55 protein-coding genes and 2 tRNA genes (1 of these 57 running past the window's edge) are annotated in these 94342 nt (G+C 41.1%); 47 read left to right on the top strand and 10 right to left on the bottom strand.

Annotation, left to right across the window (positions count from 1 at the left end; genetic code table 11):
- Positions 1-550 precede the first annotated feature (550 nt).
- From ACHFIY_RS07980 to ACHFIY_RS07965, 4 genes are all read right to left on the bottom strand, one after another.
- Positions 551-2326: a TonB-dependent receptor plug domain-containing protein gene (locus ACHFIY_RS07980; RefSeq protein WP_410845550.1), complete on the bottom strand. Its 1776-nt coding sequence runs from the start codon at positions 2324-2326 to the stop codon at positions 551-553.
- Positions 2327-2517: 191 nt separating this feature from the next.
- Positions 2518-2940, bottom strand: coding sequence for a QcrA and Rieske domain-containing protein (locus ACHFIY_RS07975; protein WP_410845549.1), 423 nt, complete (start codon positions 2938-2940; stop codon positions 2518-2520).
- A gap of 89 nt (positions 2941-3029) precedes the next feature.
- A complete protein-coding gene (locus tag ACHFIY_RS07970; RefSeq protein ID WP_410845548.1) occupies positions 3030-4268 on the bottom strand; it encodes a hypothetical protein in 1239 nt (412 codons plus the stop codon).
- 224 nt (positions 4269-4492) lie between these two features.
- Positions 4493-4918: a response regulator gene (locus ACHFIY_RS07965; protein ID WP_410845547.1), complete on the bottom strand. Its 426-nt coding sequence runs from the start codon at positions 4916-4918 to the stop codon at positions 4493-4495.
- 733 nt (positions 4919-5651) lie between these two features.
- Between ACHFIY_RS07965 and ACHFIY_RS07960 the strand changes: the two genes are divergently transcribed.
- Entirely contained in the window at positions 5652-6257 is a 606-nt protein-coding gene (locus ACHFIY_RS07960; protein WP_410845546.1) for an alpha-ketoglutarate-dependent dioxygenase AlkB family protein, read from the top strand.
- A 126-nt stretch (positions 6258-6383) separates the two neighbouring features.
- On the opposite strand, the gene ACHFIY_RS07955 is transcribed toward ACHFIY_RS07960, so the two are convergent.
- Positions 6384-6791, bottom strand: coding sequence for a thiol-disulfide oxidoreductase DCC family protein (locus ACHFIY_RS07955; RefSeq protein ID WP_410845545.1), 408 nt, complete (start codon positions 6789-6791; stop codon positions 6384-6386).
- Positions 6792-8082: 1291 nt separating this feature from the next.
- On the opposite strand from ACHFIY_RS07955, the gene ACHFIY_RS07950 reads away from it, so the two are divergent.
- A complete protein-coding gene (locus ACHFIY_RS07950; RefSeq protein WP_410845544.1) occupies positions 8083-9561 on the top strand; it encodes a C1 domain-containing protein in 1479 nt (492 codons plus the stop codon).
- 90 nt (positions 9562-9651) lie between these two features.
- Positions 9652-10659, top strand: a complete 1008-nt coding sequence (locus ACHFIY_RS07945) for an acyl-ACP desaturase (protein ID WP_410845543.1) — start codon at positions 9652-9654, stop codon at positions 10657-10659.
- A gap of 119 nt (positions 10660-10778) precedes the next feature.
- On the opposite strand, the gene ACHFIY_RS07940 is transcribed toward ACHFIY_RS07945, so the two are convergent.
- Positions 10779-13352, bottom strand: coding sequence for an ATP-dependent Clp protease ATP-binding subunit (locus ACHFIY_RS07940; RefSeq protein ID WP_410845542.1), 2574 nt, complete (start codon positions 13350-13352; stop codon positions 10779-10781).
- A 124-nt stretch (positions 13353-13476) separates the two neighbouring features.
- Here ACHFIY_RS07940 and ACHFIY_RS07935 point away from each other — a divergent pair, with 124 nt between their 5' ends.
- The 7 genes from ACHFIY_RS07935 (at position 13477) to ACHFIY_RS07905 (ending at position 18574) form a co-directional block, all read left to right on the top strand.
- Entirely contained in the window at positions 13477-13875 is a 399-nt protein-coding gene (locus tag ACHFIY_RS07935) for an STAS domain-containing protein (RefSeq protein WP_410845541.1), read from the top strand.
- A 152-nt stretch (positions 13876-14027) separates the two neighbouring features.
- Positions 14028-14942, top strand: coding sequence for a ribonuclease Z (locus tag ACHFIY_RS07930; RefSeq protein WP_410845540.1), 915 nt, complete (start codon positions 14028-14030; stop codon positions 14940-14942).
- Positions 14943-15026: 84 nt separating this feature from the next.
- Positions 15027-15101: transfer RNA gene (locus ACHFIY_RS07925), tRNA-Val, on the top strand.
- Between the two features lie 178 nt (positions 15102-15279).
- Positions 15280-15531 carry a GIY-YIG nuclease family protein gene (locus ACHFIY_RS07920; protein WP_410845539.1) on the top strand — a complete coding sequence of 84 codons (252 nt, stop codon included), beginning with the start codon at positions 15280-15282 and terminating at the stop codon, positions 15529-15531.
- A tRNA-OTHER gene (locus ACHFIY_RS07915) sits at positions 15522-15600 on the top strand. The genes ACHFIY_RS07920 and ACHFIY_RS07915 overlap by 10 nt, the downstream gene beginning before the upstream one ends.
- Before the next feature lie 1222 nt (positions 15601-16822).
- Entirely contained in the window at positions 16823-18025 is a 1203-nt protein-coding gene (locus ACHFIY_RS07910; protein ID WP_410845538.1) for a hypothetical protein, read from the top strand.
- Positions 18026-18028: 3 nt separating this feature from the next.
- Positions 18029-18574: a hypothetical protein gene (locus ACHFIY_RS07905; protein WP_410845537.1), complete on the top strand. Its 546-nt coding sequence runs from the start codon at positions 18029-18031 to the stop codon at positions 18572-18574.
- Between the two features lie 1359 nt (positions 18575-19933).
- On the opposite strand, the gene katG is transcribed toward ACHFIY_RS07905, so the two are convergent.
- Positions 19934-22213: a catalase/peroxidase HPI gene (gene katG, locus ACHFIY_RS07900; RefSeq protein WP_410845536.1), complete on the bottom strand. Its 2280-nt coding sequence runs from the start codon at positions 22211-22213 to the stop codon at positions 19934-19936.
- A gap of 280 nt (positions 22214-22493) precedes the next feature.
- Here katG and ACHFIY_RS07895 point away from each other — a divergent pair, with 280 nt between their 5' ends.
- The 32 genes from ACHFIY_RS07895 (at position 22494) to ACHFIY_RS07740 (ending at position 82367) form a co-directional block, all read left to right on the top strand.
- The gene (locus tag ACHFIY_RS07895) at positions 22494-25226 is read left to right on the top strand and encodes a glycoside hydrolase family 2 protein (RefSeq protein WP_410845535.1); all 2733 of its coding nucleotides are present in this window, start codon (positions 22494-22496) and stop codon (positions 25224-25226) included.
- Between the two features lie 1269 nt (positions 25227-26495).
- On the top strand, positions 26496-27557 hold the full coding sequence (locus ACHFIY_RS07890; protein ID WP_410845534.1) for a hypothetical protein: 1062 nt from the start codon (positions 26496-26498) through the stop codon (positions 27555-27557).
- A gap of 127 nt (positions 27558-27684) precedes the next feature.
- The gene (gene rbsK, locus ACHFIY_RS07885) at positions 27685-28608 is read left to right on the top strand and encodes a ribokinase (RefSeq protein WP_410845533.1); all 924 of its coding nucleotides are present in this window, start codon (positions 27685-27687) and stop codon (positions 28606-28608) included.
- A gap of 57 nt (positions 28609-28665) precedes the next feature.
- A complete protein-coding gene (locus ACHFIY_RS07880) occupies positions 28666-30240 on the top strand; it encodes an ADP-ribosylglycohydrolase family protein (RefSeq protein WP_410845532.1) in 1575 nt (524 codons plus the stop codon).
- Positions 30241-30262: 22 nt separating this feature from the next.
- The gene (locus tag ACHFIY_RS07875; protein WP_410845531.1) at positions 30263-31261 is read left to right on the top strand and encodes a GRP family sugar transporter; all 999 of its coding nucleotides are present in this window, start codon (positions 30263-30265) and stop codon (positions 31259-31261) included.
- A gap of 83 nt (positions 31262-31344) precedes the next feature.
- Positions 31345-32244, top strand: a complete 900-nt coding sequence (locus tag ACHFIY_RS07870) for a nucleoside hydrolase (RefSeq protein ID WP_410845530.1) — start codon at positions 31345-31347, stop codon at positions 32242-32244.
- Between the two features lie 16 nt (positions 32245-32260).
- Positions 32261-33877 carry a DUF1961 family protein gene (locus ACHFIY_RS07865; protein WP_410845529.1) on the top strand — a complete coding sequence of 539 codons (1617 nt, stop codon included), beginning with the start codon at positions 32261-32263 and terminating at the stop codon, positions 33875-33877.
- 69 nt (positions 33878-33946) lie between these two features.
- A complete protein-coding gene (locus ACHFIY_RS07860) occupies positions 33947-35377 on the top strand; it encodes a glycoside hydrolase family protein (RefSeq protein ID WP_410845528.1) in 1431 nt (476 codons plus the stop codon).
- Between the two features lie 15 nt (positions 35378-35392).
- Positions 35393-37159, top strand: coding sequence for an endo-1,4-beta-xylanase (locus ACHFIY_RS07855; protein WP_410845527.1), 1767 nt, complete (start codon positions 35393-35395; stop codon positions 37157-37159).
- A 21-nt stretch (positions 37160-37180) separates the two neighbouring features.
- A complete protein-coding gene (locus ACHFIY_RS07850) occupies positions 37181-38545 on the top strand; it encodes a right-handed parallel beta-helix repeat-containing protein (RefSeq protein ID WP_410845526.1) in 1365 nt (454 codons plus the stop codon).
- A gap of 267 nt (positions 38546-38812) precedes the next feature.
- Positions 38813-40786, top strand: coding sequence for a glycosyl hydrolase family 95 catalytic domain-containing protein (locus ACHFIY_RS07845; protein ID WP_410845525.1), 1974 nt, complete (start codon positions 38813-38815; stop codon positions 40784-40786).
- Positions 40787-40835: 49 nt separating this feature from the next.
- Positions 40836-41618: a carboxylesterase family protein gene (locus ACHFIY_RS07840; RefSeq protein ID WP_410845524.1), complete on the top strand. Its 783-nt coding sequence runs from the start codon at positions 40836-40838 to the stop codon at positions 41616-41618.
- A gap of 38 nt (positions 41619-41656) precedes the next feature.
- The gene (locus ACHFIY_RS07835; RefSeq protein WP_410845523.1) at positions 41657-44125 is read left to right on the top strand and encodes a hypothetical protein; all 2469 of its coding nucleotides are present in this window, start codon (positions 41657-41659) and stop codon (positions 44123-44125) included.
- Between the two features lie 235 nt (positions 44126-44360).
- Positions 44361-45824, top strand: coding sequence for a glycoside hydrolase family 30 protein (locus ACHFIY_RS07830; protein ID WP_410845522.1), 1464 nt, complete (start codon positions 44361-44363; stop codon positions 45822-45824).
- A 104-nt stretch (positions 45825-45928) separates the two neighbouring features.
- Positions 45929-48253: a glycoside hydrolase family 3 N-terminal domain-containing protein gene (locus tag ACHFIY_RS07825; protein WP_410845521.1), complete on the top strand. Its 2325-nt coding sequence runs from the start codon at positions 45929-45931 to the stop codon at positions 48251-48253.
- Positions 48254-48396: 143 nt separating this feature from the next.
- Entirely contained in the window at positions 48397-49653 is a 1257-nt protein-coding gene (locus tag ACHFIY_RS07820) for a DUF4861 family protein (protein ID WP_410845520.1), read from the top strand.
- A 9-nt stretch (positions 49654-49662) separates the two neighbouring features.
- On the top strand, positions 49663-50868 hold the full coding sequence (locus ACHFIY_RS07815) for a glycoside hydrolase family 88 protein (RefSeq protein WP_410845519.1): 1206 nt from the start codon (positions 49663-49665) through the stop codon (positions 50866-50868).
- 257 nt (positions 50869-51125) lie between these two features.
- Positions 51126-51581 carry a GlcG/HbpS family heme-binding protein gene (locus ACHFIY_RS07810; protein ID WP_410845518.1) on the top strand — a complete coding sequence of 152 codons (456 nt, stop codon included), beginning with the start codon at positions 51126-51128 and terminating at the stop codon, positions 51579-51581.
- A 53-nt stretch (positions 51582-51634) separates the two neighbouring features.
- Entirely contained in the window at positions 51635-52627 is a 993-nt protein-coding gene (locus ACHFIY_RS07805) for an aldo/keto reductase (protein ID WP_410845517.1), read from the top strand.
- Positions 52628-52630: 3 nt separating this feature from the next.
- Positions 52631-53716: a bile acid:sodium symporter family protein gene (locus ACHFIY_RS07800; protein ID WP_410845516.1), complete on the top strand. Its 1086-nt coding sequence runs from the start codon at positions 52631-52633 to the stop codon at positions 53714-53716.
- Between the two features lie 51 nt (positions 53717-53767).
- Complete coding sequence (locus tag ACHFIY_RS07795) at positions 53768-56344, top strand: choice-of-anchor Q domain-containing protein (protein ID WP_410845515.1); 2577 nt, start codon at positions 53768-53770, stop codon at positions 56342-56344.
- 96 nt (positions 56345-56440) lie between these two features.
- Positions 56441-59020 (top strand): T9SS type A sorting domain-containing protein, encoded by a 2580-nt coding sequence (locus ACHFIY_RS07790; protein ID WP_410845514.1) that lies wholly within the window; start codon positions 56441-56443, stop codon positions 59018-59020.
- A gap of 95 nt (positions 59021-59115) precedes the next feature.
- The gene (locus ACHFIY_RS07785) at positions 59116-61695 is read left to right on the top strand and encodes a choice-of-anchor Q domain-containing protein (RefSeq protein ID WP_410845513.1); all 2580 of its coding nucleotides are present in this window, start codon (positions 59116-59118) and stop codon (positions 61693-61695) included.
- An 86-nt stretch (positions 61696-61781) separates the two neighbouring features.
- Complete coding sequence (locus ACHFIY_RS07780; protein WP_410845512.1) at positions 61782-64376, top strand: choice-of-anchor Q domain-containing protein; 2595 nt, start codon at positions 61782-61784, stop codon at positions 64374-64376.
- A gap of 43 nt (positions 64377-64419) precedes the next feature.
- Complete coding sequence (locus ACHFIY_RS07775; protein ID WP_410845511.1) at positions 64420-66627, top strand: GH92 family glycosyl hydrolase; 2208 nt, start codon at positions 64420-64422, stop codon at positions 66625-66627.
- A gap of 104 nt (positions 66628-66731) precedes the next feature.
- Entirely contained in the window at positions 66732-68927 is a 2196-nt protein-coding gene (locus ACHFIY_RS07770; RefSeq protein WP_410845510.1) for a glycoside hydrolase family 3 N-terminal domain-containing protein, read from the top strand.
- 632 nt (positions 68928-69559) lie between these two features.
- Complete coding sequence (locus tag ACHFIY_RS07765; protein WP_410845509.1) at positions 69560-70864, top strand: acetylxylan esterase; 1305 nt, start codon at positions 69560-69562, stop codon at positions 70862-70864.
- Between the two features lie 21 nt (positions 70865-70885).
- Entirely contained in the window at positions 70886-73147 is a 2262-nt protein-coding gene (locus ACHFIY_RS07760) for a GH92 family glycosyl hydrolase (protein ID WP_410845508.1), read from the top strand.
- A 208-nt stretch (positions 73148-73355) separates the two neighbouring features.
- A complete protein-coding gene (locus ACHFIY_RS07755; protein ID WP_410845507.1) occupies positions 73356-73832 on the top strand; it encodes a GNAT family N-acetyltransferase in 477 nt (158 codons plus the stop codon).
- A gap of 137 nt (positions 73833-73969) precedes the next feature.
- A complete protein-coding gene (locus ACHFIY_RS07750; protein ID WP_410845506.1) occupies positions 73970-75982 on the top strand; it encodes a glycoside hydrolase 5 family protein in 2013 nt (670 codons plus the stop codon).
- Between the two features lie 331 nt (positions 75983-76313).
- Complete coding sequence (locus tag ACHFIY_RS07745; RefSeq protein ID WP_410845505.1) at positions 76314-78317, top strand: sialate O-acetylesterase; 2004 nt, start codon at positions 76314-76316, stop codon at positions 78315-78317.
- A 1377-nt stretch (positions 78318-79694) separates the two neighbouring features.
- Complete coding sequence (locus tag ACHFIY_RS07740; protein WP_410845504.1) at positions 79695-82367, top strand: NHL domain-containing protein; 2673 nt, start codon at positions 79695-79697, stop codon at positions 82365-82367.
- Positions 82368-82615: 248 nt separating this feature from the next.
- Here ACHFIY_RS07740 and ACHFIY_RS07735 read toward each other — a convergent pair whose 3' ends face one another.
- Both ACHFIY_RS07735 and ACHFIY_RS07730 read right to left on the bottom strand, forming a co-directional pair.
- The gene (locus tag ACHFIY_RS07735) at positions 82616-82840 is read right to left on the bottom strand and encodes a hypothetical protein (protein ID WP_410845503.1); all 225 of its coding nucleotides are present in this window, start codon (positions 82838-82840) and stop codon (positions 82616-82618) included.
- A gap of 222 nt (positions 82841-83062) precedes the next feature.
- Entirely contained in the window at positions 83063-84397 is a 1335-nt protein-coding gene (locus tag ACHFIY_RS07730) for a carbohydrate porin (RefSeq protein WP_410845502.1), read from the bottom strand.
- Between the two features lie 332 nt (positions 84398-84729).
- On the opposite strand from ACHFIY_RS07730, the gene ACHFIY_RS07725 reads away from it, so the two are divergent.
- The 3 genes from ACHFIY_RS07725 to ACHFIY_RS07715 all read left to right on the top strand — a co-directional run bounded on the left by ACHFIY_RS07725 (position 84730) and on the right by ACHFIY_RS07715 (position 87762).
- Positions 84730-84912: a hypothetical protein gene (locus ACHFIY_RS07725; protein ID WP_410845501.1), complete on the top strand. Its 183-nt coding sequence runs from the start codon at positions 84730-84732 to the stop codon at positions 84910-84912.
- A 279-nt stretch (positions 84913-85191) separates the two neighbouring features.
- Positions 85192-86523: a DEAD/DEAH box helicase gene (locus ACHFIY_RS07720; protein ID WP_410845500.1), complete on the top strand. Its 1332-nt coding sequence runs from the start codon at positions 85192-85194 to the stop codon at positions 86521-86523.
- 252 nt (positions 86524-86775) lie between these two features.
- Positions 86776-87762 (top strand): aldo/keto reductase, encoded by a 987-nt coding sequence (locus ACHFIY_RS07715; protein WP_410845499.1) that lies wholly within the window; start codon positions 86776-86778, stop codon positions 87760-87762.
- Positions 87763-88104: 342 nt separating this feature from the next.
- Here ACHFIY_RS07715 and ACHFIY_RS07710 read toward each other — a convergent pair whose 3' ends face one another.
- Positions 88105-90603 (bottom strand): TonB-dependent receptor, encoded by a 2499-nt coding sequence (locus ACHFIY_RS07710; protein WP_410845498.1) that lies wholly within the window; start codon positions 90601-90603, stop codon positions 88105-88107.
- Between the two features lie 962 nt (positions 90604-91565).
- On the opposite strand from ACHFIY_RS07710, the gene ACHFIY_RS07705 reads away from it, so the two are divergent.
- Entirely contained in the window at positions 91566-92705 is a 1140-nt protein-coding gene (locus ACHFIY_RS07705; RefSeq protein ID WP_410845497.1) for a T9SS type A sorting domain-containing protein, read from the top strand.
- A gap of 253 nt (positions 92706-92958) precedes the next feature.
- A protein-coding gene (locus ACHFIY_RS07700) for a T9SS type A sorting domain-containing protein (RefSeq protein ID WP_410845496.1) crosses the window boundary here: on the top strand, positions 92959-94342 show its 5' portion. The gene runs 248 nt beyond the window's last position; only the first 1384 of its 1632 coding nucleotides appear in the window; it begins with the start codon at positions 92959-92961; the stop codon falls past the right edge of the window.

Below are 94342 nucleotides of genomic sequence, written 5' to 3'. Positions count from 1 at the left end.
TGGGTTCGCTTAGGTCATTTGCAAATTCCAGAAGGGCTAAAAATCAAAGGCTTTGCAAAGTCTCCCTGTCCTTCCTGTCTCCCCCACCATGGGGGCATTTTGGGATGCTCATGGGGAAATATGCCCCCATATAGGATTGTCTTTTTGCACAGGTCCTAAATCAATCCCAACTTTGTAGTAAATGGCTCTTTGTTTAGTTGGTTCAATCCCACCTGCCGCCATAGCCTTGGTTCGATGCCCTGTTGGGCTCATTTTTAACATGCAAAAAAAACATTATTATGAACTACACCCATACTCACAAAATACGCATAAAATGCGCATGAAATATGCATAAAATAAGCATAAAATAAGCATAAAATAAGCATAAAATAAGCATAAAATAAGCATAAAATATGCATATTTTAAAATACAAAAGCACTGTATTTCAATGAGTTATGATGCAGGAATACCTAAAAATTAAATTCAGGGTGTCAAAACCCAGCAAAACCAAGCAGGCAGAGCCCCTGAAAATGGGTTATAAAGATTTCACTCAACAACACCCGCATCGCTTTCACAATATGTACCTAACTCCGCCATTTATTAATAAGGGGATTGAATTATAGCCCCTAATATCAAAAAAAGTATGGTTAGTAATATTCTGCGCATTCATATAAACTAAAAAATGCGGTTGAATATTAAAAGAGGCATAAGCATTTACTACCATAAAATGCTTCATGGCAAAATCTGGTTCGCCGTAGCCAACATCGTAATAATTACCTACATACCTACCTGTAATAGCTGCTGAGAAATGGCTGCTCGTATAGTGCAACCCTATATTGGCTATATGCTTCGGCCTGCGGATTAAATAAGTATAGGTTACCGTATCGGTATAATTGATACGGCTGTTGGTGGTTTCATTCCCCGATAGGAATGTATAATTGCCAGTAAAAGAAATATGTGGGGATAGTTTTACTTTCCATTCATATTCTATACCACCCACTTTTTGTCCGGCATAGTTGCTATAGCCACTACTTGTTCCGTTGAAGTCTATCATATTGTTTATAGTGCGGTAGAAGAATTGCAGTTGCTGTATAAAAATGCCCTGTTTATGTTGTATGCACATGCGGTAACTGACAGATTGCTCTGGGCTTAAAGCTGCATTACCAGCTATATCGTTGTACAACTGGTAAATACTTGGATTTTTATAACCCGTGGCTATATTGCCTGATAGCTGCACATGATGGTAGCGGTATGCAACATCAAAGCTAAAACTATGGGTATATCCATAAGCTGAATGTTTGTTCAACCTGCCGCCTAAACCTATGTTTAAACTGCTGTCTTTGTTGGCATAACCCAAGTTAGCATAACTAGCATATTGGGATACACTAGGGTAGAAAGAAGTGCCTTGCCCCGTGCTGCTATCATAATTGGAATAATCTAAATGCCCATACCTATAATCTGCACCGGCTAGCAAACTGATATTTTTTGCTATGGAAACCTGCATATACAATGCTGCAAAATGCGTTTTCCCTCCATAATGCTCGCTGCTATAATTGGTATAATCGTAGTCTCGTTTTGTACTTCCATATTGGTAATTCCCTGCAACCAGCCATTTCTTTTTATGGTACTTGAAGTCTGTGCCTGTGATAAGGTTGTTATTGGTATAAAAATAGTAAGGGTCATCAATAAAATCGTTCACGTCAGAATCTGCCCTGTAACGACTAAAGAGGCAATAAGCTTTCATTGTCCAATATGCAGATGGTGCATATTCCAAACGTGCATTTGCAATATATCCTTTGTAACTATCCTTGTCAAAGCCCTGTTTGCTTGTACTATCGTTTGCATAAGAAAACCCACTCGTTTGCAACCTGAAATAACTGGCCGCATAGCTAATTTTCTTTTGTTTGCCCCAGATTTGAACATGGCTGTTCCAGGTATTTTCATTACCCAAACTTTGGACTGCTTCCAGGTTCACTGCTTTTTCTGTTTTATCCTTTCGGGTAATGATATTAATAGCCCCAGCCATTGCCCCCCCGCCAAATAATGTAGATTGCGAACCCCTGTAAATATCTATCCGCTCAATATTGTATAAGGAAATAAAATTGATGTCGAAATAGTCGCTGATTCCCGATGGATCCCATATAGGCACACCGTCCAGCAATACCATTGTCCTGCCCCCTAATGTTCCTTCCATGTAGATGGATACCAATGTACCTGTTGGCTGATAAGCACCATTTACCACAATGCCTGCCTGTTCGTTGAGCAGTTGTGCCAGCGTTTTGCCGTATCCCCTTTCTATCTCTGCGTGGCTGATGCAGCTAACAAATTTGCTTGTTGCGGTTTCCATAACCCTATTTTCTACTATACCTGTATCCTGTTGCCCAAATGCAAAATGGAATGTCATTAATATTGTAAAGAATAGGGGATACTTTATCATTTGCGCAATATGCGAGATTGTAAAATCAATCAATTGTTAAAGGCTTAATGCCACTACAATACGTTTTTTCAAAAATACGTTAGTTTTTCAATCTTTGATTTTTATACGTTGATAATAAGCTGGTTGTTTTCTACCCGCGTTTTATATTGATGCAATGCTTTTTCTGCGGGCCCTTTCTTCACTTTCCCTTCTTTGTCAAACACGCTACCGTGCAAGGAGCATTGGTAGCTATTGCTGCCATTAACAGTTAGTTGGTTGTCTTGATGGGTGCATTGTAGTAACAAAGCAAAATACTGCCCATCTTTTTTTTCAACGGCAATATCATAATACCAACCCTTGGGGCGGATAAATTGCGTAGTGCTTGTGTCAAACAAAGACAATGGCACTTGCAGTTGCTTATTCTGCACTTCTGTTTTAAACACAGGATAAGCCGCCCCACAACCTGCCATTTCAAGCAAGGAAACCCCAGCCGCACCCAAGAGGCAGATATTGCAAGATGTTTTTATAAAATTTCTTCTTTCCATTGTGTCAAATATTGATTTTTAATTTCTTAATACATACCTCTATAACACGAATTAGAACGAATTCCTTACTCATAACTCCTAACTCCTAACTAAAAAGAATATCCTATCCCAATATTTAAAAAACTATTGTTTTGTTGATAAGGTGAAGCATTAGGAGCGGGGTTAATGACTAAGTCGGGGTTTTGCTGCCCTGTGTGCAGCACCCTTACATCAGCTTTTAACACTACATTGGGGATGGGCAAGTAGCTGAAACCTGCTATGATATGCGTTTGTTTTTCAGTGCCATCATAAATGGCTTTTGGCGGTGCGGGTGTGCTGGCGTTTAGGTCAAGTACCTCTGCACGTACAAAACTGATGAATTGTTGATTGTTATTTTTGTTGTACAACCAGTTATAACCAAGCTCGGCATAAGCACCATACATGGCAGTTGCTAGGTTTTTAGAATAAGCAGCATTTACTTTGCCTGCATCTGGGTAATAAATATAAGTTCCCAATGCTTTGGCTGAAAATGCATTGTTATTGTATTGCACATCGGCTTCGCCAAGGTAAATGGGCGTGCCAAAACCACCGCTGTTTAGCCCTAGGCTGTATGCGCTTTTTTTGTTTAGCCCTACTGTACCGCCACCATAGCCTGAAACTTGGAACTTAAAATTTTTCCAGCTAGATTGCAGCGAAGCCGTTATGGCCAAGTTATTTGCCGTTGCGTTCCTGCCTTCTGCCCGACCATCACGGATGCCAGTGCCATGTTCAAAACCTGAACTATTTAGCCCGTTTACTATGGCAAGGCTATAATTTATGGGTGATTGGTTTAGCGAGCCATATAGGCCAATGCCCAGTTCGCGCCAAGTGGCGGGTATTGCCATTTGCTCCACCATCGGCCTTTCTACGCCGTTGAAGTTTACTGGCAGGTGGTTTTCATTTAGTATGCCAATCCTGGGTACAAACAAACCGGCAATGATGTATTGTTTAGGGTTTAGGTTGAATTTCAAATAGGCCTGTTCCATGGAAACTTCGCCCCCGCTTTCCCCGCCAGCAACTTTTGCGTCTTCCACTTCAAGTTCAGTGAATACTGAAATTTTATTGTTGAACTGGTGGCCTACAAACAATACCGCTCTTTCTAGGTTTAGGGTTGATTCCTTTTTATTGAAATCACGCTGGTAAAAGGCACTGCCATAGCCAGATATTACTGTCTTGCTACTGCTGATGCCAGCCTGCAAAGAGTCTTCATTGCTAAGTACCAATTGCTGTGCCTGTGTCCTATACTGTGCGTTTGCTACTACTCCTGCAAGCATCATTGCTGCTATGCCTGCCCATTTTCTAATCGCCATTTTTCTCATGTATAATTTAGCCATAAATAATTAAGTGCGGCGAAAGTAGGTGGAGGTAAATGGGTAGTGATGCCGTATCGGGAAAACTGGATTACGCAAACAGGAAAGGTTACTACTCAGGTGCAAGTTTGGTTAATCTGCCACCAATGCACGAAGCAGAATTAGGAATTATAAATTAGTAATTATTGATAGTGAAACGTTGGTTACTACTCACGATAGTATTGTTACTTTATATAGTTTGGCGATTCGCACTCTACCCAATAATCCACGATAATTTTAATGGTGCGTTTTAATTTTTCATAAGAACTTGGCTTGATAAAAAAACCTTGTACAGATTTGGAATAAGCATCCACCACATATTTTTGCTCTGCCGTGGTGGTGAAAAACAAGTAGGGGATACATTTCAACCGTAAGTCCTCGTTGGTATGTACTTTTTCCCTTAGCTCAATGCCATTTAACTTAGGCATGTTTATGTCTGAAAGGATAAGGAAAGGTTCTATATCTGATTTCAGTAAATAGTCAAGCGCTTTTTCGCCATCTCCAAAGTAAATAATTTCATTGTTGTAATCTAGCTCTAGAAAAATTTCGGCCAATACTTCTTGGTCGTCTATATCGTCTTCTATAATAATAATGGGGCCTTTTTTGTTCATTTTATAATACTCTAATTATTCAAAACTACACTTTCATTTGCTTGTTAAACAATTTTGTTATCTATCTGCTACAAAGGCTCAAAAACATAAAGAAGCAAGGAGTTTTAAGGCAAAAAGAGAATACATAAGCTTGCCATATAGCGAATTTGTTAGGTGCATAAAACTTTTTCGCTTTTTTATTGAAAAATCGACCAAGCCCAACTTCACCCTCCCATAAGACCGGAACAAGTTACCCAAAGGAAAAGGTAACAGGGCAAGAGTACAACATCTGCGTATTTTTAATAATATCGATATCTCCTAGTATTATATTAAAATAGTTTCAGTTTTGCCATTATTGCGGGATTTTTACTCTATCTGTTTTTTTTAAAAAACATTACCGCCCTTGTAAGCCATTGATTATCAACAATAACATCAAATTTTTGTGCGTATTTTGTGCTTATTTTATGCATATTTTATGCGTAATTTACGCTCATTTTGTGCTTAATTTATGTGCATTTTGTGCCTGATTTGTGCCTATTTTAAAGCCATAAATACAAGACCAAATTTTGAGACTACAACTATCTTAATATTAGTAAAAAATGAACTACGATTAGGATGCCAAGACACTAGTTTTGTAAGTAGTTTATATCAAGTGCATTTCTAGCACAAAGATAAGATTTTTATAGATTGGGGTGTATCAGGACAAAGCGAAAAAGTTTTATACACCCTATTTGTTTTTATTAGAATTGAATATATGCAGTTACCCATTTTTGATACCTTAAATGAAAACTTGCTGCCATGTGATGGGGAGATGTTCCTGTATGAACATTTTTTTCAGCAGGCAAAAGTGGAAGATTGGTTTACCCAATTGCAAAATACTATTGCGTGGAAACAGGAAGGGATGAAAATGTATGGCAAAGAGGTGAACTTCCCAAGGTTAACGGCTTGGTATGGCGAAGAAGGGAAAACGTATAAATATTCTGGACTGGTAAATATCCCGGTTCCATTTACTGGCTTGCTGTTGGAAATGAAAACATTGATAGAAAACAAAACCAACCACCGTTTTAATAGTGCCTTGTTGAATTTGTACAGGAACGGGCAAGACAGCATGGGCTGGCATAGCGACAATGAACCAGAGTTGGGGGTAAACCCTACCATTGCATCCGTATCTTTTGGTGGGGAGCGTGTTTTTCAATTGAAACACAAGCAGGACAAGCAATTGACCCGTTCCATTGTATTGAAGGATAATAGTTTGTTGCTGATGCAAGGGGCTATCCAACACCATTGGCTGCACCAGATACCCAAAACGGCTAAGCCAACGCTGCCAAGAATTAATATTACATTTAGAAAAACTGTCTAAACGGGGATATTGTCTGAACCTAGATTTGTGTGAATAGTTGGATTAAAGGGAGAATATGTTTTGGTATTACTATTACTTAATTGTTTTTCTTCGTGCTGCTTTGGGTCTTTGAGCCTTAGTGGCAAACTAATCAAGAAATCTTTTTTGCAATGCGGGGGTTGGTAGCCAGCAAGCATCTTGTTTGCCAAACCATTTGTAACGGTTATTGGAAATGGTACGGTACACCCAATTGCGTATAAAAGGTGGCACAATGATGAAATAATACAATAAAAACCAAGCCCCATCTAGGTGCCTAGCTACTTGCAATGCGGCGGAAGATTGCAAATAAACCCTGCCATTATCTAAATATACAAAGGAATTGAAACTAGTTTGGGGCAAATGGTATTGCGCCAGCAAAACCTGCCCTGAGTTGCTTTGCAAAGAAGCAAACTTGAAAATACCTTTTGCATCGTGCCTGATAACAAACTGAACGCTGCTGCTGCAAAGGTTGCAAACCCCATCAAACAAAATAATCCGTTCGGCATTGGTAACCATAGGGCAAAGTTAAAATATTATTGTCAAGTAGTATTGAACTTCCGGGTAAAAAAAAAGGGTCTCCCTGTAGAAACAGGACGACCTCTAACGATTGCTTGCCATATGAAAATTCTTAAAAAAATAACTTTTGGCCTTTTGAAGTAGCATAACTTTTAAACATTATTTTTGTTTTGTTACACAAATATAGAATGCTTTTGCAGGTAGTAGAAGCCAAGTTATTGCCTATTTAATGATGCCTAAGCCTTGTTATGAACGCCGAAAGCCCTATGGGTATTAAATTGTAGCAAAAAAGCATACTGATGTCCAACGAAAATAAATGTAAATAAAACACTTGTAAAAGGTAAAATAGTTTGGAAATAGGATAAAATAAGTGCAATTTTTTGCACCTAATACATTGGGCAGGAAAGTGTCGGATGTAAAGCTTTGGGCAAAAAAAAGGGTCTCCCTGTAGAAACAGGGCGACCTCTAACGATTGCTTGCCATATGAAAATTCTTAAAAATAACTTTTAGCTTTTTGAAGTAGCATAACTTCTATAATTTCACTTCTGACATTTGTCCTTACAAAGGTTTAATTGCTGCTCGAAGTTTCTATTTCTTATTTGTTACACAAATGTAGTAATGGTTTCAGTTTTGTAAAACCCAATTTATGTTAGATTTTATTACGCCAAGCAGTGTTTTCAACTGCTAAAAGCATTCTGCTTGCTATATTGTAGCCATTTATATTAATGATGCCCAAGATTAATATCAGAACCAAAGAAAATTAAACAGTTATGGGCATTATAAGCAAAAAATTTGCATCCGATGTCCCTTTTTTCTAAAATCAAGGAATAGGTTGAAAACTTTTAAATATTTTTTTGCAAAATTAATATGCAGTATTTTTTTAGATATATATTTGCATAGCGATTAAAAAAAAGGGTCTCCCTGTAGAAACAGGACGACCTCTAACGATTGCTTGCCATATGAAAATTCTTCGAAGTAAACTTTGAGCCTTTTACAGTAGCTTAACTTTCTTTGAAACTTTGACCTCTCACGATACTTGCACTTCTAACGATTGCTTCCCGTATGAAATCTTATTTTGTTATTGTTACACAAATGTAAGCTGTGTTTGCAGGTATTGAAAAACAACTTACATTGCATTTAATGATGCCAATTAAGCATGTTTTAAAACAAAATCCTTGCGGCCATTGGTTTTCAGGAAATTTTTTTAATGATGTCCAACCGTTCAACCGATATATTATACCAGCTAATTCACTCACTTGAAAAGTCTGAAAAGAGGCATTTTAAGTTGTATGTGAAGCGAAGCTCTGCCAAGGAAGACTTAAAAATCATCCAGCTTTTTGATGCGCTGGATAAACTGGGCGACTATGACGAAAAAATGCTGCTGCGCAAGCTGCCCACCATAGAAAAGCCCCAGCTTGCCAATTTAAAAACGCATTTATACAAACAAATATTATCTAGCCTCCGGGTATTGAAAAGCACAGAAAACGTTGATTTACAACTGAATGAACAGTTAGATCATGCACGCATTTTGTACAACAAAGGATTAAAGCTTCAAAGCCTTAAAATTTTGGAACGTGCTAAGGAAATAGCAAGGGCAAACCATAAATTTAATTTTTTAACGCAGGTTATTGCGCTGGAGAAAAAAATTGAAACACTTCATATTACCCGAAGCACGCTGGAAAAAACAGCACTACTTGCGGAGGAAGCCGTGGAAGTATGTACCCACATAGAAAAAGTTACGAAGCTTTCCAACCTTGCTTTGTTGCTATATGGCTGGTATGTGAAAAATGGTCATGCCCGCAATGTGGAGGATGAAAAAGACGTAAAGCTTTTTTTTAAGGAAAACCTGCTGGAACCGCTGGATGAAGATGCCGAGTTTTACGAAAAATTGTATTTGTATCAGAGTTATGTGTGGTATGCCTTTATACGCCAAGATTTTTTGATGTATTACCGCTACAGCCAGAAATGGATAGATTTGTTTGATGCCGAAGAAGATATGATTGCCGTGGAAATTGGGCATTACATAAAAGGTATGCACAACTTGCTAAATGCCCATTTTGACCTTAGGAATTTTGAAAAATTTGACATTACCCTTAAAAAATTCCAGGCATTTGCTGCTACGCCAATTGCCAATCAGCACGATAATTTCAGGATACACACCTTTATATACATCAATAGTGCTAAAATAAACCAGCACCTGATGCTAGGTACCTTTAGTGAAGGTTTGTGCCTTATAAAAAAAATAGAAGAACAACTAGAAGAATATGCTTTGTATGTTGACAGGCATCGCATACTTGTATTCAATTATAAATTTGCCACGCTTTATTTTGGTCATGGCGACCATGCTACTTGCATTGATTACCTGCAAAAGATCATAAATGACCAAGTTGGGCTTAGGAACGACTTGCAGTGCTATGCGAGGCTTATGCACCTGATGGCCCACTACGAGCTTGGGAATAATGAAATAATAGAGTACCTGATAAAATCGGTGTACCGTTTCATGGCCAAAATGCAAAACCTAACCGTGATAGAAGAAGAAATGTTTAAATTTTTGCGGCGCTCGTTCCATGTATCGGCCAGGAAAATGAAACCTGAGTTTGAGGCTTTCCTGCAAACCATAAAACAATATGAAAAAAGCCGCTTTGAAACGAGGGCTTTTGCTTATTTAGATATTATTTCATGGGTAGAAAGCAAGGTGTATAACAAGCCTATGAGCGAGGTAATACATGATAAATACCTAGCCAGAAAAAAAAGAATTTATCAACAATAAAGTTTAAATATTTTACATTTAGCATTAAGTACTTTTTAATAAGCTATCTTTGTATTTTCCATTTTATTTTTTTATAATACACCTTTAATAATGCAACAGACAGAGAGCAACGAAATATCCAAAAATATGGAGGTAATCGGGATGATTGAAGGGTTTGTTTCCGAAACAATCAATACAAACCTTGTAAACCCAGACGAGTGTTGGCAGCCAACTGATTTTTTGCCCGATTTGACGCAGGAAGATGCTATAGACCAAATTATAAAATTGAGGGAACGTTCTGCTACTATCCCCGACTCTATTATTACGTCTTTGGTTGGCAACATGATTACCGAGGAGGCACTGCCTAGCTATCAAACTTATTTTAACCTTATTGTAAACAGTGAAAGGGAACTTACCAGCGAAAATGGTTGGGTAAGATGGTCTAGGGCATGGACAGCCGAAGAAAACCGCCATGGTGACTTGCTGAATAAATACCTTTATTTATCTGGCAGGTGCGATATGAAAGCGGTAGAACAAACCATCCACCGATTGATTTACAATGGCTTTAACCCTAATACAAACAATGATCCTTACCAGGCTATTGTTTATACCTCTTTTCAGGAAAGGGCTACAAAAATTTCGCATGTAAACACGGGCAAATTAGCCGACAAAGCAGGCGACAATAACCTTTCTAGGATTTGTAAAACAATTGCTGGAGATGAGGCAAGGCATGAAAAGGCATACAAGGCATTTATGTCTAAAATATTTGAAATAGACCCCAACGGTGCCCTAGCAGCTTTTGATAAAATGATGCGTAAGCAAATAACTATGCCGGCAGTATTAATGGATCATGGTGGCAAGAACCCTAATTTGTTTGCTGATTTTTCTGCCATTACACAAAAAATTGGCGTTTATACTACTTGGGATTACGCCAGCATCATTGAACATTTGGTAGCGCTTTGGAAAATTGAAACTTTAACTGGCTTGAAAGATGGTGCTTCCAAGGCTCAGGAATACCTTTGCACTTTAGCAGCCCGCTATAAGAGGATTGCTGAAAGAATGAAAGTGCCAGACGACATTAACTTGTCTTGGTTAGCACCACAGCAGTTTTCGTTCTAATTGAAGATGAGTAAAAAATAGATTTCCGCTTAGGAATTAAATAGCGCATTGATAAAATTAAAAAGCCCATGTTCACTGTGAACATGGGCTTTTTAATTTTATTCGGTAATAATGATTATCTATACACTCGCATTTTCCTCTGTTTCTGCAGCGGCTGCTTCTGGGCTTTTTATCTCGAACTTTATTTTACTGGTTTCTTTATCCAATATGGCCAGTAAAGTATCCCCATTTTTTACATTCATGTTCAATATTTCCTCGGCCAATGGATCTTCCAAATGCTTTTGGATGGCACGATGCAATGGCCTAGCGCCAAAGTTTACATCATACCCCTTTTCAGCAATAAAATCCTTTGCTTCGTCGGTTATTTCTAAGGTATAGCCCATGTTGCTCAAGCGTTTGTAAACGCCTTTCATCACTATGTCAATAATTGCAAAAATATTTTCCTTGGTTAGGGAATTGAATATAACCACATCGTCTATCCTGTTCAAAAACTCGGGTGAGAATGTTTTTTTCAATGACTTTTCAATCACCGCTTTGTTGTTCTCCTCTTGGTTCTGCATACGGGTAGCCGTGGCAAAGCCTACGCCATCACCAAATTCCTTCAATTGCCGTACCCCAATATTTGAAGTCATAATAATAAGGCTGTTCTTAAAGTCAATCTTCCTCCCCAATCCGTCTGTCAGTTGCCCATCATCCAATACTTGAAGCAAGATATTGTAAATATCTGGATGTGCTTTTTCTATCTCGTCCAGCAAGATTACAGAATAAGGTTTGCGGCGTACCTTTTCAGTTAATTGCCCACCTTCTTCATAACCCACATATCCCGGAGGCGCACCAATTAAACGGCTCACAGTGAATTTTTCCATGTACTCGCTCATGTCAATGCGTATCAAGGCATCTTCACTATCAAACATATAGCGGGCAAGGCTCCTTGCCAATTCTGTTTTACCTACACCTGTAGGTCCGAGGAATATAAAGCTACCTATCGGCTTTTTAGGGTCTTTTAAACCAACCCTGTTACGCTGTATCGCTTTTGTTACTTTGCTAATCGCATCTTCCTGACCAATCACCATTCCTCTCATATCTTCGTTCATGCGGCGGAGCTTTTCTGTTTCCGCCTGCACCATACGTTTTACAGGTATCCCTGTCATCATGCTGATAACTTCGGCAATATTATCTTCTGTTATAGGGTAGCGCTTGTGCTTGCTGTCTTCTTCCCAAGTGTTTTTTGCCCTTTCCAGTTCTTCCCCAAGTCGTTTTTCCTTGTCGCGCAGGCTGGCAGCTTCTTCAAAACGCTGGCTTTTTACAACTTTGTTCTTTTCTGTTTTTACTTCTTCAATTTGCTTTTCCAGTTCAATAATCTCCTGTGGCACATTGATGTTTTTCAAATGCACCCTAGCACCTACCTCGTCTAGAACATCTATTGCTTTGTCGGGCAATAAACGGTCTGTCATATACCTGTCGCTCAGTTTTACGCAAGCCTCAATAGCCAATTCATCATAATTTACGTTATGATAGTCTTCGTACTTGCTTTTAATATTTGTTAATATTTGTATGGTTTCTTCCACGGTTGGCGGCTCTACCAATACTTTCTGGAAACGACGATCTAATGCCCCATCTTTTTCAATATACTGGCGGTATTCATCCAATGTAGAAGCACCAATGCATTGAAGCTCACCACGGGCTAAAGCAGGTTTAAATATATTGCTGGCATCCAAGCTGCCGCTCGCGCCACCTGCACCCACAATGGTATGAATTTCATCAATAAATAGAATAACGTCCCTATTTTTTTCTAGCTCATTCATAATGGCTTTCATCCGCTCTTCAAACTGGCCACGATATTTTGTGCCAGCAACAAGGGCAGCCAAATCAAGAGAAATTACCCGTTTGTCAAATAGCACACGGCTCACTTTCCGCTGTACAATTCGCAGTGCAAGCCCTTCTACAATGGCTGTTTTGCCAACGCCCGGCTCACCTATTAATATGGGGTTGTTTTTCTTGCGCCTAGAAAGTATCTGCGATACCCTTTCTATTTCGTTTTCACGGCCTATAATGGGATCTAGGGTGCCTGCCTCGGCCATTTTGGTAATGTCCCTGCCAAAATTGTCTAGCACAGGTGTTTTGCTTTTAGCTGCCGGTGCTTGCTTGCCTGTAGAAGGGCCGCCTTTGGGTTGTTGATACCCGCCACTGCCTCTTTTTTCGTCCTCAAACTCATCGTCATGATCGTCTGGGAATTCACTTTTCGGTGTTGCTGTACTGCCTACCATACCTATTTCGTTTTTAAACATGTCGTAGTCCACGTCAAATTGATTTAATATTTGTGTAGCTATATTCTCTTTGTTTTTCAAGATGCTCAGCATCAAATGCTCCGTTTCAACCAAGGGGCTTTTCAATGACTTTGCCTCTAATACGGTTACCCGTATTACTTTTTCGGCCTGCTTCGTCAAAGGCAGGCTGTTTATATTGGCAATATTCTTACCGGTTTTATCCTTTACTGCCAGTTCTATTTCTTTGCGCAGCTCGTACAAATCCACGTTCAGCCGTTGCAAAACCCTGATGGCCGTATTTTCCCCGTCCCTGATTAAACCCAATAGCAAATGCTCCGTTCCTATGAAGTCGTTGCCTAGGCGCAGTGCTTCTTCCCTGCTAAAGGAAATAATCTCTTTTACTTGTGCTGAAAAGTTATTATCCATGTAATTAAATTAAGTTCGTACAGTACAATTATAACGAATATTTTTGAGGAAATTAATACCTGTTTATGCACACTGTGTTAATGTGTACGAATATATAAAAGTATGAAATTGAATGTATAAAATTATGGAATTCAAAATTGATACCAAGGAGAAATTTACAGTCATTACCCTGCTGGAACCAGAGATATATGACAAGATGGCTGATGAACTCAAAAATACCTGCCTTACTTACTTGGAGCAGGAAGTGAAGAATGTAGTTTTAGATATGGGGCAGGTAACTACCATAAGCAGCTCTATAGCACAAGCATTGGCCCTGTTGCAGCAAAGCTTTTATGAGGGCAATGCAAGTTTTGTTTTATGTGCTATTCAACCCAGCGTTGATGCTGTTTTTGAAGAACAAGACTTAGGCGACATCATTAACCAAACACCTACCGAAAGCGAGGCGTGGGACATAGTGCAAATGGAAGAAATAGAAAGGGAATTGCTTGACGGCGACGATATGTTGTTTGATAGTAATGAGTAAGAAATGTGCCTTTTTAGCTTAAAAATAATTGTTTTTAACTGAAATAAAGTGATTTGCAACTTTTTTGTACGCTGATACATACAAGTGATGCAAATGAAAGCTATATTGCTGTTGCTGCCATTAGATAATTATAAAATACAATTCGATAGCCCATGTTTGGAGTAACCATTTTAGGCAATAACTCTGCCGTACCAGCCTATAACAGGCATCCTACTGCCCAGATAGTTACCATACATGACCAGCTATTGCTAATTGATTGTGGCGAAGGCACCCAAATGCAGATGGCTAGGTACAAAATTCGACGCAGCAAAATAAGGTACATTTTTATCTCCCACCTGCATGGCGACCATTATTTTGGGCTTATTGGCCTTATTGCCAGTTTGGCACTTATTGGCCGAGAAGACAGCCTACACGTGTTTGGACCGCCCCTTTTAAAGGAAATGATAGACCTTCAGCTAAAAGCAGCCGATACTATGCTGCCATTTCCCCTATATTTTTCGCCTTTAGTAAGCGATGGGCTGCTGGTAGACGAGAAAAAATTTACAGTGGAGTGCTTTTCTACCTACCACAGGGTAGAGTGCAAGGGCTTTATTGTGAGGGAAAAAAGGAAATTGAGGAAAATAAACAAACTCGAAGTCTTAAAATACCCCATACCAGCCATTTTTTATGAAAGGTTAAAAGATGGAGAGGACTATACCACCAAGGATGGCGATATTATAAAGAACGAATGGGTTACTATGCCAAGCGCTGCTGGCCGCAGCTATGCTTATTCTGGTGATACGCTATATGACCACCAGATAGCTGGGTATGTAAAAGGGGTGAATTTGCTATACCATGAAACCACCTATCTTAAAACCATGACAGAAAACGCCAAGAAGCGCTTTCATTCCACCACGCATCAGGCGGCTACCATTGCCTTGGAAGCAGGCGTAGGGAAGTTGATAATTGGGCATTTCAGCAGCAAGTACGAAAACATAGATGTTTTTTTAGAGGAAGTAAAAGAAGTATTTGAAAATAGCGACTTGGCCATAGAGGGCGTTACCTATATGATACCCTTTGCAAAATAATCTCTTTTTTTTGAAAATATTTTTGGCAGTTAATTTTTTACCCCTATTTTTGCACTCCCAAAACAAATAAAACAACTCAAAAAAGGGAGTTTAGCTCAGCTGGTTTAGAGCATCTGCCTTACAAGCAGAGGGTCGGCGGTTCGAACCCGTCAACTCCCACAGATAGAAGCCCTCATAATTCATGAGGGCTTTTCATTTTATATTAATCATCTGATATTTTAGCCCAACAGGGTTAGGGCATCCCGATTTGCAAATCGGGAGGGTCGGCGGTTCGAACCCGTCAACTCCCACAGATTGCCCCAAATGATTTTTGGGGCTTTTTTATTTAATTCCATTTATGCCTACCTTCTATACTTATATCCTTTATTCCATAAGTGCCGACAAGTATTACGTTGGCTTCACAGGTGATGATTTGGCTGAAAGGTTAAGGAAGCATAATACTAACCATAAGGGGTTTACAGGCAAGCATAAAGATTGGGTAATTGTGTATAAAGAGGCATTTGGCACAAAAGAGGAAGCATTTGCAAAGGAGCAACAAATTAAAGGTTGGAAAAGCAGGAAAATGATTGAAAAGTTAATTGGGATTTAGCACTGTTGGTTTAGGGCATCCCGATTTACAAATCGGGAGGGTCGGCGGTTCGAACCCGTCAACTCCCACAGATAGAAGCCCTCATAATTCATGAGGGCTTTTCATATTATACTAATCATCTGATATTTTAACCCAACAGGTTTAGGGCATCCCGATTTGCAAATCGGGAGGGTCGGCGGTTCGAACCCGTCAACTCCCACAGATAGAAGCCCTCATAATTCATGAGGGCTTTTCATTTTATATTAATCATCTGATATTTTAACCCAACAGGTTTAGGGCATCCCGATTTGCAAATCGGGAGGGTCGGCGGTTCGAACCCGTCAACTCCCACCCAATGATAGCAAGGGTTTCAAGCAATTGAAACCCTTTTTTATTTTTAGTGGTTCAAACATAGTTTAGCAGCTATTTTAAAATAACTTTCTTAGAACAAACTCATTTCTAAAAACTATTCATGCATTTGATAAAAACTATTTGCATGATTTTAATGATGGAAGCCTTTAGCCTGAAAGGCTTTTAGCAGGATGATTTTCGCAAACCAATTTCTAACGAGTATAACCTAGTGCGTTTGCAGGAAGGGCAAACCAAGAACAATTGCTTATTTTTTACAATATCCATTTTACCTTGCTTTTTATTAAAATAGTTTCAGTATTGCCTGTTTTCGGATTCTTTTGCTCATTTGTCTTTTTCAAAAATTGCTTTCACTCATTTAAACCATTGATTATCAACAATATCGGAAAAAATTCGTGAGTGATTCGTGCGTGTTTTGTGCGTACTTTTTGAGTGATTTGTGCGTATTTTATGAGTGATTTGTGAGAAAAAGTGAGTGATTTGTGGGTGATAAACGCGACACCAAATTTTGGCACTACAACTATATTAATATTAGTAAAAAAAGAACTTCGATTTAGCTTGGGTTGTTTTGTCTCCATGCATTAAGCTAAATTTTGCACGAAGATAAACTAAATATATTAGCATTTTGAAAAAGTTATTTTAGTACTATTGTTAGATGAACCCTCTAAATGCTATAATCTCTTGAACTGTCTGGGTTTGATGAAGACGCAAATCGGGAGATTTGCAAACGCTATGACGTAGACAGGAGTCTACGCCAAGCTGAGTCGGCCGGAACAAAATGGACTAAAAGTCGATTTTGTTCCGTCAAGCCAGCCATATGGCAAATAAGGATATTGTGTGCAGGCTTATATTGTCAGATAGGTTTAATTAATTGAGGGTAATTACCCTTTTTTGTTTTATTTTGTTGATATAATCATTTATATTTGTGGGTAATTACTCTTTTATGTCAAACTTTAGTATTGATAGTTTATTGAAATCTGTCTTTCAAGACGAGTCTAAAGTATTAGATTTAAGGCAATTGTTTGATGACAAACTTATGGAGTATGATATAAGTAAAACAAAGGCACTTAATATTTTAAGTATTGATAAAGATGTTTTTGATGAAATTGTCAGCGGCACGGCTAAACAACCAAGCATTATTAATATTTTAAAAATTTCTCAATTTTTAGAAGTTGAGTTGAATGAAGTAGTTCTGGCTGTTTTGAAAAATCAAAGCCCTGAAAATATTGCGGCACTTGAAAAAGCAAAAAAGGTCTCCTTTTTAGTCAAAAATTTTGATGTCAAAAAACTAAGCAAAATTGGGTTTTTTGAAGACACAGATGATGTTGATGGTTTGATAGAAAGGGTTTTGACTTTTTTTGGATTTGAAAGTATTTTAGAATTTGAAAGCGAATTAGCAAATCCACTTTTCAGTCAAGGTAAGCGTAAGTTTTCTGATAAAATGAAAGATTTTTGGATTAATTCAGCGTACCAATGTTTCAAAAATATTAATAATACAAACGAATATAATCGAGAGCAGTTAAAAGATTTAATAGTTAAAATAAAGCCCTATTGTCAAGATGTAGAGAATGGTTTATTTACAGTTTGTAAAGCATTGTATAATATTGGCGTAACTGTAATTATTCAACATCAACTTGTAAATACACAAGTCCGTGGCGGCACATTTGTTGTAAATGGAAGGCCTTGTATTGTCCTAACTGATTTATTTAAAAAGTATCCTACAATTTGGACAACGCTAATCCATGAATTACATCATGTTCTCTATGATTTAGAAATAATTGAAAAAACAAAATTTCATTTGACTGGCGACCCTGATTTATTTCTTATTGAAGAAAAAGCAGACCAATTCTCAATGGATTTCTTTTGTGGCATTGAAAAATTTAATTTTATTAAAAACCATATTAACAATCGTTTTGTAGTTGAAAGATTTGCAAAAGAAATGGAAGTTCATGTTTCTTTTATTTATTCTGCTTTCAGGTTCTACCAGGATAAACTTTATAAGAAAAATTATTATAGCGCATTTAATGAATTTTTTCCTCCTTATGCTTTGGCTATAAACAAAGTAAATCCAATAACATGGAATGAGGGTAGCTTGAAGGAGGTTTCATTAAAAATCAAACAAATTTTTGAACTCAATACAATATAATTTATGAAAGAAAAAGAGATTAAAAAGCAGCAAGACCTCTCAGAAAGTGATATTGAAAGATTAGAACTTTTGCGTCGAGTAAATGAAAAGAGTGGCAAGCAGTTGTCAATAGATTTACAGACTGGCACTCTAACAGAAATTGACGAACTAAGACAAATGATAGGCAAGGATTTTGAAAACCCTGATGAAAAGTATAATATTTATTACAAGGGTATCAGAAATGTTCTAATGCTTTATTTGCCTAAGGGTAAAGAATTTAAACAATCAAGGGATATAATTTACGATGAAAAAAATATCTTTTTGTCTTTAGGCAAGAAGAAGTCAGACAATGCCGGCATTAGAAAAGGTGATGGTCGCATGACTTTTCAGTCTAAAATGAATGAGATGTTAGATATAATTGTTAAATGGGTTTCCGAATCTCAAAACCCATTTGTTCTGTATAAGATGCTTTATGACCTTAATGATAAGATGGGGTACGGTCATGAAGTTTATGATGAAACAAGTCGTGGATTTGCTAATGCGATGAAACTATTGGCTGAAGAGGCTTAGGGTGTCCTCGGAGCTTGCCTACAACTTTTTAATTTACGCATCTTTTCTTGTGGTACACAAATAACATTATACGAAATTATTAATGCAACTAATAAATAAACTTTTAACTATTTGTGGAATGCTTAGACTTACAAATAATCCGTTTCCCCGCTAGCGCACGAGCCGAAATAATTAGGGTTTGCTGGCGCACGGCGTGCCGCGTGTGCCTTCGCTTCGGTCTCCCCATCCTTTCAACGCAGGAGAAATATAACCGAAATGTAGGCTGGCTGTTGTTTGCAGGCAACCTGCCAAAATGAATTATTGCCTTTATGCGTTGGATGGGTTATCGTAGCGGGAGTAACCACCCCGGCCTGCGGCCACCCCTCGTGAGGGGAATTTGGCTGCCTTAGTTAGCCTTCGCTCAATATCCTATATGGGGGCATTTTTGGATGCTCATGGGGGCATATTTCCCCCATATAGGATTTTTATTTTGGCTCATGTAACTATCTATGCCAACTTTACATTAAATGAGGAACTAGGGCTTCTTGGCCTTTACCCTCGCAACGGATGGTTGGCTTGGGAAAATGATAATCCACCATCAAAATCTTATCAGTTTCTTATCAATAAATTATTATTCCATTATCAATAAACTATCATTTTACTATCAATAAACTATCATAAAATTCACTTAAATTATCATAAAAAATGAGGCTAAAAAAACATAAACAACTGAATATCAATGAGTTATAGGCAAAAAGGTAGGTTCTGAAAAAAAATAAATAACGAAAAAAGAAGAAAAAAAGCCATTTTAAATCTTTTTTTAGTTCTTCAATTTACCTCGGAGGTAGGCTGTTCAGAATAGGCATAAAGATCTTCGTACATTTTAGGGCTACCAATTCGCTTTCTGCATGCCCGTCATTGCGAGGCACGAAGAAATCTAACCGCACATAAGAGTGCCTAAATTTTGTAGAGTAGGTTGCTTCGTGCCTCGCAATGACGGGGATGGGGCATCTGAAACGCAATAACACAAATCAAAATGCGGCTGAAAACTGTACTAAAATACCCCCTTGATTCTGAACAGCCTACCTCGGAGGTTTGAGTATCACACTAGCGCAGGGATAGGGGAGGGGTTGGGGGGCAAGGGAAACGTTTTACCTTAAAAAGGACTCTCATTGCGCTTCTTGGCGCAAAATATTTGTGTTCTTTGTGGTTAAATATTTTTTAGCAATTAACTTGAATGGGGCAAGTTATTTCGGAAACTTTACTTACCTACTTTTATTGTGTTTACACCAGCAAGAAACCATCTCTCAAAACAAACAAGCCATCAAAATTTGATGGCTTGTAGCAAAATAGTCATTAATGATAAAAATCAATCCCCAACTATCCCAAATCAAAACGGTCAAGGTTCATGACTTTGTCCCATGCTTTTACAAAATCGTTTATAAATTTATTTTGTGCATCGCTGCTGGCATATACTTCTGCTACTGCCCTTAGCTCTGCATTGGAACCAAATATCAAATCTGCCCGTGTAGCTGTCCATTTAGCTTCTCCGGTTTTTCTGTCCCGGCCTTCAAATACCTCCTTATGATTGTCCGTTGCAGTCCAAACAGTGTTAATATCAAGCAAGTTCACAAAAAAATCATTGCTCAGTACGCCAGGCTGTGTTGTAAACACCCCATGCTTGGTATTATTGAAATTTGTATCTAATACCCGAAGCCCACCAATAAGTGCCGTCATTTCGGGTGCTGTCAAGGTTAATAGTTGTGCTTTGTCGACCAATAATTCTTCTGTTGAAACAGAATATTTGTTCTTTAGGTAATTGCGGAAGCCATCTGCTATAGGTTCTAACACGGCGAAAGAATGTACATCGGTTTGTTCTTGCGATGCATCCATACGGCCAGGGGTAAACGGCACGGTAATATCATGCCCTGCATTTGTAGCTGCCTTTTCAACGCCAGCAACACCAGCCAACACAATCAAATCTGCCAATGAAACTTTCTTTCCAGTTGTTTGCGAAGCATTGAATGCCTGTTGTATTGCTTCCAAAATATCCAGCACTTTCGATAGTTGTGCAGGGTTGTTTACTGCCCAATATTTTTGGGGTGATAAGCGGATCCTTGCACCATTCGCACCACCACGTTTATCTGAACCACGGAAAGTAGAAGCAGATGCCCAAGCTGTGGATACTAGTTGGGATACCGTTAATCCAGACTGTAAAATACTGGTTTTTAGCGCAGCTATATCATTAGCTTCTATCAATGGATGATTTACTTCAGGTATTGGATCTTGCCAAATCAGTTCTTCCTTGGGTATGTCATTCCCTAAATAGCGTGGGCGTGGACCCATGTCCCTGTGGGTTAGTTTGAACCAAGCACGGGCAAAAGCATCAGCAAATTGGTCGGGATGCTCGAAAAAGCGTCTTGATATTTTTTCATAAGCAGGATCAAGCCGCAAGGCCAAATCTGTCGTGAGCATGGTAGGCAAATGCTTTTTCGATGCATCATATGCATCTGGGATAATGGCCGCTGCATTTTTGGCTGTCCATTGGTGGGCACCCGCAGGGCTTTTGGTAAGCTCCCATTCATAGCCAAATAGGTTTTCAAAATAGTTGTTACTCCATTGTGTGGGTGTGGTTGTCCAAGTTACTTCCAAGCCACTGGTAATGGTGTCTGCACCTTTGCCGCTACCATAACTGCTGTTCCAGCCAAAGCCTTGTTGTTCAATTCCTTGTGCTTCGGGTTCTTTGCCAACATGGTCGGCGGAGGCAGCACCATGGGTTTTGCCAAATGTGTGACCACCAGCAATCAATGCAACCGTTTCTTCATCGTCCATGGCCATACGGGCAAATGTTTCCCTTATATCCCTAGCGGAGGCAATAGGGTCGGGGTTGCCGTCTGGCCCTTCGGGGTTTACATAAATCAAGCCCATTTGCACGGCCGCCAGTGGGTTTTCCAAGTTGCGGGTATGAATGCCGCTGTCTGCTTTATCATCTGACACTAAAACGCCATGGGTTTCTACTACGCCTTCGGATCCCTGGGCATACCTAATGTCGCCACCCAACCAAGTGGTTTCAGCCCCCCAATACACATCTTCGCTAGGTTCCCAAGAATCTATGCGCCCACCTGCAAAGCCAAAAGTTTTGAACCCCATCGATTCAAGGGCTATATTACCTGTTAAAATTAATAAGTCTGCCCAAGACAGCTTATTGCCATATTTCTGTTTAATAGGCCAAAGCAAACGGCGTGCTTTGTCTAGGTTCACATTATCTGGCCAGCTATTCAATGGTGCAAATCTTTGCTGACCAGAGCCTGCTCCACCACGCCCATCAGCAATGCGGTATGTGCCCGCACTATGCCACGCCATACGGATAAAAAAACCACCATAATGCCCAAAATCTGCAGGCCACCAGTCTTGCGAATCGGTCATTAACTCGTGGAGGTCTTGCTTCACCGCTTCTAAATCAAGCGTTTTGAATGCTTCCGCATAGTTGAAATCTTCGCCTAGTGGGTTAGATAAAGCGGAATGTTGGCGGAGGATGTTCAATGGCAACCTATTGGGCCACCAATCTTGGTTTTTTGTACCACGGGCTCCAGTGTTTTGTTTTTCTAATGTGCCATTGTGGAATGGGCATTTGCTAATGTCTTTATCGTTGCTTTCCATTCTAGATATTTAATTATGATGAATAATTTTTAGGTAGTAAAGTTGGTGTTTTTTTACTAGAAACCAAATTGGGAATTTGAATATTGAGATAGAGAAAAACTATTAGATTGGTAATTAGTATAAGCTAGGCAAGATAATCAGCAACGCTGTCCTATAGTAGTGAGTGGTTAGCATTTTTAGTAAAAAATATATATGTGTATTAAACATTGTTTCAAAATTATAGTCATATTTGGGCATTAAAAAAAATTTCCTTAATTGCATAAAGGATTAAATGACTGCTATGATTAAAATTAAACATGCTTTGCTAATTGCCATTTTCTCTTTTGGGTTTTGCCCCCTATTGAAAGCACAGAAAACAATAGTCCAATATCTGTCGGGAACAGATAAAGACCATACTGTAAATTGGGAATTTATGTGTACCAAAGGTAGGAATAGCGGCAACTGGACTACTATTCCTGTACCCTCTAATTGGGAAATGCAAGGTTTTGGCAGCTATTCCTATTATAATGATGTGAAAGACCCGGAGCAAGGCTTTTACAAATACAAATTCAAAGTGCCTGCTGCGTATAAAGACAAGAAGGTAATAATCGTATTCAACGCTTCTATGACCGATACGGAAGTAAAAATTAATGGTCTATCAGCAGGCGATGTCCACCAAGGGGGTTTTTATGAATTTAAGTATGATATCAGCGATTTGATAAAATTTAATACGGAAAACCTGTTGGAAGTAACTGTAAGCAGGCATTCTACCAATGCATCTATCAACAAAGCAGAACGCCATGCCGATTTTTGGATGTTTGGTGGCATTTTTCGCCCTGTTTATTTAGAAATAGTACCGATAACCCATATAGAAAGGGTGGCCATTGATGCAAAAGCATCGGGCGATTTTAATGTAACCGTATTTGCAAATAAGACCAATGACAAACAAAAGATAGAAGCACAAATAGAAACATTGACTGGTACAATTGTAGGCAAGCCTTTTACTTTGCCAGCCAGCGATAGTTTGGTGCTTAGCCAACACGCTGATCAAATCAAAACATGGAACCCAGAGCAGCCCAACTTGTACAATGCCATCATTTCCATTAAAGAAAATGGCAAAACAGTACATACAATCAAACAACGTTTTGGCTTTCGTACTACAGAATTAAGGCTAAACGATGGTTTTTATGTAAATGGTGCCAAAGTGATATTTAAAGGTGTAAATCGCCATAGCGAATGGCCAGAAAGTGGCAGGACACTAAGTAGGGATATTCATTTAATGGATATTGGGTTAATAAAGGAAATGAACATGAATGCTGTGCGGATGTGCCATTACCCACCCGATAAAGAGTTTCTTGATTTGTGCGATTCGCTTGGGTTATTTGTATTGGATGAATTAACTGGGTGGCAAGCATTTTACGATACCATTGTAGGTAGAAAATTGGTAAAGGAATTGGTAGTGAGGGATGTAAACCATCCTTCAATAGTAATCTGGGATAATGGAAACGAAGGTGGCTTTAACCGTGCTTTAGATAATGAGTACCAACTGTATGATCCACAAAAAAGGTGGGTTATCCATCCATGGGAGCGGTTTAATGGCACAAATACCAAGCACTATCCCGATTTTAAGTATTTATTGAAAGAAGCAGCAACAGGTAAAGAGGTTTTTTTTCCTACTGAATTTATGCATGGCTTGTTTGATGGAGGACATGGTGCGGCATTGGAAGATTTTTGGGGCGAAATGATGAAAAACCGACTTGCTGCGGGTGGCTTTTTATGGAGCTTTCATGATGAAGGCGTGGTGCGTGCCGATAAAAACAATGCCATAGATGTAGATGGCAACCATGCCCCCGATGGCATAGTTGGTCCCCATAGGGAGAAGGAAGGAAGCTTCTTTGCAATTAAAGAAACATGGAGCCCCATCCAAATAACTACCAAAACATTGCCTGAAAACTTTAATGGCAAGCTGCCTATTGAGAACCACTATATATACACCAACCTGAACAAATGCAGCTTTGACTGGAAATTGGTAAAATTTCCAGTTGCTGGCGGTACTGCATCCACACTGGCTAAAGGGCTAGCGCAGCCCCTAAATTTGGCTCCTAACGAAAAAGGCACTTTAACTATTAATATGCCCACCCAAGCAGGTGCAGATGCTTTATATGTTACTGCTTATGATTTTAATAATAAAGAAGTTTTTACATGGAGTTGGGCCATCCATTCACCGCAACAAATGGCCGTTGTGGTAAGCAAGGCAGCCGTGCCAACCACCCTTAAGGACGATTCAGATTTACTAATAGTTAGCAGCAATGGTGTTGCTTATAATTTTGATAAGAAAACAGGGTTCTTAACCAAAGTGGTTAGTGGCCAAACAGCTATTTCATTAACCGAAGGGCCAGCATTGGCTGGTGTTTCGCTTACACTTGTTGGTTTTAAAAACCATGAGGATGGGGAGGCATATATAGTGGAGCCGATATATGCCGATTCTAATCATTTTACTATTAAATGGACATTTAGAAAAGGGCAATTTCCCCAGCTAGATTACCAATATTTTATTGATAAAGAATCAAATTACCGTGGCATTACATTTAATTATCCGGAAGAAAAGATAAATGGTGCGGAATGGCTGGGACGTGGACCATACCATGTTTGGAAAAACCGCTTGCAAGGGCAGCAATTGGGTGTTTGGCAAAAGAAGTATAACAATACGATTACTGGGGAGTCTTGGGAGTATCCCGAATTTAAAGGCTGGCATTCAGAATTGTATTGGTTTACACTACAAAATAAAGAATCTAACTTTACGGTTTACGCAAAAACGAATGGGATCTATTTGCAACTGTTAAAGCCACAGAAACCATTAGCTGCACCTAATAATAATATCAACCCACCTTTTCCAGGCAATACTATTGGCTTTTTTGATGCTATTAGCCCTATTGGTACAAAATTTCAGGATCCCAAGCTAATGGGGCCGCAAAGCCAAAAAAACGAGGCAATGAAACAACCATTTACTGGTACTTTATTATTTGATTTCTAAAATAATCATTGCCCCCGCTCCGCGTAGTCGGGAGAATACGCCGAGCGGGTCTTTACAAATCACGGAGGCTGCTAGTTTAATTGCTTCCTTTCAAATAAAGAAAGCGGCGTTTACTTCTTAATGCTTGCAGTAAATACTTTTAACCCGGATTTTGAAGTTGAAATCTATTGCAAGCCCCAACTACTTCAAACACAAGCATTTGCTTGATTTTTTGGCCTTGCCATAGTACTCTATGTTTTCGACCAAAAATTCGGCTCAAATACTCGTCTTTATTGCAGTTGAGCCTTTCATAACGAAGTCAACTGCAATGTCTGGGTTAAAAAACGCTGTTACCTAAAGGGTGGCAGCCTTTTTTTGTTATTTTTTTTCCGTTAGCCGAGGATACTTGAAAATTTGAAGGCTGCTGCAATCTTTTGGCGTTTATGCTTTAGTCAGGTTGTTTACTACATCAAATCTATTTGAAATTGTATGCTTTTATAGTTGCGAAGCCTAACGTCACAGTCCAGTGAAACTAGGATATTATTTAAAAAAAAGTTGTTTAATCCCAAAGAACACAAAGGGTTTAGACAAAGGATGCAAAGAATAGTGCGACTGGGTTAAAAATTGAAAAAGCCTTATCAGGAAAAGTTGGAAAGTTATTTTGAACGTATTCCTAAGGGTATTTCCCTTTTTTCTTGTCTTATTATAGGGATGGTTGCGTTATGTATTTTTATGGAGGGTATTTAGAGGGTTATTGAAACACTGCATTGGCTTAAAACCCAAGAAAACCTAAAATAGTCATACCATCCTTAGTATTCGGAAGCCTTGTTACAGCATGTTAGAAGCGGTAAAAACTAGAGAATATACCATTGAGTTGGATGCGATTTGTTTTATTAGATGGGTGCTGCTTGTTTATTCTATGGAAAAAAAGAATAAGTTTAAAAATATACTATTAAAAATAGTACTCTAGCCAATAAAAACAGTCTTATATATGGAATAGGTGCTGCAAGAATAATTGCAGTGGGATAGGGTAGTGATGAACAATGATAATGTGCTTGTTAGGTTGATAATATTTGTATAGTAAAGCGTATAGAAGGCTGGTAAATACCAAGTATGTATTTGCATACAGATAAGATTGAAAAGAAGGCATATCGTAGGCTGAAAGCCAAAATATTTTGGAAGTAAGCCTACTATCCATACGTGTAGGTGATTGAATGGAAGCTTTGCAGGGGATTGCAATATGATTGGATTAGCAAAAACCCAAAATATAGTATTGATTAAATAATTGGAATGAAAGTAATGATTGGGCTTGCATGTGAAAAATTTCGTTCCTTCAAATTGGTTGGGGCTTGGTGTGCTGTTGCTTTGCTGGGTATAGCCATGCTAGCTGCTTGTGCAGGCAACAAAAACCATGTAGCAACTAGTGCAACTGTTAATGCTACCGACAATGGGCAACTTATTTTTCAAACGGGCTTTGAAGGCAGTTCGAAAGTGGTTACCAATATAAAAACGATACCTAGTTTTATTACCCCCCATTATGCCATCGACGATATTGTTGGGAAAGATACCACACTCGCCGAAAAAAGTGATTGGGTGAAAGACCTAGACAACAACCCCGATGCCGGGCAATTTTTGATAGAATACACAGGCGGGGACCCCACCAAACGAAACGTAAAAATTATCCCCGAGCCGGGTAACCCCAACAACCAAGTGCTGGCTTTTTGGCTGAACGATTCCTGGGAGGCATCAGAACACCAAGTAAAAGCCCGCATACAAACAGACATTTATAACATAAAACATGGGTACAAGGAATTTTACCATTCTGTAAGGGTATTCCTCCCCAATGATTTCAATGCACTTAGGAAATACCCCGATACCATAAAGTGGCTTACCATAGCCGAATACTGGAACAATGGTTGGTGGCACGAGAATGAAAAATACGGTTTCAGGGTAACGCTTGGCATCGGCAAGCCTACTGCTGCCACTAGCGATTTAAATTTTATACTCAATGCAGAGGATTCCGTACACAGGGAAGTATGGAAAGGGCATAATACCAACGTGAAAGTGCCTGTGGGCAAATGGTTTACGATGGATTGCTATTACAAGGAAGGGGACAAACAAACAGGCCGTTATTACATGGCTATTACGCCAGATGGAGGAGCTAAAAAGGTAGTGTTTGACGTAACCGGATACACCCAAAACCCCAAAGACCCCAACCCAGATGGTGTTACTGAATTTAGTCCAATGAAATTATATACTTCCAAAGAATTGGTGGCTTTTATGAAAGGGCAGGGCAAAACCTTGCAGGTTTATTGGGATGATTTTAAGTTGTGGAAGGGCAAGAAACCGTAAAGGATAGTCTGAATTAGGATCTATAGGATTGTAGGGTGGGCAGGATTGTAAATACGATGGGAACTCCTTTCATCCTGCAAATCCAAATTCAGAAAATATAGTTTGAAAATCATTCAATAAAAATACAATGGCAAATAAAATAGTAGTTATAGGCAGTTCCAACACTGACATGGTATTAAAAACAGAAAGGTTCCCAAAGCCGGGGGAAACCATTTTAGGTGGTGATTTTTTTGTTTTCCAAGGTGGCAAAGGCGCTAACCAAGCAGTAGCCGCTGCAAGGCTGGGTGGCGATGTTAGTTTTATCTGCAAGGTGGGCAACGATGCCTTTGGCAGCGAAGCCATACAGCATTATGCCAAGGAAGGGATAGAAACAGAAGGCATTTTACAAGACGGGCAAGCTCCTACAGGCGTAGCGGTGATTACCGTAAACGGGCAGGGCGAAAATTGCATTGTTGTTGCTTCTGGTGCCAATGCATTGCTGTCTGTAAAAGATATTGAAAACGCTGATTTTATTTTAGAAAACGCCGATTGGCTGATAACCCAATTGGAAACCCCATTGCCCGTGGTAGAATACCTTTCCGCTTATGCGGTTGGCTATAAAAAGAAATTGATCCTAAACCCAGCCCCGGCAGCCCAGTTACCCACTACAGTTTACGAAGGACTTTTCTTAATTACCCCAAACGAAAGCGAAGCGGAACTGCTTACGGGTATTGAAGTAACCAATGAGGAAACAGCAAAAGAAGCTGCCGCTATTTTTAAAGCAAGGGGAGTACAAAACGTAATCATCACCTTGGGCAGCAAAGGGGCTTATGTGGATTGTGAGGGATATGAAGGCATCGTAGCGTCTTTTCAAGTAAAAGCAATAGATACTACGGCCGCAGGCGATGTGTTCAACGGGGCGTTGGTTGTGGCATTGGCCGAAGGCAAAGGCTGGCACGATGCAGTGGTGTTTGCCTGCAAGGCAGCTTCTGTATCTGTTACCAAGATGGGGGCGCAAACTTCTGCACCTGTGAGGGATGAAATAGAGACAACCGAAGTTTTAACCAGATAGTACACAATCCTACAAACAAACCCTCTAAGGTTTTAGGAAGAATTGCAACTGCCACTTATGAAAAAAATAATACCACTTATTGCTTGTGTTTTATTAGCTGCACCTTTAATGGCGCAGTCGATAAAACATATCCCAAACACAGGGAAAGGCACAGTGGTTTTTAAACTAGCACCATCGGAATACACGGATAAAGTACATGCAATATGGGCAAGCCAAATCATCTGCCAGATTATAGGCGTGCAATTTGAAAATAACGAACGGTCGGTGAAATGGGTAGATACTTTCCCTAAAAAATTAGCTTATGCCTATGTTGACGATGACTGGTACTACGAAATGATTACCATAAAAGCTTTTGAAAAATATGGCATGCACATGACGGTGGAACAATTGGGCGAACAATGGCTGAAAGACTCCTGTGGGGTTTGGGGTTCCAGCAAAATGGCCAAATGGGCAATGCTCAAAGGAATAAAAGCCCCAATGAGCGGGTATCCCACGCATAATAGGTTGTATTTTACCATTGGCCCACAGTTTTCATCGGATGTATATGGAGCCTTGGCGCCCGGTATGCCCAATTTGGCGGGAAAGCTGGCTAGGTATTATTGCCATGTAAACGGCTATGCCGAAGGAGTAGATGCTGCTGTTTTTGTTGCTGGTCTTATCAGTACCGCTTTCAACGAAACCAATAGGACGTTAGTAGTAGAAAAAGCGGCGAGTTTAATTGACAAAAGCTCGCCTTACAGGCAATGTGTGGATATGGTATTGGGCTTAGTAAAAAAAGGGGAAAGTGCCGAAAATATATTTGAGCAGATAGAACAAAGATGGAGAGGCGAGTATCCTATGCCCAACAATGCAGTGGCCAATGGCGGCATTATTGCCACTTGCTTGCTAAAGGGCGATGGCGATTTTTTAAAGACACTCAACCTTGCCTGTACCGCAGGCGACAACACCGATGCTGATTGCAATGCAGCCAGTGCAGGTGCTGCCATTGCGGCCATGTATGGGTTGAAATCTATACCGCAAAATTTATTGGACGGCTTGCACAACCGCATTAAAGGCGAGTTTATGGGCGATACCCACCCACTACCTCCTGTTGACCAAAGCATATCTGTCTTGGCAGAGCGAACCGTGAAAGTAGGTATGGGTATTTTAAAAGACAATGGTGTTTCCATAAAAGATGGCGTGCTGCAAGTGCCGGGCAACCAGCCAATCATTACCCAGCCAGCCGAGTTGTTTACGGTAAGCGGCATGTTGCAAAATTGGGATACTAGCTGGCAAATAGTACATTCCCGAAAAGGTACTTATGTGGAGGATGGGGCTTTGATAACCTTCCCTGCCATTCCTGCAAGGGGCATGTATTTGTATAAAAATATAGCTGTGGGAGCCAATGATAGCCTTGTATTAAACGTAGCAGCAGAGAACAAAAAGTACTGGGAACTGCGGGTATTGGTTGACAATGATAAGGTACTTACTAAGTTAGTAACATCTAATGAAGAAGTAGGAAAATGGCAAACGATTGCCATTGACTTATCAAAATATAAAGGCAAAAATGTAATGCTGCGCCTCTTTCAAAATGTTGATTTAACCGATAAGCTGGTGGGCAATGCCTATTGGAAAAAAATTGCTTTACAATAAACATCTTAAATAATATACAACCATGTTTGTCATTCATTCTTATTCAACTGCTATTCTTCTGTGTATCATCACCATGTTTTGCTGGGGGTCTTGGGCCAATACCACCAAACTTAGTTCCCCGGGTTGGCGGTTTGAATTGTTTTATTGGGATTATGCTTTTGGCATCCTTATCCTGTCGTTGATCATGGCGTTTACCATAGGTAGCAGTGGTGCATCTGGCAGGGCATTTTTGGAAGATATGAAGCAGGCTGATAATGCGAATTTAATATCTGCCTTTATTGGTGGCATCGTATTTAACCTGGCCAATATATTATTGGTATCGGCTATCGCCTTGGCTGGCATGAGTGTAGCCTTTCCCGTAGGCATCGGCATCGCTTTAATATTGGGCGTGATTGTAAATTATTTGGGCAACCCACAAGGCAATGCTACGCTGTTGTTTGGCGGCGTTTCATTGATTGCGGTTGCCATTTTGTTGAATGCCAATGCGTACAGGCAAGTAAATAAAGGCACTGCCTCTTTCTCGGTAAAAGGATTGGTTATTGCCATAATTGCGGGTGTGTTGATGGGCTTTTTTTATAAGTATGTGGCAGTATCCATGGTAGCAGATTTTGATGTGCCTGAAGCTGGCAAGCTAACGCCATACACGGCTTTGGTGTTTTTTGCAGTTGGCTTGGTAGCAAGCAATTTCCTGTTTAATGGGTTGTTGATGCGTTTCCCTTTTTCAGGCACTAAACTAAGCATCGGCGATTATTTTAAAGGCTCTGCCAAAGATCATTTGGTGGGCATTCTAGGCGGTATCATTTGGCATATTGGTATGTCTTTCAATATCATCGCTTCGGGCAAAGCAGGCCCTGCGATTTCTTATGGCTTAGGTCAAGGCGCCACCGTTATTGCCGCCATTTGGGGCATTTTTATTTGGAAGGAATTTTCTAATGCCTCCAAGAAAACCTACCGCAATTTATACTTGATGTTATTGCTGTATATAATAGGTATTGGGTTGATTATTATGGCGAAAAATTAGGTAAAAGTGTTGGATGTAGAGAAAAACAAGGAATATTATTAGACAGGATGAAAATTTCTTTTTTTAAATTATTAGGCATCGCAATGATAGCAGCAACTTGCTGCTTTCCTTGTTATGGGCAACAGCAAAAGGTTTGGGTGGATGCCGATTCCGGAAACGAGACAGATGATATTTATGCTCTTTTTCGGTTGTTGGGGGAACCTTCTATTAAACTGGTAGGGGTAAGCTCGGCACACTTTAACAATGCAGATTTGGTTGCTTTTGAAAAATGGAATCAATATGCTACCAAAGGGATAAATACAGCAGCAATATCCCAGCAACTAAATGAAGATTTATTAAAGGCAATGGGGAAATTATCTATCCCTCATCCCCTTGGTGCAGACAGGCAAATGGGTCGGGCATGGGGTGGCAAAGAAGCTAGAAGTTCTGATGCAGCAAAAGGGATTATTGAAGCGGTAAAAAAATTGACAAAAAATGAAAAATTAGTGGTCATTAGTTTGGGCGCGTTAACCAATATTGCCTCTGCCATTTCATTGGATAATTCGATTGCCCAAAAAATAGTTTGCTATGCTTTAGGTGCAAAATATAACATTGAAAAAGGGGCATGGAACAAAAGCGAGTTCAATATAAGGAATGACTTAAACGCATTTGATTATTTGCTAGACAATCCCTCAGTTGATTTGGTATTAATGCCTACGAACATTGCATTTCCCTACCAATTTAAAAAGGATTATTTATACAAGTTTTTGAAAGATGATGTGCCTGTTGAGAAAATGCTGAAGCAACGCTGGGAAGAAACAAACCCACAAGATACCATTCGTACTTTGTGGGATTTGGCATTGGTAGAAGCTTTTGTGAAACCCACATTTGCAACAATTTCCCGAGTGCAAACACCACCTGAAAACACGCAAAGGTTAATTAAAGTATATAATAAAATAAATGTGCAGTTGATGAAGAATGATTTTTTACAATATTTAAAATAAACAAAAAAAATAAATAATGGGTTCAATAAAATCAAAAGGCTCAGCAATTTTTTATAAACAGGCAACTATCAAAAGCTGGTTGGTAATTATTTGTTGCACCGTGGTCTGCTCGTTGGTATTTTCTCAAAAGCCTGCGTTTAGTTACCTGAACGATTTTTCTTTAAGTGATACAACATCGCTACAATTGAAGGGGCCAGCAAGGGTAGTAAAATTGGATGGCCGTGAAGGGCTTAACATGACAAGCATCCACAGCGTGTTGCAATTAAAGGCACATAACATAAAAGCCAATAGAGGAACGGTTTCCTTATGGGTAATGTCATTAGAAGATTTGGGTACTTCCAACCCAAAACCTTCCATGGCTATTAGCAATCCCTATTGGACGATGTACCCTTTGTTAACGGATTGTGCCGACCCACAAGATATTATTAATGCTAACTTTAAAATGGTTTGGATGAATGCTTGGCATCCCAATTTGATTGCGCTTTTTGGCAAAGACAAATTGTACGAGAACGCATTTAACCTTCCCCATAAAGCATTGATTTCAGTAAGCCATTTTGGCTTTAAAAGGCGTACATGGTACAATTTTGCCCTTACTTGGGATTATGAAAAAGACGAGTACCGCATGTATGTTAATGGCATATCCATTGGCAAAGAAGACCAATATAGGACTACTAAACTACATCGGGATTCAATAAACACATCTTTGTACTTGGGCAACCCAACGTTTTGTTATAGTGATATAAAGTTTTACAATACTAACCTTTCTGAAAAAGAATTGTACAGCCTCTTTAAAAAAGAAGATACCAAACACGATGCAGCCTTGGAGCAGGAATTGCAATATGTATATGCAGGCAAAAACAGAAAGCCCTTTGCTTGGAAAGTAGATGCAAGTTGGCAACCAAAATTGAACCTGCCGCTAACAAAACCTACAGACCTTGATAGCTTTTACATTCAAGGGAAACCAGTGCAAGTAGCTATCACGAAGGAGGGGCTACTAATAGAAACAGTGAACAAAGAAATGAATAGTGCTGTACTTGATTCTCAAATGTATATATGGACAAAGAAGCCATTTGAAGGCGATTTGTATGTGGAATACGAATACAAGGTTTTGCGCCCGGGTGGTTTGAGCCTATTGTTAACGCAGGCTTCTGGCATGAACCGTGAAGATTTTATGGCTGATTACCCGCTAAGGAAAAGTGGGCGCATGGTGATGATTTATGGCGAAGACGTACGTAGCTACCATTGGGAATATTATCGTGAAATGGGAGATATGCGGAACGATTTAGACAACTCTGCTTTTATGAAACAACCATGGAATTATCCATTGGCATTCGCTTCCCGAAGTGCGCCTTTGGCAAAAGATACTTGGCACAAGCTCCAGTTTTTGCAGATAGACAACAAGTTGGTTGGTGCCATTGATGGCGTTGTCATGTTCGATTGTACAGATGATGGGTTTACCAACAATGGCCCAGTACTCGATTTTGGGCGTATAGCCATCCGCTGCATGTTACGCTCCAAAATGGTTTTCAGGAATTTAAAAGTTTACAATAAGCAAAGAATTGAAACCAAAAAAATATTTAAAGGCGAAGTGATACCCAAGAACAAAGAAGGTGTCCGGTTTAATTTGAATTAGTAAAAAAGGGCAATGAAAATATTTACTGTCAAAAGCAATAACAGTTAAAATCCTATATAAATAGACAATATGAAAATTTCCTTATTATTATTAGTTGGATTATTGATAACAACTAGTACTGTGTTTGCCTCAAACGGCTTTGCAGATGCCGCCGACTTTGGGTTTTTGCCCAACGAAACGGGTGTACATAACACCAAAGCCTTGCAAACTGCTGTTGATAAAGGCGGTACAATCATTATTAGTAAAATCGGCACTTACAAAGTGGCGGGAACTGTCTATATCGGCGACAACACTTCATTGGTGTTTGGCGATGGCACTTCCGTGGAAAAATCGGCAGAGAATGGCAAGTTTGGCTATGTGCTACTGAACAAAGGGGCTTTGAGCAAAACCTATAATTACCATATATCCATCACAGGACTTACCCTTAAAGTAAATGGCGTTGATACTTGGATGGGCGAAATCTATGGGGATCGTGGTCAAATATCTTTTATCTGGGTGAAAGACTTAAAAATAGAAAGGTTCAGGTGTACTGATTTGGCGTCTGGCCAGTTCTGCATACAGGTTTGTACTTTTGAAGATTTCTTGATCAATGATGTAATAATTATAGGGAAAAAAGATGCCATCCACCTTGGCAGGGGGAAAAGGTTTAGGATAAGCAATTGCGTTTTTCAAACGGCTGACGATGCCATTGCACTAGCCGCTGGCGATTGGATTTCTGGCAACCCTGAGCTAGGCGATATTGAAGATGGCGTGATAGAAAACTGTTACGACCTAAAAGCCGAGAAACTAGAAGGTGCTTTTGCCAAGATAGTACCTGCAGCTTGGGTAGATTGGAAGCCCGGGATAAAGGTAAGGCATGGCGATGCAGTGGTTTGCAACGGGAGGATATACAGGGTGTTGGCCGTAATGGACGGAAAATCGTACGAGTCAATTAACCCGCCCACATTTAGTCAAGGGTCTATGGAAATTGACGGCATCAAATGGATGCTGCACCAAACCGATACTTTCCATACAGCCTCCGTAAAGAACATAACGTTCAGGGATATTTTTTTGGAAAGCGTGCGTGTGCCGTTCCAACTAATGAGCTATGCCAATAATTATTCGCATTCCTACTATAATGGTGCACCAGTGCCAGTGCTAAGTGGCATCTCGTTGGAAAACATCAGGGTAATAAGCACGAATAAAAAAGCACTCGTCGGTATTTCGGCCCCATGCGACTTTATTGCCATCCGCAATTCATCCTTGCAAGGCAACGGCGTAGAATTTACAAGGGCTTCAGATTTTGATGCTTACCCAAAAACAACTATCAGTTTTGCTAATTGCGTATTCAATAGCGCAGGCAGCTTGGGATTGGTGAACAACTATTGCAAAGGCATTCCAAAAGAGATAGCTGTTAAAACAACAGGAAGCATTGAACTAGGCGATAATTTTTCAGCTAAAGTGAGTGCAGGCGAAGGCATTATTAGTGTAGAATCGGATTTAACGGGTTTGAAAAAATAAGAAACAACTATTAAAATGAGTAAAAATTTATCATATTCTTTATTGCTATTGATTGGCTTTGTGTTTGCAACCCATGCACATGCCCAGCTTCCTGCTGGTATTGCTTTGCTACCAAATGATACTGCTTTGTTCAAAACGCCTGCATTTGTGCAATTGGTAAGCACCACTAGCCAGCCATTTGCAAAAGCCTACCATATATCTACCCTAAACCCAACTGGCAAAGACAATTTCACCTTGCGCTGCAACCTAGATGCCGTGGTGAAAACGGGCGATGTATTGTCCCTTTCTTTTTATACCCGTAGCCTGCAAAGCAAAAAAGAAACAGGGGAATCGTTCATGGAAATTTCCTTGGACAGGACAATTGGCGGCAAATACAACTGGCCGCCTTTGTTTGAAAGAGGTATGTCCTTTGGCACAGGTTGGTCGTTGGTGCAAATCCCCTTTGTAGCTGCTAGGGACGTGGAAAAAGGAGAGTTGTCATTAGTAATAAAATGTGGCAGTTTCCCACAGGTTTTTGAATTGGGCGGTTTTTCGTTGGTGAATTACCAGCATAAAGCAACCATAGCCCAGTTGCCACGCACAACCGTGCATTACGATGGCGACTCGCCAGATGCACCATGGCGAAAAGCGGCTGCCGAAAGGATAGAAAAATACAGGAAGGGCGATTTAACCGTGAAAGTGGTTGACAAAAACGGGAAGCCAGTAACAGGTGCAACGGTGGCTGTGACCATGAAAAAAATTGCTTACGGATGGGGTACAGCAACTAACTCCAAATTAATATTGGACAGCACCAACCCTAGTTATAAAAAATACAGGGATACATTACTAAAGTATTTTAATAAAGTGGTTTTTGAAAACGAAATGAAGTCCAAAAACTGGGCAAAAACCGATCATAACAAAACCATATTAGCTAACAACTGGCTTAGGCAGCACAATATACCAGCCCGTGGGCATGTGATGGTGTGGCCCTCTTGGCAAAATTCAGGTCATTTAATCCATTATAAAAACGATACTGCTGCTTTGCGGGCTGCCATTATAAAAGATATTGTACAAGAAACGGATGTAATGAAAGGCCAATTTACAGAGTGGGACGTCGTGAACGAGCCTTATGCCCATGATGCTTTCCTGAAACTGCTGGGCAAGGATGTAATGGTCGATTGGTTTAAAGCTGCCAGGGAACGTACATCCGGCGTGCAACTGTTCCTGAATGATTATACCATGTTCCATGGCCTGAATGTGGGCAGCGAAAGTTTTTATAATATCATTAAGTTCTTGAAAGACAAAGGCGCTGAAATAGATGCCATTGGCGAGCAATCGCATATAGGCGGCACGCCTCCGGTCATTGATTACGTTTTGGAAAGGCTGGATCATTTTGGTTCATTGGGCTTGCCAATACAAATCTCGGAATTTGATATTTCCAGCGATGACGATGATTTTAAAGCCAGGTATATAAAGGATTTTTTCACCGCCATATTCAGCCACCCATCTACTATAGGCATCATGCAATGGGGCTTTTGGGAACCTGAACACTGGATACCTGCATCAGCCCTTTGGGACAAAGACTGGAACATCCGCCCAGAAGGGAAAGCCTTTACCGAGTTGGTGAGCAAAACATGGGCAACCAACACTGCTGGGCAAACCAATAAAGATGGCACTTATACAATAAGGGGTTTTAACGGTGAGTATGAGGTAGTTGTAAATAAAAAAGGAGGGAAGCAAGTTGCCTCGAAAGCAGTGCTTACCAGCAATGGGCAAACGGTAGTAGTGAAATTATTGAATTAAACAGATATAAATCAAACAGAAATGATGACTCACAAAAATGTAATGTTTATTTTTTCCTTGTTGCTGTCAGCCAGCAGTCTTCTTATGGCTCAAACAACATGGCATGTATCAGCGGCTGGTGATGATGCCAACAATGGGAAGACAGTAGCAACAGCCTTTCGCACATTGCAAAAAGCTGCCGACTTGGTAAAGCCAGGCGATGTGGTATTAATTGGTAATGGCAATTATTCAAATGCGAATAGGTCAAGCGGTAGTGCGGTTTTATACATTAAAAGCTCTGGCACCAAAGACGCATGGATTACTTGGAAGGCAGAAAAAGGTGAGCATCCCGAAATACACCCCGGCGGGTGGGCTGGCATACAAGTAGGTGGCTCATACCATATTATAGATGGCATTACCGTAATTGGCGCTAACGATTCCATCGTGTTGCTCAAGGCACAGGAAGACTCTAAAAACAAGGCTGCTGACCCGCACTTTAACACAAACGGTATTTTTGTAAATGGCCGCGGGCATACGCCAGACGACAAGCCGCACCATGTAATTGTGCGCAACTGCACCGTAGGCAAATGCCCTGGAGGCGGCATTATAGCCATAGAAACAGATTATATCACAATAGAGGATTGTAAAGTATATGAAAATGCTTGGTACATGCGTTATGGCGGCTCGGGCATTTCAACATTGGACAACTGGGCTTTTGACGATGCCCCAGGCTATCACAATATCATCCAACGCAATTATTGCTGGAATAACAAAACCATGGTGTCTTGGGAAAAAATTGGGCGTTTGAGCGATGGCAATGGTATTATCTTAGACGTAACCGACCAAGAGCAAAATGGTGCCACCAACATGAACAACGATAAAGTGATTAAACCTGGCGACAGTGCCGCCAATGCGAAACCAAAACGCCCAGAATGGAAAGGCCGTGCCTTGGTTGCCAACAATGTAAGCGCATTTAATGGCGGTTCAGGAATACACACGTTCCGTACAAAATATGTGGATGTTATCAACAACACGGTTTATCACAATGGGGAGGTGGTAGGCTACCCAGATATGTTTGCCAATAGTTCTGAAGATATTGTTTTCCTGAACAATATCATAGTGCCTAGGCCAGGCTGTAAAGTAACTGGCAATAATAAGAACAAGAATATACGCTGGGATTATAATATATACCCAATACCGCAGGATTTATTCAATGCACCCAATGACATAGTGGCCGACCCACAGTTTGTGAATGCTTATTTCGACAGGTTAACAGCCGATTTTCATTTGAAAGCAGGAAGCCCTGCACTTAGCTCGGCTTCAAACGATGTGCCTCAGGCCACCGATTTGCAAGGCAAGCCACGCCCAAAAGGCAAGGGTAGGGATAGGGGTGCTTATGAACAATAAACATTAACCTATAAGGTCTATAAAACCTACTAGTCTAGGTGCATTGTAAAGTTAAGTAATTCGTCAAAAACCCTGAAAGGGTTGAACAAAAGTAGCCACGGGTGCAACCCGTGGAGGGTTAGCAAATAGAAATTTCAAAATATGGGATTGCCCTTTTTTATAAGTAAAAACTTTTTATTCTCCCTCGTAAGCATGGGATGTGTAGCCTTGTGTTCAACCACAGGGTTTGCTCAACATGTCGCGGAAGGAAATAAAGAGTGGGCAATTGTGGCTACCGATACAAGCAGTAATTATACACCTGCCTACCTTGGAAATGGCATCATTGGTATCCGAAGCCAACGAGATGGGTTAGGGGCTACAACTGTTACAATTAATGGGTTGTACGATTTCCCCCTTTCAAAAAGTTATATACACCTAATTGACGATTATAATCCATTGGGTATAAAAATAATTTTAAAAAACGGCGAGGAACTGGTTTATGGCAGTAAAGTTAAAAACTGGCAGCAAAGCCTAAACCTAAAAGAAGGCATTTTAGCAACGACTTATGAATATGACAATGTACTAAGCATAAAGACACAACTAATGGCTTTGCGAAACCTGCCAGTGGCCGCAATGGAAATTTTTGAATTTGAAGCAAAAGAAGCAATTGAATTTAGGGTGCAGAATGGTATCAATATTCCAAATAGGCAGCAAAGCCAAGGGCTTTACAAGCCCACTTTCAATTTCAAGATGTACAAACTAAGCTCCCAGGCCAAGGATGTGTTGCCGGTTATGAGTACCGGCTTCCCAACTGAATCTGGGTTAGCTCAAGTGGCAGGGGCTAATACTTTTTATTTTGAGGGCCAGACACCCATATTGGAATATGCAAGACCAGACAGCTTCTCCCAACAATTGTCTTTTAAGGTCTCGTTGAAGAAAGGGGAGAAGTACCACTTTTGTTTATTGAGTTCTTTTCAACATTCCAATTTCAGCAGCGACCCGTACAATGACGCTATCCGTATCTGCGGCCGGGAGTATCATTTGGGCTTTCAGCACCAATTGGAAGCACACAAAAAAAGCTGGGCAAAATTGTGGGAAAGCGATATTGTAATAGATGGCGATACCCAAGTGCAACTGGATATACGGAATGGTTTATATACTTTGTATTCCTCAATTGCCGAAGGCTTTCAGTTAAGCATCCCTCCTTGTGGCATTGCAAACGAATGGGGTGCCCATATTTTTTGGGATGCCGATACCTGGATGTTCCCACCCTTGCTTGTCTTGCAGCCAGAACTTGCCCATTCAATTATAGATTTCCGCTTCAATACATTGGCTCAATCCCAAAAAAGGGCTGCACAGTTTGGTTATAAAGGAGCCATGTATGCTTGGGAGTCTGATTTGGAGGGCAATGAATGTACAAGCATCAACTATAAGCTTGACATGACCGAGCATCACATTACGGCAGATGTGGCAAATGCTGCTGCTGATTATTATAAAATAAGCAAGGATAAATGGTGGCTAAGGCAAAAAGGGTTCCCAATAATAAGGGAAGCTGCAAACTTTTGGCTGTCAAGGGTTAGTAAAGATGCTTTTGGGAAATATCATATCAACAACGTTGTTGGACCCGATGAATATTTTGAAGATGTAAATGACGATGCTTTTACGAACGCTGCCGTGAAAATAGCATTGAACAATGCCACGAAATATGCAAAGCAATTGAATGAACCTGTAAACTTAGAGTGGAAAAAAATAGCTGATAACATTATTATCTTACAACATAAAGACGGCTTTACCCTACAGAATAGCAATTGGCAGGATGGAAGGATAATTAAACAAGCCGACGTGAATTTATTAGCTTTCCCCATGGGCTTTGTAACAAATAAAATGACCATCAGGAAAGATTTGGAATATTATGAACCGCTTATCAACCCCAATGGGCCATCCATGAGTTACAGTGTACTCGCTGGTTGCTACGCGCAATTGGGCGATACGGAAAAAGCCTATACACTTTTCCTAAAAGCATATAGGCCTAATTTGAAACCTCCTTTTGGCATTTTTACTGAGCGGCCAACCAATAATGTTTCCTCCTTTTGCACAGGCTACGGGGGCATTTTGCAAACAGTCATTTTTGGGTTTGGCGGTATAAAAATTGGGGAGGAGGGGGTGTTAAAGGGCAAGGCAAACCTGCCAGCCCATTGGAAAAAAATGACCATTAAAAGAAACGGGTTTAAAGATTTAGTATGTATAAATGGTAAAGCCTAAAACTGTATAGTTTTTTATAGTAAGATTATCCATTAATAAAGTATAGAATATGGCAAAAAAAATATTGTTTTCGTTATTCCTTATCATCCTTGTTAGCCACGCTTTTGCACAGGATTATTCCCTTTACAAAGAGCGGCTATTGATTAGTAGAGGGGATACTATGCCTTACCGTTTATTGTTGCCAGAAGATTTCAATTTTAAAAAAATATATCCCCTTATTCTTTTCATGCACGGCAGCGGCGAAAGGGGGACAGATAATAAGGCACAACTAATCCACGGTGGGTCGTTGTTTTTAAGGGACAGTATCCGAAAAGGTTACCCTGCTATTGTGGTGTTCCCACAATGCTCCCCCAATGGCACTTGGGCTAATGCTATTGGTGAAAGGGATACTTCAGGCAAACCTAAGCGTACCTTTTTTATCGGAGGCAAACCAACAAGGGATATGGTGCTTGTTCAAAAGTTGGTAAGAAAAATAATACACGAATATCCCATAAATAAAAAGCAAGTATATGTCGGCGGACTCTCTTTAGGTGGCATGGGTACTTTTGAAATAGTACGTAGGAACCCTAAACTGTTTGCCGCAGCTTTCCCTATCTGTGGCGGTGCCAATGTGGGCATTGCTCCCAAATTAAAACATGCCAGTTGGTGGGTTTTCCATGGTGCAGACGACAATGTAGTATATCCAGCGTATAGTAAAAACATGGTGTCGGCCATGCAGGCATTGCAAATTCCCGTGAAGTTTACATTATATCCCAACACAGGGCACAACTGCTGGGACAAAACCTTTGACGAGCCGGGGCTTTTGGAGTGGTTGTTTTCGGTTAAGAAATAAGCTTTTAAACAATTCAAATAAACGGTAAATATATATTTATGAAAAGAACAGTTACTATCTGCAACGTATTTTTTTTTATGTTGCTATCAATCCAAACAGGCATTTGCCAAGTTAATCAAAACCCTAAATGGGACAACAGTTTGGTTTCATTCAGCTTTAATGCCCAGCAAGGCAAGTTCTCGATTACAGACAAGCGTACAAATCAAGCTTGTATTGAAAACGCAACTTTTCAAATCAATAAATACGCTTCCAATCAGGGCTACACATTTGCATGGGATGCTCAGCCTATCAAAGATGAGTTAGGTACGGGCAACAAAATAACCATCGAAGGCAAAAAAGCAGGTGTGCCTTCCCTAATACTAGAAGTGTTTATATACAAAGACAATGGCGCAATTGCATTGAACTTGGGCATTGAAAACACGAGCGACACCAATATCCGTATTATGCGGTTTTTTCCGTTGAAAGGTATTGCCTACAAAGGCGTTTCTTTTGATGATTACAAAGCATTGGATGGGGAGAATGGCTTTGCTTTTACAACTGTTGCAACAAAAGACACCTTAAAATCGCTGAACAACCTGTTGGCTACATTTGGTAAAAAGGGTGAAAAGAAAAGGTCTCTTGTAATAGGTGGCCTAACCTATAATGAATTTCAGAAGTATGCTTCTGTTATCAAAAAAAATGATTTTTTGGAAGTAGAGTTGAAAGGCGAGGATCCAATTGGGAAATTGGTAGATGCAAAGAGTAGGTACATACTTAAAGATAAATTTTATGTGGATTTTACTACAGACAATAGGTTTGAAGCACTTGAAAAATACGGGTTGGCTTTAAAGAATGCCAACCATTCTGATGTAAGCGGCGTTACCATACCAATCCTCAATTTTTGGTATTGCTTTGTTGCAAAATTTGGTGGCGATAAATTCAGGGACAATACTTTAGGTACTATTGAAGAAATGGAAGAAGTAACCAAAACAGGTTTCTTGAAATATTCGCCCGTTGGTTTAAGGCTAGAGCCAGACGATTATTCATTGCCCAACAACCAGCAGGGGTGGTGGGATAACAAACATTGGCAAATGTATAAAAGTGGGCAATTACTGCCACCTTATGAAACAATAGAAAAATGGGGGAAAAAGGTATATGAAATGAATGGCGTGCCTTTTATTTATTGCCAGACATCCAAGCGTTCGGAAGATTATTGCCTTCAATACCCCAATCATATCCTTTTTAATGATCCGTACCACAAACGTTCAAAAGGGCCAGTGGGTTGGTGGGGAAGAAGTGGCGACTCCACAGCAATTTATTGGACGTATGATTTTACAGACACAGGGTTTATTAACCACATGAAGGATGTATATAAAAATCTGAAAAGCGGAGGTGTGCAAGGCATCAAGTTCGACTATCCCGAAACTGGTTGGTCTTACGATGGTGGTTTTGAAGACAAATATGCCACTACCACTTCTGCCTATCGCAATATTTTTAAACTAGCCTATGTAGGCCTCGGGCCTAAAAGGGATGTGCAAGAGCGTATCCCTCCTTATGGCGATATTGCTTTGGGGGTGATTACTACCCAAAGGACAGAAGGAGACAATGATAGGGTGTATCCTGGCAGGGTAACCAAAACAGGCTTGCGCTGGTACAAAAACAGGGTGGTAACCAACTACGACTGCGACCCCATTAATCCAAGCCATGTTTACCCAACCAATACCCTAGATGGATGGAAGGCTGCCATTACCATGACTTATACAACCAGCGGGAGAATGGAAATAGGGAAATACTTTGAAAAAATGGACAGCAAAATGATATATGCTTTGTCTAGGGCAGTACCATTGCTCGCAGCCCCAACTGCTAGTGCAAGACCAATTGATGCGTTTACAGGCAAGCTATACCCCCAAGTATATGACTTTAAAATAAACCCAGACTGGCATATCGTTACCTTCTATAACACAGAAATTGAAGGGGAAGAGTGGCCTACGGACGTGATGGCTTATTGGCCAGACAATAAACAGTTCATCCCTAAAAAAATGGTATCAGCAGTGGTGAATGTGCCATTGGGAGACAATACCGATGATGGTGGGCTTGCTTTGGATACAGCCAAAAAATACTATGTATTCGATTTCTGGAATTGGAAGTTTGTGGGCAAATTGGAAGGAAGTTCCAAATTAGAACAAGAATTAAGGCCAGGAGAAGCAAGGGTAATGGCTGTTCATGAAGCAAAGGAAGTGCCTCAGTTTTTATCTACCGATAGGCATATCCTGCAAGGCTACCTTGACATGGCCAAATACCCAGCTTGGGATGCAGCCAAAAAAGAATTGGGGGGTACTTCAAAATTAATTGGCGGTGAAGAATACAAAGTAATTATTGCTACGAATGGGTATAAGGTAAAAACCGCTACTGCCGAGGATGCCACAAACTCATTTAAACTTATCGACAAAGAAAATTCAATATATGAATTGGTGTTGAAAAGCAAAGAGACGAAAGCATATAAATGGAAAGTAAGCTTTCAAAAATAAGGGTGTTGCTGATTTAATTTGTCTACATAGATACATAGGCGCATTGATTTATTAGGTATGAAAGAATCTTGATAAAATAAAAAGTTCAACATAGGTTGTAGGATTAGATAGATTTTACAAAAAAAAAACAGCTGTTTTGAATAGCCTATGTTGTTCTTTATGATAATGCGGCAATTACATTTTTTAAGTTTCTTACTATCTGGCTATATATGGTGAGTAATAATAAATAACGATTATGAAAAAAAATAAACTTCTTTACTCGCTCCTTTTTACTGGCAGTTGCATCGCCATTTGTCAATCGTTTGCACAACCTGCCGGCAAATACAACCTGCGCAATAAAGCAGTAACGGTATATACCACAGCTAGCAATACCAATTTAAAATTGTCTGCAACAGGCGCACTGCAATTTAAGGATGCCGTGCAGCCAACCGAAACAGAAATATTTGTATATGTAGATCCCTTGCACACCTTCCAAACCATGCTTGGCATTGGCGGTGCATTGACAGATGCCGCAGCAGAAACACTAGCCAAACTGCCCAGGGAAAAGCAGCAGGAAGTACTGAAAGCCTATTACGATAAAAAAGACGGTATCGGCTATACGCTTGGCAGGGTGAATATGAACAGTTGCGATTTTTCGAGCGATATGTACACTTATGTTGACGAAAAAGACAGCAGTCTTTCCACATTTAATATCAAGCACGACAAGCAATACAAGCTACCACTGATAAAACAAGCCATTGCAGCAGCAGGTGGTCAGCTTACCTTGTTTGCCAGCCCTTGGAGCCCACCTGCTTGGATGAAAAGCAACAACGACATACTCCACGGCGGGAAACTCTTGCAGCAATACAAGCAATCTTGGGCTAACTACTATGTAAAATTCATTAAGGCTTATGCAAAAGAAGGCGTGCCAGTTTGGGGTTTTACCGTGCAGAACGAGCCTATGGCAAGCCAACGCTGGGAATCCTGCGTTTACACGGCGGAAGAAGAAAGGGACTTTATCAAGCAATACCTAGGACCAACCATTGAAAAAGCAGGCCTGAGCAATAAAAAACTAATTGCTTGGGACCATAACCGCGACCTTTTGCCACAAAGGGCAAGTGTGATACTGAACGACCCTGCCGCTGCCAAATATGTTTGGGGCATCGGCTACCATTGGTACGAGACATGGACAGGAAATGCCATGCAGTTCGACAATGTAAAACGAGTAAAAGAAAGCTTCCCCAACAAAAATTTATTGTTTACGGAAGGCTGCATAGAACGTTTCAATTTCGACAGCATTTACAACTGGAAACTAGGGGAGAAGTATGGTTATTCCATGATCAATGACTTTAACGCTGGCACCGTGGGCTGGACAGACTGGAATATTTTGCTGGACGAGACAGGCGGCCCCAACCATGTAAGCAATTTTACGTTTTCGCCCATCATGGCCGATACTAGGAACGGGCAGCTACTCTACACCAATTGCTACTACTACATCGGGCATCTTTCAAAATTTATCCATTCTGGTGCAAAAAGGGTAGCAGTAACCACCAACAGGGATAAACTGCTGGCTACGTCTTTTATTAACCCTGATGGTAAATTGGTAGTGGTGGTGATGAATGCCACCAATGAACCTATGCCATACCACCTTATTATCAGCAACAAGATGGTGGAAGCCAATAGCTTGGCACATTCTATCAGTACGTTGGTGGTGGAGTAGAAGGCTTTATGAGAAGTTAGATAGCGTTTTTGTTGCTATAAACAGCATGGTAGGGCTACGAGGCTACAAGGCTCATAGAGCGAGTTACAATTAATTGAACAAAAATGAAGAAAGAAGTTTTAGTAGTAATGATGGTGATGGCTTATGTGTTTTCTTTTGGGCAGCAAGCAAGCAGTCTCAAATACAAAAATGCAAAACTGCCTCCTGAAGCGCGTGCAAAAGATTTGTTGGGCAGGATGAGCTTGGAAGATAAAGTAGCACAATTATATGCGGAATGGAGCGGCCACCCCTATGCTTTTGATGAGGCCTTTTTTGCTGATACCGCTACTGCAAGAAAAATTTTAGGGAAAGGGTTATTATCTGTGCAGCCGCAATTTGTAGATATAAAAACAACGGTACAATCTAGGAACCTCATTCAGAAATATCTAAAAGAACAAACCAAATGGGGGATACCAGCAATGTTTGTAGATGAGGGGCAACATGGGCTGATGAAGCCAGAAGCTACTTCTTTTCCAATGGCCATTGGGCTTGCTTGCTCTTGGGATACAGATTTGTTTGAAAATGTATATACTGCCGTGGCACATGAGATGCGCTCCCGGGGTGGACACCATGTTTTGTCGCCAGTAATAGATGTTTGCCGAGACCCCCGTTGGGGCCGCGTGGAAGAAACCTACGGCGAAGACCCTTACCTGAATGGCCGCTATGCAGTTGCAGCGGTAAAAGGGTTGCAGGGCAGTGCAACAGGAATTGTTGCGCCAGGCCATGTTGCGGCTACTTTGAAGCACTTTTGTGGCCACGGGCAACCAGAGGGGGGCATCAACCAAGCACCTGGCAATTTTTCTGAGCGGGTTTTGCGTGAGTTTCATTTTCCGCCTTTTAAGGCAGCTGTCGAAGAAGCTAACCCAGTTGCCATTATGCCATCGTATAACGAGGTAGATGGTAAACCATCGCATAATAATGATTGGCTTTTGAAAACCATAGTTAGGCATGATTGGGGCTATAAAGGGATGCTCGTTTCAGACTATGGCGCAATAGATGAATTGTTTGAGAAGCACCTTGTAGCAAAAGACTTGAAAGATGCTGCCTGCAAAGCGTTCAATTCAGGGGTGGAATATGAATTCCCTACGCCCAAAGGCTATCTCTACCTGCCAGCATTGGTAAAAGAAGGCAAAGTGAAGCAAGCGGATATAGATACGGGAGTATACAAGGCACTTCGTTTAAAGTTTCAGATGGGCTTGTTTGAAAATCCATATACAGATGTAAATGACGCCATCAAGGTAAGTAAAGATGAAAAAGCTAGGGCTTTGGCATTGAAAGCTGCACAAGAATCAATCGTTTTATTAAAGAATAAAAACAATCTTTTGCCACTTGGGAAGGGAAAGTATAAGAAAATTGCAGTGGTTGGCCCTTGTGCCAACAATGTTTTTACAGGCGGCTATTCGGGCGAGCCTTACCAAAAAATTACCATTTTGGAAGGGATAAAAAGCAAATTAGGCAAAGGCACGGAAGTATTGTTTGCACAAGGATGCAAAATAGTTGATAGCGTGGGCACTAGCCAGTTTAACTGGCAAACCAATGATGTGAAATTCACATCCCGTGAAGAGAACCTGAAATTAATAAAACAAGCCGTTGAAGTAGCCAAGGATGCCGAAGTAATAGTAGTAGCAGTTGGGGAAGCCGAGCAGCTTTGCAGGGAAGCTTGGACCAAGGAGCATGTTGGCGACGACATGACCCTAGACTTGATTGGCGAGCAGGAAGAATTGGTAGAGGCCATGCTAGCTACCGGGAAGCCTGTGGTTGTTTACCTAATGAATGGGCGGCCTTTAAGCATCAACTACATTGCCAAGCATGTGCCCGCCATCCTAGAGGGCTGGTATATGGGGCAGGAAACAGGCTCCGCCGCTGCTGACATCCTTTTTGGGGATGTAAACCCATCTGGCAAGCTTACGATTACTATTCCTAAATCGGCAGGGCAACTGCCCATGTATTACAACCATAAGCCTTCAGCCCAATTTGCCAATTATGTTTCCCAAGACGTGCAACCACTTTATCAGTTTGGTTATGGGTTGAGCTACACCAATTTTGCTTATTCAAACATGCAATTGTCTGCCGATAAAATGAAGGCAGATGGATCCATAACCGTTTCAATAGATGTAACCAACACAGGCAAGCTGAAAGGGGATGAAATAGCAGAATTGTATATCCATCAAAAAGTGGCTTCTGTTACCCGCCCCGTGATGGAGCTAAAGGGATTCGAGCGTTTTAGTTTAGAGGCTGGCCAAACAAAAAAAATAAGCTTTGTTATCGATAAGTCTAAACTCGCTTTTTGGGACTACAACATGAAATATACCGTTGAACCTGGGGAGTTTGAGATAATGGTAGGTAAGTCTTCAGCAGATTACTTTAAAACGGTGTTGACTGTAGAATAAAGGTTATTACTCAGATGAAAGTTTATTTAATCTGTCACGAAGGCACGAATACACAAAGAGGCACAAAGTTTTGAGGGAAGAAGATGCCCTAATTTAGTAACAATCATTAAAATCAATCAAATCATTTTAATCAACGGTATAAAATGAAGGGAATTATTAAAATATCAATTCAAATACCGGTTCTTCCATGTAAGAAAGGTATCCTTTTGCTTTTGCTTGCAGGGATGATGGGCAATGTTGTTTTTGCTACGCAAATCATTATTTCCAACCCAGCTTCTTTTAAAAGGGAAAAGGAAATTATCAGTATCAAAAAAACTACATTGGGGAAAGTGAAAAAAGGCTTGTTCCCCATTGTGAAAAAGGGCAATAAGCAATTGGCTACCCAAATAATCGATACGGACAACGATGGGAAGTGGGATGAATTATTGGTTGAAGTAAGCCTTTCCGCACATGGAGCAGATACCCTTCAACTTAGCTGGGCTGCAAAAGAAGCGGTATCCAAGCGATATACAAATATACGCCTTAGCCTTCGGTCAGATATGGATTCGCCTACGCCGGAAATACCTTATGCCATAAGGAAAAGGGGCTTCGTGCAAAATATAGCAAAACCCTATTACCAAATTGAAGGCCCGGGTATAGAAAACGATAAAGTGGCCTTTAGGGCATTTTTTGATTATAGGAACAGCGAGGATATTTATGGCAAAATAGTAGATACGCCCATACTTGAAAAAGTGGGCGTGGGCGCCAGTTGGCACAAACTGCAGCCTTGGGGCATGGATATATTCCATACTGGTAATTCACTAGGTGCTGGTGGTTTGGCTGTGGAGGAAAACAAGCAGATATACCGCTTGGGCGATGCAGATACCAGTACTTTCCAAGTGCTGTACAAAGGTGCTTTGCAGGCAGCTTTTAAACTCGGGTTCACTAACTGGGATGTTGCGAAAGGCAAAAAAAATGGCAGCGAAACCATCTCCATGGCCAAAGGCAATTATTACTATAAAAATGATATTGCGCTTGCTTTGGCCAGCAAGCAAAAGCTAATTGCGGGCATTGCCAATTTTGGCATTGATAAAGTAGTGTACAAAAAGCACAATGCCCTGTTCAGTTCCATTTCTACTTATGGGCCACAGGCAGAGGGAACAAATACCCAATTGGGGGTCGCCATCATGTTTCCATCGGCTGATTATGTGGGCAACATGACTGCCGATACTGCATCCGTTATACCCAACACATCTTATGTGGCAATGAAGCATTCCCAGAAAAAAGCCATTTACTTTTTTGCCTGTTGGGAAAAAACAGATGCACGTTTCAGCGCAGCCGAAGGGTTTGAAAATTATTTGGCACAAACCGCAGAACGGTTGGCAAACCCTATAAAAATTAAAATCATTAATAGTAAATAAACAAAAATTATGGAAAGAAGGGATTTTGCAGGTTTATTGTTATCCGTTGCCACAGGTGGCATGTTGACGCCAGTAATAGCGAACAGCAAAGTTAGCAATCAATTTTTAGTCGATTCGCCCTTGGAAGACAAAGGCATGCCCGCTGCCTTGCCAGACAATATAAAGCAGTTGATTAAAAATGTATTGAAACTCGAATACAAAAATGTAAATACCGACTGGGACGGGACGATTCAAGTAGAAGGCCTGTTGCGCTTTGCAAAACGGGGCTATAAGGATGGGCTAGATTATGCAAGCAACTGGTTCAACTACCATGTGGAAAACGATGGCAAGATGACCGATGAGGAATATTATAAGCAATACGACGGGCCACACGCCAGGATATTGAGGGATGGCCCACTTACTTTCGTGCTATACTCTGCCAACCTTGGTGTTTCTTTCCCGGTGCATGAATTGTACAATATCAACAAAAGTAAAATTGCCAGGCAGGTTTGCATAGACGTGGCAGATGCCATTTTGCATTACGCAGGCAGGGACAGGTTTGGTATGCTGGCACACGATGATTACAACTATATCAATTTTGCCATACCCGATACAGCCTATTGGGCTACACGTGCCAACGCCATTGCTGCATCATTAAGCAAACCAGATGTGGCTGAGGTATATTGGAAACAGTCTATTTACCAGCTAAGCCAAGGCATAAAATATTTCTTCGATAGCGATAAAAACCTTGTCCGCACAGGCCTGTTCAAAGGCGAGAAGGGCACTACTTACTGGTGCCGCTCACAAGGCTGGTTGATATGGGCCATCAGTGGCCTGCTGCGCTACCTGCCGCAAAGCCATCCTTATTTTAAAGAGGCTGCTGCCACCATGAAACTGATTGCAGACAGTGCCGTGAAATACCAAACCAAGAGTGGTGCTTTCCATGTGTTGGTAAACGACCCATCCTCCCCAGAGGAAGTTACTGGCATGGCAATGGTGTTGGCATCGGTAAAGGAAGGGATGCGCAAAGGATGGTTGCCAAAAAATTATGATGGTTTCTGCAACAAGGGCTGGGAATATATCAAGCAAAGCGTGGATGCCCAAGGTATCCTACACAATGTTTATACAGGATGGGCTGTGCCTGCGGAAGAGAAAAAAGTGAATTTGATGGATCAAAACTTTAGAGGTTTTGCCGTTGGAATTATTATAGTAGCAGCAGATGAAATGACAAGGTAAGGGTGTTTTACGTTTTAAGTATAAAAATACATAGAAGTTGACTAGTTGTTACTCATCATATAGGTATATAAGACACATAGTATGAAAAAGAAAAAATAGAAAAATAGTATTTTATATTGTTTCGAACGTCTATTTAGTATAAAATAGATAAGGAGTTAATAACTATGTTTTCTTTCTTTTTTCCCTTGCTTAAGTCAAAAGCTATAATTACATGAATCATTCAAATCATTCAAATCATTTAAATCAGTTATAATACTATGCCAACACATATTATTTCAATATCTCACCAAGAAGCAGCTAAAATAGTAGCCGCAATAATAGAAAAAGCATCCGTAGATGGGGGTGCTCCAGTTGCCGTTGCTGTAGTAGATTATGCAGGCCGACTCGTTGCTTTTACCGCGATGGACAATGTAATGCCTGCCAGCATCAAATTGGTTCAATCAAAAGCCTACTCGGCAGTGATAGGGAAAAAAGACACCATCCAATGGGCATCCACCAAAAAGAACTCAGAATACATTGATTTTGACATGCGCAACTGGACAGACGAAAACTTTACCTGTTTCACGGGTGGGGTGGTTATTGAGTTTGAGGGGCAAATAATTGGCGGTATTGCGGTAAGTGGCAGGAAAGGCAAAATGGGGGATGGCGATGCGCTCATACAGGACAATGAATTGGCAGGATATGGGAAATTAATTTTCGAAAGGTTGGTGTAGGGGGTATGCAATACGCCCAAAGACTTTTATTAATAATAAACAACAAAAACAGAATGCACACAAAACAATTACCCGGAACAGATATTTTATTGTCGCCTATCACTTATGGGGCCTTTGCCATTGGTGGCTGGTTTTGGGGCGGAGCCGATGAAGGCGAAGCCATCAGAGCCATAGAAACGGCTTTGGACAATGGCATTACAACCATAGACACAGCACCCGTTTATGGCATGGGGCATAGCGAAAATGTAGTGGGCAATACCATAAAAGGCAAGCGCAGCAAAGTACAACTGCTTACCAAGTTTGGGATGCGGTGGGATGTAAACACGGGCGATTTTGCTTTTGACACCAACGACAACGATGGCAAGCCTGTAAAAGTATATAAATTCAATGGCAAGCAGAGCGTGATTGAGGAATGTGATCGAAGCCTGAAAAGGTTGCAGACAGACTATATAGACCTATTGCAAATGCACTGGCCAGACAGTACTACGCCTATAGAAGAAACCATGGAAGCCCTGCAAATACTAAAAGACCAAGGGAAAATAAGGGCGGCAGGCGTTTGCAATTGCCCTGTGGATTTATTGAAGAAAGCCATTGCTGTTTTGCCTGTTGCCACCAACCAAGTGGGCTACAGCATGGTGAACCGAGGCATTGAAAAAGAATTAGTCCCTTTTTGCTTGGAAAATGGTATTGGTATTTTGCCGCATACATCCCTGCAAAAAGGGTTGCTGACTGGCAAAATAAAACCTGGCCACAAGTTCAACGATGGCGACCACCGCCCCAACAATGTATATTTCAAGGAACACAACCACAGCGAGATAATGAAGCTACTTGCATCTGTACAATCCATTGCCGATGAAAGGCAGGTGAGCCTAGCACAATTGGCCATCAACTGGACTATGCAACAGCCAGCCATTACTTCAGTATTGGTAGGTGCAAGGAATGCGGAACAAATGCTGGACAATGTAAAAGCCGCATCGTTTACCCTAACGCCAGCGGAATTGGCCATCATCAATGCGGCATTGCAACAAATGGACTTAAAATTATAACAAGTGAAAACAACAATCAAAAATAGTTCGCTTGCAGTGGCAGGCATAGCATTAATAACGGCCTCCGTTTTTTTTGTGCAGGGCAGCTACACTCATGGAGGACTTACGCTTAGCTTGTTTTGGCTATTGCTAGCTGCTGCTTTTATGCAGGTGGCGCAGTTGCAAAAATTTGCCTATACCATCGTCATCCTCGGTGCGGTAACCATTTCCATGACATACCCTCAGTATTTCACCACCCTAGGTGATTTTCAGTTGAAAAAACTGATTGTGCCATTGTTGCAAATTATCACGTTTGGGGTGGGGTGCACCATGAGCTGGCACGATTTGCAAGGGGTACTAAAAATGCCCAAAGCAGTTTTTGTAGGGGTGTTCTGCCATTACACCATTATGCCCATGGTGGCTTTTGCCATTGCCAAAGTGTTTGGCTTCCCACCAGAAATAGCGGCGGGCGTGGTGCTAGTAGGATGTATGCCCAGTGGGCTGGCCAGCAATGTAATTGCATTTATTGCCAAGGCAAACCTTGCGTTGTCAGTAACCATCACTGCCGTTTCTACTTTGTTAGCCCCTTTGATGACCCCTTTGCTGATGAAATTATTGGGCGGTCAATTTGTACCTGTAAATTTTATAGACATGCTTTTGGATATATTGAAACTGGTTATCGTACCCATATTCATTGGGGTTTTTGTTAACCAGTTTTTCCATAAAAGGGCATTGTGGATAGATAAGGTGATGCCTAAAATTTCCATGGCTGGTATTGCTTGCATCATTATTATCATCACGGCTGCTGGCAGAGAGAACTTGCTACATGTGGGCGTTGCACTGGTTTTTGCCATGTTCCTGCACATGACAGTTGGCTTGATGCTGGGTTATTTTGGTAGCAGGTTGTTTGGCTTGTCCAAATTAAACGCCCGTACAGTGGCTATTGAAGTTGGTATGCAAAATGGAGGTCTAGCATCGGGTATTGCCGTACAGATGGGCAAGATAGCCACTGTAGGCTTGGCACCAGCCGTAAACGGACCTATTATGAATACTACTTTTTCGCTGATAGCCACTTGGTGGGGCAGCAAGCCAGTGGATAGCGAGGGGTGAAATAATAAACTAGGTAGTTGCCATGGATTTATAAATATAACATAAAAAGAAATGAAAAAACATTGCTTCCTAATTGCTTGTATGATTGCCTTTTTTGGTGCGCACGCTACCAATTATTATATCGATTCTGCCAAGGGTAACAACAATTATAACGGCCTGAGTGTTGCTCGTGCTTTTAAAACTGTTCAGAAAGCGGCCGACAAAACCAATGCCGGCGATACCGTTTTTATCATGAATGGTAGCTATGCTGGTTTTAATATTTCAAGAACGGGTAGTGCCACTGGACAAATTGTATATACTAACTATCCCGGCCATAAGCCTAAAATAGTATCTGATAGCACCACATATGCGCTTATTAGGGTAAGTCAAGGTGCCAATTATATTACCATCAATGGATTGGAAGTTGTTGGCTATGGGGTAAAGCTCTCTTTGGCTAAAGATACAACTATTGCAAAAACAGCACCAGTATGCCCTGTTCCTGGTCAAATAGCCACTTCCGTCAACTTTATCCCTAAATACAATGGAAGTGGTATTATAGTAGGTTCCCTTGATACTACAGGGCCAGGTTGCCACCACATTGTTATTAGCAACAACGTGGCACATGATTGCGCTGCAACCGGCATTCAGTTTGTGCAAACCGATTATATAACCGTGGTGGGAAATATTGTATATAATAATGCTTGGTACACACCTTTTGGCCTCAGCGGTATTGCCATTAATAATTGTTATAATTCCGATAGCAATAAAACCAACTATCGCATAATCGTAAAAAACAACGTTTGTTACAATAATAGGCAATATGTGCTTACACGCCTCTATTGTACCATGTCTGACGGTAACGGTATCATCCTCGATGTTCCTAGGTCAGGTTTTTATGGTAGGGCTTTGGTTGCAAACAACATTTGCTATAATAATGGTGGCTCCGGAATTCACTCTTTAAATAATAACCATGTAGATTTTTATAACAATATTTCTTACTTAAACAGCGCAACCCCTGAAAATGGAGGCGGCACTTTTTTTAGCTATGATGCTGACAGCATCAATGTTTACAACAATATTTTTGTGGTGCGCCCTGGCAAAAATGTAATTGGCGGAAAACGAAACACACATATAACCTACGATTACAACATTTACTATGAGGGCAATCCTTTCACCTATACCGATACACATAGTTTGTTTCAGGACCCAGGGTTTGTAAATCCTTCTTTGGATCCTGCCGTGGCCGACTTTCATTTAAAGCCGGGCAGTTTTGCAATTAATAATGGCAGCAATACTCATACTTACCCTACTGATTTTAGCGGCAATGCTAGGCCTATCGGTTCCATCGTGGATATAGGGGCTTATGAATCTAATTACAAGGACAGCCTAAATACTTGCAATGTTGGGTTGCGGTCAAAAATATTGGGCAACGGCAATGGCACGGGCGAAGGCAGCGCCACCACTTTATTTGGCCCATTTGATAGCAAGCCCGATTCTATAAACCCACAAAGCCGCAAAGCCATCGTTTACCCCGATACTTTATTCAAAGATATCCCCGCCAATGCCATTATTACGAGTTTGCAATTTAGAAGAGCCAACCAAATATCACCTACCAATAAAACCACTAGTTTACAAATAGCGCCAGACAGTAGTATCATAAAGGTTTATCTTAGGAACGAAGCCACCGATAATTTGGGAACAGGTGCTTTTGACTGGACAACCATTTTGCCGGGCTCGGCTAACCCTGCTACCTTGGTGTATCAAGGGGATGCTACGGCTTTTATTGGCAATGGGGGCGGCTGGCGCACGCTCAGTTTCCAAACGCCGTTTACGTATACGGGCAATCACATTGGGGTTTTTATAGATTATGTACAAAAGAAACGATTGGCTGGTGGCACGGACATCAATTGGTATTATGACAATGGCGGAACGCAGCCTTTGTACAACACTACTAAATTCCCTGGAATGGCCAATGCTTTTAAAACCCTAAGTGCTCTTGGCAGCAATACGATAGGTAATATTTTAACTATTGCCAATGAAAGAAGGCCTGTGGTATCCTTTGGCTATTGCACCAACTATACTCCTTTGCCCGTTAATTTTTTAAATTTTTCTGGCAAGTCAACATCAGGGAAAAACTTTCTTAATTGGATTGTAAACCAAGAAGTCGAAAATGTAGGTTTTGAGGTGCAGCGCTCAGCCAATGGCGAAAACTTCCAAGCAATTGGGTATGTGGCTGAGGAAACTGCAAATGGGACCAATGGCAATGAGTATAGTTTTACCGATGATGCCCCATTGAATGGCATTGGATATTACCGCCTGCTGCAAAAAGACAGGGATGGCAAAACCAGTTATTCTACTATCGTTTCCATTACCAATGTATTGCAGCCGCTAAGCTTGGTGAGCATTTACCCAAATCCCGTTGGTAATAAATTATATGCTGTTATCAATGTCGCAGAGCCAAACACAGTAGCAAGGATAAGTATACAAGATATTACTGGCAGGATAGTAAGCAAATTGGAAAAAGCATTAACAACTGGGCAAAATAAAATACCCATTGATGTGTCAAAACAAGGTGCTGCTACATATTTGCTTGTGGTTGAATTGCCCAATGGCAACCGGGTGGCAAGCAAGTTTATAAAAAATAAATAAATATTCAACATATAGAGACATAGCTGAACCTATGTTTCTATGTGCATATATGGCGAACAGTTGCCATATTTCAATAACAATCGTAAATAAAAAAAAATGCAAAAATGTTGCTTGCTTATCGTTTGTGTACTTGTTTGGGTTAGTGCGCACGCTACTAATTATTATATTGATTCTGCCAAAGGCAACAACAATTTTGCTGGCACAAGTCCTGCCAAAGCCTATAAAACCATCCAGAAAGGGGCAGACCAGACCAATGCCGGAGACACTGTTTTTATTATGAATGGCAGTTATGCGCCTTTTATGATTTCTCGTCCGGGCAATGCATCGGCACAAATTGTTTATACAAACTATCCAGGCCACAAGCCTAAATTAACATCTACAAGTACTACTTATGGGTTGGTTACCATAAAGCCAGGCGCTAATTATATTACTGTGAATGGGTTGGAAATAATTGGATATGGTGTAAGCCTTTCTTTGGCCGCAGATACTGGCGCCGCACAGGCAGCCGTAGTTTGTCCGGTTGCCAACGATACCGCTACTTCCACCACTTTTATAAAGAAATACAATAGTAGTGGGATTCTTGTAGGTAATAATGACACAACGCTTGCTGGTACCCACCATATAGTAATTACCAACAACATCGTTCATGATTGCGCTGCGGTTGGCATTGCGTTTGGGCATACGGACTATATTACCGTTGTGGGCAATATTTGTTACAATAATTGTTGGTACACGCCTTATGGTACCAGCGGCATCTCGTTTGGGTATTCTTACAATTACGACAACAACACCACTACTTACCGTTCAATTGTAAAGAACAATGTTTGCTATGGCAATAGGTTGTATGTGCTTTGGCACACAACCTGCACCATTTCCGATGGCAATGGCATCATCCTCGATATTCCTATACTTGGCTATAATGGTAAAATTTTAGTGGCCAATAACATTTGCTACAATAACGGCGGCACGGGCATTCATGCATTAAGTACCAATCATGTTGATTTTTATAATAATATATGTTATTTAAACAATGCTAGCCCGCAAAATGGGGGTGGTTCTTTGTTTGGCTATGTAGGCGACAGTTTAAATTTTTATAATAACATTATTGTTACCCGCCCCGGCAAGAATGTGCTTGGTGGGAAAAAAACAACGCATGTAGTTTATGATTACAATATTTATTATGGCGGAAAAGCATTTACCCTTACCGATTTGCACAGTTTTGTACAGGATCCTTTGTTCATCAATGCTTCTACCAATCCCAAAGTTGCCAATTTCCATTTGCAGCCCGGCAGTTTTGCCATCAATAATGGCAGCATCACGCATACAACACCTATTGATAAAGACAGCGTTGCGAGGCCTATCGCTTCCATTGTAGATATTGGGGCTTACGAAACCAATTACACAGGCAGCCTCAATACTTGTAATATCGGGTTGCAAGCAAAAATAATAGGCAATGGCACAGGCACGGGCGAGGGCAGTGCCACTACCTATTATGGACCTTTTGACACTAAGCCCGATTCTATCAATCAGCAAAGCCGCAAAGCCATCATTTACCCAGATACGTTGTTCAAGAATGTGCCAGCAAATGCAACTATAACTAGCTTGCAATTCAAGAGGGCTAACCAAATATCGACAACCAATACGGCGTTTAGCACACAGGTGCTGCCAGACAGTACAATAATAAGGGTGTACCTGAGGAACGAGGCCAGCGACAATTTCGGTACTGGTGCATTTGACTGGGCTACTATTTTGCCAGGTGCCGCCAACCCTGCCTCATTGGTTTATGAAGGCGATGCTGCTGCCTTTGTGGGCAATTCCGGCGGCTGGCGCGCCATCACTTTCCAAACACCTTTTAGCTATTCTGGCGCACACATAGGCTTTTTTTTAGATTATGTGCAAAAGAAAACGATTGCGGGGGGTACAGACATCAATTGGCTTTACGATAATGGCGGCAGCCAGCCTTTTTACCTTACCACCAAATACCCGCAAATGGCAAATGCCTTCAAATATACCAGTGCCAGTGGCACGAATACCATTGGTAACAGCTTGACGGTAAGCAATGAAAGGCGGCCAGTAATGTCGTTCGGCTATTGTACAAGCCCATCCGCTTTGCCAGTAAGCATTGTGCAATTCAATGGTAAATTAAAGGCAGGCAATGCCTATTTGGATTGGGTAGTAGCCAACGAAATAAACAATGCTGGGTTTGATGTGCAGCGGTCGGCAGATGGCATTGGTTTCAATACTATTGGATTTGTAGCTTCCAAGGCCGTTAATGGCAATGGTTCCGTTAATAATTACAGCTTCATGGATGCGGCACCTTTAAGCGACATAGGTTTTTACCGCTTGCAGCAAAAAGACAAGGATGGGCAAACCAGCTATTCGGCCATCGTTTCCATTGCCAATTCGGGAAAGCCGCTTAGTTTAATAAGTATCTACCCAAATCCTGTTAGCAACAATTTATATGCTATTATCAATATGGCTGGACAAAATACGGTAGCAAGGTTTAGTATCCAAGATATTACAGGCAGGGTAGTTAGCAAATTGGAAAAGGCATTAGCAACAGGGCAAAATAAAATAGCCATTGATGTGTCTAAACAAGGTGCTGGTACTTATTTGCTTGTTGTTGAATTGCCTAATGGCAATAGGGTAGCAAACAAGTTCGTAAAAAATAAATAAATATTCAACACATGGAAACATAGCTGAACCTATTTTTCCATGTCCCTATATGGCGGATAATTGCCATATTTCAATCACAATCGTAAATAAAAAAAATGCAAAAATGTTGCTTGCTTATCGTTTGTGTGGTGGTTTGTCTTGGTGCGCACGCTACTAATTATTATATAGATTCCGCCAAAGGCAACAACAATTTCAGTGGCCTCAGTCCTGCCAAAGCATATAAAACCATTCAAAAAGGGGCAGACCAGACCAATGCAGGCGATACTGTTTTTATCATGAATGGTAGCTATTCCCCTTTTATCATCTCTAGGCCAGGAACTGCATCGGCACAAATCGTTTACACAAACTATCCAGGGCACAAGCCTAAGGTAATATCTACAAGCAACACTTATGGTGTCATTTCAGTGAGACAAGGTGCTAATTACATTGCCATCAATGGGTTGGAAGTAGTAGGTTATGGTGTCAATCTGAATTTGGCAACCGATACCATTGCGGCACAAGCAGCCGTGGTTTGCCCAGTTGCAAATGATACAGCCACTTCTACCGTTTTTATTCCAAAATACAACGGAGGTGGAATTTTAGTGGGTGCTAATGATACATCTGCACAAGGCTGTCACCACATTGTTATCAGCAATAATGTGGTGCATGATTGTGCAGCAGGCGGCATCGGATTTGGGCATACAGACTATATTACCGTTGAGGGAAACACCTGCTATAACAACAGTTGGTACACGCCTTATGGTACTAGTGGTATCGGCTTTGGCTATTCCTATAATTATGACAACAACACCACCACCTACCGAACCATTGTGAGAAACAATGTGTGCTATGGCAACCGATTATATGTGGTTTGGCGCAGAACCTGCACCATTTCCGATGGCAACGGTATCATCCTCGATATTCCGCAGGCTGGCTATAAGGGCAGAATTTTAGTTGCAAACAATATTTGCTTTAACAATGGAGGCACAGGAATTCATGCTTTAAGTACAAGCCATGTTGACTTTTACAACAATATATGCTACTTAAACAATGCAAGCCCACAGAATGGCGGCGGCTCCTTGTTTGGATTTGATGCCGATAGCTTAAATTTCTACAATAACATTATTGTTTCACGGCCAGGCAAAAATGTGCTTGCTGGCAAAAGGGTTACGCACGTAGCGTATGATTACAACATTTATTACGGTGGCAAACCATTTAACTTTACTGATTTGCACAGTTTTGTACAAGACCCTTTGTTTATCAATGCTTCTACCGATCCCAAAGTTGCCAATTTCCATTTGCAGCCAGGCAGTTTTGCCATTAACAATGGCAGCAACACTCATACAACACCTACTGATAAGGACACGATTGCCCGGCCTATGGCTTCCATTGTGGATATCGGGGCTTATGAAACCAATTATACAGGAAGCCAAAATACTTGCAATATCGGCTTGCAGGCAAAAATAATAGGCAATGGCACCGGCACCGGCGAAGGCAATGCCACAACTTATTACGGGCCTTTTGACACCAAGCCCGATTCTGTTAATCAGCAAAGCCGAAAGGCCATCATTTACCCAGATACTTTGTTCAAGAATATACCTGCTAATGCTACCCTTTCTAGTTTGCAATTCAAGCGGGCAAATCAAATATCACCAACTATTACAGCTTTTAGTACACAGGTAGTGCCAGACAGCACCTTGATAAGGGTGTATCTTAGAAACGAGGCCAGCGACAATTTCGGAGCGGGCACATTTGATTGGGCTACCATTTTGCCAGGTGCTGCCAACCCTGCAATATTGGTGTATGAAGGAGATGCTGCTTCCTTTGTTGGCAATACTGGCGGATGGAGGACGGTGCCGTTCAAAACTCCTTTTGCTTATGAAGGTGCGCATATTGGCGTATTTCTAGAATACGTGCAAAAGAAAACGATTGCTGGGGCCACTGACATCAATTGGCTTTATGACAACGGCGGCAGCCAAGCTTTTTACAACACTGCCAAATACCCACAAATGGCCAATGCGTTCAAATATACCAGTGCCAGCGGCAAAAATACCATTGGGAATAGCTTGATGGTGAGCAATGAAAGGCGGCCAGTAATGTCGTTCGGCTATTGTACCAGCCCATCCGCTTTGCCTGTAAGCATTGTGCAATTCAATGGTAAATTAAAGGCAGGCAATGCCTATTTGGATTGGGTAGTAGCCAACGAAATAAACAATGCTGGGTTTGATGTGCAGCGGTCGGCAGATGGCATTGGTTTCAATACTATTGGATTTGTAGCTTCCAAGGCCGTTAATGGCAATGGTTCCGTTAATAATTACAGCTTCATGGATGTGGCACCTTTAAGCGACATAGGTTTTTACCGCTTGCAGCAAAAAGACAAGGATGGGCAAACCAGCTATTCGGCCATCGTTTCTATTGCCAATTCGGGAAAGCCGCTTAGTTTAAGAAGTATCTACCCAAATCCTGTTAGCAACAATTTATATGCTATTATCAATATAGCTGAACAAAATACGGTAGCAAGGTTTAGTATCCAAGATATTACAGGCAGGGTAGTTAGCAAATTTGAAAAGCAATTGGCAGCAGGTCAAAATAAAATAGCCATCGACCTGTCTAAACTAGGTGCTGCTACTTATTTGCTGGTGGTAGAATTGCCCAATGGAAGCAGGGTGGCAAGCAAGTTCATAAAAGATAAATAGCTTATTCAGCATATATCCGCAAAGGGAGTATTTACTTGTATTCTTCCTAGTTTGTTTGATAATTTACTCATAAAAAAACAAATACAATGCAAAAATATTGTATGGTTGTAATTGGTTTACTCCTTTGGTCAGGTGCAAATGCCACCAATTATTTTATAGATTCTGCTAAAGGCAATAACAATTATAATGGTTTGAGCGTGGCCCGTGCTTTTAAAACCATTCAGAAAGCAGCCAACCTCACCAACCCTGGCGATACTGTTTTTATAATGAATGGGAGTTATGCACCTTTTTCCATTCCAAGACCAGGCAATGCAACTCATCAAATTGTTTACACCAATTATCCAGTGCATAAGCCCAAAATTGTATCTACTAGCACTACTTATTCAGCTGTTAGTGTAAGTGCTGGTTCCAATTATGTTACCGTAAATGGATTGGAAGTAATAGGCTGGGGCGTAAACCTTTCACTGGCTACAGATACAATTACAGCAAAGGCTGCCCTAGTTTGCCCAGTAGTGGGTAGCCCTGCTACCTCTACCACTTACATCCCGAAATATAATGGCTCTGGAATAAATGTAAGCAGCAAAAAATCAACAATTATTACCCATCATGTGGTTATAAGCAACAATATTGTCCATGATTGTTGTAATGTGGGTATAGGATTTGGTAATTGTGATTATATTACAGTACAAGGCAACATTACTTATAATAATAGCTGGTACTCACCTTATGGCACTAGCGGCATTTCATTTGGAAATTCGGCCAACTATGATACCAATACCACTACCTACAGGAATATTGTGAGGAACAATATTTCTTATAGCAACAGGATGTATGTGCCTTTTTATAATGATTGTAAGATTACCGATGGCAATGGTATTATATTGGATATCCCTAAAGCAGATTACAATGGACGGTCGTTGGTGGCAAACAATATTTGCTTTAATAATGGCGGATCGGGCATCCATACCTTCAGCACCAACAACGTTGATATTTTTAACAATGTTTCTTACCTCAACTCGGCAAGCCCAGAAATCAATAGCAGCAATATTTATGCGTTGCAGGCAAAGAACATTAGGATAATGAACAACATTATTGTAGCGAGGCCTGGCAAAAAAATGAATGGCATCAACGCTACTACCAACCTAGTATATGATTACAATATATTTTATGGCGGTGCTACTTATGAGTTGGTGGGTGCCCACAGTTTTATTCAAGACCCAAAATTTGTGAACCCATCTACAGATCCTGCTATTGCAGATTTTCGTTTGCAAGCCAACAGCATAGGTATTAATACGGGAGACAATAGTAATACTACTGCTACGGATTTTGCAAGCGCGGCACGGCCTATTGCTGGCACGGTAGATATTGGAGCCTATGAATCCAATTATACAGGAACTTTTCAAGCATGTACTGGCAGTTCAGCAGGTACGTCTTCTTTGGTCATCAGTAATGGAAATGGCAATGGGTTGGGTGAAGTGAGTGCAAGCTATGTATATGGTTTATGCGATTCTCGACCAAGTGTGGCCAACCAAAAAAGCAGAAAAGCTTTTGTTTATCCCCAGCCATTATTAACGAGTATTCCTGCAAATACCATTATTAAAAGTCTAAAATTTCGTAGGGCAATCCAAACTTCGTCTTCAAATACCACACCAAGCACCGATATAGTGCCTGTAAATAGTGGCTTAAGGGTTTACTTGCGCAATGAAGCAGCTGATAACTTAGGTGCATCCGCTTTTGACTGGAGTAGCATTTTGCCAGAGTCTTCCATTAACCCTGCCACTTTGGTTTTTGGTGGCGAAGCAGGGAATGTGATTGGCAATGCTGGCGGATGGAAAGAGTTGGTTTTTCAAACCCCTTTCACCTACACAGGCAAAAATTTGAGTGTGTATGTGGAGTACTTCCAAAGCGGTAATATTGCTGGCGGGCTAGACATCAATTGGATTTATGACCATCCTAGTACACAGCCATTGTACAATACTAACAATTATCCCAATGCGGCTTATGGGTTTAGAAGCACCTCTACCAGTGGAAAAACAGTAGTATCCGGTATATTAACAACTACTAATGAAAGGCGGCCTGTAATAACCATTAACTATTGCACAAATATTTTGCCGATTAGTTTTGTAAGCTTTGATGCTAAATTTAAAAACGGCCGAGTGCTATTAAATTGGAGTACTGCTAATGAGATAAGCAATGCAGGGTTTGAAGTACAGCGTTCTGCAGATGATGGAAACTTCCAATCTATAGGTTATGTGGCTGCAAAAGACACCAATGGAATTGATGGCAATGCTTATAATTTTACAGATTTAGCTCCATTAAACGGCAGTGGGTACTATCGCTTATTACAAAAAGACAGGGATGGAAAAGCTATTTATTCAACCATCGTTTCTATTTCAAATTCGCCCGAGTCTCTTAGCCCGCTCCGTATTTACCCCAATCCCATTGGTAATATATTATATGCTGTTATCAATATTCCCGAATCGAATATAGTAGCAAAGATTAGCATTTGTGATGTAGCTGGCAAGGTGGTAAGCTCATTTGAAAGGGTATTAAGATCCGGAAAAAATAGCATAGCAATTGATGTTTCTAAACAAGGTGCTGCTACTTACTTGCTGGTGGTAGAAATGCCAAATGGTAATAGGTTAGTTAGTAAGTTCTTAAAAAAAAATAAAACAAAATAGAACGCTTGCCTTTAATCGAGGGGGCAAGCAAAAAATAATTACAATGCAAAGAAAAAAGCAACCTTTAAGAAAAATGATACTTGCTGCAATGCCAATAATACTGGTATGCACAACAACAGTTGCCCAACAAAAAAATACCAAACAGCCAGTTGATTATGTAGACAATCGCATAGGGGTAATAGATGGTCCCGATGCGTCTAGTTGTGTAATAGGGCCGCAGTTGCCATTTGGGTCCATCAATCCAAGCCCACAAACTCAAAACGGCAGCGATGATGGCTATGACCCTGCAGAGCCCATACGGGGTTTTGGGCAGTTGCACGTAAGTGGCACGGGTTGGGGCACAAATGGGCAAATATTTTTGTCGCCACAAATTGGCTTGGCAGTAGGGGAGAGCGAACACGATTCCCCAAAATCCAACGAAAAGGCACAGCCTTTCGAATACCAGGTTACATTAGATAGGTATAAAATTAAAACACAATTCACGCCATCTTACCATAGTGCCATTTACAAATTCACTTTCCCTAAGTCAGATAGTGCTACTATTCTGTTGGATATTACCCACAATATCCCAATGGACATCAAACAAAGAATTGGTGGGGTAGTTTCAGAGGGCGATGTAACCATAGAAGGCAATCAAATAACAGGGCATGGCATTTATCTTGGCGGTTTTGGCGGGGGCAAATATCCTGTTTATTTTGTGGCTATTGTGGATAAAAAGCCTGTTGGTGTTGGCACTTGGCTCAATGGTACCGTATCCATGGCTTCTACCACGCAGCAATTAATAAAGAAGAACGATAGGGTGGGTGCCATACTGAATTTTTCTACCAATGCAAATGAAACCATCTACCTGAAAATTGCCGTTTCTTACAAAAGTATTGAGCAAGCAAAAGCATGGCTAAATGAAGAAATTACAGGATTCGATTATGAAAAAACAAAAGCCAATGCTAAATTGATTTGGAACAAAGCCCTGAAAAAAATTGAAGTAGAAGGCGGCACGGAAAAAGACAAAACCATTTTTTATACGGCCATGTACCATGGCCAACTCATGCCCCGCAACAGGACAAACGACACAAAAGCATTTGGTAAAGACCTGCCTTTCTGGGACGATCATTTTGCCGTTTGGGACACTTGGCGCACCATGTATCCTCTCCAAGCATTGATAAATCCCGAAATGGTGAGTGGAACTGTCAATTCTTTTATTGAGCGGTTCAAGAAATATGGGGTAGTAAGGGATGCCTTTGTAAATGGCAATCCCATGGAAAATGAACAGGGTGGCAATAACATAGACAATATTATTGTTGACGCATACCTGAAAGGTATTAAAGGTGTTGATTGGGAAGCTGCCTATAAAGTATTGAAAAGCGATGCCGACAACCAGCGTCTAGGCAGTTTTGCCTGGCGAAAACAGGATAGCGCCAACAATACCTACAAAGAAAAGGGATGGATACCCGCTGGCATCATGAATTGTTCCATGACACTGGAATATGCGTATAACGACTATTGCACGGCATTGATGGCAAAAGGCCTAGGGAAAGAAGAAGACTATAAAAAATATGCAGATCGCAGCCACCAATGGGTGAACCATTGGAACAAAGATGCCGAAAGCGATGGTTTCAAAGGGTTTATTGCACCCAAAAATATCGATGGGATATTTGTGGATATTGACCTGAAAAAATACCCTGGTTCATGGAAAAACTATTTTTATGAAGGCTCTAGTTGGACTTATTCTTGGTTTATGCCTCACGATTTTGAAACATTAGTGGCCTTGTGCGGTGGCAAAGAAGCCTTCGCAAACAAGCTTGAATATGGGTTTAAAAATAATCTAATTAATTACGGAAACGAGCCAGCATTCCTTGCAGTGCATGGTTTTCATTATGCCGATCGTTCAGATTTAAGTAGCTATTGGGTGAGGAAATTAATGCGGGATAAGTTTACCGAAAAGGGCGTGCCGGGTAACGACGACAGTGGTGCTATGAGTGCTTGGTACATATTCTCAGCCATGGGTTTCTTCCCCAATGCAGGTCAAGATATTTACTATTTGAGTGGCCCCTTATTCAACAAAACCACTTTGCATTTGGGCAATGGAAAAACATTGGTAATCTCCGCCCCAAATGCCTCAGATAAAAATATCTATGTAAATGGAGTTGCCATCAATGGGAAAACAATTGATGGAGCGATTATACATCAGTCCGATATAGCAAATGGCGGAGAAATAGTATTTGACATGGGTGGGTTGCCTTTAAAAAAGTGAGATTTTGGACTTTAAAATATACATACCAATCTCCTTTACTATTTGCCTTGTATAATAAAAAGAGATAGTAATTGCATTTGTACTTAATAATATCTAGTTTGAAAATGAAAAAAATATGCTTAATTTTAATAATGGCCAGTGTTAAGGTCTGCTTTGGGCAATTGCCCTTGTACAAGCAAAAAGCAGCATCAGTAGAAGCTAGGGTAAAAGACTTGGTAGGCAGGATGACATTAGAGGAAAAAATCCTCCAGTTGAACCAATATACCCTAGGCGAAAACACCAATAAAAACAATATTGGGGATGAAACCAAGGTTTTGCCCCCCGGCATAGGTTCCCTCATTTTTTTTAGTGCAGACCCCGTGCAGCGCAACCTTGTGCAAAAAAAGGCAATGGAACAATCCCGCTTGGGCATACCCATCCTTTTTGGCTTTGATGTAATACACGGTTTCCGGACGGTGTACCCTATTTCGCTTGCACAAGCCTGTTCATGGAACCCTGCCCTTGTAACCGAAAATTGCAGCGTGGCAGCCAAAGAGGCTGTATTGTCTGGTATAGACTGGACGTTTTCGCCAATGATAGATGTAGCCCGTGACCCACGCTGGGGAAGGGTTTCTGAAGGTTATGGCGAAGATCCTTACGCCAATGCCATTTTTGGTGTAGCTACTGTAAAAGGTTATCAAGGCAATAATTTATCCAACCCATATTCTATTGCTGCCTGCTTAAAACACTATGTGGGCTACGGCATGAGCGAAGGGGGTAGGGATTACCGCTACAGCGATGTATCGGCACAATCTTTATGGGAAACTTACCTGCCGCCATATGAGGCTTGCATCAAAGCTGGGGCAGCTACGGTGATGAGTGCCTTTAACGACATCAGTGGCGTGCCAGCATCTGCCAACCATTATACATTGACCGATATATTAAAAAAACGCTGGGGGCATGATGGCTTTGTAATTTCTGACTGGGATGCCATTGAGCAGTTGATATACCAAGGCGTGGCAAAAGACAAGAAAGAAGCAGGGCTAAAAGCATTCCTTTCTGGCGTAGAGATGGACATGCGCGACAATATCTATTTCGAGAACTTTAAGCAATTGATTGCTGAGAAAAAAATACCTGTAAGCCTAGTGGATGAATCGGTGGCAAGGGTCCTGCGGGTAAAATTCAGGCTTGGTTTGTTTGATGAGCCATATACCACTATTATGCCCGAAAAAGACAGGTACTTGCAACCAGAAAGCAAGGCATTGGCTGCAAAGCTGGCAGAGGAATCAGTCGTATTGCTAAAGAACAAAAAAAACACATTGCCTTTAGCTGGCAGTATAAAAAGCATTGCCGTGATAGGCCCCATGGCAAAAGATACGAACAACTTGCTAGGCTCTTGGTCGTTTAATGGGCGTCCAGCAGATGTAGAATCCATTTACAAAGGTTTGGAAAATGAATTTGCCAACAAGCTGCAACTAAACTATGCCAAAGGAAGCGGCTTTGAAGGAACGGATGAAAGCGGCTTTGCAGAAGCAGTTTCTATAGCCAACCAATCAGATGTAATACTTCTTTGTCTAGGCGAGATGAAAACATGGAGCGGGGAAAGTGCTTCACGGTCTAGCATTGCCCTACCTTCCATACAAGAGAAATTATTAGTTGAATTGAAAAAAACAGGCAAGCCAATAGTGCTGGTATTGTCAAACGGCCGCCCATTAGAACTGGCAAGGGTAGAACCGCTTGCAGATGCCATAGTAGAACTGTGGCAGCCCGGCGTAGCTGGGGGTACGCCTTTGGCAGGGATATTGTCTGGCCGGGTAAACCCTTCGGGAAAACTGCCTATTACTTTCCCCTTGACAACAGGGCAGATACCTACTTACTACAATATGCGCCAAAGCGCAAGACCATTTGATAAAATGGGCGATTACCAGGATATAGCCACCGAGCCATTGTATTGGTTTGGGCATGGGCTAAGCTATACCAGTTTTGAATATGGTACTCCAAAGTTGTCCGCACAAAAAATAAATAAAAGCCAAGAGTTGACAGTTGAAGTTACTGTAAAAAACACAGGCGGCGTAAAAGGAAAGGAAGCCGTGCTTTGGTATGTTTCAGATCCTGCGGCTTCTATATCAAGGCCAGTGAAGGAATTGAAGTTTTTTGAGAAAAAGGAAATAGGGGCGGGGGCTTCGGCTGTTTTTACGTTTACCATCAACCCAATGCGGGATTTAAGTTTCCCCGATGCAACAGGCAAACGGATATTGGAAAGTGGCGATTTTTATGTGCAGGTAGGAAACCAGAAAATAAAGTTTGAATTGGTAGATTAGAAGAGGTTAAACCTATACGGTTTCACATGCTTTTACGTTTGGGCAGCTATAGTTATTAACGTAGGTTATTTGGACAATAGTATGTAGTGAAAAGTATTATTACAAAGCGTCAGTGGAAGGCAAGCGAAGGATGCAAGAACATTATTTGAACAACTTGCGAATGACTTCCGTCTAACTATAGTTTGCCTAATGAAGGATGAACGTCTAAGGCAACTTTCCCAAATTTTCAAACTTTCGGGAAGTTCATATCAAGGGTCGGAAAACTTGCGCTAAACTCTCAAATGCCTAACGAACAACTTTCGAAGGATGAACGAAGGCTGAACGAATGCTGAACGAATGCTGAACGAATGCTGAACGAAGGCTGAACGAATGCTGAACGAAGGATGAACGAATGCTGAACGAAGGATGAACGAATGCTGAACGAAGGATGAACGAATGCTGAACGAAGGATGAACGAAGGATGAACGAAGGATGAACGAAGGATGAACGAAGGATGAACGAAGGATAAGTGGGGAACCAACGAACCAGATACATATTAAAATAAGCTATAGAACACAGCAAGTTAATGGAATTTAAGTATAAATACAGAGATGAAATAAACTTTTTTTAACTATATAACTATAAATGCAAAAATGAAACACACGCTCAAATTATGGCTTTCTTCTTGGCTTCTTATAAGCAATATTGTGATGGCACAAGTGCCACAAGCCGTGAAAATAATAGTAGCCCCCAGCCATACAGACTGGAAATACAATCTAGGCGAAAAAGCAACCTTTTCAGTTACGGTTATCAAAAATGGCAATCCCTTGCCAAATACCCGTATTGCTTATGAAATAGGCCCTGAAAAGCAGCCGCCTACCAAAATAGACAGTGCTACCTTAGCCAATGGCAAGATGGATATTGAAGGCGGCACCTTAAAAGTGCCTGGTTTTTTGCGCTGCACGGTAACCGCCTATGTAGATGGCTTTAAATATTCCAACCTTGCTACTGCTGGCTACAACCCGGAAGATATAAAGCCAACCGTAACAATGCCCACGGACTTTGATAGTTTTTGGGACGTTGCAAAAAAAAGCCTCGCCAAAGTGCCTATTGATGCCAAGATGAGGTTATTGCCAGAAAGGTGTACAGGCAATGTGAATGTGTATGAAGTAAGCCTTGGCAACATCAACAACACTAGGTTTTATGGCATTTTATGTGTCCCTAAAAAGGAGGGGAAATACCCAGCCTTGTTTATCCCACCAGGTGCTGGCGTTCGTGCTTATTATGGCGAAGTTGGCTTGGCAGAAAAAGGCGTGATTACTTTTCAGGTAGGTATACACGGCATACCCGTAACCTTGGATGATGGGGTGTACAGCAACTTGGGGGTTGGTGCTTTAAAGGGCTATGCATGGTATGGTTTAGACGATAAAAACAACTATTACTACAAGCGGGTGTATTTGGGCTGTGTTCGCTCCATTGATTTTTTAACCAGCCTGCCTCAATATGATGGGCAAAACATAGGCGTTACAGGTGGAAGCCAAGGCGGTGCATTAACCATTGTTACAGCAGCATTAGATAGCCGTGTAAAAGTATTGGCGGCACATTACCCAGCATTGGCCGATTTAACAGGCTTCCTGCACGGCCGTGCAGGTGGATGGCCATTGTTTTTTTATTACAAGTACGATAAAATGAACAACGAAAAAGACAAAGTGGAAACAATTGGCTATTACGACGTGGTGAACTTTGCCAAGTCGTTAAAAGTAGAAGGGCTATATACTTGGGGTTACAACGATGATATAGTACCGCCCACATCTATGTATGCTGCCTACAACAGTATTATCGCCCCCAAACAATTAATCTTGAACCTAGAAACCGGGCATTACGACATACCTGAAACGGTTGGTAAAATGAATGATTGGATATTGGGCAAATTGAAGGCTGGGCAAGGTGGAAAATAAATTTTACATATAAAAATAACGATGCAATTAATCAAGAATCTATTTGTTTTTTCTTTTTGTCTAAGCAATGCAGTTGTCACGCTTGCACAAGAAAAAACAGATGTGGTAAATAAAGTAGACCCATTTATAGGCGTGCATGGCGGTGGCAATATGCACCCTGCCGCCACGTTGCCATATAGTGTCGTAAGCCTGGGCCCAGATGTAGAATATGTACAGTCACCCTCGGGGTATGGCTATGCCCCCAACAAAAAATTAATTGGTTTTAGCCATGCCCGTACCAGTGGCACAGGCGGCGGTGGTCGCTATGGAAACTTTGCCGTGTTGCCACAGGTGGGCAACATTCAGTTAGTAAACAAGGCTTTTGATGCAAAAAATGAATTTGCAAGCCCGGGCTATTATACCTGCGATGTTGGGAATAGCGGCATCAATGTGGCACTAACATTGGCCAATCCACATGTGGGCTTCCATCAATACACATTTGCCGAGGTGGATACTGCCAATATTTTGCTAGATGTTTCTTCCACCCGCCTAACCAAGGAAAAAAGCTATTGCACAGAAGCCCATGTAGAAATAGTTTCTGATAAAATAGTAAAAGGTTATGCCAAATACAAAGGTGGTTGGGGGGGCGATAACCCATACACGATTTACTTTTATGCTGAGTTTGACAAGCCAGCTATTGATAAAGGCACATGGGATGGGGATATTTTAAGCAGAGGTAAAATGGTTGCCCAATCGGCTCTAAAGAATAATTTGTACCTCGGGGCTTTTTTTAAGTTCTTGGTAAATAAGAAGAGTAACCAAGTGAAATTGAAATTGGCCATGTCTTATACAAGCATTGAACATGCTGAAGCCTATTTTAACCAATCGCCGGGCTGGGAGTTTAATACCTTCAAAAAATCTTGTGACTCCACTTGGGCGCATTTCTTGAACCGCATAAAAGTATCAGGTGGCACTGCCACGCAGCAGCAATTGTTCTACACAAGTTTTTACAGGCAGGCAATGATACCGAGGGATTTAACAGGCGACAATCCCCTTTGGAAATCAAACGAGCCACATTTTTGGGATTTTTATACTTTTTGGGATACTTACCGTACCACTAACCCATTGCTTACCATTATCGATACTAAAAAAGCATCGGAAATTGTACGTTGCCTGATAGATGTGCAGCAGCACAAAGGATGGTTGCCCGAGGCATGGACAGGTGGCAGCTATGGCAGTGTGCAAGGCGGTAGTAATCCAGATGTAGTGGTGGCTGAAGCGATTGTAAAAGGCATAAAAGGCTTTGATTACGAACTTGCTTACAAGGCAATGGTGAACGATGTGGAACATGAAGCGCCCGACCCTTCCATTGCTGGCCGCTATGTAAACATCTATAATAAATATGGCTATATACCTGTTGAAAACTGGTATAAAACAGGCTTTGCACCAACAGGTACTTCCAGGAGCATAGAATATTCCTACAACGATTTTTGCATTGGCTTAGCAGCAAAAAAGCTCGGCAAAACAAAAGCTTACAATCAATTCCTTAATAGGTCTTCCACCATATTCAAAACATTGTATTGCGATTCACTGCAAGTATTTTGGGCAAAAGATTCTTTGGGCAGATGGATAGCAGGCGGAGACAAGGGCGAAACCAATGGCAAAATGCTAAATGGTGCTTGGATGGGCTGGAAAGGCCCTTATTACGAAGGCTCGCCATACTCATACAGTTGCTCAGCCGTACAGGATGTGAATAAGATGATCCAGCTACATGGCGGCAAAGAAAAGTTTATTAGTTTCCTAGATGAAATTTTTGATGGAAACCATTTTGAAGCCGATAACGAACCTGGGATGCACCTGCCTTATATGTATATTTATGCAGGTCAACCCCACAAAACCTATGAAAGGCTGAGAGAAGTTTTCAAAACAAAATACAACACCACCAGCAGCGGCTGGCCGGGCAATGATGATGCGGGTACCACATCCGCATGGTATATATGGGGCAACATGGGCATTTACCCAATGGCGGGGCAGGATATTTATTTGCTTACAACGCCAACTTTTTTATCTTCTCAATTTGAACTCAAAGATGGCAAATCTTTCAGCATAGAAGCAAAAGAGTTATCGGCAGCGAATACTTATATACAATCTGCCACGTTAAATGGCAAGCCTTGGAACCAAGCATGGATAAGGCATAGAGACATTATGAAAGGAGGCAAGTTGGTTTTAATAATGGGTGCAAAGCAATCAGCATGGGGTAGCAGCAATTTGCCCCCAAGTTTCGATAAAATATTAGCTGATTAGCGTGGAATTTGATGTGCGGCTAATTGAAATTGCTTGTCCAAAGAATAGTATTAAAGAAGATGGAAGGATATTAAAAACCCTGAAAGGGTTGAACAACAGTAGCCACGGGTGCAACCCGTGGTAGGAAATATGGAGGCATAGAATCTTTTCCTTAGTGACACTTTGAGCCTTGGTGCCTTAGTGGCAAAAAAGGCCAAAAATATAAACAATGGACAGTAGAACAATCATAAAAGCCACAAAAGCAGATGGCCTCGCCATACACGAACTCATTGCTAGTGTGCTGGGCGCAAGCGGCTTGTACCACCTGCGCCCAACTTTTGTGGATGATGACATAAACGATTTGGAGGCAAATTATTTTAGCCAAAAGGGTTATTTCTGGGTATTAAAAAATGATGCTGGGGGTTTAACGGCTTCTGTTGCCATCGGCCGCATAGACGACACCACTTGCGAACTAAGGAAAATGTACCTGTTGGTGCAGGAACAGGGCAAAGGCATAGGTAAACTATTGTTGCAAACGGCCATTGCAAAAGCAAAAGAACTAGGCTATGCCGCTATGATATTGAAAACAAATAGCCAACTGGGCACAGCAATAGGGTTGTATAAAAAATATGGCTTCCAGCCTGTTCAGATATCAGAAAAGGACAAGAAGGCAGATTGCGATGTGGCCATGCGGCTGGATTTGTAAGGCAATCTGATTTGGTAACTTTCTAAAAGTTGCCAAATCTAACAGGCAAAAGCGAATATTTTTATGCAGCCATAGGGGCTATAATCATACGAATCAGTAAAATCATTTTTAATCAGTGGTCTAAAACAACCTACAATATGCGTACACTTAAAAACGGGGCAGTTAGTTGCTGCCTATTGCTTTGCCTCTCTTTGTTTTCCAACAAGCCATACGCCCAGGAAAACAACCTGCTTACCCAACAGGGCAGTTTTGCCGTGGGCGTAAACTATTGGGCTTCTTATGCCGGCGTGCACATGTGGCGTGACTTTAGGCCAGACATCATAGAAAAAGACTTTGCACAATTGTCGGAGAATGGTGTTAAAGCGCTAAGGTTATTCCCTTTATGGCCCGATTTTCAACCCATCCATCAAGTTTATACTGCAGAAGGTAGAAAAAAATACATGTCTTTTAAAGACGAGTTGCCATTACCGGCCACAGGCGTAGGTGCCAATGGCATGAGCGAGGAGCAGTTGCAACACTTTGAAGTTGTGGCAGACCTTGCAAATAAGTACCATTTAAAACTAGTCGTGGGCCTCATTACAGGCTGGATGAGTGGGCAATTGTTTGTGCCGCCAGCCTTGGAAGGCAGGGATATTATCACCGACCCAGAAGCACTTACTTGGCAGCAAAAGTTTATTTCCACATTTGTTAACCGCCTAAAAAGCAAACCAGCCATCCTTGCATGGGATTTTGGTAATGAGTGCAATGTGATGCAGAAACTAGACAACCATTATCAAGCTTATGTTTGGCAGGCAGTACTTGCAGGTGCTATACGCACAGCTGACAATACAAGGCCAATTGTGTCGGGTATGCACAGTCAAAATGTGGAGGATAATGAAGCTTGGCAAATGGTTGATCAGGCAATTTTTACGGATGTGCTTACTACGCACCCTTATTCGTTGTGGACAAAATACACCAGCCAAGATGGCATCAACACCATGCGTACCATCCTGCATGGTGCTGCCGAAACCAAGTTGTATAGCGATGTAGGCGGTAAGCCTTGCCTTACTGAGGAAACAGGCGTTATGGGGCCTATGACAGGTGGTGAAAAGGAAAAAGCAGCTTTTGCCCGTACAGCATTTTTCTCCAATTGGGCACACGATTGCAGGGGCACATTTTGGTGGTGCGCTTACGACCAAGCAAGCTTTAATTTTCCGCCTTATAATTTTGCAGCAGTGGAGGCAGAGCTGGGCTTGATAAAAGAAGACCGCACCCCGAAACCAGTATTCAACGAAATCAAGAATTTCAGCAGTTTTATTGACAAACTGCCTTTTAAAACATTGCCTCCCCGCAAAACAGAGGCAGTATGCGTGCTTACAGATGGTCAAGACAATTGGTCGGTGGCTTATTCTAGTTTTGTTTTGGCCAAGCAAGCTGGCTTCGATTTCCAGTTCCAGAAAGCAGGTCAGCCATTGAAAGATGCGCCCCTTTACCTGTTGCCATCCATGAAATTTATTGAGCCAATCATGAAGGGGGCTTGGTTGGAGTTGCTAGAAAAAGTAAAAGCAGGTGCCACTCTTTACCTATCATTAGACAATGCTTACCTGCACTCGCTCACTGGCCCGATGGGCATCGAAATTTCCACAAATATCAAACGACGTGGCGATGTTTCTTTTCTTGGTAAATTTTTTGGGGATAGCCTGCGGTTCACAAATGCTTCAGAAAGAAAGCTATTCATCGACCCCAAGCAAGCAACCGTGTTGGCAAAAGAAGATGACGGTAACCCTGTGTTCCTAAAAGCCAGCTATGGCAAGGGTGAAATTTACTTGCTCACATTCCCCTTAGAAAATAACCTTACCACGCTTACCGGGGCTTTTGACAAAGGTCAGCCTGCTTATTCAAATATTTACAAGCAAATTGCCGCGCCATTTATTAAAGAAAGAGTGCTAACGCAAAACAACCCCTATATCGGTGTTACTGAGCATCCGCTAAGCGACAATGAAAAAGTAGTGGTATTAATTAATTACGGCACGGAAGACCTTACCATTGCCCCTATTATTAAAAATGGATGGAAAATAGCTAAAAGCCTTTATGGCAACTACACATCCGAAAAACAGTTGGTGCTAAAGGCTAATGATGCATTGGTATTGTCGGTACAAGCGAAGAAATAGGCTTTCTGAACCATGATTTTTAGGATTAGTGAGATTAAAAGGATTTGTTGTAGGGGTGAGGCAAGACACCGCTCTTTCTCCTACATATAAAGTATATAAACAATTCTTTATAGCTATTTTAGTGTAATCCCAATAGATAGCTGCAAGGAAAGTTTATCATAAAACCACTTGTATTTTGTCAACGGTTGGCTCCCCCTCGCCTTTGGAGAGGGGGTTGGGGGGTGAGGTTTACACGCTTGAAGGGAACACTTGATTGCATGGTATTTGTGTAGATACCATACACAGTCTCTCAAAAACACATTATAATAATAAATAAAATAATATAAAAAATATGAAAAAAATCATCTCAAGCCTCCTCTTATTAATGTTGCTGACCCATATTTCTTTTGGACAAGCTAACCCTAAAAATATAAAATTGCCAGGATTTTTTGGCAGCAATATGGTGTTACAAAGGGACAAGCCTATCAAGTTTTGGGGTACGGCATCGCCCAATACAGGTTTTGCCATAGAATTTGCTGGCAAAACAAAAACAGTGGATGCAGGTGCCGATGGCAATTGGCAGGTAACCTTCCCACAGCAAAAAGCAGGCAGCAATGTGGAACTGAAAATAATGGGCGACACCGTAACTATTTATACAAATATACTTATGGGCGATGTGTGGCTTACAAGCGGCCAAAGCAATATGGATTTTAGCTTTGGCAATACAGACAGCGTGGCATCCGATATGATAGAGAACAGCAATATCCGCTTTGTTATTTTCCCAAGCATTATTTCAAACTACCCACAGAAAGATGTAAGGAAACTAGACTGGCAGCTTTGCAACAAGCAAACAGCTATCTCGCTTAGCGCAGTAAGTTATTATTTTGCACAGAAAATAAATAAGGAAACGGGCGTACCTATCGGTATCATCAGTTCCTCTTGGGGTGGCACGAGCGTAAAAGCATGGACTAGCGAGCAAGGCATTGCAAACATCCCCGAGTACAAAGCCCTGCTGGATACTTTTTTGCGCAACCGCTATACTGCCAATGCAATAGACAGCATTAGTACTAAAAACTATGCTATTACCAATAATAACAACAAAAAATATTTTGCAGCCGACAAGGGCTATATACAACAATGGACAAAAGGCAACAAGGGCGATGCCACATGGTTACCTGTACAATTACCTGGCCCACAGCCAAAGGAATTTATGGGGGCACATTGGTACAGGAAAGAAATGGAACTTCCTGCAAGCGTGAAAGACGGCGTATTTTTTGTGTATTACGGCAGGATATGGGGAATAAGTGAGATGTATATAAACGGCGTGAAAGTTGCCGGCAACAACTATTTGCGCAATGAAAATAAATTTTTCCTGAAGCCCAACACGCTAGTACCAGGCAAAAATATACTCGTGCTTAGGGTAGTAGATGCAGATACATCCACCCTTTTCCAAGGCCAGGCCAGCAGGATGGTGTTGCAAAATACGGATCCTTATCACCAAGACAAGTTCCCTATTGCCGGCCAATGGGAAACAACGACTACGCTAACTGCAGCAGAAATAGCAAAACTAACCACAACATTGGAAAAAGTGGCACCTAACACCACCGTGAGTTCAATTTTTAATGTAAAAATAAGCCCTTTGTTGCCCTTGTCTATAAAGGGCATACTATGGTATCAAGGCGAGAACGATGCGGCAGTAGGTTATTTTTACAGGACAATCTTTAAAAATATGATAACCGATTGGCGGCAACAGTTTGGCCAAGGCAGCCTGCCATTCATTTTTGCACAACTGCCTGTTTTTGGCAAAATAAAAAATGAGCCAGTTGAAGACAAAAGCGAATGGGCCGACTTACGCGAATCGCAAGCGGCGGCTTTGTCGCTTCCCAATACATCGATGGTGGTTACCTTAGAACTAGGCAATCCCAACGATATACACCCGCACAACAAAAAACCAGTAGGCCACAGGATGGCGTTTGCAGCCATGAAAATGGTATATGGGTACAAAGATGCGTCCTTATCCCCTTTGCTGAAATCATATACCATTAAAGGCAATGAAGTGCATGTTTATTTTACCAATACGGGTACTGGCCTATCAATTAGGGTTGGGGATGCCCTGAAAGGTTTTGCTATAGCGGGTGCTGACAAAGCATTTGTTTGGGGCGATGCCAAGATAGTAGGCAAAGATGAAATAGTAATCAGCAGCCCATCTGTTAGCCAGCCAGTTTCGGTGCGTTATGGTTGGGGCCAAAGCCCTGTGGATGCCAACCTAGCCAATAAAGAAGGCCTGCCCGCCTCTCCTTTCAGGACAGATGACTGGCCAGTATATACACAAGGGAAAGTAGATAATAAAAATTAGGGAACTGCCTTAACGCAAACTTATACACATCTGTTTCTAAGCACATATCCACATAGTTTAAAAAAACTGCTTCGCTTAGATAAGGCAACATAGCCTAAAAGAAGCAAGTTTTTTTATTAAATGCAGCTTATGTTGTAAATACCCCTTTATTCTTTTTCAAATTTATGTGCCTATTGTGCCTTAGTAATATTTTCAAAATAAATTTCCCCGTTTCCGAATAAGGATTTTTTCATTTTATCAGCCTTTTGCACTATTCTTTGTGTCCTTAAAGTGAAACGCTTCTTAATTCCCCTCTCCGATGGCAGTGCCCTTTGTATTAATTCTTGTGTGCTTTGTGGTTAAACCTAAGATGTTTGTACACGGTAGCTCTTGAGGGGTGGCCATCGGCCGAGGTGGTTACTCCGCTCTTTTTGCTACTTTGCGCAAAATTTTTGTGTTCTTTGTGGTTAAATAATTTTTTAGAAATTAACAGGAATGGGGAAAGTTATTTCGGAAACATTACTAAATGGTTATTTTAGGGTACATAAAAATTTTTCGCTGAGTTGCCTATTTCTGATTTGTCCTGAAACGTCCCCCTAATTTATAAAAACCTTATCTTTGTACTATAGATGCACCTTATACAAAGCTGGTGTCGCGGAAGCAGTATCGTAGTTCTTTTTTTACTAATATTAAAATAGTAGTTTTTGAAAATTAGGGTATTATAATTCCTTATCAATAAATTATCACTTTATTATCACAAAATGATTAATCTACTATCAGTTTGTTATCAATAAATCATAGTAAAATTATCCTAAATGATACTTTTTTGATACAAGGTTTTTGTCAATATTGTTGATATTCAATGTTTTACAAAGGATATGATAATTTTAAAAAAAATCCGCAATAGCATAAAAATACACAAAATTGGTAAAACTGAAACTATCTTAATAAAAAACCCGGAAAAAATAATAGTATAAAAATTATATAAGTGTTCTCGTTTTGCCCCTCGCTTGCTCCCTATCCCGTGCAAAAGTTTGTCGTTACCAGTCTATATAAGTGGGGTCGGATGGGAGTAAGGTTGTGTTAGGGTGAATTTTTACTAAAAAAGCGAAAAACTTCTTTACAACCAATGTTATGGCACAAATAGGCCTGCAAAGCCTCAAAGGGGCGACATATACTAGCAACGGGTATAGCACTTCGCATAAAATGGTTGTTTCTAACTAGGCTGAGTTACTCATCGTGAGCCTTTGCGCACCCTTTTTTACTCATTTACACCCATGTGTACAAATTTTCCTATAGGGTGAAATAATATTGGATTAGTAACCTTATTGTTGATAAATTGCAATTGGATTTTAAAAAACATCACCCAAAATACAATAAAAACCAAAAACAAGTTTTATGAAAATAAAATTTTACGCTTATGCAAGGATGGCAGCCCTAGTTGCTATTATTTTTTGTTCGGGTACAAATGTGCTAAAAGCCCAAATCATCACCACTATTGCTGGCATAGGCAATGCAGATGGCTACCAAGCCGCCAATGTGGGCATTGGCTATGTGTATGGCATCGCATCAGACAAAGCTGGCAACCTTTATTTTACATCAGATGGTGCTAACGGCGGTGCTATCCGCAAAGTGCTAGCAAGCAACGGCAAACTTAGCTCGGTGGCCGTTAGCACATTTAAAGACTCTACTGGCTTTGGTTACGACCTTGGCGGTCTAACCGTTGATTCAATAGGGAATATTTTTTTTGCAGATAGGTACCGTTACCGCATCCGCAAAATATCGGTATCTGGGGTTGTTACCACTATTGCGGGCAACGGTTCTTATGGTGATACTGGCGATAGCGGCCTAGCCACGCAGGCACAATTGAAGGATCCTTATGGGGTAGCTATAGATGCCAAGGGCAATATTTTTATAGCAGATAATTACAAGATAAGAAAAGTGGACAAAAATGGTATCATCACCACCGTGGTAGGAGGGGGAAGCGATACTTGGGCAGAAGGTGGCGTGGCAACAAATGTTGGAGGGTACAACTATAACCAAACTCTAGCTATTGACAGCAAAGGCTGTATTTATACAACTGCTTTCTCTAGTGTTTATAAAGTAGATACAGCGGGCATCATACACTTAGTGGCAGGAGATATAAACGCTACTTCCATAGGGGATGGAGGCCTGGCCAAAAATGCGCAATTGAGCGACCAGTTGGCCATAAATATTGACGCAAAGGATAATTTATTTATTACTGACTACCGCAACCACCGAATAAGGAAAGTAGATACATTAGGCATCATTAGCACCGTGGCTGGCAATGGTATAAATGCCCCTGCCACTGATGGAACAATTGCCAGCCAAAACAGTATTGGGCTTTCTGGTCTCTGGGATGCAGAAGGCAAGGTAGCATTTGGCAGAGCAAACGATTTTTATTTTGTGGAGGCATACGATACCCTACTCTATTCTAGCCAAGGTTCTAATGATTATGGCATTACGCATTTCCGTATTAAGCATGTTGGCAGCACAGGTGTAGTAGGCACGGCGGCTGGCAATGGCACAAGTGCCCTGAATGGCGAGAATATTGCGGCTACACAAGCCCAAGTAAGTGGTTGGGGATTGGCAACCGACAACAAAGGCAACATCTATTATGCGGCTTCTAATGATTCACGCATACGAAAAATAAACACTTCAGGAATTGTGGCTACTTATGCCGGCAACGGCTTACAAGGCTTGAGTGGGGATGGTGGACAAGCCTTGAAAGCACCGCTGGAAGATCCTGAAAGTATCGCTACTGACTCATCTGGCAACCTTTTTATTTGCGACCAAGGTCTTTCCCGTATCCGAAAAGTAGCCGCCAATGGCATCATCACTACTATTGCTGGCATAGATTCTAATTGGAATGGGGGCTTCAATGGCGATAGCATCTTGGCAGTTAACGCAAGGCTCAACTATCCATCTGGCATATCGATAGACGCAGCAGGAAACGTATATTTTGTTGACCAAAACAATCATCGCATTCGTAAAATAAATACGAAAGGCATTATTACCACCATTGCGGGCAATGGGCAGCGTGGACATGCAGGCGATGGTGGGCTGGCCATAAATGCGCAAATTGGCTCCCCTTTCGCCACGGCAATAGATAAAAAAGGCAACTTATATTTCAGCGACCCAGATACCAACATCATCAGGAAAGTTGACACAAAAGGCATTATCACTACCATTGCCGGCAATGGCAATATAGGGTATAGTGGCGATGGTGGCATGGCTAAATTTGCATTGCTAAGTGCCCCAGCGGGGCTGGCAATTGCCCCCAATGGAGTACTTTTTTTTGCTGATGCGTACAACAATGTTATAAGGAAGATAGATAGTTTAGGCATCATCACCACGGTAGTTGGCAAGGGAGGCACAGGCTTTAGCGGCGATGGTGGGCTTGCAAAAAATGCACAGCTAAATTTGCCTATTTCAATAGCATTGGATAATGCTGGCAATTTGATAATATCCGACTATGGCAATTACCGCATCCGTAAGGTTACGCCTGCGCCATTGCCCCTTATGCTGCTAAGTTTCACTGCCAAGGCAGCCAACTATGCCATCCAAACCGAGTGGCAAACCACAACAGAAACCAATACCAGCCATTTTAAAGTAGAACATAGCATTGATGGCAAAGGATTTACCACAATTGGCACAGTAGCGGCAATAGGCAGCGGAGCAAATAGCTATGCCTTTACAGACAATAACCCAGCCGATGGCACAAACTACTACCGCTTGCAAATGGTTGATAAAGACGGTAGTTTTAGCTATAGCAAGTTGGTTGCGGTTGTACTCACCACTCACTACTCACCACTCACCATTTCCCCCAATCCTGCAAAAGATTTTACAACCATTAGTTTCACCCAATCCGTTGACAAAGCAACTATTGCAGTGTACAACATGTCAGGCAAAGTCGTGATTACGCAAATGCTAAGCGGAGTTACAAACGCTTACAAGCTAAATACCCAGTCCTTGTCAAACGGTGTGTATGTGCTAAAAGTAACAACGGGCACTGGCAGCTACAATGAAAAGCTGTTGATAAACAAATAGGTTTTAAAAGAAGTGCACCTTTAGGCAATGTTTCCGAAATTCCGAATAAGGCTTTTCATTTTTCAGCCTTATTCGGAATGGGAAAGTTATTTTAAAAGTATTACTAAACATCAGTTGTGCATCAAATTTTTTTATACACCTGAATATAGTTGTATTGATATGGGTAGTATTTATAGTTGAAAAAAAAGGGATGAAAGCAGCATAAAACGCTTCATCGCCTCTTTTAATACTCGGTGATATATAGTAAATCAAGGGAATGCCTGCGCAACTGCTTGCAGGTCTGTAGCTTGGCTCTCAGAAAAATCAATCAAGCAATAAAAGCTGCCTATACAAACGAAAACCATCACAAAGCACAATGTAAAACGCACAACGCATTGGCATTTAACAGCACGGATAAACAAATACAAACACCAAACCAAGCTGATTATCCCAATGCACAAAACAGAAGTAGTATCGAATAAATATGCTGTCATGCCACAAAATTAAGTAGTGCGGGCATCTCTTTTATCAATTTTGAGCGTACTCCTTTGTTTAAGGGGTGGGACTTATTGCCACAAAGTCTCAAAGGTTCTAAGAAGCACCAAGGAGATAAAGTAGAAGAAAGAAAATAAAAGAACAAGGAGCTTTGTATTTTGCAATAACCTTTTTCTTTGTGTACCTTTATAACTTCGGGCCTTTGTGGCAAGAAAAAAAAATTACAATGACAAATGCAGCCTTACAGCCACCAACTGCACTGGTCCCCTGTCTTTGTTGTAGGCAGGGTTGGTAACATACTGGTAATCAGCAGTAGCCGTTATATGCCCTACTAAAGGGAAAGAATAATAGGCTTCCACAATTTTCTCGTGTGCATAGTTCAATCCCCCATCGCCAATAATAAAGCCATAGCCCCCATTTGCAAGATACTGCCTATGATTGTTAGAAATGCCATTGCTTGCAAAGGCAATACCCAGCACATCCTTTTTGCGTTTCCAGATGCTCCCATCAAATTGGAAGCCAGTGGCAATGCTGTTGTCTATTTCTGTAAATGCCCAAGTTTCATTTTTGCCGTCGTTCCAGCTGTGCTTAATGAAATGATGTATTTTGCCCCAATGGCTTTCAAGCGTGCCATAATAGCCATTCTTGGCTCGGCCATACTCTCTGCTGCTGTCAATATCAGGTGCCATATTATTTTGTGTGCCATTAGCAACCGATAGCGCATAGTTGCCCATGTGTGCATGGTTGCTGTAAAAACCTGCACGTAAGCTAAAATACCTACCTTCCTTTTTCTTCAATAAATGAAATTTTTCTACTGAAGCTTCTATCACCTGCCCCATGGCATCGTTCCCTTTCCATTCCATGTTTTCGCCATTGGCTGTTTTTGGCATTGCCGTATTGGCATATTTCAGAGAAAAGCCTTTATACACGGCTTGCAGCACCACCCCCATGGTATAGCCACGGGTGTTGGCGGGGTAGTCCCATGCGCCGCTACCCATAAGGCTCCAGTTCATAAACTGCGTGCGTGGGTCATGGCTTATTTCAGAGTTGTCAAAAAAATCGGTAAGCGAAAATTTCCCTGCTATAACAGAAAAATAATCCTTGTGTGCCGTTTCGGCTACTTGGTTTTCATCGTCCCTCACGTTCTCCAATTGTTTGCTCAATGCAAAGCGCTGCTCAATGTACAACCGGGCAATAAATGGCTTAAACTTTGGGCTGCCTACCCTGTACACTTCCCCATTAGGAAAACCCGCTATGCCTTGGGTTTTGCTAAGCCCTTTGCCTGCTGCTGCTTCTGGATTAAAAATAATATAGGTATTCTTAGCTGCTTTGTAATTAATGAAAAGCGTGGTAGTAAGCGAGGTTGCCACTGGTTCCGAAGGTAAAAAACTATTAGCACCTGTATAAGGTGCTGCGAAATCGAAATGATACTGGGGAATAACAGTTGCCTGGAAGTGCAGGGAAATATGCCTGTGGAAATTGGTATCCAACGGTTCTTGTGCCAAGCTAGCAACAGCTGTTGATACTGCAAATAAAAAAACAAATACTTTCTTCATACTACAAATGTAATAAATTTAGGGTAGCCTAAAATTAATTTTAGTATATATAAATAAATAAGTCCTATTTTCTTTGTATCAACAAGAACGATTAAATACCAAACAAAACAGAAAAATAATAAGATTGCTTATTTTTTGCTACACATCGTCTCTTGCACCATGGGAATTTGCCACTTAAAAAACCCTTTTCGCCCTTTAATGCCCAAAAACGATCAACAAAAAACAAAAAAGCTGCTCAGCAACATCTTGGCATGAATATTACGTTCTTGTTATCAAGGAAAATGTGTGAGCAATAATTGCTTTTATATTTTAATCAATAAATATATAGCACGATGATTACTGAAAAATTAATTCTACTACTGAAAACTGCATTAATAATGGGTATTGTAAGCATGGTGGGTACTACTGATGCAACATCTGTAACTATGGCATTAGTTGATGCCAAGCAAAGGCTTTTTAATTTTATTCCACAAAAAAACATTATAGCCTTGTCAGTGAAGGCAGATATTTTTTAAGTAATAAACTCCTTTAGCAACTCGCTTTAGGATATAAACTAGTGGCTTTTCTTAAACTTTGCATCCTTTAAGCCAAGCGTTTTTTTTCCTTTTATTTGCGACTTCTTTGCGTTTATGGCTGTGTGGGTCTTTGTGTTCAAGCCCTCGCTTCAATTAAAACAAAACCAGTTCACAGATTTGTAATGCACAGTAGTTTAGTCGTTGGGGGCAACTCAATCCCCACAATTGCCCCTCATCAGTTAACTTCGCAATACTTCTTCACACAAGGAGGCAAGTATTATGACTTTTGACGACTTAAATTTAAACACCCCTTTGCGCAATGCCCTTGCTAATTTGGGCTATGCGCAGCCAACTACCATACAGCAGAAAGCATTCCCGGTAATAATGTCCGGCAGGGATGTGTGCGGCATTGCCCAGACAGGCACGGGCAAAACCTTTGCTTATTTGCTCCCTTGCCTGCGGCTATGGGCGTTTAACAAGCAAAAAGAGCCACAGGTATTAATCATTGTGCCAACCCGGGAGCTGGTGGTGCAAGTGGTAGATGCCATTAAAGAAATAGGCAGCTATATGAACCTGACCGCCGTGGGCGTGTATGGCGGGGTAAACATCAACACCCAGAAGCTGGCGTTGGAAGATGGGGCAGACATTATTGTAGGCACGCCAGGCAGGCTGATAGACCTGCTTTATGATGCTTCTTTCAAAACAAAATCCATTAAGCGATTGGTAATTGACGAGGTAGATGAAATGCTGAACCTCGGTTTCCGCACGCAGTTGAAAAATATACTAGACCTGCTGCCACCCAAAAGGCAGAACCTGATGTTCTCGGCCACCATTATTGATGAAGTGGAACAATTGATTGCCACTTTTTTCAACGACCCTATTTATATCGAGGCTGCACCCACAGGCACGCCATTGGCAAATATTGACCAGCAAGCCTACCATGTGCCTAATTTTTACACCAAAACAAACCTGCTACGCCTGCTGCTGCAACAAAATGAACAGATGAGCAAAGTATTGGTGTTTGTGGCCACCAAGCAACTGGCAGACCAACTAGGCGAAACAATGGAAGCCGCTTTCCCGGAAAAAGTGGGGGTAATACATTCCAACAAGCACCAAAACCACCGGCTGAACACGGTGAAGCAATTCCAGCAGGGGGTCTATCGCTTTTTAATTGCCACAGATATTATTGCCCGTGGGCTAGATATTTCGGAGGTAACGCACGTTTTTAACTTCGACATACCCGAAGTGCCAGAAAACTATATCCACCGTATTGGCCGAACGGGTAGGGCAGATAAAAAAGGGATTTCTCTTAGTTTTATTACGGAAAAAGAAAAAGAATCGCTGGAAAAAATTGAGGCATTGATGAATTTTCAAGTGCCAATAATGGCTTTGCCGGACGATTTGGAAATATCGGATGTGCTTACCGAGGATGAAAAGCCGAAGATACACATGAAAACCTATTTGGTAAAGCTGCCTAAAAAGGAAAACGTGGGGCCTGCTTTCCATGAAAAATCGGCCAAGAACAGCAAGGTAAATAGCAGGGTGAGCCATAAAGACAAGATGATGAAAAAATATGGCAAACCGATAAAAAGGGGGGCGAAGAAGAAATAGCTGGAGGGCATTCGGAAGTTGGTCGGGAGTTAGTCGGGAGTAAGCGGGAGTTGAACGTAAATCGGAAGTAATCATATGTAAATGGGGGTAACAAAAGTTAAGTAATAGTGCTTCCCAAACTTGCGATTTACGTTTAACCCTCGACCAACTCCCGCACAACTCCCGTGTAGAGCAAACTCCCGATTAATTTCCGTGCGAAGTAAACTTCCGAATAACTGCCGTTCAACTCACGAAGAAAATAAACACACAAATATGCAATACAGGAAACTAGGAAAAACAGGAATGGAAATATCTGCTATCAGCCTTGGCACATGGCAGGTAGGCGGCAAATGGGGCGAGCCTTTTAACAATGCCAATGCAGATAAAATATTAAACGAAGCCGTTGACAAGGGCATTAATTTCATTGATACTGCAGACGTATATTCCGATGGCGAAAGCGAAAAAGCTGTTGGCAAGTTAATACGCACCCGGTCTGAAAAAATATTTGTAGCTACCAAATGTGGCAGGCAACTGAACCCACATGTAAACGCAGCGTATCAACCTGCCGTGCTTCGGAAGTTTGTAGAAAACAGCCTTAGGAACATGGGGCTGGAAACATTGGACCTGATACAATTGCATTGCCCGCCTACGGATGTGTATTACCGCCCGGAGATATTTGAATTGTTCGACAAGCTAAAGCAAGAGGGCAAAATACAAAACCTTGGCATCAGTGTAGAACGGGTGGAAGAAGCATTGAAGGGGATAGAATTTGATAATGTAACCACGGTGCAAATTATCTTCAACTTGTTTAGGCAAAGGCCAGCAGAATTGTTTTTTAAAGAAGCAGCAAAGAAAAACATTGGCATCATTGTGCGTGTGCCGCTTGCAAGTGGCTTGCTTACGGGCAAATTTACACAGCAGTCAACCTTTGCCGAAGGCGACCACCGTTTCTTTAACCGCAATGGCGAAGCTTTTGACAAAGGCGAAACTTTTTCTGGGGTAGATTACAATACTGGCTTAGCAGCAGTTGAAGCACTAAAAGCCATTTTCCCACATCAACCAAACCTTGCACCCATTGCCCTGCAATGGATTTTACAATTTAAGGAAGTAAGCTGCATTATACCCGGTGCATCTAGGCCAGAGCAGCTTGTAAGTAATTTAGAGGCTTTTTTAGTACCCGAGTTTACACAAGCGCAATTGACGGCTATGCAGGCAGTATATGATGCTTATATCAAAAAGCAGGTGCATCAATTGTGGTAGTTTGATTTTTAAAAACACAACTCCTCAATTTAAGCGAATTGGTTTAACCGCAGAGGTTCGCAGAGTTTTTCACGCAAAGAAGGCGCAAAGGGATGTAAAAATGTAAAACGCTACGTTTAAAGGGCGCAAAGTTTGGGCAAAGCCTGTGCGTTATAATCAAAAAATAATACTTTTAAAATAACTTTTTATTTCCACATATTACTTTTTTACTCAGTTACCCAAACTGCACCATTCTGGCTTCCTTTTAGCGTAGCGTTTTACCTTGAAATGGATAGTGCTTTGCGTTTCTTTGCGCAAAGCCTTTGTTTTCTTTGCGGTTAAATGTATCGGTTTTTTACCCACTTACCATCTTGCTATTATTTTCACGTTCAGCAAGCGGGGGGTAAGCCTGTTGGGGATGGCATAAGTATTATTTTGAAAATCTTTGATAAGCAGGTAGCTTATAGTATTGTCTTTGTCTATTATATTAAACACTTCCAAGCTGCCCCAAATACTTTGGAAATTCCTGAAAGGGGAGTGGCTTCTCCTTTTTGCTTTTTGCCCATCTATCAGTAAGGCACTAAAGCCCATGTCTACCCTCAGGTAACTAGGTATAATTAACGCATTGCGGTATTTTACGCTGTTAGGTATGTTGTAAGGCAAATTGCTACCATATATGGTGTTCAGGTAAAATTTAAGGTTTTTGTTGTTGCTCATATAGTCTTGGAAAAACATCCCAAAGGTAAACCTGCGGTCTGTAGGCCTTCGTATCCAGCCTACTTGGTTTTTAGTACTGTCGGTAACTACCTTGTCTTTGGTATCTGACCCAATTACTTGCCCAGTAGCATTGGTATATTGGTAATAATTAAAATTATCAATTTTCTCCTTGGTACCCATGATGCTAAAACTTACCCAGCTTTCAGCATCTTTTACCAGCTCGGCATACAGCCTGTTTTCAATGCCCACGGCATAAGCTTTTGCGTTGTTCTCTCCAAAATACCGTACACGCACATTGTCAACATCATAAGGCACTACGTCCCACAGGTTTTTATAATAGGCTTCGGTAGTAAACCTTGCTGGCCGCTTAAACATTTCAAAGTTCACATCCAGCCCTGTGCTTACCTGCCAGCTTTTTTGTGCTAACAAATGGGTGTTTACAGTGCCGTCGTAGCGGCGTAGCTCACGATAAAAAGGAGGCTGCTGGTAAATGCCTACCGAAGACTTGAAAATTACATTCCTTGAGTTTTTGGGCTTGAACGAAAAACCCATCCGTGGCGACACCAAAAATTCTTTATTGAGGGTATTGTAATTGTATCGTGCGCCTATTTGTAATATAAAATCGCTGCTGTCTTTAAACTGGATGTTGTCTTGCACATAGCCACTGAAACGGTTTACGTCTAGGTCTGCTTTACTTTTCAAGGTAGTAAACAGCATTAATTTGCTTGGGTTGTATGGCAGCGAATAACCAGCGCTGTCATTGTATTGCCATTCGTTTAGCTTGTCGGTGATGTTTTGGTGTTCTATGGTATTGCCCCACTGTATAAAATGCTTGCCTTTGTCTAGGCTGCCTTTATGGCTAGCGTTTAGCACATTTATTTGCAATTGGTTCCTACTAAAATTTTGATACACCCCTGCGCCAAGAGGGTTTACAATAAGGCCATAAGTAGCACTTTTGCTGGCAAAATCCCTTTCGCCAAAAAGATAAGCCCCCGTAATGTCTTGGTTTTCTTGCTCCTTGTCTGTAAAGCTGCTAAGCATCCATTTTAGCCTTAGGTTTTTGCGTGGCTGGTGAATGGCAGATAAGCCAATGAAATTGGTGCTATACTTGTCTTTTTCCTGCCCCGAAAAAAATATATCTAGCCCTAGGTTTTCCGAATACAGTGCGGTGAAAACAGAAGATGTCAGCTTGCTTTCCTCTGGCTGCAAAGAAAACCTTGTGCCTGACAAGTTTGCCAATAATTCCAACTGCAACTTGCTGGTGGCTTGCCAGGTAACTAGTGTTTGCAAATCGGAAGAGGAGGGAACATAGTTGCCTTTTGTTTCCTGGCTGCTTAATAAAGTCCTGTTGCTTCGGTTCCTTGCGCCAAACTCATAAGTTACTTTGTTGTTGGCAGCTGTGCCTTCTAAGTGCAGCCCCTGTTCTAGCAAGCCTGTGTACGCAGAACCAGCAAAAGCCTTTGGCTTGCGGTAGGTAATGTCTAACACACTGCTGAGCTTGTCCCCATACTTTGATTGGAAGCCGCCTGTGTAAAACTTAATGCCGCCCGTCATTTCCGGGTTTATAAAACTTAGCCCTTCTTGCTGCCCATTGGTTACTAGGTAGGGCCTGAATATTTCAAAATCGTTTACATAAATTAAGTTTTCATCGTAGCTGCCGCCCCGCACGGAGTATTGGGAGGTCAGTTCATTGTTGCTGCCAACAAAAACCTTTATCAGGCTTTCTATGCCACCAAGCGGTGATGGATTTTCCAGTGCCTTTGTGGGGTTGATGCTTACGGAACCTGCTTCCCGGTGGCTGCGGTCGTCTTGCACGGTAACCTCTTGTAGCTTGGCAACAGTTGGCAGTAAACGGATAATGGCTTCCTTTTCTTTGCCTGCGGCAATAAGGTAACCCTGCTGCACGCTGGCATACCCAATAGAGGAGAATATGAGGGCAAAAGGCTTGTTGGCCATTACTTTTATCCTGAACCGACCTAGCGAATCGGATACTGTATTTTTTTGGCCGTTGAGCATTTGTATACTCACGCCTTGCAAGGGGGCATCGTTCTCATTTAGTACCCTTCCAGAAATATACGCATGAGACTGGGCGAAGCCAATGGCAGGGAAAGCAATAAGAACAATTAGCACTTTTAGTAAACGCATCTGTAGTAGTATATATAAATATTAATTAAGGGTTGCCAACCTTCAAAAGGTTGGCAACCCTTCCGTTATATTAAGGACAAAGAAAAGGAAATACTAGGGTATGGGTTTATAAAAGTTTTTCGCTTTGGGCTAGCCTTTGCTCCACCTCACGCTCGTTTTGTAAATAATGATTGGCAACCTTTTAAAAGGGTGCATAAAAGTTTTTCGCTTGGATTGCCTTTTTTTGATTTGTTCAAAAACAGGGCTTAATAAAAAAAACTTATCATTGTACTATAAATGCACTTGATACAAAGCATTTACAAAGCTAGTTTCCATCCAGAAGTATCGTAGTTCTTTTTTTGCTAATATTAAAATAGTTGTAGTGCTAAAATTGGTGTTGCGTTTATCACCCACAAATCACTCACTTTTTCTCACAAATCACTCACAAAAGACGCACAAATCACTCAAAAAGTACGCACAAAACACGCACGAATCACGCACAATTTTTTTCAAATATTGTTGATAATCAATGGTTTAAATGAGCGAAAGCGATTTTTGAAAAACGACAAAAGTGGAAAAGAGACCCAAAAATGGCAAAACTGAAACTATTTTAATAAAAAAACAGTAAAAATAGTAGTATAAAAATTGTATAAGTGTTCTCGTTTTGCACTCCATCTTCTTGCTCCCTGTCCCATGGGATAGTTTGTTCCGGCCTTTCAGGATAAGTGAGGCAGGATGGGAGCAGGGTTGTGTTACGGTGATTTTTTTACTAAAAAATGAAAAACTTTTATGCACCATTTTGAAAGTTGGCAACCCAGTCTTATAAACCTGCCGTATAAGGTTGGCAACCCCTACCGTAAACCGAATAGCATTAGAAAAAATATGTACCAATTTCACCCCTAATGTTATTAAATTGTTTCCAATATGTTTGTTTTTGATTTTTTTTACTTATTTTGTGGGCAATAAAACAAAAATTTATAGTTATGAAGAAAATTTTTACACTTTTTATTGCTGCATTCGCAGTTGCTAACAGTTTTGGCCAAGTTGCTACATGGAATACTTTCGGTGTTACTGCTACTACTGGTTCAACCCAAGGGTATGCACCCGCTACCATTGATGCCAATGTAACATCATCTGGTTTAGTTGCTGCAGATAGTGTGCACCGTTTGTCCACTGCAAAAGTTTGGGGTGGGGGTAACTGGGCTGTTAATACGGCAAAGGATGGCATAGACAGCCTTAAATACATTACTTTTTCTCTTACACCTAAAGCAGGTTATTCTTTATCCCTCACAGGACTTGATTCTTTGCGTTACAGGTCAAGTGCAAAAGGACCTATTAGTTTTTTGTTGCAATATGCTGTAGCAGGTGGTGCCTTTACAGACATACAGACATTTAACTATGCTCGCCCAACTGCTACCACCAACGGGGCAGTTGCACCTGTAGATTTATCTACTTTTAAAGATTTACAGGCTGTTACCTCCACAGTAACATTTAGGCTTGTTCCTTTTAATAGCCCAACCTCTGGGGGTTCTTTTTACATAGGCAACAATGCTATAAGTAAAACTGCCATATCTATTATTGGTGCGGTTGTGCTTCCAGTTGCGCTACATTCATTTACTGCATCGTTAGTAAATAGCCAAGCACAGCTAAACTGGCAAACTACTTCTGAAATTGATTTTCATCATTTCGATGTGGAAAAAAGCTTTGATTCCAAAAATTTCAGTTTGCTTTCTACGGTAAACGCTGTAAAAAAAGCAGGGGTAAGTGCTTACGAGTATGTTGATTTCTCAAAATCACTAGACTTGCAATACTACCGTTTGAAAATGGTGGACAACAATGGCAGTTACAAGTACAGTGCTATTGTTGCAGTAAACGGAAAAGCAACCACTAATGTGCAAGTTTTCCCTAACCCTGTTGCAAATTATGCTATTGTATCGCATCCTAAAGCTACTGCAGGTGCTTTTTTATGGGTGATAAGCATGGATGGCCGCAGCGTTGCTTTAAAAGCAGTGCAAGTTGGTGCAACGAAAACAAGCCTTGATGTAAGCAGCTTAATGAGAGCTAGCTATATTGTTTCCTTTGAAAATAATGGTACTAAAATGGTTACTAAGCTGATAAAATAATTTTAATTAGGCAATAGTTAAATATTTCTGGAAATAAGTGTTACAATCTTAGAGATTGTAGCACTTATTTTTTTATGTATATTACTAAAAGAAAAATACGGGGTTTTTGCTTTGTTTCCATTTGTAAATAACTTGGTTTTTATTGATTTTTCCATATTAAGTGGAGTAAGGGCTTGTAAAATGGTTGTGGTTGCTTCTGGTATTACATATTGATATTTATTTAATCTTTTATTGTTAACAAAAAATGAGAATTATGAAGAAAATGTTTACGCTTTTTGCTGCTGTGCTAGGATTTGCATTCGCTAAAGCACAGGTGGTTCCTTTTACGCCAGGTAATTTGGTTATTTACAGGGTAGGTAAATCAGATTCCCTAATAAATGTAGCATCTCCAGTTTTTTTGGATGAAAGGGATGTTAAAACGGGTAAGTTAGTACAAAGTATCGCCATACCCGCAGATTCTGCAAGCGTAGCAGGCACTAGTAGCTATGTACTTACTGCTAGTGGCACTGGGACTAGTGAAGGGTTAATTACAAGGTCTGTAGATGGTAGGTATATTATATTTACAGGATATAATTCCACAATTGATACATCTAAAAGTTCTATCAGTGCCACACCTTCAAAGAATGTAAAAAGAGTTATTGGCAGGGTAGATGCCAATGGTGTTGTAAATACGACCACAGGTTTAAGTGATGCCTCATCGGCTTCAAGTTTTCGTTCTGCAGTATCTGAAGATGGAACTGCTTTTTGGAGTAGCGGTGGTGCGGGTGGTATAAGGTACTCTAAACTTGGGGATACAACATCTACATCTATTTTAACTCCACCCGGCAATATCAGGGCATTGGAAATAATTGACGGGCAATTATATTTTTCCAGTCAATCTACCGCAAACGGTAGGAAGATTACTATTGCACAAGCAGGAACAGGGTTGCCTACCACAAAAACTACCACAATAACGCGTTTGCCAGGGGTGGATACTACTAATGTTACCACCAAAGCGCAACCGTCTGTTTATCAGTTTGTTATTTTGAAGTTGAATGCAGGAGCAGTATTATATATTGCTGATAATGACCTTGATACTGTTGTTGGGCGTGGCATTAAAAAATATTCCTTGGTTGATACAACATGGAAATACAATGGCTCCATTAAAACCAGTGGGGCTACAAGCATAATTGGAACGACTGACGGAACTACTGCTAGCTTATTTGCAACATCATCTGCTCGTTTATACTCAATTACCGACGCTTCTGGTTTCGATGCAATACCAGGTGTATCCGATACAGCCGTTGTTCTTGCAGTTCGGCCATCAATTACTAAAACAGCCTTTAGGGGTGTTGCTTTTGCACCGGTAGTAGCACTTCCAGTAGGTTTACGTTCGTTCACGGCGTCTTTGGTAAACAATACCCCAAAATTGTCATGGGCAACAGCTAGTGAAATTGATACTAAAAGCTTTGATATAGAAAAAAGCTTGGATGCAAAAACTTTTACGCCTTTGGCTTCTGTGGCTGCTACCAATGCGCCTCATGTATATGCATATGATGACAACAGCAAGCAATTTGGCCTGCAATACTACCGATTGAAAATAGTGGACAATAATGGCAGCTTTAAATACAGCAATATCGTTTCTGTAAATGGCAAAG

Source organism: Parasediminibacterium schistidii (assembly GCF_046546515.1).
GTDB lineage: Bacteria > Bacteroidota > Bacteroidia > Chitinophagales > Chitinophagaceae > Parasediminibacterium.
The sequence above is the reverse complement of the archived record's forward strand: the minus strand, read 5'-3'. Positions and strand labels throughout refer to the sequence as shown.

Coding starts and splice junctions, on each gene's coding strand:
- rbsK (WP_410845533.1), top strand. CDS start 27,685: ATGGCAAATAAAATAGTAGTTATAGGCAGTTCCAACACTGACATGGTA.
- ACHFIY_RS07920 (WP_410845539.1), top strand. CDS start 15,280: ATGCCTACCTTCTATACTTATATCCTTTATTCCATAAGTGCCGACAAG.
- ACHFIY_RS07840 (WP_410845524.1), top strand. CDS start 40,836: ATGGCAAAAAAAATATTGTTTTCGTTATTCCTTATCATCCTTGTTAGC.
- ACHFIY_RS07935 (WP_410845541.1), top strand. CDS start 13,477: ATGGAATTCAAAATTGATACCAAGGAGAAATTTACAGTCATTACCCTG.
- ACHFIY_RS07955 (WP_410845545.1), bottom strand. CDS start 6,791: ATGGTTACCAATGCCGAACGGATTATTTTGTTTGATGGGGTTTGCAAC.
- katG (WP_410845536.1), bottom strand. CDS start 22,213: ATGGAAAGCAACGATAAAGACATTAGCAAATGCCCATTCCACAATGGC.
- ACHFIY_RS07730 (WP_410845502.1), bottom strand. CDS start 84,397: ATGAAGAAAGTATTTGTTTTTTTATTTGCAGTATCAACAGCTGTTGCT.
- ACHFIY_RS07745 (WP_410845505.1), top strand. CDS start 76,314: ATGAAAAAAATCATCTCAAGCCTCCTCTTATTAATGTTGCTGACCCAT.
- ACHFIY_RS07830 (WP_410845522.1), top strand. CDS start 44,361: ATGAAAAAAAATAAACTTCTTTACTCGCTCCTTTTTACTGGCAGTTGC.
- ACHFIY_RS07725 (WP_410845501.1), top strand. CDS start 84,730: ATGATTACTGAAAAATTAATTCTACTACTGAAAACTGCATTAATAATG.
- ACHFIY_RS07785 (WP_410845513.1), top strand. CDS start 59,116: ATGCAAAAATGTTGCTTGCTTATCGTTTGTGTGGTGGTTTGTCTTGGT.
- ACHFIY_RS07760 (WP_410845508.1), top strand. CDS start 70,886: ATGCAATTAATCAAGAATCTATTTGTTTTTTCTTTTTGTCTAAGCAAT.
- ACHFIY_RS07835 (WP_410845523.1), top strand. CDS start 41,657: ATGAAAAGAACAGTTACTATCTGCAACGTATTTTTTTTTATGTTGCTA.
- ACHFIY_RS07825 (WP_410845521.1), top strand. CDS start 45,929: ATGAAGAAAGAAGTTTTAGTAGTAATGATGGTGATGGCTTATGTGTTT.
- ACHFIY_RS07905 (WP_410845537.1), top strand. CDS start 18,029: ATGAAAGAAAAAGAGATTAAAAAGCAGCAAGACCTCTCAGAAAGTGAT.
- ACHFIY_RS07975 (WP_410845549.1), bottom strand. CDS start 2,940: ATGGAAAGAAGAAATTTTATAAAAACATCTTGCAATATCTGCCTCTTG.
- ACHFIY_RS07880 (WP_410845532.1), top strand. CDS start 28,666: ATGAAAAAAATAATACCACTTATTGCTTGTGTTTTATTAGCTGCACCT.
- ACHFIY_RS07870 (WP_410845530.1), top strand. CDS start 31,345: ATGATAGCAGCAACTTGCTGCTTTCCTTGTTATGGGCAACAGCAAAAG.
- ACHFIY_RS07895 (WP_410845535.1), top strand. CDS start 22,494: ATGATTAAAATTAAACATGCTTTGCTAATTGCCATTTTCTCTTTTGGG.
- ACHFIY_RS07710 (WP_410845498.1), bottom strand. CDS start 90,603: ATGCGTTTACTAAAAGTGCTAATTGTTCTTATTGCTTTCCCTGCCATT.
- ACHFIY_RS07855 (WP_410845527.1), top strand. CDS start 35,393: ATGAGTAAAAATTTATCATATTCTTTATTGCTATTGATTGGCTTTGTG.
- ACHFIY_RS07750 (WP_410845506.1), top strand. CDS start 73,970: ATGCGTACACTTAAAAACGGGGCAGTTAGTTGCTGCCTATTGCTTTGC.
- ACHFIY_RS07960 (WP_410845546.1), top strand. CDS start 5,652: ATGCAGTTACCCATTTTTGATACCTTAAATGAAAACTTGCTGCCATGT.
- ACHFIY_RS07765 (WP_410845509.1), top strand. CDS start 69,560: ATGAAACACACGCTCAAATTATGGCTTTCTTCTTGGCTTCTTATAAGC.
- ACHFIY_RS07970 (WP_410845548.1), bottom strand. CDS start 4,268: ATGGCGATTAGAAAATGGGCAGGCATAGCAGCAATGATGCTTGCAGGA.
- ACHFIY_RS07735 (WP_410845503.1), bottom strand. CDS start 82,840: ATGACAGCATATTTATTCGATACTACTTCTGTTTTGTGCATTGGGATA.
- ACHFIY_RS07930 (WP_410845540.1), top strand. CDS start 14,028: ATGTTTGGAGTAACCATTTTAGGCAATAACTCTGCCGTACCAGCCTAT.
- ACHFIY_RS07775 (WP_410845511.1), top strand. CDS start 64,420: ATGCAAAGAAAAAAGCAACCTTTAAGAAAAATGATACTTGCTGCAATG.
- ACHFIY_RS07795 (WP_410845515.1), top strand. CDS start 53,768: ATGAAAAAACATTGCTTCCTAATTGCTTGTATGATTGCCTTTTTTGGT.
- ACHFIY_RS07940 (WP_410845542.1), bottom strand. CDS start 13,352: ATGGATAATAACTTTTCAGCACAAGTAAAAGAGATTATTTCCTTTAGC.
- ACHFIY_RS07705 (WP_410845497.1), top strand. CDS start 91,566: ATGAAGAAAATTTTTACACTTTTTATTGCTGCATTCGCAGTTGCTAAC.
- ACHFIY_RS07740 (WP_410845504.1), top strand. CDS start 79,695: ATGAAAATAAAATTTTACGCTTATGCAAGGATGGCAGCCCTAGTTGCT.
- ACHFIY_RS07755 (WP_410845507.1), top strand. CDS start 73,356: ATGGACAGTAGAACAATCATAAAAGCCACAAAAGCAGATGGCCTCGCC.
- ACHFIY_RS07865 (WP_410845529.1), top strand. CDS start 32,261: ATGGGTTCAATAAAATCAAAAGGCTCAGCAATTTTTTATAAACAGGCA.
- ACHFIY_RS07820 (WP_410845520.1), top strand. CDS start 48,397: ATGAAGGGAATTATTAAAATATCAATTCAAATACCGGTTCTTCCATGT.
- ACHFIY_RS07890 (WP_410845534.1), top strand. CDS start 26,496: ATGAAAGTAATGATTGGGCTTGCATGTGAAAAATTTCGTTCCTTCAAA.
- ACHFIY_RS07945 (WP_410845543.1), top strand. CDS start 9,652: ATGCAACAGACAGAGAGCAACGAAATATCCAAAAATATGGAGGTAATC.
- ACHFIY_RS07850 (WP_410845526.1), top strand. CDS start 37,181: ATGATGACTCACAAAAATGTAATGTTTATTTTTTCCTTGTTGCTGTCA.
- ACHFIY_RS07790 (WP_410845514.1), top strand. CDS start 56,441: ATGCAAAAATGTTGCTTGCTTATCGTTTGTGTACTTGTTTGGGTTAGT.
- ACHFIY_RS07965 (WP_410845547.1), bottom strand. CDS start 4,918: ATGAACAAAAAAGGCCCCATTATTATTATAGAAGACGATATAGACGAC.
- ACHFIY_RS07815 (WP_410845519.1), top strand. CDS start 49,663: ATGGAAAGAAGGGATTTTGCAGGTTTATTGTTATCCGTTGCCACAGGT.
- ACHFIY_RS07980 (WP_410845550.1), bottom strand. CDS start 2,326: ATGGAAACCGCAACAAGCAAATTTGTTAGCTGCATCAGCCACGCAGAG.
- ACHFIY_RS07720 (WP_410845500.1), top strand. CDS start 85,192: ATGACTTTTGACGACTTAAATTTAAACACCCCTTTGCGCAATGCCCTT.
- ACHFIY_RS07770 (WP_410845510.1), top strand. CDS start 66,732: ATGAAAAAAATATGCTTAATTTTAATAATGGCCAGTGTTAAGGTCTGC.
- ACHFIY_RS07780 (WP_410845512.1), top strand. CDS start 61,782: ATGCAAAAATATTGTATGGTTGTAATTGGTTTACTCCTTTGGTCAGGT.
- ACHFIY_RS07860 (WP_410845528.1), top strand. CDS start 33,947: ATGAAAATTTCCTTATTATTATTAGTTGGATTATTGATAACAACTAGT.
- ACHFIY_RS07810 (WP_410845518.1), top strand. CDS start 51,126: ATGCCAACACATATTATTTCAATATCTCACCAAGAAGCAGCTAAAATA.
- ACHFIY_RS07875 (WP_410845531.1), top strand. CDS start 30,263: ATGTTTGTCATTCATTCTTATTCAACTGCTATTCTTCTGTGTATCATC.
- ACHFIY_RS07805 (WP_410845517.1), top strand. CDS start 51,635: ATGCACACAAAACAATTACCCGGAACAGATATTTTATTGTCGCCTATC.
- ACHFIY_RS07910 (WP_410845538.1), top strand. CDS start 16,823: ATGTCAAACTTTAGTATTGATAGTTTATTGAAATCTGTCTTTCAAGAC.
- ACHFIY_RS07715 (WP_410845499.1), top strand. CDS start 86,776: ATGCAATACAGGAAACTAGGAAAAACAGGAATGGAAATATCTGCTATC.